This is a genomic window from Nocardia glycosmidis, assembly GCF_052545115.1.
The window spans coordinates 172,272-287,614 of record NZ_JBQWRH010000007.1 but is presented as its reverse complement, the minus strand read 5'-3'; the positions used below and the strand labels follow the sequence as shown (position 1 = coordinate 287,614).

General features: G+C 67.3%; 100 protein-coding genes and 1 pseudogene (2 of these 101 cut by a window edge). 64 read left to right on the top strand and 37 right to left on the bottom strand.

What is annotated here, in order from left to right:
* The 3 genes from ACT86A_RS11920 to ACT86A_RS11910 all read left to right on the top strand — a co-directional run.
* A protein-coding gene (locus ACT86A_RS11920; RefSeq protein ID WP_445092118.1) for an esterase/lipase family protein crosses the window boundary here: on the top strand, window positions 1-714 show its 3' portion. The gene continues 294 nt to the left of window position 1, outside the view; the window shows 714 of its 1,008 coding nt (coding positions 295-1,008); its start codon lies off the left edge, out of view; the stop codon is at window positions 712-714.
* A 292-nt stretch (window positions 715-1,006) separates the two neighbouring features.
* Window positions 1,007-2,575 carry an esterase-like activity of phytase family protein gene (locus ACT86A_RS11915; protein WP_445092117.1) on the top strand — a complete coding sequence of 523 codons (1,569 nt, stop codon included), beginning with the start codon at window positions 1,007-1,009 and terminating at the stop codon, window positions 2,573-2,575.
* 323 nt (window positions 2,576-2,898) lie between these two features.
* Entirely contained in the window at window positions 2,899-3,858 is a 960-nt protein-coding gene (locus tag ACT86A_RS11910) for a LysR family transcriptional regulator (RefSeq protein ID WP_445092116.1), read from the top strand.
* Window positions 3,859-3,913: 55 nt separating this feature from the next.
* On the opposite strand, the gene fdhD is transcribed toward ACT86A_RS11910, so the two are convergent.
* The 5 genes from fdhD to ACT86A_RS11885 are packed head-to-tail and all read right to left on the bottom strand — an operon-like array spanning window position 3,914 to window position 9,875.
* Entirely contained in the window at window positions 3,914-4,750 is an 837-nt protein-coding gene (fdhD, locus tag ACT86A_RS11905; protein WP_445092115.1) for a formate dehydrogenase accessory sulfurtransferase FdhD, read from the bottom strand.
* A gap of 58 nt (window positions 4,751-4,808) precedes the next feature.
* On the bottom strand, window positions 4,809-5,027 hold the full coding sequence (locus ACT86A_RS11900) for a formate dehydrogenase subunit delta (RefSeq protein WP_445092114.1): 219 nt from the start codon (window positions 5,025-5,027) through the stop codon (window positions 4,809-4,811).
* A 2-nt stretch (window positions 5,028-5,029) separates the two neighbouring features.
* On the bottom strand, window positions 5,030-7,858 hold the full coding sequence (gene fdhF, locus ACT86A_RS11895; protein WP_445092113.1) for a formate dehydrogenase subunit alpha: 2,829 nt from the start codon (window positions 7,856-7,858) through the stop codon (window positions 5,030-5,032).
* Window positions 7,855-9,405, bottom strand: coding sequence for a formate dehydrogenase beta subunit (locus ACT86A_RS11890; protein ID WP_445092112.1), 1,551 nt, complete (start codon window positions 9,403-9,405; stop codon window positions 7,855-7,857). Before ACT86A_RS11890 ends, fdhF begins: the two co-directional genes overlap by 4 nt.
* On the bottom strand, window positions 9,402-9,875 hold the full coding sequence (locus tag ACT86A_RS11885) for an NAD(P)H-dependent oxidoreductase subunit E (protein ID WP_445092111.1): 474 nt from the start codon (window positions 9,873-9,875) through the stop codon (window positions 9,402-9,404). Before ACT86A_RS11885 ends, ACT86A_RS11890 begins: the two co-directional genes overlap by 4 nt.
* A gap of 619 nt (window positions 9,876-10,494) precedes the next feature.
* On the opposite strand from ACT86A_RS11885, the gene ACT86A_RS11880 reads away from it, so the two are divergent.
* From ACT86A_RS11880 to ACT86A_RS11870, 3 genes are all read left to right on the top strand, one after another.
* Complete coding sequence (locus ACT86A_RS11880; RefSeq protein ID WP_445092110.1) at window positions 10,495-15,954, top strand: ATP-binding protein; 5,460 nt, start codon at window positions 10,495-10,497, stop codon at window positions 15,952-15,954.
* Window positions 15,955-16,459: 505 nt separating this feature from the next.
* Window positions 16,460-16,771 carry a type II toxin-antitoxin system Phd/YefM family antitoxin gene (locus ACT86A_RS11875; protein ID WP_445092109.1) on the top strand — a complete coding sequence of 104 codons (312 nt, stop codon included), beginning with the start codon at window positions 16,460-16,462 and terminating at the stop codon, window positions 16,769-16,771.
* Window positions 16,768-17,025 carry a Txe/YoeB family addiction module toxin gene (locus tag ACT86A_RS11870; protein ID WP_445092108.1) on the top strand — a complete coding sequence of 86 codons (258 nt, stop codon included), beginning with the start codon at window positions 16,768-16,770 and terminating at the stop codon, window positions 17,023-17,025. Before ACT86A_RS11875 ends, ACT86A_RS11870 begins: the two co-directional genes overlap by 4 nt.
* Window positions 17,026-17,157: 132 nt before the next feature.
* Here the strand turns inward: ACT86A_RS11870 and ACT86A_RS11865 are convergent, their stop codons facing one another.
* Window positions 17,158-17,565, bottom strand: coding sequence for a RidA family protein (locus tag ACT86A_RS11865; RefSeq protein WP_445092107.1), 408 nt, complete (start codon window positions 17,563-17,565; stop codon window positions 17,158-17,160).
* A gap of 143 nt (window positions 17,566-17,708) precedes the next feature.
* Between ACT86A_RS11865 and ACT86A_RS11860 the strand changes: the two genes are divergently transcribed.
* Window positions 17,709-18,089 (top strand): winged helix-turn-helix transcriptional regulator, encoded by a 381-nt coding sequence (locus tag ACT86A_RS11860; protein WP_445092106.1) that lies wholly within the window; start codon window positions 17,709-17,711, stop codon window positions 18,087-18,089.
* 115 nt (window positions 18,090-18,204) lie between these two features.
* On the opposite strand, the pseudogene ACT86A_RS11855 reads toward ACT86A_RS11860, so the two are convergent.
* A pseudogene (locus tag ACT86A_RS11855) lies at window positions 18,205-19,099 on the bottom strand (IS982 family transposase).
* A gap of 158 nt (window positions 19,100-19,257) precedes the next feature.
* Between ACT86A_RS11855 and ACT86A_RS11850 the strand changes: the two are divergent.
* Both ACT86A_RS11850 and ACT86A_RS11845 read left to right on the top strand, forming a co-directional pair.
* The gene (locus tag ACT86A_RS11850) at window positions 19,258-19,446 is read left to right on the top strand and encodes a hypothetical protein (RefSeq protein ID WP_445092105.1); all 189 of its coding nucleotides are present in this window, start codon (window positions 19,258-19,260) and stop codon (window positions 19,444-19,446) included.
* A 371-nt stretch (window positions 19,447-19,817) separates the two neighbouring features.
* Window positions 19,818-20,837, top strand: a complete 1,020-nt coding sequence (locus ACT86A_RS11845) for an AraC family transcriptional regulator (RefSeq protein WP_445092104.1) — start codon at window positions 19,818-19,820, stop codon at window positions 20,835-20,837.
* 62 nt (window positions 20,838-20,899) lie between these two features.
* Here the strand turns inward: ACT86A_RS11845 and ACT86A_RS11840 are convergent, their stop codons facing one another.
* Both ACT86A_RS11840 and ACT86A_RS11835 read right to left on the bottom strand, forming a co-directional pair.
* On the bottom strand, window positions 20,900-21,223 hold the full coding sequence (locus ACT86A_RS11840; protein WP_445092103.1) for a hypothetical protein: 324 nt from the start codon (window positions 21,221-21,223) through the stop codon (window positions 20,900-20,902).
* On the bottom strand, window positions 21,220-22,095 hold the full coding sequence (locus tag ACT86A_RS11835; RefSeq protein WP_445092102.1) for a bifunctional 5,10-methylenetetrahydrofolate dehydrogenase/5,10-methenyltetrahydrofolate cyclohydrolase: 876 nt from the start codon (window positions 22,093-22,095) through the stop codon (window positions 21,220-21,222). The genes ACT86A_RS11840 and ACT86A_RS11835 overlap by 4 nt, the downstream gene beginning before the upstream one ends.
* A 595-nt stretch (window positions 22,096-22,690) precedes the next feature.
* Here ACT86A_RS11835 and ACT86A_RS11830 point away from each other — a divergent pair.
* From ACT86A_RS11830 to ACT86A_RS11815, 4 genes are all read left to right on the top strand, one after another.
* Window positions 22,691-23,635, top strand: coding sequence for a PDR/VanB family oxidoreductase (locus ACT86A_RS11830; protein ID WP_445092151.1), 945 nt, complete (start codon window positions 22,691-22,693; stop codon window positions 23,633-23,635).
* Window positions 23,636-23,669: 34 nt separating this feature from the next.
* Complete coding sequence (locus tag ACT86A_RS11825; RefSeq protein ID WP_445092101.1) at window positions 23,670-24,881, top strand: cytochrome P450; 1,212 nt, start codon at window positions 23,670-23,672, stop codon at window positions 24,879-24,881.
* A gap of 316 nt (window positions 24,882-25,197) precedes the next feature.
* Window positions 25,198-26,421 carry a styrene monooxygenase/indole monooxygenase family protein gene (locus ACT86A_RS11820; protein WP_445092100.1) on the top strand — a complete coding sequence of 408 codons (1,224 nt, stop codon included), beginning with the start codon at window positions 25,198-25,200 and terminating at the stop codon, window positions 26,419-26,421.
* A gap of 37 nt (window positions 26,422-26,458) precedes the next feature.
* Window positions 26,459-27,712, top strand: a complete 1,254-nt coding sequence (locus ACT86A_RS11815; RefSeq protein ID WP_445092099.1) for a styrene monooxygenase/indole monooxygenase family protein — start codon at window positions 26,459-26,461, stop codon at window positions 27,710-27,712.
* Between the two features lie 132 nt (window positions 27,713-27,844).
* On the opposite strand, the gene ACT86A_RS11810 is transcribed toward ACT86A_RS11815, so the two are convergent.
* Entirely contained in the window at window positions 27,845-28,468 is a 624-nt protein-coding gene (locus ACT86A_RS11810) for a TetR/AcrR family transcriptional regulator (RefSeq protein ID WP_445092098.1), read from the bottom strand.
* A gap of 414 nt (window positions 28,469-28,882) precedes the next feature.
* On the opposite strand from ACT86A_RS11810, the gene ACT86A_RS11805 reads away from it, so the two are divergent.
* Together ACT86A_RS11805 and ACT86A_RS11800 are read left to right on the top strand one after the other, a co-directional pair.
* Window positions 28,883-30,265 (top strand): hypothetical protein, encoded by a 1,383-nt coding sequence (locus ACT86A_RS11805; protein ID WP_445092097.1) that lies wholly within the window; start codon window positions 28,883-28,885, stop codon window positions 30,263-30,265.
* 187 nt (window positions 30,266-30,452) lie between these two features.
* A complete protein-coding gene (locus tag ACT86A_RS11800; protein WP_445092150.1) occupies window positions 30,453-31,232 on the top strand; it encodes an IclR family transcriptional regulator in 780 nt (259 codons plus the stop codon).
* Window positions 31,233-31,370: 138 nt separating this feature from the next.
* Here the strand turns inward: ACT86A_RS11800 and ligM are convergent, their stop codons facing one another.
* Complete coding sequence (gene ligM, locus ACT86A_RS11795) at window positions 31,371-32,777, bottom strand: vanillate/3-O-methylgallate O-demethylase (protein WP_445092096.1); 1,407 nt, start codon at window positions 32,775-32,777, stop codon at window positions 31,371-31,373.
* Between the two features lie 700 nt (window positions 32,778-33,477).
* Here ligM and ACT86A_RS11790 point away from each other — a divergent pair.
* The 5 genes from ACT86A_RS11790 (at window position 33,478) to ACT86A_RS11770 (ending at window position 38,212) form a co-directional block, all read left to right on the top strand.
* Window positions 33,478-33,957: a RidA family protein gene (locus ACT86A_RS11790; RefSeq protein WP_445092095.1), complete on the top strand. Its 480-nt coding sequence runs from the start codon at window positions 33,478-33,480 to the stop codon at window positions 33,955-33,957.
* Window positions 33,954-34,580, top strand: a complete 627-nt coding sequence (gene nbaC, locus ACT86A_RS11785; protein ID WP_445092094.1) for a 3-hydroxyanthranilate 3,4-dioxygenase — start codon at window positions 33,954-33,956, stop codon at window positions 34,578-34,580. The genes ACT86A_RS11790 and nbaC overlap by 4 nt, the downstream gene beginning before the upstream one ends.
* 394 nt (window positions 34,581-34,974) lie before the next feature.
* Window positions 34,975-35,541 carry a peptide deformylase gene (def, locus tag ACT86A_RS11780; protein WP_445092093.1) on the top strand — a complete coding sequence of 189 codons (567 nt, stop codon included), beginning with the start codon at window positions 34,975-34,977 and terminating at the stop codon, window positions 35,539-35,541.
* On the top strand, window positions 35,541-36,464 hold the full coding sequence (gene fmt, locus ACT86A_RS11775) for a methionyl-tRNA formyltransferase (RefSeq protein WP_445092092.1): 924 nt from the start codon (window positions 35,541-35,543) through the stop codon (window positions 36,462-36,464). Before def ends, fmt begins: the two co-directional genes overlap by 1 nt.
* A gap of 437 nt (window positions 36,465-36,901) precedes the next feature.
* Window positions 36,902-38,212, top strand: coding sequence for an RsmB/NOP family class I SAM-dependent RNA methyltransferase (locus ACT86A_RS11770; protein WP_445092149.1), 1,311 nt, complete (start codon window positions 36,902-36,904; stop codon window positions 38,210-38,212).
* Between the two features lie 234 nt (window positions 38,213-38,446).
* Here the strand turns inward: ACT86A_RS11770 and ACT86A_RS11765 are convergent, their stop codons facing one another.
* Window positions 38,447-39,256 carry an RNA polymerase sigma factor SigF gene (locus tag ACT86A_RS11765; RefSeq protein WP_445092148.1) on the bottom strand — a complete coding sequence of 270 codons (810 nt, stop codon included), beginning with the start codon at window positions 39,254-39,256 and terminating at the stop codon, window positions 38,447-38,449.
* A gap of 53 nt (window positions 39,257-39,309) precedes the next feature.
* Window positions 39,310-39,732, bottom strand: a complete 423-nt coding sequence (locus ACT86A_RS11760; protein WP_445092091.1) for an ATP-binding protein — start codon at window positions 39,730-39,732, stop codon at window positions 39,310-39,312.
* 96 nt (window positions 39,733-39,828) lie between these two features.
* Between ACT86A_RS11760 and rpe the strand changes: the two genes are divergently transcribed.
* The gene (gene rpe, locus ACT86A_RS11755) at window positions 39,829-40,485 is read left to right on the top strand and encodes a ribulose-phosphate 3-epimerase (RefSeq protein WP_445092147.1); all 657 of its coding nucleotides are present in this window, start codon (window positions 39,829-39,831) and stop codon (window positions 40,483-40,485) included.
* 6 nt (window positions 40,486-40,491) lie between these two features.
* On the opposite strand, the gene ACT86A_RS11750 is transcribed toward rpe, so the two are convergent.
* Window positions 40,492-40,962 (bottom strand): hypothetical protein, encoded by a 471-nt coding sequence (locus ACT86A_RS11750; RefSeq protein ID WP_445092090.1) that lies wholly within the window; start codon window positions 40,960-40,962, stop codon window positions 40,492-40,494.
* Window positions 40,963-41,525: 563 nt separating this feature from the next.
* On the opposite strand from ACT86A_RS11750, the gene ACT86A_RS11745 reads away from it, so the two are divergent.
* From ACT86A_RS11745 to ACT86A_RS11730, 4 genes are all read left to right on the top strand, one after another.
* Window positions 41,526-42,149 (top strand): riboflavin synthase, encoded by a 624-nt coding sequence (locus tag ACT86A_RS11745; protein ID WP_445092089.1) that lies wholly within the window; start codon window positions 41,526-41,528, stop codon window positions 42,147-42,149.
* 390 nt (window positions 42,150-42,539) lie between these two features.
* A complete protein-coding gene (locus tag ACT86A_RS11740; RefSeq protein WP_445092088.1) occupies window positions 42,540-43,784 on the top strand; it encodes a bifunctional 3,4-dihydroxy-2-butanone-4-phosphate synthase/GTP cyclohydrolase II in 1,245 nt (414 codons plus the stop codon).
* 30 nt (window positions 43,785-43,814) lie between these two features.
* Window positions 43,815-44,294 carry a 6,7-dimethyl-8-ribityllumazine synthase gene (gene ribH / locus ACT86A_RS11735; protein WP_445092087.1) on the top strand — a complete coding sequence of 160 codons (480 nt, stop codon included), beginning with the start codon at window positions 43,815-43,817 and terminating at the stop codon, window positions 44,292-44,294.
* A gap of 2 nt (window positions 44,295-44,296) precedes the next feature.
* Complete coding sequence (locus ACT86A_RS11730) at window positions 44,297-44,797, top strand: PH domain-containing protein (protein WP_445092086.1); 501 nt, start codon at window positions 44,297-44,299, stop codon at window positions 44,795-44,797.
* 420 nt (window positions 44,798-45,217) lie between these two features.
* Here the strand turns inward: ACT86A_RS11730 and ACT86A_RS11725 are convergent, their stop codons facing one another.
* Complete coding sequence (locus ACT86A_RS11725) at window positions 45,218-47,107, bottom strand: gamma-glutamyltransferase family protein (protein ID WP_445092146.1); 1,890 nt, start codon at window positions 47,105-47,107, stop codon at window positions 45,218-45,220.
* A 334-nt stretch (window positions 47,108-47,441) separates the two neighbouring features.
* Here ACT86A_RS11725 and uvrC point away from each other — a divergent pair, with 334 nt between their 5' ends.
* The 9 genes from uvrC to secG all read left to right on the top strand — a co-directional run bounded on the left by uvrC (window position 47,442) and on the right by secG (window position 57,940).
* Complete coding sequence (uvrC, locus tag ACT86A_RS11720) at window positions 47,442-49,451, top strand: excinuclease ABC subunit UvrC (RefSeq protein WP_445092085.1); 2,010 nt, start codon at window positions 47,442-47,444, stop codon at window positions 49,449-49,451.
* A 114-nt stretch (window positions 49,452-49,565) separates the two neighbouring features.
* Window positions 49,566-50,546 (top strand): RNase adapter RapZ, encoded by a 981-nt coding sequence (gene rapZ / locus ACT86A_RS11715; protein WP_445092084.1) that lies wholly within the window; start codon window positions 49,566-49,568, stop codon window positions 50,544-50,546.
* Window positions 50,543-51,589 (top strand): gluconeogenesis factor YvcK family protein, encoded by a 1,047-nt coding sequence (locus ACT86A_RS11710; protein WP_445092083.1) that lies wholly within the window; start codon window positions 50,543-50,545, stop codon window positions 51,587-51,589. The genes rapZ and ACT86A_RS11710 overlap by 4 nt, the downstream gene beginning before the upstream one ends.
* Window positions 51,580-52,563 carry a DNA-binding protein WhiA gene (gene whiA, locus ACT86A_RS11705; RefSeq protein ID WP_445092082.1) on the top strand — a complete coding sequence of 328 codons (984 nt, stop codon included), beginning with the start codon at window positions 51,580-51,582 and terminating at the stop codon, window positions 52,561-52,563. Before ACT86A_RS11710 ends, whiA begins: the two co-directional genes overlap by 10 nt.
* Before the next feature lie 260 nt (window positions 52,564-52,823).
* Window positions 52,824-53,843, top strand: a complete 1,020-nt coding sequence (gene gap / locus ACT86A_RS11700; protein WP_445092081.1) for a type I glyceraldehyde-3-phosphate dehydrogenase — start codon at window positions 52,824-52,826, stop codon at window positions 53,841-53,843.
* A gap of 5 nt (window positions 53,844-53,848) precedes the next feature.
* Window positions 53,849-55,063: a phosphoglycerate kinase gene (locus tag ACT86A_RS11695; RefSeq protein WP_445092080.1), complete on the top strand. Its 1,215-nt coding sequence runs from the start codon at window positions 53,849-53,851 to the stop codon at window positions 55,061-55,063.
* Between the two features lie 2 nt (window positions 55,064-55,065).
* On the top strand, window positions 55,066-55,851 hold the full coding sequence (gene tpiA / locus ACT86A_RS11690) for a triose-phosphate isomerase (RefSeq protein WP_445092079.1): 786 nt from the start codon (window positions 55,066-55,068) through the stop codon (window positions 55,849-55,851).
* Between the two features lie 189 nt (window positions 55,852-56,040).
* Window positions 56,041-57,639 (top strand): MFS transporter, encoded by a 1,599-nt coding sequence (locus ACT86A_RS11685; RefSeq protein WP_445092078.1) that lies wholly within the window; start codon window positions 56,041-56,043, stop codon window positions 57,637-57,639.
* Window positions 57,640-57,706: 67 nt separating this feature from the next.
* On the top strand, window positions 57,707-57,940 hold the full coding sequence (gene secG / locus ACT86A_RS11680; RefSeq protein WP_357067777.1) for a preprotein translocase subunit SecG: 234 nt from the start codon (window positions 57,707-57,709) through the stop codon (window positions 57,938-57,940).
* 246 nt (window positions 57,941-58,186) lie between these two features.
* On the opposite strand, the gene ACT86A_RS11675 is transcribed toward secG, so the two are convergent.
* The 7 genes from ACT86A_RS11675 to tkt form a co-directional block, all read right to left on the bottom strand.
* Window positions 58,187-58,666 (bottom strand): SRPBCC family protein, encoded by a 480-nt coding sequence (locus ACT86A_RS11675; RefSeq protein WP_445092077.1) that lies wholly within the window; start codon window positions 58,664-58,666, stop codon window positions 58,187-58,189.
* A gap of 271 nt (window positions 58,667-58,937) precedes the next feature.
* Complete coding sequence (locus ACT86A_RS11670) at window positions 58,938-61,256, bottom strand: thiamine pyrophosphate-dependent enzyme (RefSeq protein ID WP_445092076.1); 2,319 nt, start codon at window positions 61,254-61,256, stop codon at window positions 58,938-58,940.
* Between the two features lie 234 nt (window positions 61,257-61,490).
* Window positions 61,491-62,246: a 6-phosphogluconolactonase gene (gene pgl, locus ACT86A_RS11665; RefSeq protein ID WP_445092075.1), complete on the bottom strand. Its 756-nt coding sequence runs from the start codon at window positions 62,244-62,246 to the stop codon at window positions 61,491-61,493.
* Complete coding sequence (opcA, locus tag ACT86A_RS11660) at window positions 62,239-63,147, bottom strand: glucose-6-phosphate dehydrogenase assembly protein OpcA (RefSeq protein WP_445092145.1); 909 nt, start codon at window positions 63,145-63,147, stop codon at window positions 62,239-62,241. The genes pgl and opcA overlap by 8 nt, the downstream gene beginning before the upstream one ends.
* The gene (gene zwf / locus ACT86A_RS11655) at window positions 63,144-64,721 is read right to left on the bottom strand and encodes a glucose-6-phosphate dehydrogenase (protein WP_445092074.1); all 1,578 of its coding nucleotides are present in this window, start codon (window positions 64,719-64,721) and stop codon (window positions 63,144-63,146) included. Before zwf ends, opcA begins: the two co-directional genes overlap by 4 nt.
* A 3-nt stretch (window positions 64,722-64,724) precedes the next feature.
* Window positions 64,725-65,864 carry a transaldolase gene (tal, locus tag ACT86A_RS11650; protein WP_445092073.1) on the bottom strand — a complete coding sequence of 380 codons (1,140 nt, stop codon included), beginning with the start codon at window positions 65,862-65,864 and terminating at the stop codon, window positions 64,725-64,727.
* Between the two features lie 5 nt (window positions 65,865-65,869).
* Entirely contained in the window at window positions 65,870-68,011 is a 2,142-nt protein-coding gene (gene tkt, locus ACT86A_RS11645) for a transketolase (RefSeq protein WP_445092072.1), read from the bottom strand.
* Window positions 68,012-68,598: 587 nt separating this feature from the next.
* Between tkt and ACT86A_RS11640 the strand changes: the two genes are divergently transcribed.
* Window positions 68,599-69,531, top strand: a complete 933-nt coding sequence (locus tag ACT86A_RS11640) for a heme o synthase (RefSeq protein WP_445092144.1) — start codon at window positions 68,599-68,601, stop codon at window positions 69,529-69,531.
* A gap of 110 nt (window positions 69,532-69,641) precedes the next feature.
* Here ACT86A_RS11640 and ACT86A_RS11635 read toward each other — a convergent pair whose 3' ends face one another.
* Complete coding sequence (locus tag ACT86A_RS11635) at window positions 69,642-70,607, bottom strand: quinone oxidoreductase family protein (protein ID WP_445092071.1); 966 nt, start codon at window positions 70,605-70,607, stop codon at window positions 69,642-69,644.
* A gap of 61 nt (window positions 70,608-70,668) precedes the next feature.
* On the opposite strand from ACT86A_RS11635, the gene ACT86A_RS11630 reads away from it, so the two are divergent.
* Window positions 70,669-71,019 carry a hypothetical protein gene (locus ACT86A_RS11630; RefSeq protein WP_445092070.1) on the top strand — a complete coding sequence of 117 codons (351 nt, stop codon included), beginning with the start codon at window positions 70,669-70,671 and terminating at the stop codon, window positions 71,017-71,019.
* 49 nt (window positions 71,020-71,068) lie between these two features.
* Here ACT86A_RS11630 and ACT86A_RS11625 read toward each other — a convergent pair whose 3' ends face one another.
* The 7 genes from ACT86A_RS11625 to mptB form a co-directional block, all read right to left on the bottom strand.
* Window positions 71,069-71,308 carry a hypothetical protein gene (locus ACT86A_RS11625; protein ID WP_445092069.1) on the bottom strand — a complete coding sequence of 80 codons (240 nt, stop codon included), beginning with the start codon at window positions 71,306-71,308 and terminating at the stop codon, window positions 71,069-71,071.
* Between the two features lie 23 nt (window positions 71,309-71,331).
* Window positions 71,332-72,210 carry a universal stress protein gene (locus tag ACT86A_RS11620; protein ID WP_445092068.1) on the bottom strand — a complete coding sequence of 293 codons (879 nt, stop codon included), beginning with the start codon at window positions 72,208-72,210 and terminating at the stop codon, window positions 71,332-71,334.
* A 204-nt stretch (window positions 72,211-72,414) separates the two neighbouring features.
* A complete protein-coding gene (gene pip, locus ACT86A_RS11615; RefSeq protein ID WP_445092067.1) occupies window positions 72,415-73,398 on the bottom strand; it encodes a prolyl aminopeptidase in 984 nt (327 codons plus the stop codon).
* Window positions 73,385-74,389 carry a COX15/CtaA family protein gene (locus ACT86A_RS11610; protein ID WP_445092066.1) on the bottom strand — a complete coding sequence of 335 codons (1,005 nt, stop codon included), beginning with the start codon at window positions 74,387-74,389 and terminating at the stop codon, window positions 73,385-73,387. Before ACT86A_RS11610 ends, pip begins: the two co-directional genes overlap by 14 nt.
* Before the next feature lie 68 nt (window positions 74,390-74,457).
* A complete protein-coding gene (locus ACT86A_RS11605) occupies window positions 74,458-75,249 on the bottom strand; it encodes an ABC transporter permease (protein WP_445092065.1) in 792 nt (263 codons plus the stop codon).
* Window positions 75,246-76,178 carry an ABC transporter ATP-binding protein gene (locus tag ACT86A_RS11600; protein WP_445092064.1) on the bottom strand — a complete coding sequence of 311 codons (933 nt, stop codon included), beginning with the start codon at window positions 76,176-76,178 and terminating at the stop codon, window positions 75,246-75,248. The genes ACT86A_RS11605 and ACT86A_RS11600 overlap by 4 nt, the downstream gene beginning before the upstream one ends.
* 88 nt (window positions 76,179-76,266) lie before the next feature.
* Window positions 76,267-77,949 (bottom strand): polyprenol phosphomannose-dependent alpha 1,6 mannosyltransferase MptB, encoded by a 1,683-nt coding sequence (gene mptB, locus ACT86A_RS11595; protein ID WP_445092063.1) that lies wholly within the window; start codon window positions 77,947-77,949, stop codon window positions 76,267-76,269.
* A 379-nt stretch (window positions 77,950-78,328) separates the two neighbouring features.
* Here mptB and ACT86A_RS11590 point away from each other — a divergent pair, with 379 nt between their 5' ends.
* The 11 genes from ACT86A_RS11590 to ACT86A_RS11540 all read left to right on the top strand — a co-directional run bounded on the left by ACT86A_RS11590 (window position 78,329) and on the right by ACT86A_RS11540 (window position 87,201).
* Complete coding sequence (locus ACT86A_RS11590) at window positions 78,329-79,138, top strand: helix-turn-helix transcriptional regulator (RefSeq protein ID WP_445092062.1); 810 nt, start codon at window positions 78,329-78,331, stop codon at window positions 79,136-79,138.
* A complete protein-coding gene (gene sufB / locus ACT86A_RS11585; RefSeq protein WP_445092061.1) occupies window positions 79,135-80,571 on the top strand; it encodes a Fe-S cluster assembly protein SufB in 1,437 nt (478 codons plus the stop codon). The genes ACT86A_RS11590 and sufB overlap by 4 nt, the downstream gene beginning before the upstream one ends.
* Window positions 80,571-81,782, top strand: a complete 1,212-nt coding sequence (sufD, locus tag ACT86A_RS11580; protein ID WP_445092060.1) for a Fe-S cluster assembly protein SufD — start codon at window positions 80,571-80,573, stop codon at window positions 81,780-81,782. The genes sufB and sufD overlap by 1 nt, the downstream gene beginning before the upstream one ends.
* 38 nt (window positions 81,783-81,820) lie before the next feature.
* Window positions 81,821-82,627 (top strand): Fe-S cluster assembly ATPase SufC, encoded by an 807-nt coding sequence (gene sufC / locus ACT86A_RS11575; protein WP_445092059.1) that lies wholly within the window; start codon window positions 81,821-81,823, stop codon window positions 82,625-82,627.
* A 1-nt stretch (window position 82,628) separates the two neighbouring features.
* Window positions 82,629-83,882: a cysteine desulfurase gene (locus ACT86A_RS11570; protein ID WP_445092058.1), complete on the top strand. Its 1,254-nt coding sequence runs from the start codon at window positions 82,629-82,631 to the stop codon at window positions 83,880-83,882.
* Window positions 83,883-83,885: 3 nt separating this feature from the next.
* Window positions 83,886-84,383 (top strand): Fe-S cluster assembly sulfur transfer protein SufU, encoded by a 498-nt coding sequence (gene sufU, locus ACT86A_RS11565; RefSeq protein WP_445092057.1) that lies wholly within the window; start codon window positions 83,886-83,888, stop codon window positions 84,381-84,383.
* Window positions 84,380-84,751, top strand: a complete 372-nt coding sequence (locus tag ACT86A_RS11560) for a metal-sulfur cluster assembly factor (protein ID WP_445092056.1) — start codon at window positions 84,380-84,382, stop codon at window positions 84,749-84,751. The genes sufU and ACT86A_RS11560 overlap by 4 nt, the downstream gene beginning before the upstream one ends.
* A gap of 615 nt (window positions 84,752-85,366) precedes the next feature.
* A complete protein-coding gene (locus ACT86A_RS11555; RefSeq protein ID WP_445092055.1) occupies window positions 85,367-85,891 on the top strand; it encodes a hypothetical protein in 525 nt (174 codons plus the stop codon).
* 96 nt (window positions 85,892-85,987) lie between these two features.
* Entirely contained in the window at window positions 85,988-86,314 is a 327-nt protein-coding gene (locus tag ACT86A_RS11550; RefSeq protein WP_445092054.1) for a DUF3467 domain-containing protein, read from the top strand.
* A 35-nt stretch (window positions 86,315-86,349) separates the two neighbouring features.
* Window positions 86,350-86,508, top strand: a complete 159-nt coding sequence (locus ACT86A_RS11545; protein ID WP_445092053.1) for a hypothetical protein — start codon at window positions 86,350-86,352, stop codon at window positions 86,506-86,508.
* Between the two features lie 81 nt (window positions 86,509-86,589).
* A complete protein-coding gene (locus ACT86A_RS11540) occupies window positions 86,590-87,201 on the top strand; it encodes a hypothetical protein (RefSeq protein ID WP_445092143.1) in 612 nt (203 codons plus the stop codon).
* Between the two features lie 59 nt (window positions 87,202-87,260).
* On the opposite strand, the gene ku is transcribed toward ACT86A_RS11540, so the two are convergent.
* Both ku and ACT86A_RS11530 read right to left on the bottom strand, forming a co-directional pair.
* A complete protein-coding gene (gene ku / locus ACT86A_RS11535; protein WP_445092052.1) occupies window positions 87,261-88,193 on the bottom strand; it encodes a non-homologous end joining protein Ku in 933 nt (310 codons plus the stop codon).
* On the bottom strand, window positions 88,190-89,332 hold the full coding sequence (locus ACT86A_RS11530) for a lycopene cyclase family protein (RefSeq protein WP_445092051.1): 1,143 nt from the start codon (window positions 89,330-89,332) through the stop codon (window positions 88,190-88,192). The genes ku and ACT86A_RS11530 overlap by 4 nt, the downstream gene beginning before the upstream one ends.
* A 443-nt stretch (window positions 89,333-89,775) precedes the next feature.
* On the opposite strand from ACT86A_RS11530, the gene ACT86A_RS11525 reads away from it, so the two are divergent.
* A complete protein-coding gene (locus ACT86A_RS11525) occupies window positions 89,776-91,986 on the top strand; it encodes an MMPL family transporter (RefSeq protein ID WP_445092050.1) in 2,211 nt (736 codons plus the stop codon).
* Between the two features lie 257 nt (window positions 91,987-92,243).
* On the opposite strand, the gene ACT86A_RS11520 is transcribed toward ACT86A_RS11525, so the two are convergent.
* Entirely contained in the window at window positions 92,244-93,008 is a 765-nt protein-coding gene (locus ACT86A_RS11520) for an SDR family oxidoreductase (protein ID WP_445092049.1), read from the bottom strand.
* Window positions 93,009-93,178: 170 nt separating this feature from the next.
* On the opposite strand from ACT86A_RS11520, the gene ACT86A_RS11515 reads away from it, so the two are divergent.
* Both ACT86A_RS11515 and ACT86A_RS11510 read left to right on the top strand, forming a co-directional pair.
* Window positions 93,179-94,810, top strand: coding sequence for an ABC-F family ATP-binding cassette domain-containing protein (locus ACT86A_RS11515; RefSeq protein ID WP_445092048.1), 1,632 nt, complete (start codon window positions 93,179-93,181; stop codon window positions 94,808-94,810).
* An 81-nt stretch (window positions 94,811-94,891) separates the two neighbouring features.
* Window positions 94,892-95,125 carry a helix-turn-helix domain-containing protein gene (locus ACT86A_RS11510; RefSeq protein ID WP_445092047.1) on the top strand — a complete coding sequence of 78 codons (234 nt, stop codon included), beginning with the start codon at window positions 94,892-94,894 and terminating at the stop codon, window positions 95,123-95,125.
* A 124-nt stretch (window positions 95,126-95,249) separates the two neighbouring features.
* Here the strand turns inward: ACT86A_RS11510 and ACT86A_RS11505 are convergent, their stop codons facing one another.
* Together ACT86A_RS11505 and ACT86A_RS11500 are read right to left on the bottom strand one after the other, a co-directional pair.
* Window positions 95,250-96,179, bottom strand: coding sequence for an MvdC/MvdD family ATP grasp protein (locus ACT86A_RS11505; RefSeq protein WP_445092142.1), 930 nt, complete (start codon window positions 96,177-96,179; stop codon window positions 95,250-95,252).
* A gap of 44 nt (window positions 96,180-96,223) precedes the next feature.
* Window positions 96,224-96,679: a hypothetical protein gene (locus ACT86A_RS11500; protein WP_445092046.1), complete on the bottom strand. Its 456-nt coding sequence runs from the start codon at window positions 96,677-96,679 to the stop codon at window positions 96,224-96,226.
* A gap of 377 nt (window positions 96,680-97,056) precedes the next feature.
* Between ACT86A_RS11500 and ACT86A_RS11495 the strand changes: the two genes are divergently transcribed.
* From ACT86A_RS11495 to ACT86A_RS11465, 7 genes are all read left to right on the top strand, one after another.
* Window positions 97,057-97,563 (top strand): MarR family winged helix-turn-helix transcriptional regulator, encoded by a 507-nt coding sequence (locus tag ACT86A_RS11495; RefSeq protein WP_445092045.1) that lies wholly within the window; start codon window positions 97,057-97,059, stop codon window positions 97,561-97,563.
* A gap of 158 nt (window positions 97,564-97,721) precedes the next feature.
* Entirely contained in the window at window positions 97,722-98,531 is an 810-nt protein-coding gene (locus ACT86A_RS11490; RefSeq protein WP_445092044.1) for a hypothetical protein, read from the top strand.
* A gap of 576 nt (window positions 98,532-99,107) precedes the next feature.
* Window positions 99,108-99,881, top strand: coding sequence for an IclR family transcriptional regulator (locus tag ACT86A_RS11485; RefSeq protein ID WP_445092043.1), 774 nt, complete (start codon window positions 99,108-99,110; stop codon window positions 99,879-99,881).
* Between the two features lie 482 nt (window positions 99,882-100,363).
* Window positions 100,364-101,143: an amino acid ABC transporter ATP-binding protein gene (locus ACT86A_RS11480; protein ID WP_445092042.1), complete on the top strand. Its 780-nt coding sequence runs from the start codon at window positions 100,364-100,366 to the stop codon at window positions 101,141-101,143.
* 92 nt (window positions 101,144-101,235) lie between these two features.
* Window positions 101,236-102,096, top strand: a complete 861-nt coding sequence (locus tag ACT86A_RS11475; RefSeq protein ID WP_445092041.1) for a transporter substrate-binding domain-containing protein — start codon at window positions 101,236-101,238, stop codon at window positions 102,094-102,096.
* The gene (locus ACT86A_RS11470; protein WP_445092040.1) at window positions 102,093-102,767 is read left to right on the top strand and encodes an amino acid ABC transporter permease; all 675 of its coding nucleotides are present in this window, start codon (window positions 102,093-102,095) and stop codon (window positions 102,765-102,767) included. Before ACT86A_RS11475 ends, ACT86A_RS11470 begins: the two co-directional genes overlap by 4 nt.
* Window positions 102,767-103,498, top strand: coding sequence for an amino acid ABC transporter permease (locus tag ACT86A_RS11465; protein ID WP_445092039.1), 732 nt, complete (start codon window positions 102,767-102,769; stop codon window positions 103,496-103,498). Before ACT86A_RS11470 ends, ACT86A_RS11465 begins: the two co-directional genes overlap by 1 nt.
* Window positions 103,499-103,681: 183 nt before the next feature.
* On the opposite strand, the gene ACT86A_RS11460 is transcribed toward ACT86A_RS11465, so the two are convergent.
* Together ACT86A_RS11460 and ACT86A_RS11455 are read right to left on the bottom strand one after the other, a co-directional pair.
* Window positions 103,682-104,296 (bottom strand): TetR/AcrR family transcriptional regulator, encoded by a 615-nt coding sequence (locus tag ACT86A_RS11460; RefSeq protein ID WP_445092038.1) that lies wholly within the window; start codon window positions 104,294-104,296, stop codon window positions 103,682-103,684.
* Between the two features lie 312 nt (window positions 104,297-104,608).
* Window positions 104,609-107,425, bottom strand: coding sequence for an aconitate hydratase (locus ACT86A_RS11455; RefSeq protein ID WP_445092037.1), 2,817 nt, complete (start codon window positions 107,423-107,425; stop codon window positions 104,609-104,611).
* A gap of 287 nt (window positions 107,426-107,712) precedes the next feature.
* On the opposite strand from ACT86A_RS11455, the gene ACT86A_RS11450 reads away from it, so the two are divergent.
* The 7 genes from ACT86A_RS11450 to inhA form a co-directional block, all read left to right on the top strand.
* The gene (locus tag ACT86A_RS11450; RefSeq protein WP_445092036.1) at window positions 107,713-108,279 is read left to right on the top strand and encodes an Rv1476 family membrane protein; all 567 of its coding nucleotides are present in this window, start codon (window positions 107,713-107,715) and stop codon (window positions 108,277-108,279) included.
* A gap of 427 nt (window positions 108,280-108,706) precedes the next feature.
* Window positions 108,707-110,125, top strand: coding sequence for an NlpC/P60 family protein (locus ACT86A_RS11445; RefSeq protein ID WP_445092035.1), 1,419 nt, complete (start codon window positions 108,707-108,709; stop codon window positions 110,123-110,125).
* Between the two features lie 158 nt (window positions 110,126-110,283).
* Window positions 110,284-111,477, top strand: a complete 1,194-nt coding sequence (locus ACT86A_RS11440; protein ID WP_445092034.1) for an AAA family ATPase — start codon at window positions 110,284-110,286, stop codon at window positions 111,475-111,477.
* Between the two features lie 32 nt (window positions 111,478-111,509).
* Window positions 111,510-112,460 (top strand): DUF58 domain-containing protein, encoded by a 951-nt coding sequence (locus ACT86A_RS11435; protein ID WP_445092033.1) that lies wholly within the window; start codon window positions 111,510-111,512, stop codon window positions 112,458-112,460.
* Entirely contained in the window at window positions 112,457-113,458 is a 1,002-nt protein-coding gene (locus ACT86A_RS11430; protein WP_445092032.1) for a VWA domain-containing protein, read from the top strand. Before ACT86A_RS11435 ends, ACT86A_RS11430 begins: the two co-directional genes overlap by 4 nt.
* Window positions 113,459-113,711: 253 nt before the next feature.
* Window positions 113,712-114,428 (top strand): 3-oxoacyl-ACP reductase FabG1, encoded by a 717-nt coding sequence (gene fabG1, locus ACT86A_RS11425; RefSeq protein WP_445092031.1) that lies wholly within the window; start codon window positions 113,712-113,714, stop codon window positions 114,426-114,428.
* An 81-nt stretch (window positions 114,429-114,509) separates the two neighbouring features.
* Window positions 114,510-115,343 carry the 5' portion of an NADH-dependent enoyl-ACP reductase InhA gene (gene inhA, locus ACT86A_RS11420; RefSeq protein ID WP_445092030.1) on the top strand. The gene runs 3 nt beyond the window's last position, so only the first 834 of its 837 coding nucleotides appear in the window; its start codon is at window positions 114,510-114,512; its stop codon lies beyond the right edge, outside the window.

Below are 115,343 nucleotides of genomic sequence, written 5' to 3'. Positions count from 1 at the left end.
TCCAGCGCCTACTCCGACTGGTCGGCCATCGCGCCCCGCTTGGCCGGGGCCGGATTCTGCGTGTTCGCGCTGAACTACGGCGGCGCACCCGGTGCGCAGAGCTATGGCACCGAGGATCTGGTGCTGAGTGCCTACCAGGTCGGCGCGTTCGTCGACCGAGTGCTCTCGGCGACCGGCGCGAACAAGGTCGATCTGGTCGGGTTCTCCCAGGGCGCCAGTGTGACCCGTTACTACGTCAACAAGCTCGGCGGTGCGCCCAAGGTCGGGCAGTGGGTGGGCCTGGCCTCGCCGACCTATGGCGGCGTGATGTACGGGCTGGTGCCGATCGTCCAGTCGATCCCCGGTGCCCTGGATGCCTTCGCCAGAGTGACCTCGCTCGCCGCGGTACAGCAAGCCGAGGGCTCACCGACCATGCTCGATCTGAACGCGGGCGGCGACACGGTGCCGGGAGTGCGGTACGTGACGGTCGGTAGCCGGGTGGACGAGATGATCCAGCCGTTCGGCAACATCGCCCTGCGCGGTCCCGGCGCGCAGAACATCGCCCTGCAGGATCTCTGCCCGGCCGATCTCACCGGGCACTTCCATATGGTGTACGACCCCTTCGTACAGGAGTTGTTGCTCAGCCTGCTCGATCCGAGTAGTCCGGCGCCGGTGTGCAGGCCGGTTCCGCTCGGCACCGGCATCCCCGAAGTGATCATCGCCGGGAATTCGTGACCGGGCCGCCGGGCGGAGGGATGGAAACTCCGCCCGGTTTTACGAAAAGTGCAGGTAGTCCGCCTTTTTGGGAACGTCGAGACGACCGGTGCCGATTCGCTTCTCGGGGCGCGACATGTCGACGATGCGCCCCGAACGGATTCGCACGACCGCGCGTTGCGGATCACGTGCTGGAACACTGGGGGTTCGGCTGAGCATGATGGTTGGCACGGAGCGGCCGGCTGTGGGTATCGCTGGTTGCTGTTCAGCTCGGCGTCAACTGGTGGTCGAGCTCGAACGGTATGCATCTTTGGTGAGAATTCGCCGTAGCACCAGAAGCGTGCTCGTCATGGTCGCCGTGTGTGCGACCGCTGTCCTGTCCGCCTGCTCGTCGTCGGGTTCGGGTGGCGGCTTCACCGCCACCAAGGATCAGCCACTGGTGATCTCGCTGGATGAGCTGCTGGCCGAGACCGGCGGCAGCGCCGCGGTCGGGATCGGCGATCCACAGCACGGCACGATCACCCGGCGCGCCGACGGTGCGGTGGTGTACACGCCGGCAGCGGGGTACACCGGGACCGACAGCATCACCGTCACCACCACCGACGCGGTGAAGCTGTTCACCACTGATATTCCGGCGCTCGGCGAGTTCGGCGGGGTGAGCCTGCCGGGCAGCGGTTACGGGTCGGCGTTCACGCCGGTGCCCGGATCGACCGACGAGTTCTACGGTCTCACCGACCGCGGTCCGAACGTGGACGGCAAGGCCAAGAACGAGAAGCTCACGCCCGTACCGGCGTTCACGCCTGCTATCGCCAAGTTCAAGCTGGTCGGCACCAAGGCCGTGCTGGAAACCACCATTCCCCTGAAGAATCCGGCCGGCCTGCCGTTCAACGGTTTGGTCGACATCTCCGCCACCACCGGCGAGACCATCCGCGACCTCGACGGGAAGATCCTGCCACCCACCGATCACGGGATCGACAGCGAGGGCTTGGTCGCGATGCCCGACGGCAGCTTCTGGGTGTCCGACGAGTACGGCCCGTTCATCGTGCACTTCGACGCAAAAGGCACCGAGCTGGAGCGGCTCGGGCCGGGACGCGGACTGCCCAAGGAACTTTCGCTGCGCACCCCCAACCAGGGGATGGAGGGGCTCACCCTGACCCCGGACGGCAACACGTTGGTCGGCATCGTGCAGAGCGCGTTGAATGAGCCGGGCGTCGCATCGGCACGTGAGGTGCCGATGACCCGGATCGTCACCGTGGATCTGCAGACCCGGGACGTCAAGGAGTTCGTGTACCCGCTGCAGGAACCGAAGCAGAAGCTCGCGGTCTCCGAGATCACGGCGCTGAGCGATACCACCTTCCTGGTCGACGAGCGCGATGGCAACAAGGCGCCCAAGGCCAACAAGAGGCTGTGGACCATCGACATCACCGGTGCCACCGATATCGGCCCGCAGGCGAAGGTCCAGGGTGCGCAATACGATCCGGAGAAGGGTCTGCTGGTCGACGGTAAGCCGCTGGAACTGCTGGTCGGCGCCGTGTCGACCACCGACGGCGTCGCCACGCTGCAGAAGGCGGGCATCACGCCGGTCACCAAAAAGTCCGATCTGGACCTGGGCGGCCTGCTGGACGGCCTGAACGCCGACGGCAAGTTCTTCGGCCACGACAAGATCGAAGGTGTCGCCACCCGCGACGGTGGCAAGACCCTCTACATCGCCAATGACAGCGACTTCGGCATCGAGGCCGCCACCGGCGATCAGCCGCCGTTCGGGCTGAAGGCGAAGATCCTGGCCAACGGGGTGCAGGACACGGGTGAGGTGCTGCTGGTCGACACCACCAAGTTGCCCGCCGAGACGCGGACGAAGACGATCACGCTCACGGTGAAATAGCCCACCAGTGGGTTGTGGGTGTCCCGTCCGCGGCTGGGCGGTGCACCCACAACCCGAACCCTGTCGGCGAAACCACTTCCGACGGAGTCCGAGACCGAGTGCGGGACGGGCCGCGGGGCGACGATCACCGTGCACGAGCTTCCGCCAGGAGTCCCGCGCTGCGGCTCGGGCGATCGAAATGTCGTGGCGGGCACCAGGAAAATGATCAGCGAAAGTCCGGGCGGAGCCCGAATTCGACAGGTCCGTCGACCGACGTGCGGACCCGCGGACGGTCCGATGATCGGAACCGATTCGCGGGAGAGCAGCGCAGTTAGTATCAGTGGATGTCCGGCGATGTGCTGATCCGACAACTGGAGTATTTGATCGCCCTCGCGCGCGACCAGCATTTCGGCCGCGCGGCCTCGGCGTGTCATGTCAGCCAGCCGGCATTATCGGCGGGACTGCGCAAGCTGGAGCGAGAGCTCGAAGTGACCATAGTCCGGCGGGGGCGTCGATTCGAAGGGTTCACGCCCGAAGGTCTACGGGTACTCGATTGGGCGCGCCGGATTGTCAACGAACGTGACGAGTTGCGCTCGGATCTCGACCGGATGCGTCGCGGGCTCGCCGCGACGATACGGATCGGGGCGATCCCTACGGCGGTGCCGGTGCTACCGCTGGTCACCGAAGCAGTTGCGGACCGGCACCCCTCTGCCCGCGTGCACATCGAAATACTCTCCTCGGCTGATATCGTGCGCAGAATCGCCGAATATGATCTCGACGCCGGACTTACCTATGTGGACGACGAGGTATCGCAGTCGTTGCTGATACTTCCGCTCTACTGGGAGAGATATATCCTGCTCACCCCGGCCGACGGGCCGTTGGCGGAATACGACCGTGTCGACTGGCCCGATATTGCGGGGCTGCCCCTGTGCGCCCTGACGACAACCATGCGCAATCGACAAATGCTCGATTCCGCCATGGCGGAAGCAGGTGTCCGGAGTACCGCAGTCGTGGAAACCGACACGGTGGAGGCATTGTATTCACATGTCGCGACCGGACGTTGGTCGAGCGTTATAGCGCATACCTGGATGCATGCGCGTGGCGTGCCCGCTGGTATCCGGGCCATTGACATCGCGCACCAGCCGGAGACGCCCCCGGTGGGACTGGTCACAGGTCCGTCCATCGTCTCGTCGGCCCTGCGAACCGCGGTACAGGAGTCCGATATCGCCAGCGAACTCGGGTACCCGGGGGCCGGCGGCGCGACCGACCCGAATTTGTTCTCCTCCAGGAGATTTGGTCGCTGACCTTGCCGCAGGCAGGTCTGCGCAGAGGCCGCCGCCGTCTTGCCGAGGGTGTTGGTCAGCCGGTCGTCTTCGGTTGCAGGCGTTCGACGGCGGTGTATATGTTCATCGAGTTGCCGCGGAGAAAGCCGACGAGCGTCAGTCCGTTCTCCGCGGCGAGGTCGACCGCCAGCGACGACGGAGCCGAGACCGCCGCGAGCATCGGGATCCCTGCCATCAGAGCTTTTTGCACGAGCTCGAAGGAGGCCCGGCTGCTCACCATGAGGATTGTCTCCCGTAACGGCAGCAGCCCCGACCGTAGGGCGTATCCGATAACTTTGTCCACCGCGTTGTGCCGGCCGACATCCTCCCGCAGGCACAACAACGTGCCGTCGGCGGTGAACAGCCCGGCTGCGTGCAGCCCGCCAGTGCTGTCGAACACCCGCTGGGCAGCACGGAGCCGGTCGGGAAAGGTGGTCAGCGCTGCCGGAGTGATGGCGAGCGGATCATCGGCCACGGACCACTTCGCCGAGGTCCGCACCGCCTCCAGGCTGGCCTTACCGCACAGCCCGCAGGAGGAAGTGGTGTAGAAGTTGCGCTCCAACGAGGTGTCCGGGGCAGCTGTGCCCGGCGCGAGATCGACGTCGACGATGTTGTAGGTGTTTCCGCCCTCGGCGGCGGCGTCCGAGCAGTAGCGAAGGCCGGTCAGCTGATCTGCCGCCCACACCGCCCCTTCGCTCACCAGAAATCCGGCCGCGAGGTCGAAATCATCGCCGGGCGTGCGCATGGTCACGGTGATCGGACGCCCGTCGATCCGGATCTCCAGCGGTTCCTCGGCCACCAAAGTATCCGGTCGTTGGGAGTGCTGACCGTCCCGTATGCGCACAACCGGTCGCCGTGTGGTCACTCGTCCCATGATTGCTTCCGCTTCTCGCAGCGTTGCTCCGACCGGACGCCGACCCTGAGCCGCCGGGTCACAACGCAGTATTTTCCAGCAGATCGGCGGCGGCGGCAACGTGGGCGTCGCACGCCTGGCCTTCGTGCGACACCTGATCCAGCAGTTGTGCGCGCATCCGCGGCTCCCAGTACCTGCGTATGTGCTCCGCGATGGTCGCAGCAGCCTCCTGAGGTGGCACGTGCCGGAACTGGGCTGCGATCTCAGTGGCCAGCCTCATCGCCGGTGAGATTTTCATCGTCACATCGCTCCGGAGGAGTGGACCAGGTCGTCGGACTGATCCCGTTGCGACGCGTTGCCCACCGCTGAGGTCCGCACGGCGACCTGCACCGCGGTGACCTTGTATTCGGGGCAGTTGGTGGCCCAGTCGGAGTTGTCGGTGGTCACCACGTTCGCACCCGTCACGGGGTAGTGGAACGTCGTGTAGACGACCCCGGGCGGCATCCGATCCGAGATCATGGCACGCAGTGTGGTTTCGCCCACCCGGCTGGTCAGCGCCACGTCGGCGCCGTCGGTGATACCGCGCACCTCCGCGTCGTGCGGATGGATCTCCAGAATGTCCTCTTGGTGCCAGACGACGTTGGCGGTCCGGCGAGTTTGCGCACCCACGTTGTACTGGCTGAGGATTCGGCCGGTGGTGAGGATCAGCGGGAACTTGCGCGTGGCGCGCTCGGTCGTCGGGACGAACGTCGTGGTGACGAATCTGCCCTTGCCCCTGACGAATTCGTCGACGTGCATAACCGGTGTCCCCTCGGGCGCCGCGTCGTTGCACGGCCACTGCACGCTCCCGAGTTTGTCCAGCTTCTGGAACGAAACCCCGGCGAAGGTCGGTGTGAGCAGGGCGATCTCGTCCATGATCTGGCTCGGATGGTCGTATGCCATCGGGTACCCCATGGCCTGCGCGATCTCGCAGGGGATCTGCCATTCGTGCTTGCCGTTCCGGGGGGCCATCACCGGGCGCACCCGGTTGATCCGGCGCTCGGCGTTGGTGAACGTGCCGTCCTTCTCGAGGAACGACGTCCCAGGCAGGAACACATGCGCGAATTTGGCAGTCTCGTTCAAGAACAGGTCCTGCACGACGAGCAGTTCGAGTGCGCCCAGCGCCGCGAAGACATGGCTCGTGTTCGGGTCGGACTGGGCGATGTCCTCGCCCTGAACGTAGAGTCCACGGAAGGAGCCGTCGATGGCCGAGTCGAACATGTTGGGGATGCGCAGGCCCGGCTCGGCCAGCAGCGGCCGCTGCCAGAGTGTCTCGAACACATCACGCACGGCGTCGTCGGAGACGTGCCGGTATCCGGGCAGTTCGTGCGGGAACGAGCCCATGTCACAAGAACCCTGGACGTTGTTCTGGCCGCGCAGTGGGTTGACGCCGACGCCTTCGCGCCCGATGTTTCCGGTGGCCATGGCGAGGTTCGCCATCCCCATCACCATCGTCGAACCCTGGCTGTGCTCGGTGACGCCCAGTCCGTAGTAGATCGCCGCGTTGCCGCCGGTGGCGTAGAGCCGGGCGACTGCCCGCAGTTCGTCCGCGGGCACGCCGGTGATGGCCTCGGTCGCCTCGGGGCTGTGCTCCGGCCGGGCGATGAATTCCGCCCATGGACCGAAGTCCTCACACCGGGACTCCACGAACTCCCGGTCGACCAGACCCTCGGTCACCACCACATGGGCCAGCGCATTGACGACCGCGACGTTGGTGCCCGGGTTGAGCTGCAGATGATGCTCGGCCTCGATATGGGGCGAACGGACCAGATCGATGCGGCGTGGATCGATGACGATCAGCCGGGCGCCGTCGCGCAGCCGCCGCTTCATTCGCGAGGCGAAGACCGGATGCCCGTCGGTGGGATTCGCGCCGATCAGCAGGATGACGTCCGCCTTGGCGACCGACCGGAAATCCTGGGTTCCAGCCGATTCGCCGAACGTCTGCTTGAGGCCGTACCCGGTGGGGGAGTGGCACACGCGCGCACACGTGTCGACGTTGTTGTTGCCGAACGCCGCGCGCACCATCTTCTGCACTACATAGACTTCTTCGTTGGTGCAGCGCGACGAGGTGATCCCGCCGATCGCACCTGCCCCATACCGCTCTTGGATGTCGCGCATCTTCTCGGCGACGTAGTTGATCGCGGTGTCCCAGTCGACCACACGCCACTCGTCGGTGATCTTCTCGCGGATCATCGGTTCGTGCACGCGGTCGGGGTGGGTGGCGTAGCCGAAGGCGAACCGGCCCTTCACGCAGGCGTGACCCTCGTTGGCGCCGCCGTTCTTGTCCGGCACCATGCGGACCAGCTCGTCGCCGCGCAACTCGGCCTTGAACGAGCACCCCACGCCGCAATACGCGCAGGTCGTCAGCACGGTGCGGGTCGGGATGCCCAGCTCGACGACGGACTTCTCCTGCAGCGTCGAGGTCGGGCACGCTTGCACACAGGCACCGCACGAAACACATTCGGAGTCGATGAAGTTCTCGCCTGCGCCCGCGGACACCTTGGATTCGAAACCGCGGCCCTCGATGGTGAGCGCGAACGTTCCCTGGATGTCGGCGCAGGCGCGGACGCATCGCGAACAACTGATGCACTTCGACGGATCGAAGTCGAAATAGGGGTTGCTGCGATCCTTTTCGAGGTTCAGATGGTTCTCACCCTCGTAGCCGTAGCGGACCTGCCGCAAGCCGACCACACCCGCCATGTCCTGTAGCTCGCAGTCGCCGTTGGCCGGGCAGGTCAGGCAGTCCAGCGGGTGGTCGGAGATGTAGAGCTCCATGACGCCCTGCCGCAGCTTCTCGAGCCGCGGCGTCTGGGTGCGCACCCGCATCCCTTCGGCTACCGGAGTGGTGCAGGAGGCGGGGGTCCCGCGCCGGCCGTCGATCTCCACCAGGCACAACCGGCAGGAGCCGAAGGCGTCGAGGCTGTCGGTGGCACACAGTTTCGGGATGTCGACTCCCGCCAGTGCGGCCGCGCGCAGCACCGAGGTGCCTTCGCCCACGGTCACCGGCAGGCCGTCGACTTCTACCGTCACCGCCGCGGCGTCCGCCGGGGGAGCCGGCGTGCCGAGATCACAATTCTTGGACAGTGTCATCGTGTCCCCTCCGGGTGTCGAGCGGTGAAGTCCTCGGGGAAGTGCAGGAGGGCACTCCGCACGGGATTGGGCGTCAGACCTCCCATGGCACACAGCGAGCCCTCGGTCATCAGCTCGCAGAGGTCGTTCAGCAGAGCAAGGTTCGAATCCGGGTCCTCGCCACCGACGATGCGGTCGATCACTTCCACGCCGCGGACCGAGCCCACGCGACAAGGAGTGCACTTTCCGCAGGATTCCTCGGCACAGAACTCCATGGCGAACCGCGCCATCGAGGCCATGTCCACGGTCTCGTCGAACACGACGATGCCGCCGTGCCCGAGCATCGCGCCGGCTTCGCCGAAGCCCTCGTAGTCCGTCGGCAGATCGAGTTGCGAGCCGGGGATGTAGGCGCCGAGGGGCCCGCCGACCTGTACCGCGCGCACCGGCCGGCCCGAGCGCGTGCCGCCGCCGTATTCGTTGACCAGATCGGCCAGAGAGATGCCGAAGGCGGTTTCGAACACGCCGCCTCGGGCGATGTTGCCGGCCAATTGGAACACCTGGGTCCCGCGCGAACGCTCCACTCCCAGCGCGGCGTACGCCTGCCCGCCGTCGGCGAGGATGGTGGGCACGCTCACCAGGGTGAGCACGTTGTTGACCACTGTCGGCTTGCCGAACAGCCCGGTGATGGCGGGGATCGGCGGCTTGGCTCGGACCACGCCCCGCTTGCCTTCCAAGCTCTCGAGCATCGAGGTCTCTTCACCGCAGATGTAGGCGCCGCCACCGATGCGCAGGTGGATATCGAAGCCGAATCCGGAGCCGAGGATGTTCTCGCCGAGCCAGCCCTGGGTGCGGGCGATCTCGATCGCCTCGCGGAGCACGGCAGCCGCGTCGGCGTACTCGGAACGCAGATAGATATAGCCCTCGCCGGCGCCGACCGCGTAACCGGCGATGGTCATGCCTTCGAGCAGGCTGAACGGGTCGCCTTCCAGCACTACCCGGTCGGCGAAGGTGCCGCTGTCGCCTTCGTCGGCGTTACAGCAGATGAACTTCAGGTCGCCCTCGGTGTCGGCGACGGTCTTCCATTTGATGCCCGTCGGGAACCCCGCGCCGCCGCGGCCGCGCAGGCCGGACTCGGTCACCTCGGCCACCACGCCGGCCGGATCGAGCTCGAAGGCTCGGCGAAGTCCGGCCAGGCCGCCGTGGCTCACGTAGTCGTCCGGCGACAGTGGGTCGGTGATGCCGACGCGGGCCAGGCACAGCCGTTGCTGATCGCGCATCCACGGGAGTTCCTCCACCAGACCGAGGCAGCGATCGTTCGGGGTCCCGTCGAGCATTCCGGCCTCGACCAGATCGGCGACGTCGCCGACTCGAACCGGACCGTACCCGACGCGACCACGCTCGGTTTCGACCTCGACCAACGGCTCGAGCCAGAGCATTCCGCGGGTTCCCGTGCGTACGAGCCGCACCGCACGACCGGCGGCCGCGGCCGCGCGTTCCACAGCGACGGCAACCTCGTCGGCGCCCACCGATGTCGCGGCGGAATCCCGCGGGACGTAGACCGTGATCATGACTGCTCCGCTCGCACGATGTCGATTACCTGTTCCTGATCGAGTCGCCCGTACACCTTGCCGTTGATTCGGGCGGCCGGACCCAGGGCGCAGTTGCCCAGACAGAAGACTTGATCCAGCGTCGTCGAGCCGTCGGAGGTGGTGTCTCCGACCTTGATGCCGAGGGTCTGCTCGAGCGAGGTCACCAACTGATCCGCACCCACGGCTTGGCACGCCTCGGCGCGGCATACTTGCAGCGTCGCCCGGCCTGGTGGTCGGGACCGGAAATCGCGATAGAAAGTCACGACCCCATGCACCTCGGCTCGCGACAGGTTCAGCTCGGTGGCCACCAACGGCACCACCTCGGGGTCGATGTAGCCCAGCCGATCCTGAATTTCTTGCAGTACCACCAGGAGCGGGCCACGACTGTGCCGATGCGTCTCGGCAACCGACCGGACGAGCTCCGGCAGATTCAGCGGTGCTTGATTCATGAAACGCTCCACACTTCGTTCGTTGCTGTCATCTCCGCGCTGTGATCTCCGCCGCTGCATGGCCGACCGTGAGGTAACCGGGCGTCCTCCCGAGCGCGTCGGCTCCACCGGTGAGGTGCGTCGCCTCTACGGGGTGGTGGAGAGACGAATTGCGGGTGGGTGAGACCCGGAGGGGCTGCACGAATGAACGGATGGCGCCCACGTCAGATGTCGGAAACCTGTTCATGGTCCACCTGCCCGACATCGCAAAGGGTCGCGTGGCGCGCTGCGTCACATTAAAAGAAATGTAGGTCCGGTTGGAATCCGCGTCAAAGTTCAAATTTGGATCATTTGATAAAGAGTGTCTATCACGATGCCGAGTCCGCCTCGGGGAGCGTCCAGCCGACCCTGCCCGGGAGGAACCCACGTACTGCACCTCTGCCCGGCGCTGCGGGCGCTCGACCGGGCTGATGGCTCGGGGCGCTGGGATGGGTTCAGGTGAGGCGTTGCCCACGATACGTGCGAGTAACACCCGTACGCCGTGCGCGGATGTGGGATGAGGGTGCACACTACGCGGTGACCGGAGTCATAAACCCTCGTCCCGACCGGGCCAGTGCTGTGGAGTGGAAGGAGCTGGCGAGTGTTCAGCCGCATCGCCATCGTGAACCGCGGAGAGGCCGCCATGCGCCTCATTCACGCCGTCCGAGACTTGTCCGCGGAGACCGCGCGACCGATCGAAACCGTCGCACTGCACACCGATGTCGACCGGAACGCGACGTTCGTGCGCGAGGCCGATATCGCGTATGACCTGGGTCCGGCCTCCGCCCGGCCGTACTTGGATCTGAAAGCGCTCGAGCGTGCGCTGGTGACGACCGGCGCCGACGCCGCCTGGGTCGGATGGGGTTTCGTCGCCGAAGACCCGGCGTTCGCGGAGTTGTGCGAACAGATCGGAGTGGCCTTCATCGGCCCCAGCCCGGAGGCCATGCGCAAGCTCGGCGACAAGATCGGCGCGAAGCTGATCGCCGAGGAAGTCGGTGTGCCGGTCGCGCCATGGAGCCGCGGTGCGGTCGAGTCCGTGGAGGCCGCCCTGACCGCCGCGGAAGAGATCGGCTACCCGCTGATGCTGAAGGCGACCGCGGGCGGTGGCGGGCGCGGTATCCGGGTGATCACGAACGAGTCCGAGCTCGTCGACGCCTACGAACGCACCCGCCAGGAGGCGGCGCGGGCGTTCGGCAGCGGCGTGGTGTTCCTCGAGCGGCTGGTCACCGGAGCCCGGCACGTCGAGGTCCAGGTGATCGCGGACGGCCAGGGCACCGCGTGGGCGTTGGGCGTCCGCGACTGCTCGGTGCAGCGGCGCAACCAGAAGGTCATCGAGGAATCGGCGTCACCGGTGCTGCGCCCCGAGCAGACCGCCGAACTGAAGGCTTCGGCCGAACGACTGGCGATCGCGGTCGATTATCGCGGCGCGGCGACCGTCGAATTCCTCTATCACCCCGGTGACGAGCTGTTCGCGTTCCTCGAAGTCAATACCCGTCTGCAGGTCGAACACCCGATCACCGAATACACCACCGGGTTCGATCTCGTCCGGGCGCAGCTGTCGGTGGCATCCGGCGGCCGCCTGGAGGGCGACCCGCCGGCCGAGCGCGGCCACGCCATCGAGGCCCGGCTCAACGCCGAAGACCCCGACCGCGACTTCGCGCCCGCCCCGGGCCGCATCGCGCGGCTGGACCTGCCGGCCGGGCCGGGCATCCGCGTCGACACCGGCGTCAGCGAGGGCGACACCATTCCCGCCGATTTCGACTCGATGATCGCCAAGATCATCGCCTACGGCCGTGACCGCGCGGAAGCGCTGGGCCGGCTGCGCCGGGCAGTGGCGCAGACCAGGGTGATCATCGAGGGCGGCGCGACGAACAAGAGCTTTGTGCTCGACCTGCTGAACCAGCCCGAGGTGATCGACGCCAGCGCGGATACCGGCTGGATCGACCGCGTCCGCAGTGCGGGCCGGCTCGTCTCGCACCGGCACTCCGCTGTCGCGGTGGCCGCCGCCGCCATCGATGCCTATGAGGAGGAGGAGCGGGTCGAGCGGCACCGGCTGCTGTCCACGGCGTCCGGCGGACGTCCGCAGGTGCAGCACGAGAGTGGTCGACCGCTCGACCTCAAGCTGCGCGGCATCGGCTACCGCGTGCGCGTCGCACGGATCGGTGCGCATCGGTTCCGCATCGGTATCGAGGCGGGCGGCGATATCCGCACCGCCGACGTCGATCTCGAACGCTTCGATCGGCACACCGGGCAGATCGTGGTCAACGGCACCCGGTACCGCCTGATCACCGGAACGCACGGGCCGGTCCACCTGATCGATGTCGATGGTGTGACGCACCGGGTCAGCCGCGACGAGGGCGGCGTGGTCCGCTCGCCCGCGCCTGCCTTGGTCGTGGCAACGCCGCTGGAGGTCGGCGCCGAGGTCGAGGCGGGCGCGCCGATTCTGGTGCTGGAGAGTATGAAGATGGAAACGGTGCTGCGCGCGCCGTTCAAGGCGCGACTGAAGGAATGCGCCGTATCCGTCGGTACCCAGGTGGAGGCCGGTGCGCCGCTGATGCGGCTGGAGCCGCTGTCCGACGAGGAAGAGGCCGAGGACACCGCGACGGTCGAGTCGGTCGAGCTGGACCTGCCCGCCGGGCCCGCGCAGGTCCAACCGCACGAGCGCACTACCCGCGGCCAGGAGGACCTGCGCAGCCTGCTGCTGGGCTTCGACGTCGACCCGCACGACGACCGTCGCGTGCTCGACGACTACCTCACCGCGCGCCGGGCCGCGATCCAGGACAGCCGGCGGCCGCTCGCCGAGGAGCTCGAACTCGTCGGTGTGTTCGCCGACCTCGCCGAGCTGAGCCACAACCGGTTGTCGGGCGAGGACGGCAGCCACGTGCACAGCGCTCGCGAGTACTTCCATACCTACCTGCAGAGCCTCGACGTCGAGCGGGCCGGGCTGCCGGAGTCGTTCCAGGCCAAGCTGGCCAAGGCACTCGGTCACTACGGTGTCGGCGAGCTGGAGCGTTCCCCCGAACTCGAAGCCGCGGTCTTCCGGATCTTCCTCGCCCAGCAACGACCGTCCGACACCGTCACGGTGATCACGACACTGCTGCGCGAATGGCTGCAGGAGCCGGTGCCGGATCGGGCGCTGCGCGAGCCCGTCGGCCTGGCGCTGGAGCGGCTGGTGGCCGCGACGCAGGTGCGCTTCCCGGTGATCGCCGACCTCGCGCGCGGCGTGGTGTACGCCTGGTACGGCCAACCGCTGCTGCGGCGCAATCGCGCCCGGGTGTACACCAACGTCCGCAAGCACCTGACCTACCTGGACGCCCACCCGGATGCGCCGGATCGCGCCGAGCGCATCTCCGACATGGTACGCAGCACCGAACCGCTGGTGCGGCTGCTCGGACAGCGTCTGGAGCGCGGCCACGCGGACAACACGGTCATGCTCGAGGTGCTGACCCGGCGGTACTACGGCAACAAGGGTCTCACCGGTGTCCGCACCCACGAGGTGGGCGGCTGCACATTCGTGATCGCGGAGCGCGGCGGTTCGAGCCTGGTGTCTGCCGCAGTGAGCTTCGACGCGCTCGACACCGTGGTACGCGGGCTCGTCGGGCTGGCCGACAGCGCCGCGTCCATCGACGCCGACATCTACCTCAGCTGGGAGCAGCAGCCCGGGGACTTCGACGCGATGGCAGCGCAGTTGTACGAGATCCTCAGCGCGCATCCGTTGCCGAATCAGGTGCACCGGATCACCGCGACCGTCGCGGGTAGCGGCGGCGCGGTGATGCACCACCACTTCACCTTCCGTCCGTCCACCACCGGCGTGGCCGAGGAGCGGCTGATCCGCGGCCTGCACCCATACATCGCGCAGCGGATGCAAATGGAGCGGTTGCGCAAGTTCGACCTCACCCGGCTGCCGTCCTCGGACGACGAGGAGGTCTACCTGTTCCGGTGCGTCGCGAAGGAGAACCCGTCCGACGATCGCCTCATCGCGTTCGCGCAGGTGCGTGACCTGGCCGCACTGCGCGAGCACGATGGCCGGCTGCTTGCGCTGCCCACGGCCGAGAGCACCATCGCCACCTGCCTGGACTCGATCCGTCGGGCGCAGTCGCGGCGGCCGTCGGCCAAACGCTTCAACACCAACCGCATCGTGATGTACATCTGGCCGCCGATCGACGTCAACCACGCCGAGTTGGCGACGATCGGCAGGCACGTGCAGCCGACGACCGCGGGCGCCGGGCTCGAGGAGATCCTGCTCATCGCGCGCCAGCGCGACCGCGAGACGGGCGAGTTGACCAAAGTCGCGGTGCGCATCGCGTTCGACGCCACCGGCGGCACCGAGGTGAGCGTCGGCGAGCCATCCGACGAGCCGGTCGAACCGCTCGACGCGTACCGGCAGAAGGTGCTGCGAGCCAGCAGCCGCAACACCGTGTACCCCTACGAGCTGACCGGTCTGCTCGGTGAGTTCGCCGAATACGACCTCGACGCCGACCACGCGCTGGTGCCGGTCGACCGGCCGAAGGGCCGTAACACCGCGGCGATCGTCGCGGGTGTGGTCACCACCCCGACCGAGCGGCATCCGCAGGGCGTCACCAGGGTGGTGCTGCTCGGTGATCCGACGAAGTCGCTGGGCGCGCTGTCGGAACCGGAGTGCCGCCGTGTGATCGCCGCCTTGGACTTGGCCGAACGGATGCAGGTGCCGCTGGAGTGGTACGCGCTGTCGGCCGGCGCCCGGATCTCCATGGAGTCGGGCACGGAGAACATGGACTGGGTGGCGGCGGCGCTCAAGCGGATCGTCGAGTTCACCCAGGACGGCGGTGAGATCAACATCGTGGTCGCGGGGATCAACGTCGGTGCGCAGCCGTACTGGAACGCCGAGGCGACGATGCTCATGCACACCAAGGGCATCCTGGTGATGACGCCGGACTCGGCGATGGTGCTCACCGGCAAGCAATCGCTGGACTTCTCCGGTGGCGTGTCGGCCGAGGACAACTTCGGCATCGGCGGCTACGACCGGGTGATGGGTCCGAACGGGCAGGCGCAGTACTGGGCACCGGACCTCACCGCCGCGCGGCAGGTGCTGATGTCGCACTACGACCACACCTATGTCGCACCCGGTGAGCAGGCGCCGCGGCGGTCGCGGACCAGCGACCCCGTCGATCGCGACGTCTCCGATTTCCCGCATGTCGTGGCGAGCAGCGACTTCACCACCGTCGGCGAGATCTTCTCCGCCACCGCCAACCCGGATCGCAAGAAGCCCTTCGACATCCGGACCGTGATGCGCGCGCTCTCCGACCAGGACCATCCCGTGCTGGAACGCTGGGCGGGGATGGCCGACGCCGATACGGCGGTGGTGCAGGACGCGCATCTCGGTGGTATCCCGGTGTGCCTGCTCGGCATCGAATCGCAGGGTGTGCCGCGCCGCGGCTTCCCCTCCACCGACGGCCCGGACACGTACACGGCGGGCACCCTGTTCCCGCGGTCGTCGAAAAAGGCCGCGCGGGCCATCAACTCGGCCAGTGGCAACCGGCCACTGGTGGTGCTGGCCAACCTGTCGGGCTTCGACGGCTCGCCCGAGTCGATGCGCAAGCTGCAGCTCGAGTACGGCGCCGAGATCGGCCGCGCGATCGTGAACTTCCAGGGACCCATCGTGTTCTGCGTGATCTCGCGGTATCACGGCGGCGCGTTCGTGGTGTTCTCGAAGGCGCTGAACCCGAATATGACCGTGCTCGCGTTGGAAGGCTCGTTCGCCTCGGTGCTCGGAGGCGCTCCGGCCGCCGCGGTGGTGTTCTCCGGTGAGGTCGGTACGCGCACCGCGTCCGATCCGCGGGTGCGGGAGTTGGAGGCGCGCGCCGCCAACGCATCCGGCACCGACCGCGCAGCCCTGACCGCGGAGCTCGACGAGGTCCGGTCGTCGGTCCGCGCGGCGAAACTCGGCGAGGTGGCCGCAGAATTCGACCGCGTGCACAGCATTCAGCGCGCTGTCGAGGTCGGCTCGGTTGATGCCATCATCCGCGCTGCTGAACTGCGCCCGCGCATCATCGAGGCCATCGAGGCCGGGCTGCCTGGCTGACACTTCCGAACCCTGGGGGCTGAGTGACCACCTTCTGCCACGGACACGGCGGGCGTTACCGAGTCCGCCCCGTCCTGGCGGGAGACACGACGCGGGTCGCCGGCCAAGGCGTTCCCAGGCGGCTGGGCGGGGGATCGACACCCCGCCCGGCTCCCGGAAAGCCGAGGTCTACGGCCTTTCGGTACCCTTGTTCGGGTGCCGGGTCACCACCGCGGGCTCCAATCGCTTCTCGAGGCCACAACGCGCCTGAGTTGGCTCATTCGGTTAGTGCCTGAGGTTGTCCGTGTGTGAGGGTGTCGAGAAGGGCCCGTTGGTCGGGGTCGATGGCTGGTGGGAAGGTTTGCTCGGCCCCGTTGATCGCGATCGCTGAGCATAGGGCTCCGATGGCGAGGGCCGTGCGCCGCGTCCAGATCCGGCCCGGCCGGGACCGAGGACGGGTGGTGGCAGGTAGCCCATTGGCAGTCCAGGAATGTACAGGATTCTGTACAGTAAAGGTATGAAGCCGATGAACTACACCGAGGCGCGGGCCAACCTCGCCTCAGTTCTCGACAGCGCCACCGAAGATCTGGAAGAGGTGGTGATCACCCGCGCCGGACACGAACCCGCCGTGGTTATCGCCCTCAGCGAGTACCAAGCATTGAAGGAGACCGCGTACCTGCTGGGCAATCCGGCTAATGCGCGACACCTCGAACGTTCTATCGCGGAACATCATGGTGGCAGTGTCACACCTCGGGATCTGGTGGAGCCGGATGAGCTCGAAGACGACGAAGAGATGATGCCCGAAGGCAAGGTGGTGCGTCGCAAGGTGGCCGAGTGAAGCTGACGTTCACCGATGCGGCTTGGGACGACTACCAGTGGTGGCTGGCCAAGGACAAGCGCGTCTTGCGCCGCATCAACTCGCTGATCGAGGACATCAAACGTAACGGCTACGAAGGTAAGGGAAAGCCAGAAGCGTTGAGACACAATCTGGCTGGTTACTGGTCGCGACGCATCACCCAGGAACACCGGATTGTGTATGTGATCGAAGATGACGCGGTCGTGATCATCTCGTGCCGCTACCACTACGAGTGATCGAACCAGGATCGGCGACCAGCGGCCGACATTGTGGCCTAGACGAGTCATTCCGATGTGTGGCTGAGCACGCTGGTCGGCCACTGAGCGCCGTAGTTGGCCACTTCGGCGCCCGTTGCCAAGAGCATCTGTTCAGTCGAGGATCGCGGTGGCTTCGATCTCGACCAGGTGGTCGGGGACGTCCAGGGCCGCAACGCCGATCAGCGTGGTCGGCGGGGCCGGGGTGACCCCCAGCTTCGCGGCTGCGCGGGAGATCCCCTCCAGGAGCGGCGGCATCTTGTCGGGGGTCCAGTCGACGACGTAGAAGGTCAGCTTCGTCACGTCGTCGAAGGAGCCGCCGATCTCGGCCAGGGCGGTGCCGACGTTGAGATAGCTCTGCTCGACCTGGGCGGCGAGGTCGCCTTCCCCGATCGTGACTCCCTCGGCGTCCCATGCGACTTGCCCGGCGATGAAGACCAGCCTCGATCCGGATGCGATCGACACCTGCCGGTAGACATCGATCTCGGGCAATCCGCTGGGGTTTACAAAGGTGATGGCCATGCTGCCTGTCTCCTCGTCCTGAGCGCCTGCGGGCTCGCTTCCGCGACACCCCAGACGCTCGTGGTCTCTTGTGGTTACTGGGAAACTGTAGGAGAGTGTCCGCTGACGTGGAAGAACGCACTTTTCAGTGACTGGAGAACCTTATGGTGACCAAGCAGTTCACGGGCTCGCGCGAGGACGCAGACCTAGCGCGTGCGGGCTCCTTGGCGCGGGAGATCTTCTCCGACGTCGCCAACAAGTGGGCGTTCCTGATCGTCGAGGGTCTCGGTGATCGCACCCTGCGCTTCAGCGAGCTGCGGAACGAGATCGAGGGCATCAGCCACAAGATGCTCACCCAGAACCTGCGCATGCTGGAGCGCAACGGCCTGGTCGAGCGCACCGTGCATCCCACTGTCCCGCCGCGGGTCGAATACACCCTCACCGAGCCGGGCCAGGCTCTGCGAGCGACAGTCGACGGGATGTGCGGCTGGACCCGCCGGTACCTCGGTCACATCGAGGCCGCCCGCCGCCGCTCCGACGCCTGACCCCTGGAGCACGCGCACACGCCCCCATGGGCCGGACCTCGCTCGGGCGGTTCGTTGGGTCGGCTGGCTGCGATGCTCAGAGTGGCCAACCAGCGTGCTCGGTCACACGATGTGATCAGTGGTCGTAGGCGATCAGAGATCGCATGACCGGCTGTCCGGTCCTGTGGTTGTGCCAGATCGCCGCGCACAGCGCGAGGACGCGCTGTGCGACGTGGACCGCGACACCCTCGAAGGTCAGCCCGCCGTGCCGTTCCAGGTCGAGCTGACCCTCTGAGGGTGTCGTTCACCGACTCGATCAGCTGCCGCACCGACTTCAGCAGGGCCTCGCCCCTGCGGCGCTCCTCCCGCTTGAACGACGGACGCAGCAGCTCCGCCCCACGCCGGGCCAGATCGGCCTCGAACTCCTTGGAAGCGAAGCCCTTGTCGTGATCAGTAGCAGGCCGGGCCGGTCGGTGACCGCGCCCGGCTCGCGGTCCAGCATCGCCGTCAGCACCTCGCAGCTCGTCCAGCTTCGGGTTTGCCAGGGCCCACAGGATAGGCATGCCCGTCGGGGTGCACACCAGGTACAGCCGCAGCCCCCAGAAGAACCGTGAATGGCTGGTGCAGTACCCGTATCCCGCCCAGCCGGCCAGGTCCGATCGCTTCACCGTGGGCCGCGAACGGCCGCACTCCACCGGGGTGGAACCGATAATCCAGTGGTTGTCGAACCAGAAGTCGGTGTCCGCCGCCAGCAGCCGTATGGCCCGCTTGACCAGCGGCAGCGCCGCCCGCAGCCGCTTGTTCTAGCCTGGCTGCTTCGGGATGTACGGGAACATCCCTCCCAGGCGGGAGCGGACGAACCGCAGCCACCTGGACTCCGAGGCGAAGCCCAGCATCGCCTGAGCGACAGCGAGGCAGACGAGTTCGGAGTCCGTCAACCGCGGAGGCCGGCCCAGCCGTCGGGCATCTCCGATCTTGTCATCGATCTTCACGTACAGTGCGGTGAGCAGGGTGTCCAGGTCACTTGTCACAGAACGATCTTGGGGCACCCTGCCCACGTTTCCGGACGCACCGTCAGCATTCGGAATGACTCGTCTAGCTTGTCAACGGCATGCCAGTATTCGCGTGCCGTTGACACCTGACTGGTCAGGAGTCTTTCGTCTGCGTGCCCTCGGCAGGAAACGCAAGCATGGGCAACTGGAAAATGCCTGGTCATCGTGGGTACGTATCCCATATGAGGGATCGCGATGCCCTGCGGGCGCTGGTCAATCGGCCCAACTTTATGGCGCCCGGGCCGGTGCATGTTGAACATGAGAACGGGGACGACCTGCGGTTTTCGGGTGGGTGGCTGGTGATCGAAGTGGATTACCAGCTGTAGTGAAGGGGATGCCCCTTGTGCCAGTTGGACGTGGTTCCCGAGCTGTCGACGTCCGCCAGTCCGAATAGCGCCCGCGTCGACCGCGCAGGCCGACGGCCGCGCCGGGCGAACTGTCGTAGTCGAACTCGTGACGGTTCGTTTACACGGAAATAACGCAAAGAGGGAGCGCTCACTCACCAAGCGTTGTATGCTAGGTCACACCGAGCCCAGCGCACGCGAACGGACTCGAGCGTTGACGCTGAGGGGTGAAATGACCGAACGGCGGTGTCGCGGGCGCGACGAATCCGGTGACGCCGACCGGCAGATATATCCGATGTACCACACAACCCGCGAGCTCGGCTCCGCGTGGAGAAGTGACCGGGTGTTCTCCCATGCATGACCTTTCCAGTGAGCCCGTACTTCCCCTGGCGCGTTACCGACTCGCGGTCACCGGTTCCCCGGAGGAGATCCGGTCGATGGTGGGCCGCGAGATCAACGACTACGGGTTGTCGCTGGTCGGGCGAGACGAGCAGCTACGCGCACGCTTCCATGGGGTTTCGCTGCGCAATGCCGGTCTCTACTATCTGGCTTACGGTGCCACTGTGCGGCTGGACATTCTCGACGCGGGCGGATTCGTGGTTCAGATGCCTCTCGCCGGTTCGGCGGCGATCTCGATGACCGGAGCCGAACGCTTCGTCTCCCATTCTCTTCGCCCAGCTGTCCTGCAGCCCCGTACCAGGGCGGGCATCAGTCTGGACGCCGCCTGCGAGCACCTGCTCATCCGGCTCGATGAGGATCTGGTCCGGTCCGTGCTGCGGAAGAAGCTGTGCCGCGATGTGAACGGACCTCTGGCTTTCGCGCCGCAGATGGACCTGACGATCGGCGCGAACCGCGCTTTCCGGGAATTGCTGACTCTGCTGACGAGCATGCTGGACAACGACGTCAGCCATTCCTCCCTGGCGATCTCGGAGTTCGAGACGCTCCTGGCGGGACAGCTGCTGATCGGTCAACCGAACAGATACAGCGAGGAGCTGCACCGGCCGGCGCGACCCGCGGTGGCACGGACGATCTCCCGGGCCGCCGATCTCATCGAGGCCCACGCCGACCAGCACCTGACCGGCGACGACATCGCCGCCGCGGTCGGCATCAGCACGCGCTCATTGCAGGACGGATTCCGCCGCTATTTCGGCGTGACGCCGAGAACCTACATCCGCAACGTCCGGCTCCAGCGCGCGCGCCACGAGCTGCTCTGCGCTGACCCCGCCAGGGTCACCGTCACCTCGGTGGCTGTGCGCTGGGGTTTCTCGCATCTTGGACGTTTCTCCGCGTTGTACCGCACCGCGTTCGGCGAAAGTCCCTCGGATACCTTGCGGCTGAAGGACGACGCTCCGACGCACATCGAATGCGGTTGACACGCGGTCGGATCCCGCCGATGAGTTGGCGGCGGGGCGGGCCTGTCGGTCCCGCCGCCTGATCATCGGCGTCGTTCGGCGCCCGCGGTCCGGAGCCGGAGATCCGGCGCTGGAGGTTCAGCTTGCCGGGAGCATGCCACGCGTTCGATGACGTCCGCGGTCTCAGGGTCCAGGAAGTCGGGGTAGCGCCGGAGCAGCTGCCGGACCCGCGCGAAGAAGATGTCGTCCGCGAGCCCGAAGGTGACCAGGATGTCCTCGGCGTGACCGCCGCCGAAGCGTGCCCACCGCTCGGCGAAGACGAGCATCAGGTGGTGCTCGTCAGGGATTCCCGTCTCGCACTGCGGCCGCCGCCTCGCGCTCGTCCAACGGGCCATGCGAACGGTCACGCGGTCACGCCCACGAACGTACGCGTCAGCGCCGATTCGGCCGCCGTGACTGTGTTCTCCAGCAGCATCGCGATCGTCATCGGCCCCACTCCCCCCGGGACCGGAGATATCCAGCCGGCCCGGCGCGCCACCTCGTCGAAACGCACATCGCCGACGAGGCCCGCGACGGTGTTGTGAATGCCGACGTCGATGACGGCGGCGCCCGGCTTGATGTGTTCGGCACCTACCAGGCCGCGCCGGCCGGTGGCGACTACGACGATGTCGGCGCGTGCGGTGACGGCGGCCAGATTCCGGGTCAGGATGTGGGCGACGGTCACCGTCGCGCCGCGGTGCAGGAGCAATTCCGCGGTGGGATGGCCGACCAGCTCGGACTTGCCGATCACGACGGCCTCCGCGCCCTCGATGGTCACTCCGGCATGGTCGAGCAGGCGGATCACTCCCGTCGGGGTGCACGGCCGGAGTCCGTTGACACCGCGGGCCAGCTTGCCCTGATTCAGCGTGGTAAGACCGTCGACGTCCTTCTCCGGCGGGATCCGCTCGATCAACGCCGCTCGATCGAGGTGCGCGGGCAGCGGAAGCTGCAACAGGATTCCCGAGACCCGCTCGTCGTCGGCCAGCTCCTCGATGCATCGAGCGACCTCGTCGCCGGAACTCGTCGCGGGGAGGTGAACATGGAAATCCGCCATTCCCGCCTGGACCGCGGCGTAACGCTTGTTTCGTACGTAGACCTCGCTGGCCGGGTCGTCGCCGACCAGGATAGTGGCCAGTCCCGGAGCGAATCCCCTGGCGCGGACGACCCGATCCGCCCGCTCGGCCGTGTGCGCACGGCTCATGGCGGCAACGGTCTTTCCGTCGATGACGATGGCATTCATATGAACTCGACTCCCCGAGTGGTAGGAACGGGTGGCGGCGATCGGCCCAATCGCGAACGATCCACCGCACGCCGGCGACTGCCGTCAGGCAGTGCTGCCAATCCCCGTTGTTGTGGAAAAGTGGTCGCTTCCCAGCCGTTGCTTCGCGAGCTGGGAGGTGCGCGGTGCCGGCCGGGTGAGCTGCACGTTGTGCACGCGGAGGAAGGCGGTCCCGTTCGCCGCGCGCGGCTCGGAAGGCCGACGGAAACCGACTCTGTAACGGGCACAACCTATTACCGGTCGGGGTGTCTCCGCATTCCGCGCCGCGTCAACCGTGAATGGTCGGGAGATCTCCGCTTCGGGCCTTCGCCCTTCGGATGTCGACGGTACGAAAGCCATTCGGCAGGAGCTATCCAGCTGCCGCACGATCTATCCACGTCCCCGCCGCCGGTGAGCGGCGCGATCGGAATTTCTCGCGCAGTGAGAAGGCGATGGCTTCCGCATGTCGGCGCGCGCCATGCTGTGGCCCACGGATCGGTCCGAGAGGAATGCGCCAGTGGATCTGTACGAGAACGAGGAAGCCCGGTCGAATGAGCCGGATACGGGCGCCGTTGCCATGCCGGGAGCGAGCGAACTGGTGGTTCGCGAGCGCCGGTCCATCGCCGAGGGCGTGGTCTGCCTCGATCTGGCGAGGCCCGACGGGAATAGACTGCCCGATTGGACGGCCGGATCGCACATAGACCTGGTCCTACCGAACGGGGTGGTGCGTCAGTATTCCCTGTGTGGCGACCGCTGGGACGCCCACAGCTACCGAATCGCGGTCCTGCGCGAGCCGGACGGCAGGGGCGGCTCCGCCTACGTGCACGATCGGCTCCGAGTGGGTGACCACGTCGGAGTGGGCGGCCCGCGGAACAACTTCCATGTCGTTCCGGCGACGAAGTACTACTTCATCGCCGGCGGCATCGGCATCACCCCGCTGTTCGCGATGATTCGCGAAGCCGAGCGCGCCGGAGCCGAATGGAGCCTGCTCTACGGCGGCCGGACGAGGTCGTCCATGGCGTTCGTGGACGAACTGTCCTCCTACGGGGATCGGGTCACTATCGCGCCCCAGGACGAATGCGGGCTGCTGGACCTCGCCGGATACCTGTCGAAGCTGGCGGACGGCGACAAGGTGTACTGCTGCGGACCGGCTCCGCTGCTCGACGCCGTAGCGGGCCTCACCGAGGTCATCCCGCCGAACGCGCTGCGCATCGAACGCTTCGCGGCGGGGGAGATCGCGCCCGCCGTACGTGACGAACCCTTCGACGTCGAGCTGGCCCGCAGCGGCTTCGCGGTCACGGTCGATCCCCGGACCTCGGTGCTGGAGGCGATCGCGGCCGCCGGGGTCTCCGTGCTGACCTCCTGCCGGATGGGGGTGTGCGGTACCTGCGAGACGACCGTGCTGTCCGGCGAGCCGGACCACCGGGACTCGATTCTCGACGACGTCGAGCGGCGCGCAGGCGACAGCATGTACGTCTGCGTCTCCCGGTCGATCGGCGATCGGCTCGTTCTCGACCTCTGATCGCAGCACACCAGTTCGAGCACAGGAGATAGTCATGCCAACGATCACCGACGAACCGAAGATCCCGGTGAGCAGCCGTGATCCGTTCGACCTGAACATCTTGCGGAATCCGCACGAGTTCCACCGTGAGCTCCGCGACGCCGCGCCCATTGTTCACCTTCCGGCGTACGACGTCTACGCGATGGGCCGCTACGAGGACGTCCATCAGGCGCTCACGGACTGGCAGAGCTTCCAGTCCGCTGCCGGGGTCGGGCTGAGCAACTGGCGCTACGAGAAGCCCTTCCGTCCGCCGAGCCTGCTGCTGGAAGCTGATCCGCCGAAGCACGATTCACCGCGACGGGTGGTCGAGGGCATCCTCGGGCCGCGTGCGCTGCGCCGGCTGCGGACGGCATGGTTCGCCGACGCCGAGACGCTCGTCGACGAGGTGCTGAGCGAAGGCCACGAGTTCGACGCGGTCACCCACCTGTCGGAGGCGTTCCCGCTGCGGGTCTTCCCCGATGCTGTCGGGCTGCCCGCCGAAGGACGCCGGGAGAACCTGCTGCCGTACGGCGACCACATCTTCAACGTGGTGGGGCCGAACAACTCCCTGGTCCAGTCCGGAGCGAACGACTTCCCGGGGTACGCGGCGTGGGCCGAGGAGCGTTGCCGCCGGGAAGTATTGTCGCCGAACGGTTTCGGCGCCCAGATCTGGGCGGCGGCGGATCGCGGTGACATCCTGCACTCGCAGGCGCCGCTGCTGGTGCGGTCGCTGCTGTCCGCCGGGGTCGACACCACCATCACCGGTATCTCGGCGATGCTGTACGCCCTCGTCTCCCATCCGGACCAGTGGCAGAAGTTGCGAGACGATCCGCGCCTCGTGCGAACGGCCTTCGACGAGGCGGTTCGCTGGCATTCCCCCGTCCAGGTCTTCTTCCGCACGGCTACCCGCGACATCCGCCGCGGCGACGTTACGATCCCGGACGGGCGCAAGATACTGATGTTCCTCGGGTCGGCCAATCGCGACCCGCGGCGCTGGTCCGATCCCGACCGGTTCGACCTCGAGCGCGACCCGTCCGGGCATGTCGGGTTCGGTATGGGCATTCATCAGTGCGTTGGTCAGCACATCGCCCGGCTGGAGGCGGAAGCCCTGTTCACTGCCCTGCTGAAGCGCGTGCGCGCGATCGAGCTCACCGGCGAACCGGTCATCCACGTCAACAACACCCTGCGCGGGATCGATTCGCTGCCGGTCCGGCTGCAGATCGCCTGATCGATGCTTCGCCTGCACGATCGGAGACGATTGTGTATCGCGACGACCTGGCGACGATCGGCACCGGCGGCGGAATAACGATTCTCTCGGATCCGGGTGCGGAACTCGCCGAAATGAAATTGAAGGCCGGGCCCTGCTGGATGCGATGACGACGGGCGCCGCTGTGCGCGAATTGCGGCGGACGGGAAAGTGGGACAAGGTCTGCGCTGCGCGGATAGTCGCCCGAATAGCGAGCTGAAAGACTCGGAGAGCGAAAATAATTCGGGCTCGGGCCGCATCGATTCGGTGACAAGGCATAAATCTGAGGAGTCGCACAATGCGCACAATTACCATTATCGGAGCCGGACAAGCCGGCTTGCATCTCGGCATCGGCCTGGTCGACGCGGGCTATGAAGTGCGAATCGTCTCGAATCGCTCGGCCGAGGAGATCGCAAACGGGCGGGTCACCTCCAGTCAGGTGATCATGGGCGTCGGCCGGGCTCGGGAGCAGGCCCTCGGTCTCGATTTCTGGAAGTCCGAGGCCCCGGTGATCACCGGTACCGTCACCGATATCACCGACGGGAACGGCGCGCGCGTCATGTCGTACGGCGCGCGATTCGATCTTCCCGCCCAGTCGATCGACCAGCGGGTCAAGATGCCTCGCTGGATGGACGAGTTCACCCGGCGCGGCGGACAGCTCGAGGTGCGGGACGCGAACGTCGACGACTTGGAGGGGTACGCGAAGTCCTCGGATCTCGTGATCGTCGCTGCCGGCAAGGGTGAGATCGCGCGGATCTTCGAGAGGGACGCGGTGCGTTCCACTTTCGATGTCCCGCAGCGGACCTTGGCGGTCGCCTACTTGAAGGGCATGCAGCCTCGTTCGTCCAGTCCGCAGGTGGTCTTCGGAATCCACCCCGGCGTCGGGGAGTACCTCGCCGTGCCTGCGCTCACCACGTCAGGCCCCTGCGACATCATCATTCTCGAGGCGCTCCCGGGCGGACCCACCGACGTTTTCGCGGGGATGACCGACCCGCAGCAGATTCTCGAGCAGATCCGGTCCATCGTGAACGAATACATGCCCTGGGAAGGCGAGCGCATCCGCGATGCCGAGCTGACCGACGCCGGTGGTGTTCTCACCGGCGCGTTCGCCTCGGTGGTCCGCAAGCCGGTGGGAGTTCTCCCCTCCGGCGCGACGGTACTCGGCATCGCCGATGTTGTCGTGCTGAACGATCCGATCACCGGCCAGGGGTCGAACAACGCCGCCAAGGCCGCGGCCTCCTATCTGGCGAGCATTCTCGAGCACGGTGACCGTCCCTACGACGACAAGTTCAAGATCGATACCTTCGAGCGCGCATGGGATCACGTGCAGTACTCCGCCCGGGCAACCGACACATTCCTGCTGCCGCCGTCGCAGGAAATGCTGAATGTGCTCGGCGCCGCCGCTGAGAGCCCGCGGGTGGCCGCCCGATTCGTGAACAGCCTCGACGAGCCGCGTGATTTCGGCCTGTGGCTGCTAGACCCCGGACGCTCGGCCGAATACCTCCAGGAACTGTCTCGCTGACCGCACAACCCCGCTTGTACCACGGAAGGTAATCACCATGCGCACCATCACCATCGTCGGGGCCGGGCAAGCCGGTCTACAGCTCGGGATCGGACTGGTCGACGAGGGCTACGACGTCAGGATCATCTCGAATCGCACCGCCGAGGAAATCGAGAACGGACGAGTGATGTCCAGTCAGGTCATCTTCGGCAACGGTCGCGCCCGCGAGGCCGCGCTGGGTCTGGATTTCTGGAACGACGCTCCGGAGATGGACACGATCTCGGTGACCATTCCAGACGGTCAGGGCGGCAAGGCGCTGTACTGGTCCGCCCGGATGGACCTGCCCGCCCACTCGATCGACCAGCGCGTGAAATACGCCCGCTGGATCCGCGAATTCATTGCCCGCGGAGGCACTTTCGAGGTGCACACGGCGACGATCGACGACCTCGAGGAATACGCGCGGTCGTCGGATCTCGTGCTGGTCGCCGCCGGTAAGGGAGAGATTTCCGGGTTGTTCGAGCGCAACCCCGAGCTGTCGCCCTACGATTCGCCGCAGCGCGCGGTGGCCGTAGCGTATCTCAACGGTGTCGACACCCGCGCGGGGGAGACGCCGTCCACCTTCAGCTACAACGTGATTCCCGGAGTCGGGGAATTCATGTTGCCGCCCGCGCTCACGACGACGGGGCCCTGCCGGATCGCCGTGGTGTCCGCGGTGCCGGGCGGCCCGTTCGACGTCTTCCGGGGTCTGACCGACCCGCAGGAGCATCTGAGCCGGCTCCGGACGATACTCGGCACCTTCCTTCCGTGGGAAGCGGAGCGGGTACGCGACGCCGAGCTGACCGACGACCTCGCCGTACTCGCCGGCGCGTTCGCGCCGACCGTGCGCAACCCGCTCGGCGTGCTTCCCTCCGGCGCGACCGTGCTCGGTATGGGCGATGTGCTCGTGCTGAACGATCCCATCACCGGGCAGGGCTCGAACACGGCGAGCAAGTGCGCCGCGACCTACCTGGCGAGCATTCTCGCGCGCGGCGATCAGCCGTTCGACGACGACTTCAAGAGCCGTACCTTCGAGCGCTTCTGGGATTACGCGAAGTACGTCACCGAGTGGACCAACGCTTTCCTGGCGCCGCCGCCGCCGCACGTCATGCAGATTCTCGGAGCTGCCGCGGGCAGCCCCCGGATCGCCCGGCGATTCGTGAACGGCTTCGACGAACCACGCGACTTCTTCCTGTGGTTCACCGATCCGGCCCTCGCCGGCGCGTATCTGCAGGAGGCGGCCGGCGCACCGGCACTGGAACACGTGCCCGCCTGACCCCACGCGGGTCTGCCGCGTCGCGGTGCCCGCTGCCCCGCCCATCGAATCAGCAAGCGGAGCTGCCGATCCGGACCAGCAGCGGAGCTGTCGCCGGCACCCTCGGTGCCGGCGTCGCGTCGTCCCGGCTGCTCAGGGAGTCAGCAGTGCGTGGACCATGCGCCGCCACAGCTCGAAGTGCCGTTCCCGGTCGTATCCGGGAGAGCTCTTGCCGATCAGATCGCGCACCGTCGGCATGTACGACAGTGCGGAGACGAGCAAGGTCGCGGTGGCATCGGCGTCGATGTCTCGAAAGACACCGGCGGTGATGCCGCCGTGGATGATCCGCGCGAAGCGACCGAAGACGTTCTGCTCGATCACCTCCCACAACCGATCCAGCCCGGGGCCTTCCTCGAGCTCTCGGAAGACGATCCGCAGCAGGTTCCGGTTCTCGCTCAGCCCGTCGAGAACGACTCGGGCGGCCGTCTCGAGATCCTCGAAGGGGTCAGCGGAGCTGGATCGCGCCGCGTCCATCACGCGGGAGATGTACCCGATGTGATGATCGATGACCGCGGTCAGCAGGTCGTTCTTCGAGGAGTAGTGCTTGTAGAGCGCGCCGGAGCCCGCGGTCAAGCCCGCCGCGGCCTGGATGCTTCCGACGGAGGTGCGAGCGTAGCCGTGCGTGGCGAACAGTTCGATGGCGGCATCGAGGAGACGGTCGCGAGTCCGCGGCGCGTTCTCCTCGGCAACCTGTGCCGCGCCGTTTTCCCTGGGCACGGGGTCTTCCTCGGTTCGGCTCATGCCTGCAGAACCATCCCCCGCGTGTCGTTGAGTCGAGCCTTGGCCACCGTCGGTGACCCTACTCCCCTCGGGGACCGATCCGGGCTCCGGCCCGCCGAGGGGCCGGAAATGCGATTCGCCGACGGGCCGTGTGGATAACGGGATAAAGGTCGCGCTGGCGGGATAGAGGCGAACCGATAATCGCGGTAACTTTTTCCGCACGATCCGAACAATGGCCGCGAACACAATTCGAGGTGCGGTATTTGCCGTCGCGAATTGAAATTTATTTCTCGGCCGCAGGCGCCATTTCGGATTCATACGTGGTTCGACGCTGCTGCCGACTCGGTCCCGCAGAGTGTCGGCGAACGATATACCGTGCCAATGCGGTGCAACCACAAAGGAAGGTCGACGATGCAGAACTCCGAATCGAATTCCCCCGAGCAGGCGGCTCCACGGTCGCTCGAGGATTTGATTGTGGCCGCGGGTGATCCCGTGACCCTGCTCCGTACGAACAAGCTCGGCCCGTACGTCTTCCCCGGGGTGCCGCCCGAGTTCACGAACTGGCGCAGCGAGCAGCGAGCCTGGATGGAGGGCGTCGCGCTGCTCGAGCTCTCTTACCACATGGACGAGCTGCACCTGCGGGGCACCGAGGTGATTCCCTTCCTGTCCGAATTGGTCGTGAACAAGCTCGACCCGTTCCCGGTGAATCGCGCCAAGCAGATCGTCATGCCGAACCCGCGGGGGCAGCACATCTGGGACGGCATTCTGTTCCGCGAGGAACAGGAGTTCTTCCGAATGGTCAACAGCGTCCCCTGGCTTCAGTTCCACCTGGAGCAGACCTCCTACGACGTCGAGGGGACCTTCGAACCGAGCTGGAATATCGCCGAGCGTCCGCGGGACGTGTACCGGATCCAGCTGCAGGGACCCTCCGCGCTACCGCTGCTCGAAGAGATGACCGGCGGGGCGCTGCCGGAGATCAAGTTCTTCGCGATCGGCGAATTCCAGATCGCGGGCAAGCCCGTGCGGGCGTTGCGGCACGGCATGGCCGGCACTCCGGGCTTCGAGATCTACGGCCCGTGGGACGATCAGCACGCGGTGCGTGAGGCCCTGATGCTCGCCGGAGAGAAGTACGGTATCCGCAGGGTCGGTGAGAACGCATACGGGCCGACGGCCCAGGAGTCGGGGTGGATGCCCCTTCCGGTGTCGGCGATCTACACCGGCGACGATCTGAAGGCCTACCGGCAGTATCTCACCGAGTACCACCTTCCCTCGATCGCCTCTCTGGGCGGAAGCTTCGTCTCCGACGAGATCGAAGATCACTACGTGGATCCGATCGAGCTCGGATACGCCGGCCATATCGACTTCGACCACGACTTCATCGGTCGTGACGCACTGCTGCATCGGATGAAGAATCAGCAGCGCAAGAAGGTCACGCTCGTCTGGAACCCGGACGATGTGCTGGACGTGCAGCGCGCGGCGCTGTTCGGCGACCGCCCGGCGCGCTACATCAACACCCCGCACACCACCTACGCCACACACCTCAACGACAGCGTGGTTCGCGACGGCCGAAACGTCGGCATCTCGATGCAGGGTTCGTACTCCGCGAACGCGCGAGCCTACATCTCCAATGCCCTGGTCGATATTCGCGACGCCGAGCCCGGCACCGAACTCACGCTGCTGTGGGGCGAACCGAACTCCAAGCGCCCGATCGTCGAGGAGCACGAGGTCAGCGAGATCCGAGTGACGGTCGCTCCGGCGCCGTACTTCGAGAAGAAGATCAAGACGCGGGACTGACAGCGGCCGCTGCACCGATGCCCCGCCGAGCCAGGTTTCCGGCCGCTCGGCGGGGCATTGTGTTCGGAGCCGGAATTCGACGTTCACCGTACGGATGGTTAACGGGTTTGTCACCGAAAAGCTCCACACGGCAATGCCGGGAGAATATTCTGGACCGGTATTACAATCAGATGAAGTGGTGGAGACGATGAAGGGTGAGCCGAAAGGCGACTGTTATCTCGACCGGGTGGTGCGAATCCTGGAGGCATTCGGGCCGGGCGACCGGTCACTGGGCGTATCGGATATCGCGCGCCGGAGCGGGCTGCACATCGCCACCGCGTCCCGCATCGCCGCGAGCCTCGTCGACTCCGGCCTGCTCGAACGCGATCCGGATCGGCGCCTGCGCGTCGGGCTCCGCCTCTGGGAACTCGGGGTGCGCGCCTCGCCCGCGCTCGAGCTGCGGTCGGCGGCGCTACCGGTGATGGAGGATCTGCAAGCGGTGGTCCGCCAGCACGTGCAGCTCAGCGTGCGTGAGGGCGACGAGGTGCTGTTCCTCGATCGGCTGTCGGCGCCCGGCGCCGTGTCCCCATTCAGCCGGATTGCGGGCCGGCTTCCGCTGCACGCCTCGTCGTCGGGCCAGGTTCTGCTGGCCTACGGTCCGCAGGAATTGCAGTCCAAGTTCCTGACTACGCCGCTGCGCGGCTACACCGCGCACACCATCACCGATTCCCGGCGGCTCAGGGTCACACTCAGTGACATCCGTCAGCGCGGGCACTCCCGCTGTATGCGGCACCTGGACGAGTCCGCGCAGAGCATCGCTGTGCCCATCAACGTTCCGCGCACCGGTGTCGTCGCGTCGCTGTCGGTCGTTCTCCCGGCAGACATCCCGGACGCAAGCGGCAATCTGCTGCCCGCACTGTATTCGGCGGCCCGAGCGATCTCACGTTCGCTGACGCCCGCCGCACGCGAGATCGGGCAGGTCGGCTGATTCCCATCCGGCGTTCCATCGTCGCAGGTCTCCCGGCCGGCTTCAACAGATCTGATCGCCGGGCGCCGAAAAGCAGGTGAAGACCCACTCGGCCGGGCTTCCTGCCGAGTGGGTCACGATTCTGCTCCCCCGGGACCGCTACACGACCGCCGCCGTGCGCCAGCCGGCCTGGTACTGCTCGCGAGCGGTATCCGCGTACGGAACCGGGCTCACCGTTGCCCGGACCGTGATCTGCTTGTGCGGGCTCACCGTGAGTTTGCGGCTGCCGCCGTCGGGTTCGCCCCACACGAGAGTCACCTCGGTGCCGATCGGAACATCGGGGTCGATCGTGGCGAGGGAGAGCGCGCGACGCTCATTGGACGTGTAGCCGCTGAACAGCGCGTATCCGATATTGCGCCCCTCGGCGTCGTAGACGGCGTCGTAGTTCGACGATCCGTAGTTGGCGACGGGGAGCTCGAAGAACTGCCCACTCGGGCCCTCGGGATCGGCAGGCGCGGCCAGCACCTTCGCGAAATCCTCGGGATGCCATGCGAGGGTGACCTTCCGGCGCTGCGTGGCCGGGTCGATCGCCTCGAGCGCCGCGCGACCGATGAAGTCGTGATCGAACTTGATGAACGATCCGTAGCCGATCTCCCACGGCGTCAGGTAGTAGTCCTCGATGTTGTCCGACACGAAGCTGCCGGCGAGCGCGTTCACCGCCTCGTAGGTGCCGGTGCCGAGCCACTCACGGTAGCCGCGCAGCTCCTCGCCGGTGTAGATCCCGGGCAGGGGGGACGGGATCCAGCCCGATTCCAAAGTATTGGAGGCGTAGGTCCGGGAGCCGCACGGCTCCAGGCCGAATTCCTTGCCGCCCTCGATGATCGCCTCGCGGATCTTGCCGTGCGATTCGTAGGGACCCCACAGCTCGAGCCCGGGGGCGCCCGCCATGCCGTGGCGCAGGGTCGACACCTGCTCGCCGGCGATCGTCATGGTGCCCATGCGGAAGAACCCGAGCTGCTCGACGGGACCACCGTTGAGCTTCTCGATCACCTTCCACGCGTTGGGGCCCTGGATCTGGAAGCGGTACAGCGTCCGGGTGACGGCCTTGCCGTAGGGCCTGGACGGCGACCGGCTCTCCACTCGCACGTCCGCGTCGTACCCGCCGGCTTGGGCATGGTAGGCGATCCAGTTCGCGAGCGGCTCGCGCCCCACCGAGACGTACTCGTTCTCGGCCTCCCGGAACAGAATGCTGTCGCCCACCACGTGGCCCGCGGGAGTGACCGCGACGAGCTGCTTCGCCATTCCGACCGGGAAATTCGCGACACTGTTGATCCCGATGTCCGAGATCAGCTTCAGCGCGTCCTTGCCGGAGATGAAGACATCGAACATGTGGTGTGTCTGATCGAAGAGAACGGCCGCTTCGCGCCAGGCCCGCTGCTCCCGCCGCCAGTTCGAGAACTCCGGCGGCACCACCGGGTAGATGTAGGCACCCAGCTGCGAATTGCGCAGCAACTGCACCGGATTGGCTGCCTGATCCAGCAGCTCCTGCACGTTCCGTGCGTTCATGATTTCCTCTTTTCCTGATTGCGAACTGTGTCTCGATGCCTCGGGTGGACGGGGTCGGCGGGGAGCGACACCGGCGCCCCCGGGAGTACGAGTCCGTCGGACGGCTCGCCGTCATCGGGTCGTTACTCGGTGCGATCGGGAGTTCCGATCCGGCGGTGGCTTTCGCCGGCCTCTTCGGATGTCGTGGCAGCTGCTACATCCGGGATGCTCTCGCGCCGAGCCCGACCTGTCGATGATGCGCCGCCGAAGGGTTCTGCGCCCAGGGCGTTCTCACGGCGCGAGAGCTGAAGGTCGCTGTGCTCGTGGGTCGGGCGGAGCCGGCTCGTCGCCGCGACCGCGGTGATCGGCTCGTCGAGCGTCTGCGCGAGCGCGTCCGCATCCTCGTCGAATTCGATCCAGCGCGGGTCGTGTTCATTTCACCACTCTCCGAGATGTATTCGAGCCGATGGATTCCCGCTTACCCTCGGCGCGCATCGCGCCGTGCTGCGCAATCGGTCTGCGCGCGGCCGGGTAATGGCCTGAGGTCGAAGCGGAAGGGGTTCGAAGGTGCCTGCTGCGGCGCGTAGCGGCGTAACTCACGCTAACTGCGGGTGCGATTCACCGAACCAGTTGTCTCGCGTGGTGAGAATCATCTGTCGAGCACCGAGGGGCTGTCTCGATAATTCTTGCCAAGCTGGCGATCAAATGCGGAGGTGCCGAAATGACAGCAACCCGGCTCGATGGAGTGCAGCCGGAGACGAGCGGTCGGCGTTTCGCCGTGGTGCCGAACGCGCCACGTGCGTCAGGGCGATACGCCCACGTCCTGGAGGCCAACGGCCTGATCTTCTGCGCCGGGCAGGGCAGCAAGGATCCCGTGACGAACATCGAGGCCGGCCTGGAACTCGACAGCGCCGGAAACGTGCTGAGCTATGACATCTACGCGCAGGCTCGCGGTTGTTTCCGCAATCTCGCATCGGTGCTCGCGGCCGTGGATGCCACTCTCGCGGATGTCGTCGAGGTCAACGTATATCTCAAGGACATGAATGACTTCGAGGCGATGAACGAAGTCTTCGCCGAAACGTTCCCCGGCTTGCAACCGGTCCGGACGACCATCGGCGTCGCGGACCTTCCCGGCAGAAATTTCATCGAAGTACGTGCGACGGCCGTGGCGCCGTCGAAGGCAGAAGGTGAAGGAAAATGACAGTAGAACCCCGTGAGGTCATGGCGCCGCTGGAGTCGTTCTCCCTGGACGCCTGGTTGGAATTGAATCGGCCGAATATGTTGCCGCCGATCACCAACCAGACGATCTACAAAGGCAACGACACCTTCATCGTGATGGCTGTCGGCGGCCCGAACAATCGCAAGGACTTCCACTACAACGAGAGCGAAGAGCTCTTCATCCAGCTGAAGGGCGACATCGAAGTCGGGCTCTACATCGATGGCAAGATCACCTCGCAGGCGATCAAGGAAGGCGAGATCTTCCTGATGCCGCCCCGGGTGCCTCATCAGCCGCGCCGTTCGGCGAACACCATGGGCATCGTGATCGAGAAGCACCGGCTCCCCACCGAGCGCGACGGCTTCCTCTACTTCTGCGAGAACTGCGATCACAAGCTGTTCGAGCAGTACTTCTTGCTCGAGGACATCATCAAGCAGCTGCCGCTGGTGCAGCGGGCCTTCTACGATTCGGTGGAGAACCGCACCTGCGACAAGTGCGGCCACGTCACCGAGCAGCCCGAAGGGTGGTCCGAGGAGGTTGCCGTGCTCGCGAAGGACAACGAGTACGCCGACGATCCGCTGGCGAAGCTGCACGGCCGCTCCTGGTGAACGGCTGAGTTGCCACCGGTGTCCGGCTGGCGGCACGACGGGCGCGGTGGGCCGATCTCGGCCGCCGCGCTCGTCGTGCAGATTCACCACGCGGCGGCCGCGGTGTAGTTCGAGCAGGCGCGGGGGGCCTGGTCATCGGGTGCCCCGCCGCACCCGCACTTCGTGGCGATTCAGTGTGCTGCCTCGCTCCGGCCATGCGGCCCCGGCAGGTGCGAAGCAGGTCAGAGGTCACGGTCAGGTTGCTGACCAGGGCGTTTCCGGGCGGCCGGGCGGGGGGATCGACACCCCGCCCGGACCGCATAGGAGTTGTACCAGCTTCTGGCCGGCGAATCGGGGATTTGCGGACGCTTCACTAGAATGAATCGACCTGTTCGTCCGCTCCCGGGAGCCAGCCGTGACCATTCAGCCCGTTCGCCTGTTCGGTGACCCCATTCTGCGTGCCCGCGCAGCGGAGGTCACCGCCTTCGGCCGCGATCTGCGGCAGCTGGTGATCGACCTGACCGAGACCATGCACGACGACGGCGGAGTCGGTATGGCCGCGCCCCAGATCGGGGTCGGGCTGCGCGTTTTCGTCTACGACACCGGCGACGCTGCCGGTCACCTGGTGAACCCTCAGTGGGAAGTCGTCGGCGACGAAGAACAGGTCGGCCCGGAAGGGTGCTTGTCGATTCCCGGCCTGCGCTACGACACCCGGCGGGCATCGCGCGTGCGCGCGTCCGGGGTGGACTTCGACGGCGCTCCGGTCGCGTTCGAGGCCGAGGGTCTCTTGGCGCGATGTGTGCAGCACGAAACCGATCATCTCGACGGAGTGTTGTTCATTGATCGTCTCGACCCGGCCCAGCGTAAGGAGGCGATGCGGGTGATCCGCGAATCCGACTGGTTCGCTGATGGGGTGACGGCGCGTCCCGCCCGGTCGATGAGCGGCGCGGGCCGGCCCAATCCATTCGGGCTGGGTGGCTGATGCGCATCGTGTTCGCGGGGACCCCGGAACCGGCGGTGCCGTCGTTGCGGCGTTTGCTGCAATCGCCACGCCATGAGGTGGTCGCGGTGCTGACTCGGCCGGATGCGGTGGCGGGACGTGGACGGAAGGTGACCCGATCGCCGGTCGGCAGGCTGGCCGATGAGCACGGCGTACCGGTGCTCACTCCTGGGCGGCCGTCGGAGCCGGAGTTCATCGCACAACTCACCGACCTGGCGCCCGACTGCTGCCCAGTCGTGGCGTACGGCGCGCTGCTGCCCCAACCGGTGCTCGACATTCCGCGCTTCGGCTGGATCAACCTGCATTTCTCACTGTTGCCCGCGTGGCGTGGCGCGGCGCCGGTGCAGGCGGCGATCGACGCGGGTGACGAGATCACCGGCGCGTCGACCTTCCAGATCGAGACCGGACTGGACACCGGGCCGGTGTTCGGCATGGTCACCGAGAAAATCTGCGTCACCGATACCGCGGGCACGCTGCTGGAGCGTCTCGCCGACAGCGGCTCCAGGCTGCTGGAAGCCACGCTGGACGGCGTGGAGGACCGCACGTTGCAGGCTGTCGCGCAGTCGAACGAGAGCGTGTCGTACGCGCCCAAGGTCGGTGTCGAGGCGGGGCATGTCCGGTGGGACCAGCCCGCACTGGCCATCAGTAGACGTATTCGCGCGGTGACCCCCGCACCGGGGGCATGGACCGAGATCGACGGCACCCGAGTGAAGCTCGGCCCGGTCGAACTGGTCGAAGAGGTGTTGCCGGAGCGGGTGATCGAGGTCCGTAAGTCCGGCGTTTTCGTCGGCACCGCTACGACTGCCGTGCGGCTCGATATGATTCAACCGCAAGGTAAGCGGATGATGGCCGCGCTCGACTGGGCGCGGGGCGCGCGTCTGCGGCCCGGCGCGGTGGTCGAGTGAACTCGCGTGGCGGTCGCGACGACGACGTGCGCGGCGAGCGGCGGGACGAATCGGATGCCGCGTCCGGTCGCGTGAAACGTCCCCGCGGCGCGACGCGGTCCGGCGAGACGGACCGGTCACCAGGCCAGGATGCGCCACCGAAAGCCGCACGGCAGCGCAGCGCCGCCGGGGATGCTCGGCGGGAAGACGAGAACCAGGACCGCAACGGTACCGGCCGACCGCGCGCTGCCGCTCGGCGCGCCGGTGGCGGCGCAGCGGCCGGCGGGCGCAACCGCGACGAGCGGCGCACTTCCGCTGGGCAGCGTTCGGCGGGCGGACGGGCCGACCGCCCCGCTGAGCGGCGTCCGGCGCGTGCCGATGCGAAAAACGGTGCGCGACAAGATTCCCGGGGTCGTGATCGATCAGCCCGACGGGAACGGATCGATTCGCCGCGGGCGATCGCCAAGGATGTGCTGCGAGCGGTCCGCGAACGCGACGCCTACGCCAATCTGGTGCTGCCGACGCTGCTGCGCGACGGCGGGTTGTCCGGCCGGGATGCGGCGTTGGCGACCGAACTCGCCTACGGTGCGTGCCGGACCCAGGGTCTGCTCGACGCGGTGATCGCGGCTGGGGCGGGCAGACCGGTCGAGGAGATCGACGGACCGCTGCTGGACGTGCTCCGGCTCGGCGTCTACCAGCTGCTGCGAACCAGGATCGGCGCGCACGCCGCGGTCGACACCTCGGTGGCGCTGGCGCGCGCGGAGTTCGGCGCGGGCAAGGCCGGTTTCGTCAACGCCGTACTGCGCCGGGCCGGGGAGAAGACCACCGAGCAGTGGGTGGCGGAGCTCGCACCCACCGATCCCGTGGGGCGGTTGGCTTTCGAATACGCCCATCCGGCCTGGATCGCGCAAGCGTTCGCCGATGCGCTCGGCTCGCGAGCGGGCGAATTGCGTGACGTGCTCGCTGCCGACGACGCGCGCCCGCTGGTGCACCTGGTGGCCAGGCCGGGCGATATCACCGCGGAGGAACTCGCGCTGGTGACCGGCGGCGAGGAGGGTCGATGGTCGCCCTACGCGGTCTACCTGGACGGTGGCGATCCCGCCAAGCTCGAACCGGTACGCGAAGGCATGGCAGCCGTGCAGGACGAAGGCAGCCAACTGGTGGCTCTCGCGCTGACCAGGGCCGCGCTCGAAGGCCCGGACCACGGACGCTGGCTCGACCTGTGCGCGGGACCGGGCGGTAAGGCCGCGTTGCTGGGCGCGATCGCCGCGATCGACGGTTTCCGGGTGGACGCGGTCGAGCCGGCGGCGCACCGCGCCGAACTGGTACGCAAGGCCGTGCGCGACCTTCCGGTGGACGTGCATGTCGCCGACGGTCGCGCCAGCGGACTGTCCCCGGGCTACGACCGCATCCTGGTGGACGCCCCCTGCACCGGCCTCGGTGCGCTGCGGCGCAGACCCGAGGTGCGCTGGCGGCGCACTCCGGCCGACGTTCGCGATCTGGTCGTGTTGCAGCGCGAATTGCTCACCGCGGCATGGGATCTGCTCCGGCCCGGTGGTGTCGTGCTGTACTCGACCTGCTCACCGCATCTGCCGGAGACCGTGTCGATCGTCGCGGACGCCGTGCGCCGTCTCGGCGCGGAACAACTGGACACTCGTGAGCTGCTGCCCGGCGTCACCGACGTCGGCGACGGACCGGGGGCGCAGCTGTGGCCGCACCGGCACGGCACCGACGCCATGTTCCTGGCCGCGCTGCGCAAACGGCACTGACATTCGATCCGTTCGAGCTGGAAGCGGTGGCCTGCCGCACCCTCGGATCATGACAATGACCTGGCCGGAGGTGGTGCGGCCGGGAGCCGACTCCCGGACGTCGAAGAATCGACCTGGTGGCGGAGTCCGGGGTCGACGTTCCACGGGCTGCCTGAATTGCTCGACGACGCTTGGTGGCTCACCGCACCAGTGAAGGTGCGCAGCGTGCGCGACCGCGACGCCTGGTGCAGACCGTCATTCCCGACCGGACTGTTCACGCAGGCGGGCAAGGGTTTTCGCGAGGATACGCGAGACGTGCATCTGGGAGATGCCCATCTGCTGGGCGATCTGGGTCTGGGTCATCGATTCGAAGAACCGCATGGTGAGAATGCGCCGCTCCCGCTCGGGCAGCCCGGCCAGCAGCGGCCGGATCGCGACGTACTCCTCGACCCGGTCGAACTGGGACTCTTCCTCGCCGAGAGTGTCCAGCAGCGAGGCGTCGGTGTCGCGGCCGAGCGTGGCCGCGTCGATCGAAGTCGGCTGGTAGGCGTTGCCCGCGATGACTGCCTGGGTCACCTCGTCCGGGTCCACGTCCAGCTCGGCCGCGATCTCCTTCGCGGTCGGTGAGCGGCCGAGCTTCTGGGATAGGGAGTCGATCGCCGCGCCGATGCGTAGGTGAGTCTCCTTGACCCGCCGGGGGACTCGCATCGCCCAGGTGTTGTCGCGAAAGTATCGGCGGACCTCGCCCATGATGGTCGGCACCGCGAAAGACAGGAAGTTCGAACCGCGCTCGACGTCGAAGCGGTCCACCGCGTGCACCAGGCCGACGCGCGCCACTTGGGTCAGGTCGTCGAACGGCTCGCCCCGGCCGCTGAACTTGCGCGCGATATGGTCGGCGAGTGGAATGCAGTGGCTGATCAGTTCCGCGCGCAACGCCGCGTGCCGCGCCGTTCCGGCCGCACTGGCCGAAAGTTGTTCGAAGAGCCGTCCGACATCGTCGTATCCCGGGACCGCGTCCGCGGCTTCGAGCGTTTCTTCTTCGTCGACGGCGTCCTCTGTGGTCAGCGTGTCGGCGTCGTCGTCGTGCTGAGCGTCGAGCACGGTGTCTTCGTCCGCCACTACGCCTTCCCCCGGACCCGACGGAACTCTACCGTTGTCGGATATCCGGAAACTGTCGCGTCGAATGAATCCTGCGTCGCGTCCACCGCGTCGGTGAGTGTGCGCAGGACGTGCCAGCCGAAGCTGCGCTGGTCCGGTAGCCCCGGCTTCTCCGCGATGCCGTCGACCCGGACCAGCAGTTCGGTGTCACCGACGGTGAATCGGCAGTTGAGGCTCGTTTCCGGGGCGGCGACCGCGATCAGCGTCGAGCAGACCTCGTCAACGGCCAGGCGGACGTCGGCCACCTCGTCGAGCGTGAAATCGCTGAGTAGGACGAGGGTTTCGGCGAGCCCACGCACGATGGGCAGTTGTGTCACCGAAGCGGCCACCCGAATCTCCACGGGGGTGCTGTACAGCCCCTGTTCCGCCGAAAAATTGATCACCCTATGCAGGCTACCCACTCCCGCGCTGGGCAACCCTCGCGGCCACTAGACTGCGGCGTTGTGTCCAACCCGAGTTACCCGCGTCCGGCCGCGCCGATGATCGCCCCTTCCATCCTGTCCGCCGACTTCGCGCATCTCGCCGACGAGGCGGATGCCGTCACCGGCGCCGACTGGCTGCATGTCGACGTGATGGACGCGCACTTCGTGCCCAACCTCACCATCGGCCTGCCCGTGGTCGAGAGTCTGCTGAAGGCCACCGACATACCACTGGACTGCCACCTGATGATCAACGATCCGGGCCGTTGGGCGCCGCCGTACGCGGAGGCCGGGGCGTACAATGTGACCTTCCATGCCGAGGCGACGGATGACCCGATCGCGGTCGCGCGCGACATCCGCGCCGCGGGCGCCAAGGCGGGGCTCTCGGTGAAACCCGATACACCGATCGAGCCGTATCTGGAGATCCTGCGCGAGTTCGACACGCTGCTGGTGATGAGCGTGGAGCCAGGGTTCGGCGGGCAGTCCTTCATACCGGAGGTGCTGCAGAAGGCGCGCATCGTGCGCAACCTTGTCGATTCCGGTGAGCTTCGGCTGCTGGTCGAGATCGACGGCGGCATCAACGCCGACACCATCGAGGCGGCGGCCGAGGCAGGCGTCGACTGCTTCGTCGCGGGGTCCGCGGTCTACAACACGGCCGATCCCGGGGCCACCGTAGCGGCTTTGCGCAGACAGGCCGCCGCGGCGCAGTTACGCTGAAAAGCTCTACCTGGCACGGATTTTCCCTGCGGCGACGCCGCGAATCGCCGCGATCACCGCGGCCAGTGGCGGTCGATGCGCCGCGGCCTCGGGCGGCTGGATCCAGATGCGGTAGCCGGTTCGCTCGTCGTCCGGCGAGGGCAGCACGACCTGGCTGCCCGCACCGGCCACGGTCGTGTACAGCCGGAACAGCTCGGCCGAGACCGCGGTGCTGATCGCGTCGGGTCCGGCCGGGCCGGTGAGGAAAGTCCAGCGCCGGGCACGCGGATGGTCGACGACCGGCCCGGCGATGCCGTCCTGGCCGAGTCGTCGCAGCACCTGTGCACCGAGTTCCGCCGGCATGCCGACGGCTCCGTAATCGAGGCCGATCTGCAGGAGAATGCGGCCTGATCCGGGGTCCACCGATGCGGGCAGTTGGAATTCACTGCGGTATCGTACGCAGCGCACTTCCGGCGTCGAATCGAGAAATGTGGTCACTGCGCACCCCCAACCGTGTCGAACTCGATTTGTCCCACTGGGCTCCGGCTTCCTCGAGGAGTGAACATCATGCTGGCGAGCTTATCGGCAGGACGTGTGCCCTGGTCGATCTGTTACATCGAACTGCTCATGCGCGAAGTTGAACGGGAGAAGTCAGCCCGATAACGATATCGCTCGATGGTCGCGTGCGCCCAAATTCGCATTGATGACCGTGTCGCGATGGGGTACCGGTCATGGAAATGGTTCACAACGCCGTAGCAATGGCTGTGAATGGTGTCGAAAATTATGTCGAATACTTATGCCAGGCGGGTGCGATGGAAAATTTCCGCAGCTCTGGACATATTTTGTTCCACTTTCCATGACACCGGCTTGTCACCGGCGTCGGTCGGCTCGGTCGCGGTCCGATTCGGGGTCCGTGAGCAGCGGTCGGTTTCTTCCCGTGCCGCAGTGCCGGTGTCGGCTACGACCCGGCGTCGTTAGGCTGAGCAGGCGCGGGAATAGCGGCCGGTGCCCGCGCTGTTGGCGTAACCGGACGACAACGACGCGACAGGGAGTCGAAGCACATGTTCACAGGCATCGTCGAGGAACTCGGCGAGATCGTCGCCAGCGAGCAGCTGGCCGACGCCGCGCGGCTGACGATCAAGGGCAAGCTGGTGACCTCCGATGCCGGACACGGGGATTCGATCGCGGTGAACGGGGTGTGCCTGACCGTCGTGGACGTGGTCGGTGGCGACTCGTTCACCGTGGACGTCATGGCCGAGACGCTCAACCGTTCCAGCATCGGAAAGCTCGACATCGGCGCGAAGGTGAACCTGGAGCGGGCTGCCGCGCTCAACAGCAGGCTCGGCGGCCATCTGGTGCAAGGCCACGTCGACGGCACCGGCACGGTGCTCACGCGGACCCCGTCGGAGAACTGGGAGGTGGTGCGGATCGCGCTGCCGGAGAACCTCGCCCGCTACGTCGTGGAGAAGGGGTCGATCACCATCGACGGTATCTCGCTCACGGTGTCCGGACTCGGGCGCTCCGACGAGCCCACCGACACCGGGACCCGGGATTGGTTCGAGGTCTCCCTGATCCCCACCACGCTTTCGCTCACCAACCTCGGCACCGCCGCTGTCGGAACCACGGTGAACCTGGAAGTCGACGTGATCGCCAAGTACGTCGAACGCCTCCAGCAGCGCGGTTAGCCATGGCCCACCCGCCGTCCCGGCCTGCAGGAGAGGGCGCAGGGCCGTGAGTGCCGTCCGTGCCGTCCACGGGCGGCGCATGCCGCTGGTCGCGGGAGGGGTGGACGCGCCGTTCGGCCTGATGCACAAGTTGCGCCCGGGTCTTCGCGCGATGGGCGCCGTACCAGCGACAAGCTCGCCTGGGTTGGCAGCCACGCGCCCGCCGTTCACCGGCCCACGGCGAACGACGAGGTCCTGCGTTACCGTCGGTCGCGGCCAGTTCGGGCCCGGCTCCCGTTTTCGAGGGCGGCGGGACCGAACCTGTGCTGCGAACACGCCCGCGCCGCAGGCACGCCGAAACACACACAGTACTGTGGTGAGGCAGCTATTTCGAGATGGAGCACAGCAGAAGTGACCAGGTTCGACAGTATCGAGCGCGCAGTCGCCGACATCGCCGCAGGGAAGGCGGTCGTCGTCGTCGACGACGAGGACCGTGAGAACGAGGGCGATCTCATCTTCGCGGCGGAGAAGGCCACCCCGGAGCTGGTCGCCTTCATGATCCGCTACACCTCCGGCTACATCTGCGTGCCGCTCACCGGTGCCGACTGCGACCGGCTCGGCCTGCCGCCGATGTACGCGATGAACCAGGACAAGCACGGCACCGCCTACACCGTCTCGGTGGACGCGCGCGAGGGCGTCACCACCGGAATCTCCGGTGCCGACCGCGCCACCACCATGCGGCTGCTGGCGGATGCCGAAGCAAAGGCCGACGACTTCACCCGTCCCGGTCACGTGGTGCCGCTGCGGGCCAAGGATGGCGGGGTGCTGCGCCGTCCCGGTCACACCGAGGCAGCCGTCGATCTGGCGCGCATGGCCGGTCTGCGGCCCGTGGGCGTGATCTGCGAGATCGTCAGCCAGAAGGACGAGGGCCACATGGCTCGCACGGAGGAGCTGCGGGTCTTCGCCGACGAACACGAGCTCGCGCTGATCTCCATCGCGGACATGATCGCCTGGCGGCGTAAGCACGAGAAGCATGTGGTGCGCGTCGCCGAGGCGCGTATCCCCACCGCGCACGGCGATTACAAGGCCGTCGGCTATCAGAGTATCTACGACGAAGTGGAGCATGTCGCGCTGGTGCGCGGCGATATCAGCGACGGCGAGGACGTCCTGGTCCGCGTGCACTCGGAGTGCCTGACCGGTGACGTGTTCGGGTCGCTGCGCTGCGACTGCGGTCCACAGCTGGACGCCGCGCTGGAGATCGTCGCGGCCGAGGGCCGCGGGGTAGTGCTGTACATGCGCGGTCACGAAGGGCGTGGCATCGGCCTGATGCACAAGTTGCAGGCCTATCAGCTGCAGGATTCCGGACACGACACGGTGGACGCGAATCTGGAGCTGGGACTGCCCGCGGATGCCCGCGATTACGGCACCGGCGCGCAGATCCTGGTGGATCTCGGCATCCGTTCGATGCGGTTGCTCACCAATAACCCGGCCAAGCGGGTCGGCTTGGACGGCTATGGCCTGCGCATCACCGAGCGGGTGTCGATGCCGTTGCGCGTCAATGCGGAGAACCTGCATTACCTGCGCACCAAGCGGGATCGGATGGGGCACGACCTGATCGGGCTGGATGAGCTCGATCTCGGCGAGACGGCGCACTGAGCTGCGAGCGGACCGGAAAGGCGGACATCGATGAGCGGTACCGGAGTACCGGCTTTCGCGTTGGCGGATGCCAAGAACCTCACCTTGGCGATCGTCGCGTCGCGCTGGCACACGCAGATCTGCGACACGCTGCTCGCGAATGCCGAGCGGGTGGCCAAGGACGCCGGCGTCCAGCACATCACGGTGGTGCGCTGCGCGGGCGCCATGGAGCTGCCGGTGGTCGCCCAGGAACTGGCGCGGGCGCATGACGCCGTGGTCGCGCTCGGCGTGGTGATCCGCGGTGACACACCGCATTTCGACTACGTCTGCGACGCGGTGACCGCTGGGCTCACTCGGGTTTCGCTGGACGAGGGCACGCCGGTCGCGAATGGTGTGCTCACCACCGACAACGAGCGGCAGGCGCTGGACCGGGCCGGCCTGCCCGATTCGCTCGAGAACAAGGGCGAGCAGGCGGCGGCCGCGGCGTTGGACGCCGCGCTGACCCTGCGTGCCCTGCGGCAGTCCGCGTAGCGATGCCGGTTGTCCGTATCTTCCGCAGGAGCGCGGGCGCGCCCGCGACGTCCGGCGATACGCCCGAGTGGGAGCTCGAGATTCGCCCGCGGCGGGCGGTGCGGACGGCCGGGGTCGTCGCGGTGCTCGTCGCGGCCGTGTTCACGGCGGGCGGTGTGTGGCTGCGCAGCGGGGCCACCGGCGTCAACTTTCGGGTAGTCGACCAGATCGCGATGATCGGGATCGGTCTGCTCGGCGCCGCTGCTGTGCTCTTGTTGACCCGCCCACGGGTGCGGGTGGGTCAGCGTGGTGTGTCCGTGCGGAACATCCTGGGCGACAACAATTTTCCGTGGGCCTACATTCATGGTGTGTCGTTCCCGGACAGAAAGTCTTGGGCGCGTCTGGAATTGGTCGACGACGATTACGTCCCGATGCTGGCGATCCGCTCGAACGACAAAGAGTACGCGGCGCGGGCGATGGATCGGCTGCGCGAGCTCGGCGCGAAGTACGCCGGAAGCAAATGATCGCTGGGAGACCACGGCGGGCCGATCGGGTTCGGTTCCGCTCGCGCGTCTCGGCGGTGATCTGGCGTCGTCGGGCTGGAGCCGGTGTGTTCGTCACCCGGCAGCGGACCGAGGCCCTGTCCGCTGTTCGGTGATTCGCGCATCGCGTTGTGCAGGAAGAAATAGGCTGGTCGACACCCTCGACTGCGGCGGAAGGAATCTCGTCTGCGTGGCTGTCGGGTGTCGAAAGCGCTGACTTTGCTGTGTGCCGCACGTGGAGCACAGTGGCGGCGGGGAGGTGGCTGCTCGTTTCCAACGACGGCAACGCCAGGCCACTCGCGACGCCGGGCTTCGGCACGGTGGCCATCGACCCGGGGCGCGCGGCGAGTTATGCCGGGCGCTGCGACCCGTAACCCTCGGTGAGGCGAGAGCGCGGCCGGTTCAGCGGGTGTCGCCGAGGACCACGCCCTCGCGGCGCGGGTCGGCGCCGCCGATCCACCCGTCCGCGCTATTGCGTTGCAGGGCGCTGAGGCCGCTGCTTTGCGGCGCGACCGACACCTGGTGACCGAGTTGACGGAGGCGCAGTACGAGCGGGTCGTGGTCGCCGTTGTCGGCGGCGTTGATCGCCGGGTGCTCGCCGCCGACACCGGTGGACGGGCTGTTCCCGGCGCCGAAAGCGACCGCGGAGACGGCTTGTTGCGGGTCGAGGCCCCAATCGAACATGTTGATCAAGGATTTCACCACGAACTGGATGATCAGCGAACCGCCGGGCGAACCGGCGACATCGGTGAGCTCGCCGCGCGCGCCGTCGGGGCCCCTGTCGAATACCAGCGTGGGACTCATCGAGCTGCGCGGGCGCTTGCCCGGCTGAACGCGGTTGGCCACCGGTATGCCGTCGAGGCCCACCGGGTCGGCGTTGAAATCGGTGAGCTGGTTGTTCAACAGGAAGCCATCGACCAGGTGGAACGAACCGAACGCGGACTCGATGGTGGTGGTCATGGCCGCCGCGTTGCCGTATTCGTCGACCACCGAGACGTGGCTGGTGCCGTGCTCCGGCAGTTGCGGGCCGACGCCGAGGGGAACCGGGCCGAAGTCGCCGGGCTGCGCCGTACCCATGCTGTGGTCGGGATCGATCAGCCCGGCGCGTTGCCGCAGGTAGTCCTTGTTCAGCAAGGTCTGTGCCGAATTGCCGGGCAGCGGAACGAAATCCGTGTCGGCGACGTACTTGTTCCGGTCGGCGTAGGCCAGACGCTCGGCCTCCGCGATGAGGTGCACGGCTCGAGCGTTCGGCCGTCCACCGTTGCGATCGATATTGTCCGGCCGCAGGGTGGCCAGGTCGAAGTTCTCCAGGATGCCCAGGGTGGCAGCGACGGCGATGCCGCCGGAGGAGGGGCTGGGCATCCCGCAGATCTCGTGCTCGCGGTATGCGCTGCACAGCGCGGTGCGCTTCTTCGCCTGGTAGCCGGCCAGGTCCTCGGTCGTGATCAATCCCGGCGTGCGCCCGCCCGACGACCGGCTGGTGGCCTCGGCGATGTCGCGGGCGATGGCGCCGGTGTAGAAGGCCTGCGCGCCGTCGGTGGCAATCGCTGCGAGCGTCTTGGCCATGGCCGGATTGGTGAGCAAGGTCGCAGCAGCTTTCGGGCTGCCATCCGGATCGAGAAAGTACGCCTTGGCGTCTTCGTCGAGCGCGAGGTCCTTCGCGGACTCCGCGATCTGACCGGCGAGGCGGGGACTGATCGGGAACCCCCGATCGGCCAGGCCGATGGCGGGGTCGAACAGCTCACGCCACGCGGTCTTGCCATGGTCGCGGTGCGCCAGCTCGAGCATGCGCAACACGCCGGGCACTCCGATGGAGCGGCCGCTGGAGCGCGTGTTCGGCGTGGGCTCGGTGGGCTCGGTGTCACTGATCCAGCGCAGGTAATTCTCGGTCGCGCCCGCCGGAGCCACTTCACGGCCGTCGTAGGCGTCCACGGTCTTCGTGTTCGCGTCGTAGTAGAGCAGGAACGCGCCGCCGCCGATACCGGACGCCTGCGGTTCCACCAGCCCCAGCACCGCCTGCGCCGCGATCAGGGCGTCCGCCGCTGTCCCGCCGTCGCGCAGCACCTCGCAGGCGGCCTTGGTCGACACCGGGTTCGCGGTCGAGACCGCGAAAGTGTGGGTGCGCACCGGAGTCATGTTCGTGCGATAGCCGCTCGCTATTTCCGGGTTGGTGCTCAGATTTTTGGCGCCACTGCTCGGGCCGGCCCCGGCTGCGGTGATCGGCGTGCCGCTCGGGACCGTCTCGCAGACGCCGCCGGCCTGATCCTCGCCGGATGAACAGGCCGTCACCATCCCGATGGTGAGCACGCATGCCGCCGTGGCGGCGACCCAGGATCCTCGCTTGCGCCCCATGCGGGGACTCTATCGTTTCGACACGACCACTTACGTGGCATTCCTTTTCACGGACGAAATAGCCCTGGCCGCAGCGAGTGTCGACAACGGCATTGCTGCGGCCGGCTACACCTGCTGCGCCGGCCCGAAGAGGCATGGTGCGGCGTGCCGGGGGCACTGACATCGTCGCGCGGTGCCGGACTGTCCACACCGGGCGATCCGGCGCGCCGCCTCCGCTCGGCCCGGGGCGGTCTGCGAGCGGACTTCGTCCGGTAGCGCCCATTAGGCTGAATGCGTGGCAGATCCAGCGACGTACCGGCCCGCGCCGGGCACGATTCCCGTCGAACCCGGTGTCTACAAATTCCGGGATGCCCATCGACAGGTCATCTACGTCGGCAAGGCCAAGAGCCTGCGCAGCAGGCTGAACTCGTACTTCGCCGACGTGGCGAATCTGCACCCGCGCACCAGGCAGATGGTCACCACGGCGGCGAGCGTCGAGTGGACGGTCGTGTCCACCGAGGTCGAGGCACTGCAGCTGGAATACAACTGGATCAAGGAATTCGATCCACGCTTCAACGTCCGCTACCGGGACGACAAGTCCTACCCGGTGCTCGCGGTCACGTTGAACGAAGAGTACCCACGGTTGTTCGTCTATCGCGGTGCGCGGCGCAAAGGCGTCCGGTACTTCGGCCCGTACGCGCATGCCTGGGCGATCCGCGAGACCCTCGACTTGCTGCTGCGGGTGTTTCCCGCTCGCACCTGCTCCAACGGAGTCTTCCAGCGGCACAGCCAGATCGGGCGTCCCTGTCTGCTCGGCTATATCGATAAGTGCTCCGCGCCGTGCATCGGACGGGTGAGCGCCGACGAGCACCGCGAGATAGTCGACAACTTCTGCGACTTCCTCGCCGGTCGCACCGATCGCTTGGTCCGCGAGCTGGAGCGGCGTATGCACGACGCCGCCGCGGCGCTCGATTTCGAAGTTGCCGCTCGGTTGCGCGATGACGTGCAAGCGCTGCGTCGCGCGCTGGAGAAGCAGGCAGTGGTGCTCGGTACCGGGACCGATGCCGACGTGATCGCCTTCGCCACCGACGAGCTGGAGGTCGCCGTGCAGGTCTTCCACGTGCGCGACGGCCGGGTGCGCGGCCAGCGCGGCTGGGTGGTCGACAAGTCGGGCGACGCGGTCGACGTCCCGCAGGCGGGCGGCGAGCTCGCCGCCCTGGTCGAACAGTTCCTCACCCAGTTCTACGGCGAGCAGGTCACCGTGGCCGAACAGGGTGCCGACGACCGGCCCGCCACCGTGGTACCGCGCGAAGTGCTCGTGCCGGAGCTGCCCGGCGACGCGGAGCAGCTGCAGCAGTGGCTGTCGCAGCTGCGTGGCTCGGCGGTGCAGCTGCGGGTTCCGCAGCGTGGGGACAAGAAGGCGCTCGCCGAGACGGTGCAGCGTAACGCGACCGAGGCGCTGGCTCAGCACAAGCTCAAGCGAGCCGGCGACCTCACATCGAGATCGCAAGCGCTGCAGGATATTCAGGATGCACTGGAACTCGACACCGCGCCGTTGCGCATCGAATGCGTGGACGTCAGTCACGTGCAGGGCACCGACGTGGTCGCGTCGCTGGTGGTCTTCGAAGACGGACTGGCCCGCAAATCCGAGTACCGCCACTACACGATCAAGGAGGCCGCGGGCGAAGGCCGCTCCGACGATGTCGGCAGCATCGCGGAGGTGACCCGCCGCCGATTCCTCAAGCTACGCCGCGAACGTGACATGGTGGAGCACGAAGATCTCGCCGCGAGCGACGGCGACGGCGACGCGCTGGATCTCACATCGCGGCCCGGGATAGACCCGCACACCGGACGGCCGCGCAAGTTCGCCTACCCGCCCAACCTGTATGTGGTCGACGGCGGCGCGCCTCAGGTCACGGCGGCCGCCGAAGTGCTCGACGAACTCGGCATCACCGACGTCGCGGTGATCGGCCTCGCCAAACGGCTGGAGGAGGTGTGGGTGCCGGGGGACCGTGATCCGGTGATCCTGCCGCGCAACAGCGAGGCGCTGTATCTGCTCCAGCGGGTCCGTGACGAGGCGCATCGCTTCGCCATCACCTTCCACCGCAGCAAACGTTCGCGCCGGATGACCGCCTCGGAGCTGGACTCGGTGCCGGGTCTCGGCTCGGCGCGCCGGACCGCGTTGGTCACCCATTTCGGCTCGGTGGCCAAGCTGAAGCAGGCCACGGTCGAGCAGATCGTCGAGGTTCCCGGCATCGGGGTGGCAACCGCGAAAGCGGTCCTTGCGGCGCTCCGGTCCGAATAGTCACTCGGACAGTGCACCGGAAGTTTCGGTTTCGCGTACGTTGTGTGTCTGCGCCCGATACCGAGACCGGTGCGCGATGATCGGAAGGCACCCGAGAGACGGATCCGGTAGGACATGACACGCGTCGAATCGAACAGCAGTGCGGGCTCCGCGCCGACGAGCGCGGGGCGAGTGGACTCCTCCGGCGGGCTCGCCGGGGTGAACCCGCAGGTCGAAGTGGTGATCGTGACCGGGCTCTCGGGCGCGGGCCGCGGTACCGCCGCCCGCGTGCTCGAGGACCTCGGCTGGTATGTCGCGGACAACCTGCCGCCCGAGCTGTTCGGCCGGATGGTCGAGCTGGGCGCGTCCGCGAAGCCGCCGATTCGGCGTCTGGCCCTGGTGATGGATGTGCGCAGCCGGTTCTTCACCGGCGATCTGTCGGTGGTCATCGAACAGCTGCGGACGCTCGGCGTGCGCACCAGGGTGCTGTTCCTGGAGGCTTCCGACGATGTGCTGATCCGCCGCTTCGGCTTCGCTCGGCGCAGGCATCCGCTGCAGAGCGAGAGCAAGGATGGCACACTGTCGGCCGGCATCGCCGCCGAACGGGTACGTTTGTCGGCCGTGAAAACCGCTGCGGACCTGGTGATCGACACCACCGAGCTGTCCATTCACCAACTGCACCGGAAGCTGGAGGAAGCCTACGGCGGCGGCGCGCCCACCGCGCTGCAGCTCACGGTGCAGTCCTTCGGCTTCAAGTACGGGGTTCCGCTCGACGCCGACATGGTGCTGGATGTTCGTTTTCTGCCCAACCCGCATTGGATCCCGCAGCTGCGGGAACATACCGGTCAAGAGGCCGTGGTCAGCGAATACGTGCTGTCGCGCCCGGGAGCGGACGATTATCTGCGCACCTGCCATCACCTGGTCGAGCTGACCATAAACGGCTACCGCCAAGAGGGGAAGCGATACATGACGGTCGCAGTGGGCTGCACCGGAGGCAAACATCGAAGCGTCGCGATAGCCGAGGCACTGGGCGAATTGATGAGTGAGGTCGCCGGCGGGTCGGAGGAATCCGGCGACGTGGTCCGGGTCGTGCATCGAGATCTGGGGCGCGAATGACCGGCTGGGAATCCAATCCCAGCGTCGTCGCGCTGGGTGGCGGGCACGGCCTGTACGCGACATTGACCGCGGTGCGCCGGCTGACCGAGAAGATCTACGCGGTGGTCACCGTCGCGGACGACGGCGGCTCCTCGGGTCGGCTACGTGCCGAATTGGGGGTGTTGCCGCCGGGGGATCTGCGCATGGCCCTGGCCGCCCTGGCCGCCGACGCCGACGGTCTCTGGACACGAACCGTCCAGCATCGCTTCGGTGGCACCGGCGCCCTGGCCGGGCACTCGGTCGGCAACCTGATCCTGGCCGGACTCGCCGAAGTCCTCGGTGACCCGGTCGCTGCGCTCGATGAGGTCGCCAAAATGTTGCGTGTCACCGGACGGGTGCTGCCCATGTCGCCGATCGCGCTCGACATCGAGGCGGATGTTTCTGGGCTGGAAGCGGATCCGCGGGTGAGCCGCTGTATTCGCGGCCAAGTTGCCATCGCCACGACGCCGGGTAAGGTGCGGCGGGTGCGGCTGATTCCGTCCGACCCACCGGCGAGTGCCGAGGCCACCTCGGCGATCGAACACGCCGACGTCGTCGTTCTGGGCCCGGGATCGTGGTTCACCAGTGTTATTCCGCATGTGCTCGTGCCCGAATTGCGCGAGGCGCTGGTGTATACCCGGGCACGTAAAGTGCTGGTGCTCAACCTCGCCGCCGAGCCGGGGGAGACCGCCGGGTTCTCCGCGGAGCGGCATCTGCATGTATTGTCCCAGCACGCACCGGAATTCGTGGTCGACGAGGTGCTGGTGGACTCCGGCTCGGTGCCGGAGGGCCGCGAGCGAGAACATGTGGCCAGGGCTGCCGAACAGTTGCGGGCGCGCGTAACCTTCTCCGATGTCGCCGAAGCGGGAACGGCCCGGCATCATCCCGGAAAGCTCGCCGCCGCACTGGATCAAGTGATCCGGCAACCTCGGCCGCAAATGACAGGGCTTCGAGTCGAGGGACGGCACATGGGTCAGGATGTGCGTTCCGGGTTGGGTGGAAAGGAGCGCGTCTCGTGGCGATGACAGCCGATGTGAAGGACGAGCTGAGCAGGCTCACGGTCGCCCAGGTCAGTTCCCGCAAGGCGGAACTGTCCGCCCTGTTGCGTTTCGCGGGCGGCCTGCACATCGTCGGCGGCCGAGTGATCGTCGAGGCGGAGGTGGACATGGGTTCCATCGCGCGCCGACTGCGCCGGGAGATCTTCGAACTCTACGGCTACGGGTCCGATGTGCACGTGCTCGGCGCGGGTGGGCTGCGCAAGACCTCCCGGTACGTGGTGCGCGTGTCCAAGGAGGGCGAGGCGCTGGCCCGCCAGACCGGTCTGCTCGACGTCCGCGGACGGCCGGTGCGCGGCTTGCCCGCGCAGGTGGTCGGCGGCAGTATCGCCGACGCCGAAGCAGCCTGGCGTGGGGCGTTTCTCGCGCACGGCTCGCTCACCGAGCCGGGGCGTTCCTCCGCGCTCGAGGTCAGTTGCCCCGGCCCGGAGGCGGCGCTGGCGCTGGTCGGCGCGGCCCGGCGGCTCGGGATCACCGCCAAGGCGCGCGAGGTGCGCGGCACCGACCGGGTCGTGGTGCGCGACGGCGAGGCGATCGGCGCGCTGCTGACCAGGATGGGTGCGCACGGCACCCGGATGGTGTGGGAGGAGCGCCGGCTGCGTCGTGAGGTCCGCGCGACCGCCAATCGGCTGGCCAACTTCGACGACGCGAACCTGCGCCGCTCGGCGCGGGCCGCGGTCGCCGCGGCGGCCAGGGTGGAGCGCGCGCTGGAGATTCTCAGCGACGACGTCCCCGACCATCTCGCGGCCGCGGGCAGGCTGCGCGTGCAGCACCGTCAGGCGTCGCTGGAAGAACTCGGCCAGCTCGCCGATCCGCCGATGACGAAGGACGCGGTGGCCGGCCGGATTCGGCGGCTGCTGTCGATGGCCGACCGGCGCGCCAAGGAAATCGGCGTGCCCGACACCGAATCCGCCGTCACCGCCGAACTGCTCGACGAAGCCTGAGCCCCCCACCGCCGCAGTTCGAGAAGTTCCTCATCGACCGGGACGGGAAGGTGGCGGGCCGCTTCCACCCGACCGTGACGCCCGAGGCGCGGGAACTGCTCGCGGCGGGCGGGGGGTTCGAGGTCGAAACGCGCTCGGCTGGGCTTCTGACCAGGCACGCCGTTATCGCGAATGCGAGGTGCGTGTCGGCGGGGTCGCGGCAGGGCATTAGGGTGAGTAGCGCATCGGAATGACCCGCTGGAAAGTTGAGGAGCGAAAACGTGACTGTCCGGGTAGGCATCAACGGCTTCGGTCGTATCGGACGTAACTTCTTCCGGGCGGTGGAGGCGCAGAAGGCGCTCGGCACCACCGACATCGAGATCGTCGCGGTCAACGACCTCACCGACAACGCGACCCTCGCTACCCTGCTCAAGTACGACTCGATCCTCGGCCGGTTGCCGCAGGATGTCTCGCTCGACGGCGACGACACCATCGTGGTCGGCGACCAGCGGATCAAGGCGCTGGCCATCAAGGAGGGGCCGGCGGCGCTGCCGTGGGGCGAGCTGGGCGTGGACGTGGTCGTGGAGTCCACCGGCATCTTCACCGACGCCACCAAGGCCAAGGGCCACCTGGCCGCCGGCGCGAAGAAGGTCATCATCTCCGCCCCCGCCAAGGGCGAGGACATCACCATCGTGATGGGCGTCAACGACGACAAGTACGACGGCAGCCAGAACATCATCTCGAACGCCTCGTGCACCACCAACTGCCTGGGCCCGCTGGCCAAGGTGCTCAACGACGAGTTCGGCATCGAACGCGGCCTGATGACCACCATCCACGCCTACACCCAGGACCAGAACCTGCAGGACGGCCCGCACAGCGACCTGCGCCGCGCCCGCGCCGCCGCGCTGAACATCGTGCCGACCGGTACCGGCGCCGCGAAGGCCATCGGCCTGGTGCTGCCCGAGCTGCAGGGCAAGCTGGACGGCTACGCGCTGCGCGTGCCGGTGCCGACGGGTTCGGTCACCGACCTGACTGCCACGCTGCGCAAGTCGGCCACGCTCGAGGAGATCAACGCCGCGTACCGGGCCGCCGCCGAGGGCCCGCTGAAGGGCATCCTCAAGTACAACACCGACCCGATCGTCTCCAGCGACATCGTCACCGACCCGGCCTCGTCGATCTACGACGCACCGCTGACCAAGGTGATCGATGATCAGGTCAAGGTCGTTTCCTGGTACGACAACGAGTGGGGCTACTCGAACCGTCTCGCCGATCTCATCGGCCTCGTCGGGAAGTCGCTCTGACGCGAATGGCTGTCAAGACACTCGCGAACCTGCTCGACGAGGGCGTCGAGGGTCGGGGCGTGCTCGTGCGCTCCGACCTGAACGTCCCTCTCGACGACCATGGACAGATCACCGACCCCGGCCGGATCATCGCCTCGGCGCCGACCATCAAGGCGCTGGCCGAGGCGGGCGCCAAGGTCATCGTGACCGCGCATCTCGGTCGGCCGACCGGCGAGCCGGATCCGAAGCTCTCGTTGGCGCCCGTGGCCGCCAGGCTCACCGCGGAACTGGGCCGCAACGTCCAGCTCGCCGGTGACGTGGTGGGTCAGGACGCGCTCGCGCGGTCGGAGGGCCTCACCGACGGCGACGTGCTGCTGCTGGAGAACATCCGGTTCGACGCGCGCGAGACCAGCAAGGACGACGCCGAACGCGGCAGGCTCGCCGCGGCGCTGGTCGAGCTGGTCGGCGATGACGGTGCGTTCGTCTCCGACGGTTTCGGTGTGGTGCACCGCAAGCAGGCGTCGGTGTACGACGTGGCAAAGCTGCTGCCGCACTACGCGGGTGCGCTCGTCGCGGCCGAGGCCGAGGTACTGGCGAAGCTGACCGAGAACGCGGACCGGCCCTACGCGGTCGTGCTCGGCGGTTCCAAGGTCTCCGACAAACTCGCCGTCATCGAGGCGCTCGCGCCAAAGGTGGACACGCTGGTGATCGGCGGCGGCATGTGCTTCACCTTCCTTGCCGCGCAGGGCCTCTCGGTGGGCGGCTCGCTGCTGCAGGAGGAGATGGTGGACACCTGCAAGCGCCTGCTCGAGCAGTATGCCGATGTCATCCACCTGCCGCGCGACATCGTGGTGGCCGACAAGTTCGCCGCCGACGCCGAGTCGAGGGTGGTCCCCGCGCACGAGATCCCGGACGGTTGGCTGGGTCTGGACGTGGGGCCGGATTCGGTGGACCGTTTCGCGGCGCTGCTGACCGAGGCCCGGACCGTCTTCTGGAACGGGCCGATGGGCGTCTTCGAGTTCGACAAGTTCGCCGCGGGCACCCGCGGGGTCGCCGAGGCCATCGTGACCGCCACCGGCAAGGGTGCGTTCACCGTCGTCGGCGGGGGCGACTCGGCCGCGGCCGTGCGCGCGCTGAATCTGCCGGAGGACGGTTTCTCGCACATCTCCACCGGCGGCGGCGCCTCGCTGGAGTACCTCGAGGGCAAGGAACTGCCCGGCATCGCGGTGTTGGAGGACTGAGCATGGCACGCAAACCACTTATCGCGGGCAACTGGAAGATGAACCTCAACCACCTCGAGGCCATCGCTCTGGTGCAGAAGATCGCATTCGCCCTGCCGGAGAAGTACTTCGACAAGGTCGACGTGGCGGTGCTCCCGCCGTTCATCGACCTGCGCAGCGTGCAGACGCTCATCGAGGGAGACAAACTCCTGCTCAGCTATGGCGGGCAAGATGTCTCGGTGCACGAGTCGGGCGCCTACACCGGCGAGATCAGCGCGAGCATGCTCGCCAAACTGGGTTGCACCTTCGTCGTGGTGGGTCACTCCGAGCGGCGCCAGTACCACAACGAGGACGACGCGACTGTGCTGGCCAAGGCCAAGCAGGCGCTGAAGCACGGCATCACCCCGATCGTGTGCATCGGCGAGGGCCTGAACATTCGCGAGGCGGGCACGCATGTCGGGTATAATCTCGAACAGCTGCGCGGATCGCTGAAAGGCTTGACGGCGCAAGAGATCTCGAAGATCGTCATCGCCTACGAGCCGGTGTGGGCGATCGGCACCGGCAGGGTCGCCACACCCGCCGACGCGCAGCAGGTCTGCGGCGCGATTCGTGGCGAGTTGGCATCGCTGGCCTCGCCCGAGGTCGCCGCACAGGTCCGCGTGCTCTACGGCGGTTCGGTGAACGCCAAGAACGTCGGCGAGTTGGTCGCCCAGACCGATATCGACGGCGCACTGGTCGGTGGCGCTTCGCTCAAGGGCGACGAGTTCGCCACCCTCTCGGCGATCGCGGCGGGCGGCCCCTTGCCCTGACCCGCTCGAGGGGACTGTGCACTGCAGCCCGGCATCGCTCGCCGCGATGCCGGGCTGCAGTGATTTCGGCATGCGAAGCGCGAATCACGGACGACGGTGCGCGCGTTTCGGTGGCGCCCGGACGCCGAAGGGCCGTAGGGCCGGACACCCCGACCGGCAGCCGCGGTTAGCGGGACTAAGCTTCGGCCCGTGACAACTGCGACGACGCCCTCTGGTTCAACCTGGGCGCCGTTGCGTTCCCCGATATACCGGGCGCTCTGGGTGGCCCAGCTGGTGTCGAATCTGGGCACCTGGATGCAGACGGTGGGGGCGCAGTGGCTTGTGGTCGACCTGCCCAACGCCGCCGCTCTGGTGTCGTTCGTGCAGACCGCGATCGCACTGCCGGTGATGCTGCTGGCCATTCCGTCCGGCGTGATCGCCGATCTGACGGATCGACGCAGGCTGTTGCTCGGCGCGCAGTCGACGATGGCGGTCCTCGCGGCGATTCTCGCCGTGTCGACCGCGACCGGGCACACCACGCCCGCGGTGCTGTTGACGCTGCTGTTCCTGCTCGGCTGTGGGCAGGCGCTGACCGCACCCGCCTGGCAGGCGATTCAGCCGGAACTGGTCTCGCGCGAGCAGATCCCGGCGGCCGCGGCGCTGGGCAGCATGAACATCAATATCGGCCGGGCGGTGGGGCCCGCGTTGGCCGGTGCGCTGGTCGCGCTGTCCGGACCGACGTTGGTGTTCGCGCTGAACGCGGCGTCCTTCGGCGGAATCGTCGCGGTGCTGACGGTCTGGCGTCGGCCGGCGCCGGATCGGCGGCTACCCACCGAGCGTCCGCTGGCGGCGTTGCAGGCCGGCACACGTTTCATCCGGGCGGCGCCGGCGATCCGGCGGGTGCTGTTGCGCTCGATCGTGTTCATCGCGCCCGCCAGCGCACTCTGGGCGCTGCTACCGGTGATCGCCCGCGATCGGCTCGGATTGTCGTCCACGGGATACGGCCTGATGCTCGGCGCGCTCGGTGTGGGCGCGGTGGTCGGCGCCGCCTCGTTGTCGCGCCTGCGGCGATTGCTGAACCCGACCCAGCGGCTGAGCACGGCCGCGATCCTGTTCGGACTCGCGACCGTGGGCACCGCGTCGCTGCGCGTCGTGCCCGTGATTTTGCCGCTGCTGGTCTGCGCGGGCCTGGCCTGGCTGCTGGCGATGTCGACGATGAACTCGACCATGCAGCTGTTGCTACCGGCCTGGGTGCGTGCGCGGGGACTGTCGGTATACCTGCTGGTCTTCATGGGCGGCCAGGCGATCGGCTCACTCGTGTGGGGCCTGGTCGCCGGTGCCATCGGGTCGGTCTCGGCACTGTTGTGGGCCGCGGTGCTGCTGGCATTCTGTGCGGTGAGCACCCTGTGGCTGCCGATCCGGCACGATGCCGAGCAAATCGATCTGACGCCGTCGGCGTTCTGGCCGGAGCCTCAGCTGGTGGTCGAACCCGATCCCGACGACGGCCCGGTCCTGATCCTGCGCGACTATGACGTGCCATCGCAGGACGTCGAGGAATTTCTCGCCGCCATGGTCTTCGTCGGCCGGTCCCGGCAGCGCACCGGAGCGATGGAATGGCGGCTCTACCGCGACGTCGGGGTGATCGACCGCTACGTGGAGGCATTCGTCGTGCGGTCCTGGGCCGAGCACATGCACCAGCACCAGGTTCGGCTCACCGCCCAGGACCAGCAACGGGAGCAGGCCGTCGCGAAGTTCACCACCCCGGAGGGCGACCGGCTCACCCACCTGGTGGCGGTCGAGCGCCGCTAGGCGCCGATCGCGACGCCGCCGAGTGCCTGATTCGGTGGGATCGCGGCGACCACATAGACTGTCCGGCATGCGGATGTTCCTGGATATCCTCCTGATCATCACCAGCGTGCTGCTGGTGCTGCTGGTGCTGCTGCACCGCGCCAAGGGTGGAGGTCTGTCCAGCCTGTTCGGCGGCGGCGTGCAATCCAGTCTGTCCGGCTCCACCGTCGTGGAGAAGAACCTCGACCGCATCACCATCTTCACCGGCGTCATCTGGCTGATCGCCATCCTCGGCATCGGCCTGGAGATCAAGTTCGCCTGATCCGGGTCAGCACGCCCGCCGTTGGTGCGTCGGCACCGAGCAAGAACGCCGCGACGATGGCCGTAGCGGGATAGCCAGTTCCGCGAATTCATTTTGCGCGTTGTCGCCCGCGGTGCTGCTGGCTTTCTGTGCGGTGAGCACCCTGTGGCTGCCGATCCGGAACGGCCGAGCACCCGGGGTGTCGGTTGGTTCACATGTCGATGCGGCCGACCGTACCTGTCGGCTGCGCGGAGGCGGGGTAGCCGCCTACCGGTATTCCGCGGTCAGCTTCGGGTAATCCGACCACCGCGGTAGCGGCTGGTAGTCGAGGTAGGCGGTGAGCCGGTCGAGCACGTACTGCCAGCGCGGGCCGATGGCACCCGCGTCGGCGAAGCAGACGTGACGGCGGGTCAGTTCGACAGTGGTGACCACGCCGACCTGGGTCATGCGGACTTCGAGTAGGCAGCCATCGATATGGACCACCAGTTCGTGCGGAGCCTGACAGTCGGCGACGCGTACCGCGACCGGACCGGGAACGGGACCGTCGAGCAACTCGATGGTCAGGTTGCCGTTGCCGCCGGAGACCGCGCCGAGCCAGCGGGCCAGCTGGCCGCGCTCGGTGGCCGCCGACCAGACCTCCAGCACGGGCTTGTGGAAGGAACGCAGGTAGTGCAGGAGCACCGAATCGCCGCCGGCTGTGTGCTCGTGCTCCGGCCGCACCTCTCCGAGCATGGACATCGTGGTCATTGCCGTGTCCTTCCGCTGCAGGTCACCGTCAACTCACTGTATTTCCACTATTCCCCGCCCGAATCGGATTCCCAGGATTGCTGCGCTTCGGCGTGCCGCCGGCACCGGGCGGCTTCTTCGCCTTCGCTCGGTCCGGCGCGGGTCTGTCAGCGGATCTCGGGCGGCGGTGCCGTTCGTGCGGGGATCTCTGTGCGGGGATCTCGGTGCGGGGATCTCAGCCTTCGTTCGGTTCGCCGCGCGGCCGTCGTCGGATTGCGTCCGGCAGCCCTCGTCATGCCGGGTCGCCCATGAGCGCGCGGGCTGCGGCCTCGATCCGGTCCTCGTCCAGCAGCACCGTCGCGGCGGCGGGGCCGAGGGGTACGAAGCTGTCCTCGCTGGTGACGCGCGCGAGGCGACCCGGGTAATCGGCATCGATCAGCGCCGCGCAGATCGCTTCGGACACGCCGCCGCTGCGGCGGGTCTCGTCGGCGACGAGGACGCGGCCGGTCGCGCGGGCGTGCGCCAGCAGATCGTCCAGCGGTAGCGGAGCGAGCCAGCGCAGGTCGAGCACCCGGGCGTGGATACCGCTGCGGGCCAGCCGCCGCGCCACGCGCAGGCCCATCGGTACGCCATTGGCGAAGCTGACCAGGGTCAGGTCCATTCCGCCGCCGTAGACGCGGGCTCGGCCGATCTCCACGTGCTCGGTGGCGGATTTGCGCGCCAGCCAGCCGTCGTCGCCGGGTGCGTACAGGTCGCGGGTGTGATACAGCGCGATGGGCTCCAAGAACAGGCATACCCGGCCGTCCACGCGGGCGGCGGATACACAGGTGCGTAGCATTGCCGCGGCGTCGTCGGCGCGGGACGGGGAGGCCAGGACCACGCCGGGGATGTCGCGCAGTGCGGCGACCGAGTTGTCGTTGTGGAAGTGGCCGCCGAAGCCCTTTTGGTAGGCGTATCCGGCAACCCGCACCACCATCGGATTGCGGTAGCGGCCGTCGGAGAAAAACGAGAGCGTGGCCGCTTCGCCACGAATCTGGTCCGCGGCATTGTGCAGGTAGGCGAGGTATTGGATCTCCGGGATCGGCACGAAGCCGGCCAGTGCCGCGCCGAGCGCGGTGCCGAGGACACTCTGCTCGTCCAGCAGGGTGTCGAACACGCGGCGCGCGCCGAACATGTTCTGTAATCCCTTGGTCACGCCGTAGACGCCGCCTTTACGGCCGACGTCCTCCCCGAAGACGAGCACATCGCGGTCGCGAGCCAGCAGGTCCGTGAGCGTGTGGTTGATCGCCTGCGCCAGTGTCATCGGATCACCCTGCGCGGCAGCGTCATTCGCGGAATATGACGCATCGGTCCGGCGGGGCGCTCGATCGCCGGCCACCCGGTTGCGCGAGACCCCGTGATGGTCGTCCACGGGTTCTCTGCGTGCCTCCGCGCGCACCAAGGCGGGACGGGACCGGCCGATCGGGGCGATCACCGCCGCAGCGGAGGCGAGTTTCGGCTCCAGGCACACGATTTCGGCTGTCTCGGCGACCCGGCGGCCCAGATCGGCGTAGCATTCGAGCACCTCGGTGGGCGTGACCACGCCGGAGTCGACCAACAGTCGCGCGGTCGTCAGCACGGGATCGCGCGACAGGTCGGCGGCGATATCCATTGGACGACGGTAGGCCGTCTCCACGTCCGAACCCGCATGACCGAGCAGCCGGACGGTCCGTAGCCGCAGGAGCGCGGGCGCCCGGTTGTCCCGGACCCACTGTACGGCGGCGGTAGCGGTGGTCAGCGCGTCGACGGCGGCGCAGCCGTCCGCGCTGAAGTACCGCAGTCCGGGCCGATGACCGTAGGCCTTTTCGATCCAGTCCGGCGGTGTGGGAACGCTGATCCCGATGCCGTTGTCTTCGCAGACGAACAGGATCGGTAGCGGAATCCCTTGGCGGGCGGTATGGATCGCCGCATTGATCGCTCCAGCCGCGGTGGAGTGGTTCGCCGACGCATCGCCGAAACTGCACAGCACCACCGAGTCCGGTGGCCACGGATTGGAAAGTCCGAGTCGCGCGGCGCGATCGATCGCGAAGGCCAACCCCACCGCGCGGGGAAGGTGTGACGCGATGGTCGAGGTCTGCGGGATGACGTTCGCCGCCGCGCTGCCGAACACCTTGTGCCGCCCACCCGAAATCGGGTCGGCCGCCGCGGCGACGACCCCGAGCAGCACGTCCCGGATCGGGTCGAGACCGGGTACGCTCCGAGCGCGGTGCACGAAGAATGCCCCCGACCGGTAGTGCAGCAAAGCGGGGTCGCGGTTCCGCAGGGCCGCCGCCAGCGCGGCGTTGCCTTCGTGGCCGGACGATCCGATGCTGTAGTAACCGCGCCGGGCGCTGCCGAGGCGCCGTGCCGCGAGGTCGAGATGCCGGCTGGTCGCTTGCGATTCGAAGAGTTCGAGGCAGGCCGCGCCGGTAACCGCGCTGCCGGGCACGATCGGCTGACTTGCCGGACGGCTCGGCTGCGGCGTGAGTGCGGCGATCGCGGTGCGAAACCGTTCGTCCAGATCCACTGCCTGATCGGTCACTGCCCGATCATGCCGCAAAGGTACGTCAATCGGAGGAATATCGGTCAGCATTATTCCTGCTTTTATCCCTGATTCTGCACAATAATTCAGGAATCGCGGATACGGCCTACGGGTGCTGCACCGCTCGCGCCGGAGCGTCGATCGGCCGCGGCCCCGCACGGTATCGGGCAGCCAGCTGGTGCCGCCCGACTGCCGGCGCCGCGCGCCGACGAGCCGGCCGCACGGCACGGCAGGCGGGCCCAGCCGCCTGCGCGCTGGTTGCGGCAGGCGCCGCGGGGACCGCACTCAGCGCAGCGCTGCTGCGGCCTGCTGATCGAGTAGCCAGGTGGTGGAGTCGATGCCGGTCGCGCCGGCCGCAGGGATGTCGAGTGGTTCCGCGCCGCCGATGGCCGCGGCCACCGCCTCGGCCTTGGCCGCGCCGCCGACTACCAGCACGACGTGGCGAGATCGGCGGATGGCGGGCAGGGTGAGAGTCACCCGCACGGGGGGCGGCTTCGGCGAATCGGTCACGGCGACAACGAACTCGTGCTCTTCGCGCACGGCGTCGGTGTGCGGGAACAGCGAGTTCACGTGACCCTCGCCGCCCATGCCGAGCAGATGCAGATCGAACGCGCCGTGCTCGGCGAGGTAGGCGTGCACGCCGGCCGAGTACTCGGCGGCCGCCTCCACCGGGTCGGGGTACTCGCCATCGGAAGCGGCCACCGGATGCACTCGCGCCGGGTTCACCGGCACGCCGTCGAGCAGGGCTCGGCGGGCTTGCAGGTCGTTGCGCTCTGGATCGCCCGCGGGCACGAAGCGCTCGTCGCCCCAGAACACGTCGAGCTGGGACCAGTCGATGTCGCCGGGCGCCTTGCGCACCTGTTCCAGCAGGGCGATGCCGGTGCCGCCACCGGTCAGCACCACCGACGCCGCACCGCGCTCGGCTTGGGCCGCGACGACGATCGACACGAAGCGGGCCGCGGCGGCGGCGACCAGTGATTCGGTGTCGAGATGGACCTCGACGGTGTCACTGGGAAACGGCGAATCGGTGTGGTCACTCATAGATCACCTTCTCGATTCCGGCCAGCGCCTCCGCGTAGATCTCGTCGGCGTCCAGCCTGCGTAGTTCCTCGGCAAGACAGTCGCGTGTCTCCCGGCGCGCCAGCGCGATCCGCTGCACCGGGTCGCCGGTGCGGGTCAGCGTGGCGGTGCGGCCGGCTTGCGGTCGCTCGATCGCGATGGAGACCATGCCGCGATGCAGTTCCACGTGCAAGGGACCGGTACAGCGGCGAACCGGGCAACCCAGCCGGGCGGCGAGCCAGCCAGCCAGCATGTCGAGGGCGGGTTCGTCGCGCAGCCCGGACACCGTCGCCGACTCCACCGGCTCGAACGGAGGCTCATCCATGGCGGCGGCCAGCAGTGCCCGCCAGTAGGTGATCCGGCTCCAGGCCAGATCGGAGTCGCCCCTGGCATAGGAGCCGAGCCGCTTCTTGATCGCCGCCTGCGGATCGGGCGCGAACGTGGCGTCGGTGATCCGCCGGGTCGCGAGTCGTCCTACCGAGTCCTTGGACGGGAACTCCGGGGCCCCGCGCGGCCACCACGCGACCACCGGTGTGTCCGGCAGGAGGAACGGGATGACGACGCTGCTCTCGTGGTTGATCAGCTCGCCCTGCAGGCGCAGCACGATCACCTCGGCTGCTCCCGCGTCGCCGCCCACCCGGATCTGCGCGTCCAGCCGCGTGGCGGCCCCCCGGTCGCCGCGGGCGAGCACCACCACGCGACAGGGGTGCTCTCGGCTGGCGTCGTTCGCGGCGTCGATCGCGTCCTCGGCCTCCGAGCTGTCGAGAGTGCAGACGACCAGGGTGAGCACTCGGCCCATGGTGATCACGCCGTTGCTCTCGCGCAGCTGCACGATGCGTTTGGTGACCTCGCCGGTCCTGGTATCCGGCATGTCGACGATCACGGTCGCCGCCATTCCCGCCCGGTGCGGGCGAGCATCTCCTCGGCCGACGCCGGACCCCAGGTGCCCGCCTGGTACGGCTCCGGTTTGCCTTCGGTGGCCCAGTGCTCCAGCACCGGGTCGAGGATGCGCCAGGACAATTCGACCTCCGCGTTGACCGGGAACAGCGACGGGACCCCGAGCAGCACGTCGAGGATCAGGCGCTCGTAGGCCTCGGGAGACGATTCGGTGAACGCCTCGCCATAACTGAAGTCCATGTTGACATCGCGCACTTCCATACCGGAACCCGGCACCTTCGAACCGAACCGCGTGGTGATGCCCTCGTCCGGCTGCACCCGGATGACCAGTGCGTTCTGCCCGAGCTCCTCGGTCATGGTCTGGTCGAACGGCAGGTGCGGCGCCCGTTTGAAGATCACCGCGATCTCCGACACCCTGCGCCCCAGCCGTTTTCCGGTGCGCAGAAAGAACGGGACGCCCGCCCAGCGGCGGGTTTCGACCTGCAGGCTGATCGCGGCATAGGTCTCGGTTCGCGAATTCGGATCGAAACCTTCCTCGTCCAGGAGGCCGACCACGTGCTCGCTGCCCTGCCAGCCCTCCGTGTACTGCCCGCGCGCGGTGGTCTCGTCCAGCGGTTCGATGAGCTTGGTCGCCGAGAGCACCTTGATCTTCTCGGTCTGCAGTTGCTTGGGTTCGAAGCTGATCGGCTCCTCCATGGCGGTGAGCGCCAGCAGTTGCAGCAGGTGGTTCTGGATCACGTCACGCGCGGCGCCGATGCCGTCGTAATAGCCGGCGCGACCGCCCAATCCGATGTCCTCGGCCATGGTGATCTGCACGTGGTCGACGAAATTGGCGTTCCAGATCGGCTCGTACAACTGGTTGGCGAAGCGCAGCGCCAAAATGTTCTGCACCGTCTCTTTACCGAGATAGTGGTCGATGCGGAACACGGTCTCCTCCGGGAACACCCGGTTGACCAGCGCGTTGAGCTCGTGGGCGCTGTCCAGGTCGCGTCCGAACGGCTTCTCGATCACCACCCGGCGCCACGGCCTTCGGCCGCCTTCGTGGGGTCCCTTCGTCTGCGCCAAGCCGCGCCCGGAGAGCTGATCGAGCACCAACGGGAACGTCCTCGGCGGGATCGACAGGTAGAACGCGTGATTGCCACCGGTGCCGCGTTCCTTGTCCAGGGTGGCCAGGGTGTCGGCGAGCCGGTCGAATGCCGCGTCGTCGTCGAAGCTGCCCTGGACGAACCGGATGCCTTCCGCGAGTTGGTCCCAGACCTCCTGGCGGAACGGAGTGCGCGAATGTGTTCGCACCGCATCGAGGACTACCGCGGCGAAGTCCTCGTCGGCGTAGTCGCGCCGGGCGAATCCGACCAAGCCGAAAGCCGGGGGCAGCAGCCCCCGGTTCGCCAGGTCGTAGATGGCCGGCATCAGCTTCTTCCGGGACAGGTCACCGGTGACACCGAAGATCACCATGCTGCACGGTCCCGCTATGCGCGGAAGTCGTTTGTCCCGTCTGTCGCGCAGCGGGTTCTGCCAATCGTTCTCGGCCGGCCGACCCGTGGACGCTGTACCGGCCATCGGTCAGCTGTTCCCGGACTCGGCAGCCGCCTTCAGCTCCGCCGCCGTGGCGGAAAGCAGCTCCTCCCAGGACTTCTCGAACTTGTCCACGCCTTCGCGCTCGAGCACCGCGAAGACGTCGTCCAGGTCGACGCCTACCGCGGCGAGCTGGTCGAAGATCCGCTGGGCCGCCGCGGCCGTGCCGGTGACGGTGTCGCCACGGGTCGTGCCGTGATCGGCGGCCGCCTCGAGGGTCTTCTCGGGCAGCGTGTTCACCGTGTTCGGCGCGACCAGCTCGGTGATGTACATGGTGTCGGGGTAGTCCGGGTTCTTCACGCCGGTCGACGCCCACAGCGGCCGTTGCCGATTCGCGCCGGAGGCGGCCAGAGTCGTGTAGGTGGAGGTGTGCTTGCCGCCGTCGAACACGTCCTGATACTCGGCGTAGGCCAAGCGGGCGTTGGCGATACCGGCCTTCCCGCGCAGTGCGAGTGCCTCCTGCGTGCCGATCGCCTCCAATCGCTTGTCGATCTCGGTGTCCACCCGGGACACGAAGAACGACGCGACGGAGTGGATCTTGGCCGGATCGTGCCCCGCGACTTTCGCCTTCTGCACGCCGTCCAGGTAGGCGCCCATCACGGCGCGGTAGCGCTGGACCGAGAAGATCAGCGTGACATTGACGCTGATGCCCTCGGCGAGCACCGCGGCGATCGCGGGCAGACCCGCCTCGGTGGCCGGGATCTTGATGAACAGGTTGGGCCGATCGACGATCTTCCACAACTCGACCGCCTGCGCGATGGACTTGTCCGCGTCGAACGCCAGGCGGGGATCCACCTCGATGGACACCCGGCCGTCGACACCACCGGTCGCTTCGTAAACCGGAGCGAACACGTCGCAGGCCGCCCGGACATCGTCGGTGGTGATGGTGCGGATCGCGGCCTCGGCGTCGGCGCCTTGGGCGGCAAGCTCTTTCAGCTGGCTGTCGTAGGTGTGGCCCTGGCTGAGCGCACCCTGGAAGATCGTCGGGTTGGTGGTGACCCCGACGACGGAACGGGTTTCGATCAGCTCGGCCAGGTTGCCGGACCGGATCCGGTCCCTGGACAGATCGTCGAGCCATACGGACACTCCCGCCGCCGAGAGGGCGACGAGGTTTTCGTTCTGAGCCATGGGCGCTATCCCTTCACGTTCTCGAGCGTGCGCTGCGCGGCGGCAACGACGGCTTCCGGAGTGAGGCCGAATTCGCGGAACAGGGTCTTGTAGTCGGCCGAGGCGCCGAAGTGCTCGATCGACACGATCTCGCCCGCGGCACCGGCGAACCGGTGCCACGGCATCGCGATACCGGCCTCGACGACGACACGAGCGGTGACCGCGGGCGGGAGTACCCGGTCCCGATAAGCCTTGTCCTGCGCGTCGAACCACTCCACGCACGGCATCGACACCACCCGGGTGGCGACGCCCTGCGCCTCCAGCGTAATGCGGGCGGCCACGGCGAGCTGGAGCTCGGAACCGGTGGCGATCAGGATCACCTGCGGGGTGCCGGTGGACGCCTCGGCGAGGACGTAACCGCCCTTCGACACGCCCTCGTAGCTGGTCCCTTCCAGGATCGGCAGGTCCTGGCGGGTCAGCGCCAGCCCGGACGGTCCGTCCTGGTGCGGCGGCTGCGACACCGAGAAATGCGAGGTGTGCTCGCTGCTGTCGCGCTCGAGGATGGTGCGCCAGGCGTAGGTGGTCTCGTTGGCGTCGCCGGGACGGACCACATTCAGACCCGGGATGGCGCGCAGCGCCGCCAAGTGCTCGATCGGCTGATGCGTCGGGCCGTCCTCGCCCAAGCCGATCGAGTCGTGGGTCCACACGTAGATCGCCGGCACCCGCATCAGCGCGGCCAGGCGGACGGCGGGGCGCATGTAATCACTGAACACCAGGAAGGTGCCGCCGTAGGGGCGGGTGGGGCCGTGCAGTGCGATGCCGTTGAGGATCGCGGCCATCGCGTGCTCGCGGACGCCGAAGTGCAGCGTGCGGCCGTACGGGTTGGCCTTCCACATGCCGGTCGAGATCGACTCCGGCCCGAAGCTGGGCTGGTCGGGCATGGTGGTGTTGTTGGACTCGGCCAGGTCGGCCGAACCGCCCCACAGTTCCGGCAGCACGGGCGCCAGCGCGGCGAGCACCTTGCCGGACGCCTTGCGGGTGGCCATGCCCTTCGGATCCGGCTCGTAGGTGGGCAGACTCGCCACCCAGTTCGCCGGCAGCCGCCGCGCGCTGAGGCGGTCGAACAACGCCTTGTTCTCCGGGTTGGCTACCGCCCACGCGTCGAACGACTGCTGCCACTGCGCATGCGACTGCCCGCCGCGCTCGACGACCTTGCGGGTGTGCGCGATGACCTCCGGGTCCACCTCGAAGCTGCGATCCGGATCGAAGCCGAGGACCTTCTTGGTCGCGGCGACCTCGTCGGCGCCCAGTGCGGCGCCGTGCGCGGAGCCGGTGTTCATCTTGCCGGGTGCCGGGTAGCCGATGATGGTGCGCAGCACGATGATCGAAGGTTTGTCGAGCTCGGCCTTGGCGGCGGCCAGCGCGGCCTCGATGGCGACGACGTCTTCACCGCCCTCGACCACCTGCACGTGCCAGCCGTAGGCCGCGTAGCGCTCGGCGACGTCCTCGGTGAACGCGATGGTGGTGTCGTCCTCGATGGAGATCTTGTTGTCGTCGTAGACCACCACCAGATTGCCCAGCTGCTGGGTGCCCGCGAGCGAAGACGCCTCGGAGGTGACGCCTTCCTCCAGGTCACCGTCGGAGGCGATCACGTAGATGAAATGGTCGAACGGGCTCGTGCCGGGCGCCGCGTCCGGGTCGAACAGTCCGCGCTCGCGCCGCGCCGCCATCGCCATGCCGACCGCCGATGCCAGGCCCTGGCCGAGCGGGCCGGTGGTGATCTCGACACCATCGGTGTGGCGGAACTCCGGGTGGCCCGGGGTGAGCGAGCCCCACTTGCGCAGGTTCCGCAGGTCGTCCAGTTCCAGCCCGAAACCGGCCAGATACAGCTGGATGTACTGGGTGAGACTGGAGTGGCCGCACGACAGCACGAACCGGTCCCGGCCGACCCAGCTGGGATCGGCGGGGTCGATGCGCATGGTGCGGTGGTAGAGGGTATAAGCCAACGGCGCCAGGCTCATAGCAGTACCGGGGTGACCGTTTCCGGCGTTCTGCACCGCATCGGCGGCGAGGACCCGGATGGTGTCGACAGCTTTGGTGTCCAGTTCCGTCCAGTCGTCCGGGTGGTTCGGCTGAGTGAGGGCGCGGATGTCGTCTGTGATCGACACGACCGAGATTCTCCTGACATTGGTTCGTCGACGGCGGGTGGGTTCGCGGGTGGGCTTCTGACGGCGATGATCGCGCGGCAGCTGCGGCGGGCATACCGGGGTTTTATCCACCTACCCTAGATGTGCCCGGTGACCGGCACAGCAGTAACCCTGGGTAGTTTCGCCGTGCTGTTGTGCGCGGCGCCCGTTCTGCTGGGTGCTCGCGCAGGCTTGGCGGTCCGTATCGGAGCAGCCGATTTGCCCAAGCGGGTCATACGCGCTCGGGCGGTGCGGGGCGGCAGGCGTCCCGAGTGCGGCCGGTTCGACGGCGCGGAATGGCTGGTCCTGTTCGCCACATTCCTCTGCCGTTGCGCGGGGGCGAGCGAAAGGTCCGGGACGGCAGGGGACTACCATCCTTTGTAGTAGTAGTCGCGTCGCACCGGTCGCAGGGGCGCCGGGGCGGACAACGGTCCGGCACGGGCACGTCCGTACCAGTCGGAAAGCGCTGCTGGTCCATGCCGGATGCGATGCACAGCGTGCGAGGAGAGACAGTGCGGATTGGGCAACAGCCGGGTGGCAATGGTGCGCACGGCTCCTCCGCGGCGACGCTGGCCGACCGGTTCCCGGGGCCCGGCCTCCCGTCCCGGTTGCTGCGGCGAGTGCTGGCCTACATCGCGCTGACCAAGCCGAGGGTGATCGAGCTGCTGCTCGTCGCCACCATCCCGACCATGCTGCTGGCCGATCGCGGCACCATCGACATCCGCCTGATCCTCGTCACGCTGTTCGGCGGCTGGATGGGCGCGGCGAGCGCGAACACACTCAACTGTGTCGCCGACGCCGACATCGACAAGGTGATGAAGCGCACCGCGAAGCGGCCGCTGGCCCGGGCGGCGGTGCCGACCAGGAATGCCTTCGTCTTCGGCGTGGCGCTCGGCGTCGGCTCGTTCGCCTGGCTGTGGTGGCAAGCGAATCTGCTCAGCGGCCTCCTTGTCGTCGCGACGATCCTGTTCTACGTCTTCGTATACACGCTGGGCCTGAAGCGCCGTACCGCACAGAACGTGGTGTGGGGCGGCGCGGCGGGCTGTATGCCCGCGCTGGTCGGCTGGTCGGCGGTGACCGGAGGAATCGGCTGGCCGGCTGTCGCGCTGTTCGGCGTCATCTTCTTCTGGACGCCGCCGCATACCTGGGCACTGGCCATGCGTTACAAGGAGGACTACCGCGCGGCGGGCGTGCCGATGCTGCCGGTGGTGGCCACCGAGCGGACCGTCACCCGGCAGATCGTCATCTACACCTGGTTGACCGTGCTCACCACGCTCGCCCTCGTGCCGGCGACCGGTGTCGTGTACGCGGCCGTCGCACTGGTGGCCGGAGCGTGGTTCCTGCTCATGGCCCATCAGCTGTACGCGGGCGTGCGGCGCGGCGAATCGGTGAAGCCGCTGCGGCTGTTCCTGCAGTCGAACAACTACCTGGCCGTGGTGTTCTGCGGCCTCGCGGTGGACTCGGTGCTCGGCTGGGACACGATCGGCAGCTTCTTCAGCTGATCGACGGCGCCGGGATATCCGCCTTCGCGCGGAAGCGCGCACCGGTCTGGTCAGCGTGGAATGTTTACCTGGCCTTGGGGGCCGCCCGCTCGAGTGGCCCCGCTCGGGCTTCACGGAAGCAGAACGATGGACCCGGTTGTCTTGCGGCCCTCCAAGTCGCGATGGGCCTGCTCGGCCTCAGCGAGCGGATAGGTCGCGCCGATCCGGATATTCAACGTGCCATCGGCGATGGCGTCGAGAACATCGCTCGCGCGCCAGACGAGTTCGGCGCGGTCGCGGGTGTAATGCGCGAGGGTGGGGCGGGTGACGAACAGCGACCCGGAGGGGCTGAGCCGCTGCAGGTCGAACGGCGGCACCGGCCCGCTCGCCGCGCCGAACAGCGCGAGCATGCCGCGCACCCGCAACGACGCCAGGCTGGATTCGAAGGTCGCCGCGCCCACGCCGTCGTAGACGGCGGCCACGCCGATCCCGTCGGTGAGTTCGCGCACCTGGCCGGCGAGCTCGTCGCCGTAGCGCAGCACCTCGGCAGCGCCCGCAGCACGGGACAGCGTCTGCTTGTCGTCGGAGGACACGGTCGTGATCACCCGCACGCCGCGGGCCGCGAGGAGCTGGGTCAAGATCAGGCCGACACCACCCGCGCCCGCGTGCACCAGCACGGTCTCCCCGGGCTCCGGCCGGTAGATGGATTCGACGAGGTAGTGCGCGGTCATGCCCTGCAACAGCGCCGACGCGGCCACCGGCGGATCGACCCCATCCGGCACCGCGATGGCGACCGCCGCGTGCACCGCGACTTCAGCTGCGTAGCTGCTCGGCGCGGCCGCCCACGCGACCCGGTCGCCAACCGAGAACTCGGTGACGTTCGTGCCGACCTCGGTGACGACGCCGGAGCCCTCCGCTCCCGGGATGTAGGGGACATCCTGTGGGTAGCGTCCGGTGCGGATATAGGTGTCCAGGAAGTTGACGCCGATCGCTTGCGTATCGACCAGCACCTGGTCGGGCCCGATCTGCGGATCCGGGACCTCCACGTACCGCAGGACCTCGGGACCACCGTGTCGGGAAACCTGAATGGCACGCATGGGGTCCAGTTGTACACCCGAGCGGCCGGATCGCGTCCCACCGGTCGGTAAACTGCGTGCCATGAGTGATCGAACCGCCACGGCCCCGGCGAAGCTGTCGGGCGCTGTCGTGCAATCCATCCAAGGATTCGTCGCTGATCACGGCGGTCGCGCCACGGCCGTGCTGCAGCCGATCGGGCGCAGCGGCGTCCGGATCACCCTGGTCGGCGCCGATGGTGTCCTCGGTGACCGGGTGGTCCCCGACCTGAACACCGCGAAGGAGCTGATCGCCATTGTCGACGGCCTCACCGAAGCCGATGAATGGGATCGCGAGCTCACTTCGATTGTCACCCCGCGCGAGGGTCACTGGGCCAAGATGGCGGGATGGGTCGCGGAGCAGACTCGTTTCCCGAAGGCGCGCAACGAACAATGAGCGCTGCGTAGCGAGATGATGCGGCCGTGGAGCCGCCTCGATCGCCGGATCAGGTGTCGCTGGAACGATTTCGCCGCTGTCCGACACCCCAGTACACCAGCCATGCGGACAGGGCGACGTAGAGACCATCCGCGGCGATCACCATGATGCCGTAGTCCACTGCCCACCTGGGAATCCTGACCACCGCCACGAGTCCGGTAGCGATCATCGCAAGGCCGAGTACCACTGCGATCGGCGCGAGAGGAGCGAGGTTGGTGTCGCGGTCGTCGGAAGGTTGCTGGTGGGGCATACAGTCGAGGTCCTCTCGAGGTTCTAGTGTTCTCGGCAGATGACAACCGGGTTCGGCGCGTGGTGTAGCAGATTCTGGCTGGTCGATCCGACCAGGAGCCCGGTGAAGCGGTTGTGGCCGCGGCTGCCGGTCAGCACCAGCTGGGTGCTCTCGGCGAATTCGAGCAGCGCCGGTGCAGGCGCGTTCTTCCGGATCACTTTGGTGACGGTCACGTCGGGATACTTCTCGCTCCATCCCGCCAAGCGCTCGGACAGCAGTTCCTCCTCCCGCTGGGCCAGCGTCTCCCAGGCGTCGGGCACCGGAGTCCACTGCAGCAGGTCGGGATCGTTCCACGCGTGCAGTGCGATGACCTCGACGTTCAGCGCCGCCGCCAGCTCGAACGCCTCGCCGACCGCCGCGGTGCCGGCGGGGCTGCCGTCCACGCCGACCAGTACGGGACGTCCGTCCGGCAGCGGCCGGCCGGTCTCGCCGCGCCACACCGTCACCGGGCAGGCCGCCTTGTTCGCGACCGTGAGCGCGGTGGATCCCAGGAGCAAGGTGGCGAGCCGGTCACCGAAGTTCGCCGCGACGACGACCATGCGCGCGACAGCGCTGTGCTCGATCAGCTTGCGTGCGGGCATGCCGTCTTCGAGCTGCTGGTGGATCTCCAATCGCGGCTGATCGGCGCGCACCGCCTCGAACGCCTCGTCCAGCTTGTTCTTCGCCGCGGCTCGGAGTTCGGGGAGCAGATTGATCCCGGTCGACGAGGTGAGCTGATAGTCGAGGGCAGGCGCGACACCGAGCAGCACGAGCGGGCCGTGCAGGCGGTTCGCGACGGCCCCGGCCCAGCGGGCAGCCGCGAGCGCGGTGGGGGTGCCGTCGATTCCGACGACTATCGACTGGCGGTCGACGAGCCTGCTCATCTGGTCTCCGGTTGATTGCTTGTTCTCCGGTTGATTACTGCGGCGTGTCGACTTTCACGTTCGCAGTCGTCGCGTGCGCGCAACGGGGTCGGCGGGCCTTGATGGCGGGGACCTTAGACCCTCATTTCGCGGGATAGCGTCATGACACCGGCGCTGAGCCGGGGTGACGGGCTGGTCTCTGCCCGTTACCCGCGCTGTCGAAAGCTAGCGGGCGAACCGGTCGACGGCTCGCAGCACGGCGGAGCGCATAGCCGGGCTGCCAGTGTGCCCGGAATCCTCGATGACCTGGAGTTCGGCCTCGGGCCAGGCCTGCGCGAGCTGCCAGGCGGTGTACAGCGGGCCGCTCAGGTCGAGCCGGCCATGGATCAAAACGCCGGGAATGCCCGCGAGCCGGTGGGCATCGCGAAGTAGTTGTCCGTCCTCCAGCCAGGCGGCATTGGCGAAGTAATGCGTGCAGATCCGCACGAAGGCCAGTTGCGCGGCGTCGGGCTTGGCGCTGTACTGCCCTGGGTTGCCGAGAGTCTCGTGGGCGATAATGGCGTCTTCCCAGGCACACCAGCGCCGCGCTGCCAGTTCTCGGGTAGCCGCGTCAGGGTTTTCCATCAGCCGGCGATAGGCCTCGACGAGATCGCCGTCGCGGTCGTCGCGGGGAACACCGGCGCGGAAGGTCTCCCACTGCTGCGGCAGCAGTCGTGCGACGCCGCGATAGAGCCAGTCGATCTCTTCGGGCCGGGTCATGGTCACTCCGACGAGTACGATCTCGCTGACCCGGTGCGGGTGCCGCTGGGCGTACGCGAGGATCAGCGTCGAGCCCCAGGAACCACCGAACAGCAGCCACCGATCGATACCGAGGTGCTCGCGCAACCGTTCCATGTCGGCGATCAGGTGGTCGGTGGTGTTGTGTGCCATGTCGACCGTGGGGTCCGAGGCGTGCGGGAGGCTCGCCCCGCACCCGCGCTGATCGAACCGGACGACTCGGTAGACCTCAGGGTCGAACGACTTGCGCGCGCCGGACCGTCCTCCGCTGCCGGGGCCGCCGTGCACGACCAGCGCCGGTTTGCCGGTCGGGTTGCCGCTGATCTCCCAGTAGATCTGCTGGCCGTCTCCGACGTCGAGCAGCCCGTGAGCGTATGGCTCGTGGTCGGGAAACGGCTGGCGTGCTTCGGATTCCGGGTCAGGCGTGGCCACGAGCGACCACGGTACCTGCGGTCTCGCTCCGGTCGGCCGCGCCGGGGGTGGGCGCGATCTGCTCCCTGGTGCGCAGCGCCGCCCAGAGCGCCGCGGTCGCGGCGGTGCAAGCCGCCGCTGCGCCCACGTGCACGACGACCAGCGCCGCCGGGACATCGGTGAAGTACTGCACGACGCCCACCAGCGCCTGGGAGCAGACCAGCGCGAGCAGCACGAACAGCCGGGTGCGCACCGCGGGCGTGATTCCGGCGGCGAACAGGCCGAACGCCAGGCCGATGAGGAGTGCGAGATACCCGACCAGTAGCTGCGAGTGCAGGTGTACCAGGGTGACGATCTCGACTTGGAGGCGCTCGACGGGACGCTCGATGCTCTTGTCACCCGCGTGCGGACCCGCCGCGGTCACCAGCGTGCCCGCGACCAGCACGGCGCCGAGCGCGACACCGGCGAGTCCGGTGAGCCAGCGCAGCGGCGCGGGCGCCTGCGCGGTGTCGATGCCGTCGTCGGGTTGGCCGATCTTCGCGTACAGCACCACCGCCAGCCAGACCATCACCATGGACGCGAGCAGGTGCGTCGCGACGGTCCACCACAGCAGTCCGGTGCGCACCGTGATGCCGCCGATGATCGCCTGCGCGACGGTGCCGCCGGGCATCAGCCACGCGTACACCAGCACCTCGCGGCGTCGCCGCGCCCGGGTCACCGCGAGCACGATCAGCGCGGCGCACAGTGAGACGACGAAGGTGAGCAGCCGATTGGAGAACTCGACCGCCTGGTGGATGGCCGGGACCTCCGACACCGCGACCGGTGTGAAGCTGCCGGGGAAGCACTGCGGCCAGGTCGGGCAGCCGAGCCCGGACGCGGTGACCCGCACGACAGCGCCGGTCACCGAGATGCCTGCCTGCGAGAGGATCACCGCGACCGCGATCAGGCGCTGCACCCGCAGTGCGGGCAGCGGCAGCTTGTCGACGAGTCGCAGGAACGCGCGATACAGCACGTCGAAGATGGTAGCCCGGCCGGTTCCGGCGGCTGCACCCGGTCTACTACATCTCGTCGTGGGATGCTTCAGTGGAAGCGGAACAGTCGGGTCGCCAGGCCACCGGACACTGCGCCCCACACCGCGAGCACAGCCAAGCCGAACCAGTCGACGCTGTCGCGCATCGCGTCCTCCAAGGTGACCGCCAGCGCGCCGGAGGGCACCAGCCGAGCTACCACGCTCACCGCAGGCGGCAGGTCTTCGGCGGCGAACACGACGCTGGCGACACCGAGCATGACGAACCAGAGGATGTTCGCCAGGGCGAGCACCACCTCGGCCTTGAGGGTGCCGCCGAGCAGCAGGCCCATCGCCGCGAACGTGGCGGTGCCCAGCGCGATCACCGCGGCGCCCAGCAGCAGCCCGAGGGGTTCGGGCCGCCAGCCCAGCGCTACGCCGATCAGGCCGAGCAGGATCGCTTGCAGCACGACGACGATGAGCACCGCGGCGCTCTTGCCCGCGATGGCACCCCAGCGCGGCAACGCCGTCGCGCCGAGCCGCTTGAGCGCGCCGTAGCGGCGGTCGAAGCCGACCGCGATGGCCTGACCGGTGAACGCGGTGGACATCACGGCCACCATCATCACCGCGGGCACGATTTCGTCCACCCGGTGCGCGCCGAGATCGCCGAACGGCAGCACACTCATCCCGACCAGCAGGGTGATCGGGATGAACATGGTCAGCAGCAACTGTTCGCCGTTGCGCAGCAACAGGATCAGCTCGAGCCGGGTCTGCGCGAGCATCATCGCGGCACGGGAACTAGGACGCGGAGCGGGGGTGAAGGTGCCCGGCTCGAAGCGGTTGGTGGCCGAATCGTGCGTGCTCATCCGCGCAAATCCCGTCCGGTCAGTTCCAGGAAAACGTCTTCGAGGCGGCGCTGATCGATCCGGATGTCGGTAGCCAGCACGTTCATTCGCGCGCACCACGCGGTGACGGTGGCGAGCACCTGCGGAGTGATCTCGCCCTCCACCAGATACGTGCCCGGCGCGGTCTCCCTGGGGGCGAAGCCTTCCGGCAACGCCGTCTTCAGCAGGTCCACGTTCAGGTTGGGTGGCGCGCAGAATCGCAGCTGCCCGGCGGCCCCGTGGGCGGTGACCTCGGCCGGGGTTCCGGAGGCGACAATGCGGCCGTGGTCGATGATCACCAGCTGGTCGGCGAGCTGCTCGGCTTCGTCCATCATGTGCGTGGTGAGCACGACGGTCACGCCGTCGCGGCGCAGGGCGTCGATCAGTTCCCAGACCATCAGCCTGGCCTGCGCGTCCAGACCCGCGGTCGGTTCGTCCAGGAAGATCAGTTCCGGCTTACCCACCAGGGCGCAGGCCAGCGCCAGCCGCTGCTGCTGGCCGCCGGACAGACGCCGGTAGGGCGTGCGACGGTTGTCCTGCAGACCGAGCGTGCGCAGCAGCCAGTCGGGATCGAGCGGATCGGCGGAGTAGGCGGCCACCAAGTCGAGCATTTCGCCGGCCCGCGAACCCGGGTACGCGCCACCACCTTGCAGCATGACACCGATCCGGGGACGAAGCCGCTCGGAATCGGCGACGGGGTCCAGCCCGAGCACCCGCACCACACCCGCGTCCGGTGCGGCGAATCCCTCGCACATCTCCACCGTCGTGGTCTTGCCCGCCCCGTTCGGTCCGAGCAACGCGAGCACCTGCGCCGGTTCGACCTCGAAGGTCAGACCATCCACCGCCGTCGTCTCGCCGTAACGCTTGACCACCCCGTCGACGCTGACAGCGGGCCCGGAAGCGGGCGTCACGACGCCGCCTCGCCGGCGCTCGGCTGCCGCGCGCCCATCGCCGCTGTATTGATGGCACCCTCGTTGATGGCACCCTCGCCGAGCTCGGTCACGATCTCACACCGTAGGAGGTGGCCGCCTGTGACGGAGCCGACACCCCCTGTTGCCCCCGCCAGGGCAGCGCATTGCGGGTGACCACGATGAACAGAACCCCGACGATCACCGTGGCGATGGCGGCGCCAACGATCTGGAAAACTTCGAGATCGGCGCCGCGCGGCATCAGGATCACGCTCACCACCGCCGAGAACGTCACCGCCGGAAGGCGGAACACCGGCTGGGTCGCCCACGCGGCCATCGGCACGATGGCCCACAGCAGATACCACGGCTGCACGACCGGAAACAGCAGCACGATGGCGCCCAGCGCCACGCCGAGCGCGCCCACCGCATGCAGCCGCCCGGTGCCGGTGGCCACCAGCATGCGGACCGTGAAGAAGCCCGCCACCACCGCCGCGATCGGCCGGGTGATGCTCAGCAGCGCCGTCGTATGGTCGCCGAGGCCGAGCAGCACGCCGCCGAATCCGGTGATGATGCCCAGCACCGTCGGCAGCGACATCCAGCTGCGCACCACGCTGGCTGTGTTGAGGGTGTAGATCCAGCCGAAGCCGAGGCCGCTCACCGAACTGATGAAAAGCGTCGTGCTGATGGCGATCGCACCGAGCATCGCGGCCGCGGTGGCGACGGTGCGCAGCGTGGCGCCCCAGCGCCGTGCCAGCGCCATCCCGACGAACCCGAGCGCGATGATCGAGGTGAATTTGATCGACGAGGACAGCGTGATGATGACCGCGCCGCTGATCAGCCAGGCGTAGGCGCGCCCGTCGAACGGATGGGTGTCCTCGATGGCGCGCAGGCAGAACTCGAGGCCGGCCAGCATCAGCCCGAGCATCAGCGCGTCGTTGTGCACGCCGCCGACCAGGTGGAACAGCACCAGCGGGTTGGCCGCGCCGAGCCACAGCGCGCTCACCGGGGCGACGCCGCAGCGCACCGACAGCCGCGGCAGCGCCCATACGATCAGCGCGACCCCGCCCAACGCGAGCAGCCGGTGCACCCAGACGCCCGCGATGATGTTGTCGCCGGTGAGTTCGGCGATGCCGCGACCGAGCCAAAGGAACAGCGGACCGTAGGGCGCGGGGGTGTCCCGCCAGATGGTGGGAACGTTGTTGGTGAGAACGTTGTCGATCCCCAGCCCCGCGACCGGACCCTGCTCGTACGGATTGATGCCCCGCGCGGCGATCTCGCTCTGTGCCAGATAGGAGTACACGTCGTTGCTGAACAGCGGCGGCGTCATGATGAGCGGGATGATCCACAGCAACAGCGTGCGGTCCAGCTGCGAGCGGGTCAGCCGATGGATGGGGGAGCCGCCGATACTGCCCACCGCGAACCGGCCGAGCAGCAGCCAGGCCAGCACCACCACGACGGTGCCGATCATGCACATGGCCAGCGAACCGGTGTGCGCACGGGCGAAGATGCCGAGCACCCGTACGCCGGAGGTCGGGTTCTGGTGCACCGGCTGCGCGCCGATGCCGAGCGCGCTGATCGCCATCAGCACCGTGCCCGTCGCGCCCATCAGGCGGATCCGGTCCAGCTGCGTGAGCTCGGTGCGATCGAGACCGGGCACTTCTGATTCGTCGCTGTGCAGCACCGCGATCGTGTGGTCGGGCGTGGGCACGTCGAGTCCGAGTGCCCGGCGCCCGAATGCCAGTGTCCTGCGCCGCGCGCCCTCCAGTACCGCCACGAGACGAAGCCTAGTTCGGGTGGCGGTCGCCGACCCGAACGGGCATCGTCCGTTCCGGTCGGACCCCGTCCCGTTCTCAACTGTGACGGATCGCACTCCGGGTGCGGCGCGCGCCGTCGACGATCGGGTCGGTGGTGCGCACCGAGAGCGATGACGGTCGGCGAACGGCGGGTGCCGGCCGACCGAATTCGTTCCCTGCGCGGCATTCCGCAGGTCAGCCGGGAGGGCTCGCCGAGTTGCGCGTTCTGGTCGGTTGGCGCCGGTGTCACCCCATCTTGCGCGGACGCCTGACACCGCGCAATCCGCGCAGGTCGGTCCAGGTGACGAAGTCAGGGGACCCTTATTAGATTTCGGGAAGGAATTCCGCCACACTGATGTTGTGAAAACCGTGGGTTTGCGGAGAGCTGACACAGGAGCCGGTCGCGGGACCGGTTCCGAGTCGGTCGCCGCGCTCGCGACGGCCGGTGGCGAGGGCCATACCCGAGCGGCCATCGTCCAGTTGTTGCTGGAGGAAGGGCCGATCACGGCGACCGCCATCGGAAGCAGGCTCGGTCTTGCCCCGGCCGGCGTGCGCAGGCACCTGGACGCCTTGATCGACTCCGGTCAAGCCCGTGCCGCCCGATCGGCGCCGTGGCAGCAGAAGGGCCGCGGCCGCCCGGCCAAGCAATACCAGCTCACCGCGGTGGGCCGGGGCAAACTCGGCCACGCCTACGACGATCTGGCCGGGGCCGCGATGCGGCAGCTCGGCAAGATCGGCGGCGAACAGGCCATCACCGAGTTCGCCCGGCAACGGGCACGCACTATCGTGGCCGGGATCGAACCGGTCGCGGAGCACACCCCGGAGCGCACCGAGGCCAAGTCCGAGGAGATCGCCGAGGCGTTCACCGATGCCGGTTTCGCCGCGTCCACCCGCAAAGTGGGCACGGGCGTACAGATCTGCCAGCACCACTGCCCGGTCGCGCACGTCGCCGAGGAGTTCCCGCAGTTGTGCGCGGCCGAACTCGAGGCGTTCCGTGAGCTGCTCGGTACGCACGTGCAGCGATTGGCGACGATCGCCAACGGCGACTGTGCGTGCACCACACACGTGCCATTGCTGGTTCCACCGCTGGCCCAGACCGAAACTTCAGCACAAACCGCTGCACAGCCCGCAGCGGTAGGAACGAACGACTCCGGAAGGAGTGCCGAATGACGACGACCACCGACCAGGTGCAACCGCTCACCCAGGAAGAAACCATCGCCTCGCTGGGGAACTACGGTTACGGCTGGGCCGATTCGGATGCGGCCGGTGCCAGCGCGCAACGAGGTCTCTCCGAGGCGGTAGTCCGCGACATCTCGGCGAAGAAGAACGAGCCGGAATGGATGCTCGACCAGCGGCTCAAGGCGCTGCGGATCTTCGATCGCAAACCGATGCCGATCTGGGGTTCCAATCTCGAGGGCATCGACTTCGACAACATCAAGTACTTCGTGCGCTCGACCGAAAAGCAGGCGGCGTCCTGGGAGGAACTCCCCGAGGACATCAAGAACACCTACGACAGGCTGGGCATTCCGGAGGCGGAAAAGCAGCGGTTGGTCGCCGGTGTGGCGGCGCAGTACGAGTCCGAGGTCGTCTACCACCAGATCCGCGAGGACCTCGAGGCCCAGGGTGTGATCTTCCTGGACACCGACACCGGTCTCAAGGAGCACCCGGAGATCTTCCAGCAGTACTTCGGTTCGGTCATCCCGGCCGGTGACAACAAGTTCTCGGCCTTGAACACCTCGGTGTGGTCGGGCGGCTCGTTCATCTACGTGCCGCCGGGCGTGCACGTCGACATTCCGCTGCAGGCCTACTTCCGGATCAACACCGAGAACATGGGTCAGTTCGAGCGGACGCTGATCATCGTCGACGAGGGCGCCTACGTGCACTACGTCGAGGGCTGCACCGCGCCGATCTACAAGTCGGACTCGCTGCACTCGGCGGTGGTGGAGATCATCGTGAAGAAGGGCGGCCGCTGCCGCTACACCACCATCCAGAACTGGTCGAACAACGTCTACAACCTGGTCACCAAGCGGGCCAAGGCCGAGGCGGGCGCGACCATGGAGTGGATCGACGGCAATATCGGCTCCAAGGTCACCATGAAGTACCCCGCGGTCTGGATGACCGGCGAGTACGCCAAGGGTGAGGTGCTTTCGGTGGCCTTCGCCGGCGAAGGCCAGCACCAGGACACCGGCGCGAAGATGCTGCATCTCGCGCCGCACACCTCCTCGACCATCGTGTCGAAGTCGGTGGCGCGCGGCGGTGGCCGGGCCTCCTACCGCGGCCTGGTCCAGGTGAACAAGGGCGCGCACGGCTCGAAGTCCACGGTGAAGTGCGACGCGCTGCTGGTCGACACGATCAGCCGCTCGGACACCTACCCCTACGTCGACATCCGCGAGGACGACGTGACCATGGGCCATGAGGCGACCGTCTCCAAGGTCTCCGAGGATCAGCTGTTCTACCTGATGAGCCGCGGCCTCACCGAGGATGAGGCCATGGCGATGGTGGTGCGCGGCTTCGTCGAGCCGATCGCCAAGGAACTGCCCATGGAATACGCGCTCGAACTGAACCGCCTGATCGAACTGCAGATGGAAGGAGCCGTCGGCTGATGGCAATCGAGAACGTTGCCGAAGCGGCCGAGGCCCGCACCCCCGCGGTCAACAAGGGCGAAGTGTTCGCCTCGTTCGATGTGGACGCCTTCGAGGTGCCCTCCGCCAGGGATGAAGCCTGGCGGTTCACGCCGCTGCGGCGCTTGCGCGGACTGCAGGATGGCACCGCGGTCCGGGACGGTCGTGCGACCGTCGCGGTCGCCGCGGTCGACGGCGTGACGGTGGAGACGGTCGACCGCGCCGACAGCCGGCTCGGCACGGCCGGCGTGCCGTCGGATCGCGTTGCCGCGCAAGCCTATTCGGGCTTCGAACAGGCCACTGTCGTCTCGGTCGCCAAGGAGATCGAGGTCGCCGAGCCGGTGACCGTCACGATCGTCGGCCCCGGCGCGGGCAAGACTGCCTACGGTCACCTGCAGATCCGCCTGGACCGCTTCGCCAAGGCCACCGTGGTCATCGACCAGCGTGGCAGTGGGACATATGCGGAGAACGTGGAATTCGTGCTCGGCGACTCCGCCAAGCTGACCGTCGTCGCCGTGCAGGACTGGGCCGACGACGCGGTGCACGCCACCGCACACCACGCCCAGCTCGGCCACGACGCCACCCTGCGGCACACCTCGGTCACCCTCGGCGGCGACTTGGTGCGCCTGACCGCCAACGTTCGCTACGCCGGCCCCGGCGGCGACGCCGAACTACTCGGCCTCTACTTCGCCGACGCGGGCCAGCACTTCGAACAGCGTCTGCTCGTCGACCACGCGGTCCCGAACTGCAAGTCGAGGGTGCTGTACAAGGGTGCGCTGCAAGGCGATCCGGCGCTGTCCGATGGACACTCGGCAAGCTCGGCGTCCGGGCCGAAGGGCGACGCCCGCACCGTATGGGTCGGCGACGTACTCATCCGCGCCGCGGCCGAAGGCACCGATACCTTCGAGGTGAACCGCAATCTGGTGCTCACCGACGGCGCCAGGGCCGACTCGGTGCCGAACCTGGAGATCGAGACCGGTGAGATCGCCGGTGCGGGACACGCGTCCGCGACCGGCCGGTTCGATGACGAGCAGCTGTTCTATCTGCGCGCCCGCGGTATCCCGGAGGACGCGGCCCGCCGTCTGTTGGTGCGCGGGTTCTTCCACGAGATCATTCAGAAGATCGCGGTCCCCGAGGTTCGGGAGCGGCTGGAGGCGGCCATCGAGGCCGAGCTCGCCGCCGTCGGCGCCTGATCAACGACCCCATACCCCCGCAAAGGAATTCGAATTCGATGACCACCCTGGAAATCAAGGACCTGCACGTCGAGGTCGCCAACCCCGATGAGACCGGCGAGCCCATCAAGATCCTCAACGGCGTGAACCTGACCGTGAAGTCCGGTGAGACGCACGCGATCATGGGCCCGAACGGCTCTGGCAAGTCGACGCTGTCCTACGCGATCGCCGGTCACCCGAAGTACACCGTGACCTCCGGCTCGATCACTCTCGACGGCGAGGATGTGCTGGCGATGTCGGTCGACGAGCGCGCGCGTGCCGGTCTGTTCCTCGCCATGCAGTACCCGGTCGAGGTTCCCGGTGTCTCGATGTCCAACTTCCTGCGTACCGCTGCCACCGCCGTCCGCGGTGAGGCCCCCAAGCTGCGGCACTGGGTCAAGGAGGTGAAGGAGTCGATGGGCGAACTGGAGATCGACGCCGCCTTCGCCGACCGCAGTGTGAACGAGGGCTTCTCCGGCGGTGAGAAGAAGCGCCATGAGATCCTGCAGCTGAGCCTGCTCAAGCCGAGGATCGCAATCCTGGACGAGACCGACTCCGGTCTGGACGTCGACGCACTGCGCATCGTTTCCGAGGGCGTGAACCGCTACAAGGAGCGCGAGAACGGCGGCGTGCTGCTGATCACGCACTACACCCGCATTCTGCGCTACATCCAACCGGAATTCGTGCACGTCTTCGTCGGCGGCCGCATCGTCGCCGAGGGCGGCGCCGAACTCGCCGAGGAACTCGACGCCAACGGCTACGTCCGCTTCACACACAGCTCAGCGACCCCCTCTGACATTTCCCAGTCCGCTACCGCTGGAGCCTGAGATGACCGCAACGGTCCGCACCCTCGACGTCGCCCGCATCCGGGCCGACTTCCCGATCCTGAGCCGCACGGTTCGGGATGGGAAACCGTTGGTGTACTTGGACTCCGGGGCGACCGCGCAGCGGCCGATCGGAGTGCTGGAGGCCGAACGCGATTTCCTGATCACCAGCAACTCGGCGGTGCACCGCGGTGCGCATCAGCTGGCTGAGGAGGCGACCGACGCCTATGAGGGCGCGCGGGCCGATATCGCGCGTTTCATCGGCGTCGACGCGGGCGAGATCGTGTTCACCAAGAACGCCACCGAGTCGCTGAACCTGGTGACCTACGCGTTCGCCGACAACCGGTTCCCGTACCACGTCGGGCCCGGGGACGAGATCGTCATCACCGAGCTGGAGCACCACGCGAACCTGGTGCCCTGGCAGGAGCTGGCCCGCCGCACCGGCGCAACGCTGAAGTGGTTCGGTGTCACCGAGGACGGCCGCATCGACCTCGACTCGCTGGAACTGTCGCCCGCCACGAAGGTGGTCGCGTTCACTCACCAGTCCAACGTCACCGGCGCCGTCGCGCCGGTCGCCGAGTTGGTGCGCCGGGCCCGGGCCGTCGGTGCGCTGGTGGTGCTGGATGCATGCCAGTCGGTGCCGCATATGCCGGTGAACTTCCGCGAGCTCGGCGTCGATTTCGCCGCGTTCTCCGGCCACAAAATGCTCGGCCCCTCCGGGGTCGGCGTGCTCTATGGGCGCCGTGCGCTGCTCGAGCAGACGCCGCCGTTCATCACCGGCGGGTCCATGATCGAGACGGTGTTCATGGAACACAGCACCTACGCGCCGCCGCCGCAGCGGTTCGAGGCGGGCGTGCCGATGACCTCACAGGTGGTCGGCTTGGGCGCGGCCGTGCGGTATCTGGAAGAAATCGGCATGGAAGCCATTGCGGCACATGAGCACACGCTGGTCGATGCGGCGCTGGAAGGGCTTGCCGGGATCGATGGCGTGCGGGTGATCGGTCCGACCGAGAACATCGACCGCGGCGGCGCGGTGTCGTTCGTGGTCGACGGCATCCACGCCCACGACGTCGGACAGATCCTGGACGACGAGGGCGTCGCCATCCGGGTGGGCCACCACTGCGCGTGGCCGTTGCACCGGCGCTTCGGCATCGCCGCGACCGCCCGCGCGTCGTTCGCGGTCTATAACACCCTGGCCGAGGTGGACGCACTGGTCGCCGCGGTGCGGAAGGCCCAGAGCTTCTTCGGGGTTGGGTAAGACATGCGTATGGAGCAGATGTACCAGGAAGTCATCCTGGACCACTACAAGCACCCGCACGGCCGCGGGCTGCGGGAGCCGTACGGGGCCGAGGTGCACCACGTGAACCCGACCTGCGGCGACGAGGTGACCCTGCGCGTACACCTGGACGGCAACGGTGACGTGGCCGACGTCTCCTACGACGGGCAGGGCTGCTCGATCAGTCAGGCCGCGACCTCGATTCTCACCGATCAGGTCATCGGGCTCCCGGTGCAACAGGCGCTGAAGGTGGTCGACTCCTACAGCGAGATGATCTCCAGCCGGGGCACCATCGAGGGCGACGAAGACGTGATCGGCGACGGTATCGCCCTCGCCGGGGTGTCGAAGTATCCGGCGCGGGTGAAATGCGCGCTGCTCGGGTGGATGGCGTTCAAGGACGCCGTCCTGCGGATCGGCCCCGAGCAGCTCGCAGCCACCGCAGAAGGAGTGCAACGTCCGATGGGAAACGGGGAAGCGTCATGAGTGACACACCGGCCACCGATACGGCCGAGCCGGCCGAGATGTCCGCCGAGGATGTCAAGGTGCTCGAAGACATCGAAGAGGCGATGCGTGACGTCGTCGACCCGGAACTCGGCATCAACGTCGTCGACTTGGGCCTGGTCTACGGCCTGCGGGTCGAGGAGGACAACGTCGCCATCCTCGACATGACGCTGACGTCCCCGGCCTGCCCGCTGACGGACGTCATCGAGGACCAGGCGCGCAATGCGCTGGTGCGCAGCGGACTGGTCGAAGAGCTGAAGATCAACTGGGTCTGGATTCCGCCGTGGGGTCCGGACAAGATCACCGAGGACGGGCGCGAGCAGTTGCGTGCCCTCGGGTTCACGGTGTAACCCAGCCGCCACCGGCAGTAGCCGTCGGCGCCGGCGCTCCGAATCGAGTGTCGCCGTCGGCGGCTTTGTCATATCCGTTCCCGCCAGAGTGCGTCCACAACGTGGACGTTGCCGCCCCGCGTGGGAAGTCCTGGTTCGCGCAGCTGGCGTGCGTCTCAGCGCCTGCCCGATGACCGCCGGATGTGACGCGGCGGCGCAGTACCTTCCGGACCTGTGGCGAGAACTGGATGTCCTGTGCGCCTGCGACGATCACCGCGATGGCTGCGGTCTCGATGACGATGCTGGTTGTGCCCACGCGTCGAGCGGCACCGGATCGAATGCGGCGAGCGGGGTCGTGAAGGATCGGCCGCGCCAACGTCGACGATCGTGTTCAGCGGCAGGTTACTCGGGGCTCGCTCTCCCGGGTGGCGCTGAGCTCGGCACCGGTTGGTTTACCTGGGGATTGCTATGTTTTGCTGTACGCACCCCGGTTCGGCCTCTAGGCCGTGTTACATCAGCGTTTCCTGATGGTTGCTACAAAGTAGCTGTAGACGGTTTGTGTTGCTGTAAGAATAGGACCGGTCAACGAGTTCGTCCCACTCGGAATCCACTACTTTCCTCGAAGGGAGCTCGGTTATGGCAGCACAGGACACGGCCACCGAAAGCAGGACGATGTCGGAGGGCCGACGGGAAGATATGGCGGATGTCCGCGGGGAGGTGGAGATGCTGCGGGTGCGCTTGGACGAAGCCCGCCAGGAAGCGCAGAGCGCACGCCAGTACGCGATGCAGGCCACCGGGCTGGCCCGGCAGGCCCAGGCGCAGGCTCGTCAGGTGCAGCATCAGGCGCAGATCGCTCAGCAGGACGCCAACCAGGCCAACCAGCAAGCCCAGCAGGCTCGCCAGCAGGCGATCCTGGCGGCGAACCAGGCCCAGCAGGCCCAAAGCGAGGCCGACCGCGCCCAAAATCAGGCCCAGCAGGCCCAAGGGGAGGCCAGCCAGAGCCAGCAACGCGCGTCCTCGGCACAGGATCAAGCCGATCAGGCCACCCAGCTCGCGCAGCAGGCCGAGGACCAGGCCAGCCGTGCCCAAGACCGGTCCGGCCAGTGGGAGATGCAGCTGCATCAGATCCGTCAGCAGGCTCGTCATCTGCAGGGTCGCTGACCCGGCAGCAGGAGTCGGAGTGAACGCGACACCGACGAACCGGCGCGCCGGAAACCCGGCGCGTCCGGTTCGCCGGTCCGGGAGAGGAAGGCGAGGATGAGCGAGGAGACCCCGCCACCCCCTGCCGAGGAGCCGGGAGTCGATGTCGAGGTGGTGGTACCCGAAGCCCTGAGCGTCGGGGTCTACGCGAACGGATTCACCTGCTGGTACAACCGCACCGATTTCACCGTCGACTTCCTGGTCTATCTGCCTGCCGAACCCGGTTCCGTCAACAGCGACGGGCCGGTGATGCGGCAACCGGTGCAGGTCGTCTCACGGGTGAAATTCCCGCCCGCGTTGATCTTCCGGTTGATGCAGACGCTGAACGACGCCATGAGCAACTACGAGCGCCAGTTCGGGCACATCACCCACCTCGGCGAATGACCGCCGAGACGAATACGCGTCAGGAGAAACCTGCGATGGCCACCATCTCCGGCTCGATCATCCTGGTCGCCTCTCATCTCGACTGCTCGATCATGCCCGACCCGATGGTGCGGTATCAGCCCGAGCCGATCGCCGGCCGCCGCTACCAACTCATCCCCGTGACGCCGCGACCGGCGCCCGAACCCACCGGATAGATCATTCGGCGGTAGCCGGCTCTCGAGGCGAAACCCGTGCGGTCCGGCGGCGGAAGTAGCCATGATTCGGGGGTGGACGAGATGACATATGCGCGGTCGAGACAGGCGCTGCACGCGGCAGCGGAGTTGCTGATCGCGGGGCCGCAGTATCGGGAGTTCGGCACTATTCGGCTGCGGATCGTGCACGGCGGATTCGGGGGCGTGCGGTGGCCGGTGTCCATCGTCGGCGGCGAGTTGCTGTGGCCCGACGGGCGGACCCGACTGGAGGGGACCTACCGGGCGGTGGCGCGCGTGGCGGGTTTCGAACCGGGACCGCCGGAGGGGGTCTATCCGGACACGACCGGTGTCGATCTCGACGCGGCTATCGGGCTGGACTGCTCGGCGGCGGGCCTGATCGAGGAGTGGTTCGCGGTGGGCGATCGGGCATTACGCTGCCTGGCACCCGATATGATGCCCGTGCTGTGGCCGGAGCACTTCGATTTGGCGACCACGCTCGACGAGGTGACCTACGGAGTGTCGCCGGGCGATGGTGCGCATCCCGGCCCGTACGCCTATGTCGGACCGTGGACGCGGCGCACCGGCGACTTCTGGAACGCTCCGTTCGGTGCGCTGCGTCCGCGAGACAAGGTGAACACCGTCGCCGCGCTGTTGCAATTCTTCGAGGAAGGCCGGGAACGGGCAGCTGGGGGCTGACCGGCTCGACTGTCCGGCGATCGGCAACCCACCGAAACAGCGTGCCGGGGCGCGGAAGATCAGGCGCCTTTGCGTGCAGTGGTCTTCTTGGCGGCCTTTTTCGCGGGTGCCTTCTTCGCGGCGGTGCTCTTGGCTGCGGAACTCTTGGCGGCAGTCTTCTTCGCTGCCTTCTTCGGCGTGGTTTCGGCCGCCCCGCCGCCCGCCGTCCGGGGCCCGCTCGCCTCCAGGCTGCGCTGCAGCGCAGCGACCAGATCGACCACCTCGGCGTCCATACCGCTCGGCGCCATCTCGGGCTGCTCGGCCACCTTGCCGGTGCCGCTGGCGATCGCCTCGTCGAGCACGCGTTTGAGCTCGATCTGGTATTCGTCGGTGAACTGATCCGGATCGAAGTCGTCGGACATGGTCTCGACCAGGGTCTCGGCCATCTTGATCTCCTGCGGCTTGGGTCGCGCGACACCGTCGAGAGATTCGAAGTCGACCGAGCGGACCTCGTCCGGCCACAGCAGGGTTTGCAGCACCAGGACGCCCTCGCGTACGCGCAGCGCGGCGAGCCTGGTCTTCTGGCGCAGGGTGAAATACACCAGCGCGGTTCGCTCTATCTCCTCGAGCGTCGTGGCCAGCAGCACGTATGCCTTCGGCGTGCTGGAATCCGGTTCCAGGTAGTAGCTCTTGTCGAACAGGATCGGGTCGATCTGATCGGACGGCACGAACTGGAGCACCGGGATTTCATGCTTCTCCGCGGCGGGCAGTTTCGCGAAATCTTCGTCGCTCAGGACGACCTTGTCGCCGTCCGGAGACTCGTAGGCCTTGTCGATATCGATATATGGGACGGACTGACCGCACACCGTGCACACGCGGTCGTACTTGATCCGGCCGCCATCCTTCGCATGGACCTGATGGAACCGGATGTCATGGTCCTCGGTGGCGGTGTAGACCTTCACCGGGACGTTCACCAGCCCGAATGCGATCGAGCCCTTCCAGATCGATCTCATTGCTCCATCATGGCCGAACCCCGACGCCCGCGCGAGGGAACCGGAATCCCGAGTGTCGCAGGTCCGACACGCCGGCGCAGCCGCCACGGCAACACCGAGAACAGCGTCCGCATCGCGTCGACGGTGCCGGTCAGGTCGGTGCGGCCGGACAGATACGCATGTTGCGCCGCTGCGGGCAGTTCGAAGAACATGTCGAAGAACAATGGGAGGTCAGCGGGGGGCAGGGCCAGTAACGCCCGAAGTCCGGCGCTGCGCAGATAGTGGACGATCCGCGCGGCCGGAGTCCACACGTCCTGGCCCGCCACCACCGCATCGGCCGCGGCCAGCGCCGCGGCGACGCTGTACCCGGTCGCCGGGTGCAGGAACCCGCCCGCCGCGCCGAACCTGTGCGGACCCGGATGCCCGCCCTGCAGGGGAAACCGGACCTGCTCGACGGGTTCCGCGCCGGTGAGCCGCACGCCCCTGGCGCGCAGCCGATGGTGCAGGCGCATGCGCAGCCGGGAACCCGTGACCGCGGGCCGACCGGCCAGGCAGGTCTCCTCCAGCAGCATTCTTTCGTCATCCAACGGCACGGCGTAGAGGAACGAGGGGGTCTCGTCGGGTTGCGCTCCATTGTCGGCGCGCCAGTCCATGAACAGCGGGTCGAGGCCTGCGCCGCGTTCGGCGTTCACGATCACGCCATAGGCGGTCTGCTCGGCACGCGTGGGCGAACGGGTGAGGCCGCGGGCGTCGATGACTCGGGCTGCCAGCGACCCGCCCGAGGCGACAGTCACCCGCCGAGGGGAGACCTCGACCGCGTGGTCCGCGATGATCTGCGCGCCGGACAGGGACAACGACGTCTGCAAACGCGCGGTGTTCAGCACTACGTAGCGGCGGTCGAGTTGGTGGGCCCGAGTTCCCCACGCCATCGGCCGCGGCACCGTAGCCGCGATGGCCTCCGGCGGCAGCCAGTCCGGTAGTTCATCGGCCCACGCGGCATAGGTGGCCGTCCACCTGCGCTGTGGCGCGGGATCGATGACGGTGACCGCCAGCCCGTGCGCCAGGCCGCGATGCGCGAGCGCACGGCCGGCGGGGCCGAGACCACAGACGACCAGATCGGCTGTCACGCCACGTCCGTGCGGGCGCGCCGGGATGCGCATGCGTGCATCGTCTGCACCTTTCATTCGCTCGCCTGGCTGGAGCCTACTGGCAGCCCGGCTCGACGGGGTATGCGGTGCGTGCCGTATGCCCTCGCTGGTATGCCGGAGCCAGGCACAACTCAGATGAATTCGTCGCGAATACCGCGGCGCAGGATCGGCGGCGAGATCGCGGCGACGCTGCCGTCGAGCCGCCCGGAACTGCGGCGTAGCGAACTCTGCTGTCCGGGCTGCGCGGAATGTGTTCTCGCCCACCGAAGTTTCGCCCACGTTGTTAGGATTCCGGGGCGCCGGCGCACCTGCCCGGCCCCGTTTCGAGGGTCGAATGCGAATGATCGGCGTGCCGGTGCGCCGCGATGGCGCGCTGGGCAGATGGCCGAACCGGCGACACCGTGGCAGTCCTACGACGAAAGCGGTTCGGCCGGAACAAGTTAGGGGTAGACGCGGTGTTCGAACTGACCAGGCGGCGCAGCCGGTGGATCCTGGGGGTGTTCGTCGTGCTCGCGCTGGCGATGGGTACGCTGAGCGCGACGCTGTTCGACAAAGTGCAGGGTGGCGGTTACATCGATCCCGCCAGTGAATCCAGCCGGGCGGCCGCGGTGCTGCGGGATACCTTCGGTGAGGCTACGCCGAATCTCGTACTGCTGGTGCAGACTCCGGGATCGGTGGACGACGACGCCACGGCCACCGCGGCGACCGAGCTGGTCGCTGAGCTGAAGTCGGTGTCCGGCGTCGCGGGTGTCGCTTCGTACTGGACCGAGAAGTCACCCGCGCTGCGCAGTGCCGACGGCGCCAAGGGCTTGATCGTGGCCAGCATCCTCGGCACGGAATCCGAGGTCGATAAACGGGTCGGCGATCTCGCCGAGCGGTTCGGCGGCGGGCACGGCCCGCTGCAGGTGCGTGTCGGCGGCTCCGCGATGCTGCTGCACGAGACGGTGCAGCAGAGCGAGAAAGACGTCGTGCTCGGCGAATCCATCGCCTTCCCGATCACGCTGATCGCGCTGCTGCTGGTCTTCGGTGGCCTGGTCGCGGCCAGCCTGCCACTGGTCGTCGCCATGATCACGGTGATGATCACGATGGGCGCGTTGTGGCTGATCGCGAGCGTCACCGATCTCGCCGCGACCGCGACCAATGTCGCCACGCTGCTCGGACTCGGCCTCGCGATCGACTACAGCCTGCTGATCATCAGTCGTTTTCGCGATGAACTGGTCGCCGGAAAGCAGCCTGCCGCGGCGGTGGTGGCAACCATGCGCTCGGCGGGGCGCACCGTCGCCTTCTCGGCCGGCACCGTCGCGGTCGCGCTGTCGGGCTTGTTGTTCTTCCCACTGCTGGCCGTGCGGTCGATGGGTTACGCCGGCCTGGCCGTCGCGGTGATCGCCGCGACGGTCTCGCTGACCGTACTGCCCGCGATCCTGTTCCTGCTCGGCGCCAAGATCGACAACGGCCGGCTGTGGTGGTTCCTGCGTGCCCCCCGGCCCGCGGCCGGTGAGGGCGCCTGGCATCGCCTGGCCCGATTCGTGATGATGCGGCCGGTGCCCATCGGGCTCGCGGTGACTGCCCTGCTGCTCGTCCTCGGCACGCCGTTCCTGGGCGTGAAACTCGGCTTCCCCGACGAACGTTCGTTGCCGGAGTCGATGAACAACCGCCAGGTCACCGAGATCATCCAGCGCGAGTTCGCGGCCACCGAGCAGCACGGGCTGTTCGCGGTGCTGCCCGAAAGCGCCTACAACGCAGCGGAATTGGACGCCTTCGCGAGAGAACTGTCGGAGCTCGAGAACGTCCGCCGGGTCGACACCGCCACCGGCAGCTACAGCCACGGTGGCCTGCTCGCCCTGCCCACCGCTGCCAACGACCGCTTCCGTGCGCCGAACGCCGCCTACCTCACGGTGACTCCCGACACCGCCGATCCCGGCGTACTGGACCGGATCGCCGCCGCGGTGCGGGCGACGCCCGCTACCTCCCCGGTGCTGGTCGGCGGAGTGGCCGCGGCGAACGCGGATGCGATCGACGCGGTGGTCTCGGCACTGCCGTACGCGCTGGTGTTCGTCGTGCTGATCATGATGGCCGTGCTGTTCCTGCTCACCGGAAGCGTTGTCTTGCCGCTGCTGGCGGTGGTGCTCAGCGTGCTGAGCCTGACCGCGACCTTCGGTGCGCTGGTGTGGATATTCCAGGACGGGCATCTGTCCGGCGTGCTCGGGTTCACCGTCACCGGCGACTTGCCACCGCCGGTTCCGGTCATGCTGTTCGGCGTCGCGTTCGGCCTGGCGATGGACTACCAGGTGTTCCTGCTGGCCCGCATCCGGGAGGAGTACCAGCGCACCAGATCGAACGCGCTGGCGGTCACCTCCGGGCTGGAGCGGATCGGACGGATCGTGACGGCCGCGGCGGTGTTGATCTCGCTGGTGTTCCTCGGCTTCCTCGCCTCCGACATCACATTCATGAAGGCGTTCGGTATCGGCCTGCCGTTGGCCGTGCTGATCGACGCGACCCTGGTGCGCGGATTCCTGCTGCCCGCGGCGATGGAGTTGCTGGGCCACTGGAACTGGTACGCACCGGAAGCACTGCGCAAGCTGCACCGGCGTTTCGGCATCGAGGAGGGAACGGCCGCCGCCGCGGTCGCCGATCGTGCGGATTGGCGCCAGCCCGTCCGGCTCTGATCGGAGTATCGGGTAGGGCCCGGTCGGGCAGCTCGGGGGAGCCCGACCGGGATGGGGCAGCCGCGCAGCGAGGTGGGCTCCCCCGTGCTGACGTGGCCTCCCGGCCCGGGTTCGGCGGTGGGTCAGGCGATCACACCGATGCGGTCGACCACGCGACGGTGGAGAGCTACCTGAGCTACCGGAACGCTGACCCGCTCGGCGTACCGGCGTTTCGGTAGCCGAACGGCGCGATGGGACCGGCGATCTCCGGGTGCAGGTCAGAGCCCGCCGGTCGACAGGAGCCCACCGTCCACCCGAACCGTCTCGCCGGTGATCCACGCGGCCTCATCGGAGACCAGGAAACCGATCAGACCGGCCACGTCCTGCGGGCTGCCCAGCCGCTTCATCGGGTACATACCTGCGGCGCGTTCCTCGTCGGCCGAGTACAGCGCGTCCGCGAACTTCGTCTTGATCACGCCCGGCGCGACCGCGTTGACCCGGATCTTCGGTCCCAGCTGCCAGGCGAGTTCGTCGGTGAGGCGAATCAGCGCGGCCTTGGAAGCCCCGTACGCGGCGATCACGCCGGTCGAGCGGATACCCGCGACACTGGCCACGTTCACCACCGCGCCCCCATGGTCGCGCATCCATGCCCGGTATGCCTGCTGGATGTAGCCGAGCGCCGCCACGACGTTCACGTCGAAGATCTTGCGCACCGCGTCCAGGTCGGCGTCCATCAGCGAGCCGAACACCGGATTGATGCCGGTGTTGTTGATCAGGATGTCCAGCGAACCGAACTCCGTCACCGCGCGCGCGACGGCGGCAGCCCGATCCTGCGCGACGCCGGAGTTACCCGCCAGCGCGACGACCTGCCCCGGATGACCTAGCTCGCGCAGTTCGGCTGCCGCATCCTCCAGCGGATCCTGCTTCCGCGCCGTGATCAGCACGTTCGCGCCGCGGCCGAGCAGTTCCGCCGCCACCGCCTTGCCGATGCCCCGGCTACCCCCGGTGACCAGGGCGCTCTTGCCCAATAGATCGGTACTCATGCAATCGCACGCTAGCGCAGTAGTCCGCGTGCGACGTTACCGCCGTCACATGTGGGCGCCGGGCTGTCGGCGGTCTGCTCGTTCCGGGTTAAAATCGGTGGTTCTTGTGCGCGTCGGGTCGCACAATCGAGCAGCACCCGTCCGGAACCACGATCCGCGAGGAGAATTTTGTGATCACCGCGACCGACCTGGAAGTCCGGGCCGGAGTCCGCACCCTGTTGTCGGCCCCGGGGCCGGCGCTGCGCGTGCAGGCGGGCGACCGGATCGGACTGGTCGGACGTAATGGCGCAGGCAAGACCACCACGCTGCGGATCCTGGCGGGCGAGGGCGAGCCGTACGCGGGAACGATCCTGCGTTCCAGCGAGATCGGTTATCTGCCCCAGGATCCACGCGAAGGCAACCTGGACGTGCTGGCCCGTGACCGAGTGCTGTCCGCGCGCGGTCTGGACACGCTGATCCGCGAGATGGAAAAACAGCAGGCATTGATGGCTGAGCTGGCCGACGATCGGGAGCGCGAGAAGGCGGTCCGCAAGTACGGCAGGCTCGAGGAACGGTTCGCCGCTCTGGGCGGTTACGTCGCCGAGAGCGAGGCGGCGCGGATCTGCCACAGCCTCGGGTTACCCGACCGCGTGCTCGGCCAGGCGCTGCGCACCCTCTCCGGCGGCCAGCGTCGCCGAATCGAATTGGCGCGCATCCTGTTCGCCGCCTCCGATGGCAGCGGCGGGCGATCGGACACCATTCTGCTGCTCGACGAGCCGACCAACCATCTCGACGCCGACTCGATCACCTGGCTGCGCGGTTTCCTGCAGCACCACGACGGTGGCCTGATCGTGATCAGCCATGATGTGGAACTGCTCGCCGACGTGGTGAACAAGGTGTGGTTTCTGGACGCGGTGCGTGGCGAAGCCGACGTCTACAACATGGGGTGGAAGAAGTATCTGGACGCACGTGCCACCGACGAACAGCGCAGGCGCCGCGAACGCGCGAACGCCGAGAAGAAGGCGAGTGCGCTGCGCGCCCAGGCGGCCAAGCTCGGCGCGAAGGCCACCAAAGCGACTGCGGCACAGAACATGGCCAAACGAGCAGATCGCCTCCTGGCGGAACTCGACGATGTCCGCGTCGCCGACAAAGTGGCCCGGATCAAGTTCCCCGAGCCCGCGCCCTGTGGCAAGACACCGTTGATGGCCGAGAACCTGACCAAGGTCTACGGTTCGCTGGAGATCTTCACCGGCGTCGATCTCGCGATCGATCGCGGCAGCCGGGTCGTCGTGCTCGGGCTCAACGGCGCTGGTAAGACCACGTTGTTGCGGCTGCTCGGCGGAGTCGAGCAGCCGACCGCGGGCGGCCTGGTACCCGGCCACGGCCTGAAGATCGGGTACTTCGCGCAGGAGCACGACACCCTGGACGACAACGCCACCGTCTGGGAGAACATCCGCCATGCCGCACCGGACGCGGGTGAACAGGACCTGCGTGGCCTGCTCGGTGCGTTCATGTTCTCCGGTCCGCAACTCGACCAGCCCGCCGGCACGCTGTCGGGCGGTGAGAAGACCCGTCTGGCGCTCGCTGGTCTGGTGTCCTCGGCGGCGAACGTGCTGCTGCTGGACGAGCCCACGAACAACCTCGACCCGGTGTCGCGTGAGCAGGTGCTGGACGCGCTGCGCACGTACGCGGGCGCCGTGGTGCTGGTCACGCACGACCCCGGTGCGGCGGAGGCCCTGGCTCCGGAGCGGGTGATCCTCCTTCCGGACGGAACAGAAGACCACTGGTCGGCCGAATACCTGGAACTTATTCAGCTTGCGTGAGTTTCATCACAGGAACCCGTTGATCGCGGGCGGCTGAGTGCTTAGCCTGGAAAGACGCTGCTCGGCGACTCGGAGGAAGCCATGAGCGACAGGCCCACACAGAGTAAGGCCACCTTGGGTAAGGGCACACGCGTCACCGGGAAGTCACGCGACCGCCTGCAAACCCAGCTGAAAAAGCAATACGAAGCGGGTGCGAGCATCCGGTCACTGGCGCGGTCTACGGGCCGTTCCTATGGCTTCATCCACAACGTGCTGGTGGAGTCGCATGTGCAACTTCGCGGGCGCGGTGGAGCCAACCGCCGGAAGGCCCAGTAGCGTCCCGGTGCCGCGATGAATGCGCACCGTGGGGATCGTCCGCACCGCACAGGACGGTGTCGACGGAAACGACCTCGCGGTGCGTGAGTCGCCGCGGCTGGCGGACGTTGTCGCTTTTCCGGACTCAGTAACCAGCTACGACGCCGTCGCCGTCGACCAGAAGGTTGGCCAGGCTGCGGAAGATCGGCAATCCGGTCTTGATCTCCAGGTAGGCGAACTGCCCCTGCGGATTGACCTCGAGGAAGTAGTACTCGCCGTCGCGGCCCAGCCGGATATCGAGCACGCCGAAAGATAGCCCGAGCGCACCCATCAGAGTGGCCAGAGATTTGCTCACCGCGGCGGGAAGGTGGTCGGGCACGAAGTCGACCGAGGTGTCCAGGCGGGAGTCGACCTTGCCGACGCCGGCCTGGGAGTCGATGCGCACGGTCCATTCGATCCCGTCCACCCACGCGACGCGCAGGTCACAGGTGGCGTCGACATAGTCCTGGAAGGTGGTCGGCGCCGAACGGATGGCGGCGAGCCTGCCGAAGTCGTCGCGGGTGATGATCCTGGTCTCGGCGAACTCACCACGGCTGGTACCGGTGCGTTTGTAAACGACGGGTCCGGACCGGGATTCGACGAAACTGCGCGCTTCGTCCGGATCGTTGGTGATCAGCGTATCCGGTACCGCGAACCCGGCCCGTAGCGCAGTCTCCAGCTGCACGATCTTGCGCCCCGCGGTGCGGTCGGCGCCGGGGTCGTTGACCCAGTAGGCCGGGATGGACCACAGCAAACCCTGGATGAACCCATCGCACTCGGCTTGGCGAAAGTCGTTGTCCGAGGCCCGGACCCCCGCGGGCACCTGCGCGGGGTGCGGGCGGCGCCACCAGACCGACCGGACGTCATCGAGGCCGATCAGGTGCGACAGCGACCGAGCCGTTCCGAGCCGGTCCAGGCGGAAGCTGCCCGATTCGCGGGGAAAGTCGCGTAAATCGAGGTGGATCGGGCTGAGTCCATGGTGCTCTCGTAACGTCGCCGCCATCGCGGTGCCGTGGAGGTCATCGGATTCGGACACGATCAAGACCGAAGCCTTCCGGCGGGCCGCCATGCGCGTGCCGTTCAGTCGAGACTGTCGCAGTTGATGCCGTCGTCGCTGCCGTTGCGCGATTTGGTCTGGCAGTAGGTGAACGTCGCGGCGTTCGCGCCCGCGCACTCGACGAGTTGCAGTCGGTCGGCCCAGATTTCGGTGAGGCGGCGCAGCTGGTCGTCGCCGAGCGCCTCCGACGGAGTCTCCGCGATGGTCATCGGCCGGTCGACCACGTCGATCCGAAGTCGCCGGGTGAAGTCGGCGGTGGCGCCCGCACGGATGTCCACGGACACCGCGCGCCCGTCTTGATCATGCTGCGGCACTGCGGAATCGGCAACGCGGAGAACGTCGGACCGACGGAACGTCCACGTTCCCTCGGCGACGCGCACGCTGATCTCACGGTCCGATTCCGCGACCAACAAGCCCTGCAGCGGAGGAACACGGTCACCCTTCGGCGTCGTCCCGGGAAGGCGGATTGCGTCGCTCATAACCGTGTCTCCGATCTGCTCACCATTTGCCACGACGCCCCAAGCGTGTGAGTGATCATATCGCGGTAGGTGCTCCGAGCGGTTCGGATCGCGATATTTGGGGCCGGTGGCGAACTGAATTCCGAGCTGTAAGCGGGGAGCGCTGAAAGATTTCCAGGAGGCCGAAAATGGTCGGAGCGCAATCGTCGAGCTAACCCTCTCGCCCCGGTTGTCCGCGGGCGGTTCGATGGCCCGGCATCGAGCGGAGCGGTCGAGGCGGCGTCCGCTGAGACTCGCGGCGGGGTGTGCGGTCCGGTAGCGCTCGCCGGGTTCTCCAGTTAATTCGTTGCTTTATAATTCGATGGCAAACTATATGGCGCCGAATAAGATCTCATGCTATGACCGAGCGGAAAACCGACCCTATCGACGCGATCGTGGCGCAGTGGCGGCGCGAACGTCCGGATCTGGACCTCGAGGCCGTGGCCGTGCTCGGCAGGCTGGGCAGGCTGATGGTGCTGGCACAGCGCGAGATCGAGGCGGTATTCGGCGGACACGGCTTGCGGCGCGGTGAGTTCGATGTACTCGCCGCGCTGCGTCGTTCGGGACGGCCCTTCGAGTTGAACCCGTCGGTTCTCGCCGACACGCTCATGCTCTCGCGGGCGGGGATGACCGGGCGGCTGGATCGGCTGGAGGCGGCGGGATTGGTGCGGCGGGTCACGGACGCACAGGACCGTCGAGCGATCCGGGTCGCCCTCACCGAGGCGGGGCGGGAACTCGTCGACACCGTCGTCACCGAACACACCGAGAACGAGACCAGGATGCTGTCCGTGCTGACCGCCGGTGAGCGGCGGGAGTTCGAGCGGATCGCGCGAATTCTGCTGACCAGTATGGAACCAGGGGAGTAGTCGCGGTAGCTCACTCGGACTTCGATCCGCTGAATCTCGCTCTACATGCGGAAACTCGTGGCCGGATGAGGTAACTCGATACTCGCGCCTGCGGTGTCGCGCGGGTTTACCGTGGAATTGTGCCGAAGGTTTCGGCGCGATTGTGCAAGGAGGACACGATGATCGATGTCATCACTCTCCGCGGCACCGGGGAACCGCGGAATTCCGACGGAACGCCCGCCGGCATGCTGCACGACGTCGCCAAGCTACTCGACACCGATAGATTCAGCTGCTTCGAGCCCGATTGGCCCGCTTCGGTGGGGCCGGTACCGGTGGGTCCCGCGCCGAATGTCTGGGGTCCTTCACTGGATACGTCGGTGCGGCTCGGCACGGCGGCGGGCGTGAAAGCCATCCAGGACTCGCCGAATGTTTGCGGATTGCTGAGCTATTCGCTCGGCGGCATCTGCGCGAGCCGGATCTTGGCGGGCGTCCGGTCGGGGAAGTACAAGAACGTCGACGGTACGCCGCTGGAAATCGCGTTCGCGGTGAACATCGCCAACCCGTTACGCCGGGCCGGTGAGTCGGTTGGAAACCTTTGCCCGGCATCGACCTTCGGGCTCCATGGGCAGCGCGGAGCATGGCCTGCCTCGGTCGCGGTCCGCGAGTACGCCAACCCCGGTGACATCATCACCGCCGCCCCCGCGGATTCGCCTTTGCGCATCATCGATGTCGGAATCTCACCGTTCTCCTTCGTCGAGGGTGCTCGCATCGGCAACGTCGCGCCGCTGATCTTCGCGGAGCTACTCGAGATCCTGCGCCGCGACCCCATCGGCAATCTCGACCGCTACAGTGCGGCAGTCCGCGGCGTCATCGGCTATCTCACCCCACCGCCGCACGGTCAGCACGTGCTGTACGCGACGCACAATATGCCGGGCACGAATGTCCCCTGGACCACGCACGCCGCGCAGTACCTCAACACCGCGTACTGAAGACCTCGCCGCCTCTCGGTACCTTTCGGCCGGATCTGCGACGTGCCGACTGATTTCGCACGCATCTGGGTCCCGCCGTGTACGCGCATCGAACTAGCGGGCTGTGGTTGTCAAGAGTTAGCGGCGTTGGATGTTGTTGGTTCAGAGAGCCTCTGACGTTGCGGATACTCGCCAACGAGCTTTCCGACGCCGCCCTCGAGACCGCATCAGTCTCGTCCAGGACCCCCAGCGTCTGGTTCGCCGCCGCCGCTGCTGCCGCACGCTGCACCTGCGCGTAGCTGCGGACAAAGCGCGGGATTGCTGATGCGGCGCCCGCGCGGCCGGAAGTCTGCAACGATGACTGGGTCCGAGCGTCGTAGAGCACGGTCGGAATCTGATCGAGGGCGGGGTCTTGCTGCATCGTGAAGGGCCCTTCGGCATTGGAGTGAGTGCCCCCAGGCTCGGCACCACTCGAGATAACCCGTCCTACTGTTGCTCTCAGCACAACACTGGTGTATTGCTTTATGTCCAAGAGTTGGACTATGACGAAGTAATGTTGTTGTGAAGACAAATATTGACGATGATCCGACACGACGCGTGACAACCTCGACGACGGAGAAGGTGGCACAGTTGCTGCTCGCGTTCGAAGTCGACAGTTCGGGCGGAAGCGTCGATCGCTCGGTGAGCGAACTCGCGCGAATTGTCGGACGCGAGCGAAGCCAGGTCTCGCGTATGCTCCAGTCGCTCAGCCGCGCCCAGGTCGTCGAACAGGATCCTGAAACGCGCCGGTACAGGCTGAGCTGGCGGGTACGGGTGATGGCAGGTGCGGCCGGCGACCAACTGCTTGTTCGCGCTGCAAGGCCGATGTTGCAAGTCCTCGTGGCGCGCACCGATGAGGTGGCTCTGCTGTCGGTCCAAGATGCCAATCGATCGCTGACCGTCCTACGTGAGGAGTCCCAGAACTCCCTGCGCGGCGGGGGCTGGGTGGGCCGGCGATCCCCCATGCACTACAGCGCTTCAGGGCGAGCGCTGATGTTCGACTACGACGGCGAACTGATCGAGGCCCTGACGGCAGACGATATGCGTGCCGGCGGGCGAATCGGACCCAACTCCCCCCGACGCCTCGATGATCTGCTGAAACGGCTGCACGCTGAACGCCGCCAAGGATTCGCGGTCGCCTCGGAGGAGATCGAGGTCGGGCTGACCTCGATCGGCGCACCCGTGCGCAACGCGCAAGGCCACATCGTCGCCGTGGTCAACGTGTCCGGGCCGACTTCCCGGGTACTGCCACACGTCTCCAACATCGCCCGCCTCTTGCTCGCGGCGAGCACCTCCATCACCCGATCGCTCGACAAACGGCATGTGAGCTAGCCGTGATAGTTGCGCAGACCGTTGCCGTCGTCACAGGTCCACCAGGGCCTGGCAGGTGCGCAAGTGCCACACCGGTCGACTCTCGGCCGTCGAATCATCGGTAAGCGGTCCGGCCGGCTCGATCCGATTCGACATTCCCGTCACCACCGAACGCCGGCTCGCAATTTCGACGTGTGACCGACCGTGCGCCCGAACCGACCGTACCGCCACCTCCAAGTTGTTGCTGATGCAACAACCTCGATGATCCGTGGGCGATTCGCGACCCGCTGTCGACCTTGCGGGAACTCGTAACGGATCGATTTCTGAAGGTTTCACAGCCTTAACAGCGTCGAAACCGCCGTGGCTTGCCCTTTGTAGCGACCGGTAACGTCCCTGAATCCGTGTTGCTTTCACTGCAACATTGATGTTTCAGCCGGTCCCGGCCGTCGTAGGTTGACGCTATCGAGAGTGGCGTACGCCACGTTCTGTTAGTAAGGATTCAGATGACTGGCGACCCCTTCAGCACCAGGCAGGCCGCAGCCTCGGCCGAGCAGCCGATGATCGAACTCCGCAACGTTCGCAAACTGTTCGGTGACAACGTGGTCCTGCGCGAGGTCAACCTGGCTGTGAACCGCGGAGACGTGGTTGCGGTCATCGGACCCTCTGGCGGCGGAAAGAGCACCCTGCTGCGCTGCATCAACCTGATGGAGCACCCGACCTCCGGTCAGGTCTTCATCGAAGGCGTCGATATCACCGCGAAGAGCACCGACCTCAACGCTGTGCGACGCAAGGTCGGCATGGTCTTCCAGCAGTACAATCTCTTCCCACACCTGAGCGTCATCGACAATTTGACGCTCGCCTCTCGCAAGTTGCTGAAGAAGCCGCGTTCGGAGGCCGAAGACCACGCCGAAGCTCTGCTGGCTCGCGTCGGCCTGTCCGGCAAGGAACGCAGCATGCCGCACGAGCTCTCCGGTGGTCAGCAGCAGCGCGTTGCGATTGCCCGCTCCTTGATGATGGAGCCCCACGTCATGCTTTTCGACGAGGTGACCTCAGCCCTCGACCCCGAGTTGGTCGGCGAGGTCCTCGACGTCATGCGAGAGCTTGCGGCTACCGGAATGACCATGCTCGCCGTCACCCACGAGATGGGCTTCGCCCGTGAAGTCGGCAATCGTGTGGTCTTCATCGACGGCGGCGAAATCGTCGAAGACGGCGACCCCGAAGTCGTCCTGCGCGACCCGTCCAGCGAACGCGCCCGCCGCTTCCTCCGCAAAGTCCTGGCCTGACCGAGTCGGCGCCACCTCCACAACCCGATGAGTAGGAACGAACCGTGAAATTCACCCGCGCACTCATTCCAGCTGCCGCCTTGGCGCTGCTGATGACGATCACCGCCTGCGGTGGCGCCAATCCTGCGGCAGAAACGTCGAACAAGCCGGTCGATGTCGGCGTTGCCGTTCCGAGCGCCTGGACGGCCCAGGGCCAGATTCGTGTCGGCATCGCCTGTGACTACCCGCCGTTCGGCTACACCGACCTCACCGGCGGTAACGCTGGCTACGACGCCGAGGTTGCGCGCACCCTCGCTGCATATGCCTTCGGCAATGACTCCAAAGTCAGCTTCACCTGCGTCACGCCCCAGAACCGAATCCCATACCTGTCCACCAACAAGATCGACCTCATCATCTCGACACTGGGCTACACCCAGGAACGGGCCAAGACGATCGACTACTCGACCGCCTACTTCACCAGTGGCGCCAAGCTCCTGGTTGCCAACGGCTCGAACCTCGACGGATGGCAGAGCCTGCACGGCAAGACGATCATCACGAAGACCGGCACCACGTCGAGTACCTTCCTCACCAACTGCTACGCCGACTCGCAGCAGCTGCGCCTCGACTCCACCAGCGACGCCGTCGCGGCACTGAAGGCGGGCCGCGGAGTGGCGTTCGCCGAAGACAGCACGCTGCTGCTCGGACTTGCCCTCAACGACAAGAGCCTCAAGGTCGTCGGCCAGGACGAGGCCCAGACCCCCTGGGGTCTCGGTATCCGACAGGGCGACACCGAAACCAAGAAGTGGGTCGACGCCGCGCTCGCCGACATGCAGATGAAGGACACCTTCTGGACCATCTTCAACAAGGCCGTCCAGAACAAGGAAGCGGCCGCCACCTTCGCCGGGAACATGCCGCGCCCTGGCGCGAGCATCGCCTATACCGACGAGAACACGCTCGCGGACTGCTCGAAATGACCATGCCACTCGCCATCGGTGACTTCGCTGCGATCAAGTACGCGCATGCACTCGGGTCAGGCCTGATGATGACGCTTGCGATCAGCGCAATCGGTATCGCCGGTTCGCTGGTCGTGGGCCTGGCGGGCGCCACTGCGGATCAACTCCGCGTGCCTGTGGTCCGCCAGGTAGTTCGCATCTACGTCGAGATCATCCGCAACACGCCCCTGCTGGTGCAGGTCTTCTTCCTGTTCTTTGTGGGGCCGGCGCTGGGACTCACCCTCAGCGCCTTCGCGGTCGGGTGTATCTCGCTGGTCCTGTGGGGCGGTGCCTACAACACCGAGAACTTCAGGGCCGGGCTCACCGCCGTCAGCACGCGCTACCTGGAGGGCGCGCGAGCCCTGGGGTTCTCCAAGAGCAAGGCGTTCGTCAACGTCACCATTCCGATCGGCGTGCGCCTCGCCCTGCCGGGTGTGACCAACACGTTGATCTCGGTGCTCAAGAACTCGGCGCTCATGTTGGGCATCGGACTTGCCGAGCTCACGTTCACGGTTCAGCGCCTGTCCGCCGAGACCTTCAGGACGGTGGAGCTGTTCGTTGTCATGGCGATCATCTATCTCGTGCTGGTGCTGTTGCTCAGCTCCTTGATGCACCTGATCAGCCGCCGATACGCATTGGGAGCAGGTGTGTGATGGACCACCTCGACTGGGTTGGACCGACCCTCGATCTCGTCGGAAAAGGCGCCGTTCAGACGCTCTGGGTTGCGCTGGTGTCCGTTTTGACCTCAGTTGGCCTCGGCCTTGTGCTGGGTGTGCTGCTCTGCCTGCCGGCCGGCGCAGCGTCCGCGGCGGTCCGGGCGGTTCTGACTGTCTACCTCCACCTCTTCCGCGGACTGCCACTGCTGGCGACACTGTTCATCGTCTTTTTCGTGGTGCCGTCCACCGGCGTGCAACTCGCGTCAACAGGTGCGGCAATAGTGGGACTGACCCTCTGGGGCAGCGCCAATGTCATGGAGGTTGTGCGGGGCGCGATCCGCTCGATCCCGAAGGCTCAGTTCGAAGCTTCGAAGGCCCTGGGCTTCGGATGGGTTCCAACGATGCGGATGGTGATCCTGCCGCAGGCCCGCACGCGGATGATTCCGCCCATCGTGAACCTGACAGTGGACCTCATCCAGGCAACGACCCTGGCTTCCCTGATCGGCGTGGTCGACGTACTCCAGCGCTCCCGACAGGCCGTCGAGTTCTACCAACTCTCGGCCGGCGACGGACATGCCACCCCGATCTTCGCCGGAGTTCTGCTGTTCTTCTTCGTCATCTGCTACCCGCTGACTCGGCTCGCCGGCCGACTGGAGCGCAGTGGCGCCAACCTGCAACCTCGCACCGCTCGGCGTCCACAACGTGCCGTCGAAGTTGCGGGAGCCTGATTTGCCCCTGAGTTGTCTCAGGTCATCTCCGGGCTCCGGCGCTGAAGAGCGACTCCGGGGCGAGGTGAGCGAAAAGCGTTTCGCCTACGGTCGTGAGCTGGTCGCGTGCCTCGCCTGTGAGGGGGCCGAGGACGCGGTCGCGCACGCAGCGTGCGTAGACGGGTGCCGCATGCTTCGTTCGCTTCAGCCCTCCTCGGTCAGTGGTCGTCGGCCGGGACTTCGCTGGGGGAGCTGGGCGGGGGAGCGGACCGAGGCTTCGACCAGATCCAATACCGCGGAGAGGTTTTCGTTGGTGTGGCCGGAGGCGATCCGGGCGATCAAGCCGTCCAGGACGAGGTCGAGGTAGCCGAGCAGGACATCGGTCGGGACGTCATCACGCAGTGCGCCTGCGGCCTTGCGGCGTTCCAGGCGGGCCAGGGTGGCAGCGGTCAGCTCGGCCGAACGCTGGGTCCAACCGGCGCGGAATTCGGGATCGGTGCGCAACCGCCGCGCGATCTCCAAACGCGTTCCCAGCCAATTGAACTGCTCGGGGTCGGCGAGCATGTCGCGCATTACCTGCACGATGCCCTGGTTGGCCGCGACCTCGGCCATGCGTTGGGCGTCCTCTTGAGCGAGGGCGAGAAACAGCGCGTCCTTGTCCCGGAAATGGTGGAAGATCGCGCCCCGGGAAAGCCCGATCTCGTCCTCCATGCGGCGCACGGTGGCGCCGTCGTAGCCGTACTCGGCGAAGCAACGACGTGCCCCGTCGAGAATCTGGCTGCGCCGGGCGGCGAGGTGATCATCACTGACCTTGGGCATCGGGCCCCTCCAACGGGATATACGGACCCCCGCATCGGTGGTCCACCGAGGCGGGGGTTCTCACAGTATGGGCGAGGCGAGCAGCGGTCCGAGCGGCCTCATGTGACGGCAGGCTCATGTACTACGCGCCCAGGCGCTCGCCGACACACCTGCCGCTTGCGCCTGGGCATCCCCGTCGGCAACGAGCCTGACGAGACGTTCGCGCCTGTCTCGTGTTTGCGTGCCCGAAGCGCACACGCCGAAGGCGCGAGTCCCGGGCGCGCAAACACGAGACTTCAGAGCCGCGAACCCGCGCCGCCGAAGACGGCGCAATCAGGCACCGATCATGTTGCGCAGCACGTACTGCAGGATGCCGCCGTTGCGGTAGTAGTCGGCCTCACCGGGGGTGTCGATCCGCACGACCGCGTCGAAGGTGATCTTGTCGCCGTTCGCCTTGGTGGCGGTGACCTTCAAGGTCTTCGGGGTGACACCCTCGTTCAGCTTGACGATGCCCTCGATGTCGAAGGTCTCCGTGCCGTCCAGCTTCAGCGACGCGGCCGACTCGCCCGCGGGGAACTGTAGCGGGATGACGCCCATCCCGATGAGGTTCGAACGGTGGATGCGCTCGAACGACTCGGTGATGACGGCCTGCACACCCAGCAGACGGGTGCCCTTGGCGGCCCAGTCACGCGACGAGCCCGAACCGTACTCCTTGCCGCCGAGCACGACCAGCGGGATGTCCGCGGCCTGGTAGTTCTGCGCGGCGTCGTAGATGAACGCCTGCGGGCCGCCCTCCTGGGTGAAGTCGCGGGTGTAGCCGCCGGAGACGTCGTCCAGGAGCTGGTTGCGCAGGCGGATGTTGGCGAAGGTGCCGCGGATCATCACCTCGTGGTTGCCTCGACGGGAGCCGTAGGAGTTGTAATCCTTGCGCTCGACGCCGTTGGCCTCCAGGTACTGGGCGGCCGGGGTGCCCGGCTTGATGTTGCCCGCCGGTGAGATGTGGTCGGTGGTGACCGAGTCGCCCAGCAGCGCGAGCACTCGTGCGCCCTTGATGTCGGTGACCGGCTCGGGGGTCTGCGGCATGCCCTCGAAGTAGGGAGGTTTGCGCACGTAGGTGGACTGCGGGGCCCACTCGAAGGTCTTGCCCTCCGGGGTGGGCAGGCTGCGCCACCGCTCGTCGCCGCGGAAAACGTCCTTGTAGTCCGCGAGGAACATGTCGCGGCTGATCACCCGGTCGATGGTGTCCTGGATCTCCTGCGGCGCCGGCCAGATGTCCTTCAGGAAGACGTCCTTGCCGTCCTGGTCCACGCCGAGCGGGTCGTGCTCGAAGTCGAAGTCCATGGTTCCCGCGAGCGCGTAGGCGATGACCAGGGGCGGCGAGGCCAGGTAATTCATCTTCACGTCGGGAGAGATGCGGCCCTCGAAGTTACGGTTGCCCGACAGCACCGCGGTGACCGTGAGGTCATTGTCGTTGACCGCCTTGGAGATCTCCTCCGGCAGCGGGCCGGTGTTGCCGATGCAGGTGGCGCAACCGAACGCGACCAGGTTGAAGCCCAGCTTGTCCAGGTACGGCCACAGGCCGGCCTTCTCGTAGTAGCCGTTGACGACCTGCGAACCCGGCGCCATGGAGGTCTTCACCCACGGCTTGCGGGTCAAGCCCTTCTCCACCGCGTTGCGGGCCAGCAGGGCGGCGCCGAGCATGACCGACGGGTTGGAGGTGTTGGTGCAGGAGGTGATCGAGGCGACCACGACCGCGCCGTGATCGAGCACGAAGTCGCCGTACTCTTCGCTGCGCACCGTGACCGGCTTGGACGGACGACCCGCCGCGCCGTTGGCGGCCGACGCCAGCACGGCGTCGTCGTCGGCGAAGGACAGCACGGCCGGATCGCTGGCCGGGAATGATTCCTCCAGCGCCTCGTCCAGATGCGAATGCGGTGTGGTCGCGGCCGGGCCGCTGACCTCGTCGTCGGTGTAGTTGTGGATGTCCTTGCGGAACGCGGCCTTGGACTCCGACAACAGGATTCGGTCCTGCGGACGCTTGGGGCCCGCGATGGAGGGCACCACGGTGCCCAGGTCGAGCTCGAGGTATTCGGAGTAGGCGGGCTCGGAGTCGGGGTCGTGCCAGAGGCCTTGCTCCTTGGCGTAGGCCTCGACCAGCGCGACCTGCTCGTCGGAGCGGCCGGTCAGGCGCAGGTAGTCGACGGTCACGCTGTCGATCGGGAAGATCGCTGCGGTGGAACCGAATTCCGGGCTCATGTTGCCCAGGGTGGCGCGGTTGGCCAGCGGAACCTCGGCCACGCCCTTGCCGTAGAACTCCACGAACTTGCCCACCACACCGTGCTTGCGCAGCATGTCGGTAACGGTCAGCACCACGTCGGTCGCGGTCACGCCGGGCTCGATCTCGCCGGTCAGCTTGAAGCCGACCACCCGTGGGATCAGCATCGACACGGGCTGGCCCAGCATGGCCGCCTCGGCTTCGATACCGCCGACGCCCCAGCCGAGCACGCCCAGGCCGTTGACCATCGTGGTGTGCGAGTCGGTGCCGACGCAGGTGTCGGGATAGGCCTGCCCGTTACGGACCATGACGACGCGAGCCAGGTGCTCGATATTGACCTGGTGCACGATGCCGGTGCTCGGGGGGACGACCTTGAAGTCGTCGAATGCGGTCTGGCCCCAGCGCAGGAACTGGTAACGCTCACCGTTGCGCTGGTACTCGATGTCGACGTTGCGCTCGAAGGCGTCTTCGCGGCCGAACACGTCGATGATGACGGAGTGGTCGATGACCATCTCGGCGGGAGCCAGCGGGTTCACCTTGTCCGGGTCGCCGCCGAGGGTGGCCACGGCCTCGCGCATGGTGGCCAGGTCGACGATGCACGGCACGCCGGTGAAGTCCTGCATGATCACGCGGGCGGGCGTGAATTGGATCTCGGTGTTCGGTTGCGCCGACGGATCCCAGCTCGCGATCGCTCGAATGTGATCGGCTGTGATGTTCGCGCCGTCCTCGGTGCGGAGCAGGTTCTCCGCGAGGACCTTCAGTGCGTAGGGGAGTTTCTCGGTGCCGGGCACGGCGGAGAGGCGGAAGATCTCGTAGGAGTTGCTACCGACCTCGAGGGTGCCCTTGGCGCCGAAAGTATCGATACTTGTCGTCACGTCAGCTCCACTAGTCTGTGAGGATGGCCGCCGACGGGGCTGTGCCGGCGACCGAGTCTTCGGAGGTGCTCCGGCGCCGCTGGGCGACCGGTTCCTCGCGATACGACCTTAACAGTACGCTTGTCCTGTGAAATACCAGGGGCCGGTCGGCGCGCCGTGGGCAAGTGCTGCGACACTCCGTCGCGTACTGTGCTTTCGAGCCGGCAAAGGGGGGCCTCGCTCGACCCTGCAGTGTTGGATGCCTGTCGCTTCGGTTTGCCGATGCGGCTCGACAGACCGGATGGAAGATGACCGCCCCGCACACCTCGGTTTTCCGCCCCATGGCCGCCGAATTGCCGCCGAACCTCACCACCGACACCGTGCGCTCGCTCACCGCCGATCTGACCGATGATCACGTCGCGACACTGACCGGCAAGGACGAGGAACAGTTGGCGGCCACCGTCGCGCAAGCGCGAGCCCACGGAATCCCGCTGAGCATAGTGGTCATCCCTGGTAATCCAGGACACGAATCGAGCCTACGTGACCTGGCTACCGAGGTGGGCAAGACACAGCACGGCACGGTCGTCGTCTTGAGCGACGACTGGATCGGCACCTACAGCGACACGATCAGCCGGGTGCGGCTGGAATGGGCGGAGGACGCCGCGAAGTACCGGCACGGCGAGAGCGGCGAGGCGGCGAGCGTCTTCGCGGACCGCCTGGAATCGCCGGAATCGATGTCCTGGACCGCGATCACCTGTGTGCTGCTGGCCGGGACGCTGGCGGCCATCGTAGGGCTGTACTGGGTCAAGAGCCGCCGGACACGTGAAGACGGCGGTCGCGGGCGCGCCCCCGGTACGCCGGTTGCCGGAGGGTGATACACCGGACGGCCCCGCCCTTGCGGGCCGCGTAGCTCTGCTCGGCGGTGCGTCCGAGCGCTCGCCGGCATTGGCCGCAGGGCACAGGCGCCGCGGGAATTCTGGACGCCTCCTTCCCTGGCGCGAAGCATGCGAGGATCCGAACGTGGGGTCGATCCGGACTTCAGTTTCTCTCTAGCTAACTTTCTGTCCGATGTGGTCTGTTCTGCGCAAGGGAAGGCTGCGCCGAGTTTGGCAAATCATCAGCAATTCACAATTTTGGGGTCGAGTCGTGTTACTGCTGTTGTTCATGTGACTTATGTGACATACGGTTCGAATGGTGGCGGACGGGGAATAAGTGTCTCCAGAGCCATCTGTCGACCACAGTGCGTCATGGTTCGCCTGATGCCCTCGAGGCATTGCCGGAATCCGGTCCGTGGGAGGTGTGATGCGCAACAACGGCGAGCTAGCCCAGCGGCGCCCGCTATGGATCGCTATGGGATTGCTGGTTTCAGTTACCGCGGTCCTTGCCGCCGGACCGGTCGCCGCTCTGCCGCCTCCTCCGCAAAATCCCAGCGACGGCCAGATCGCCCAAGCCGGTGCCCAAGTCGACGCCGGGGTGGCCGAGGTGAGCACGCTCATCAATGACGTGGCCGTCGCCGACCACCAATTGCGGCAGCTCGACGACCTGGTCGCGCAGCGCCGCGAAGGCGTCAACCGTGCCCTGGTCGATCTGCAGAACGCGCGCGACGCCGCCGACGCGGCGGCCGTGGTGGTCGTCGATACCCAGCGCGACCTGGCCGACGCGGGAGCGCGAGTGGGTCGAGCTCGGCAGAACTTCGACCAGTTCGCCACGCAGGTCTACACCCGGCCCGGCTCCGACTCGATGATCACCTACCTCGCGGCCGCCACCCCGGCGGCCGCGCTCGACCGCGCCCAGTTGCTCGGGCTGGTCGCCAAGAACCGGCAGCAGGTGCTCGACGGTCTGCGCCGTGCGCAGATCGATCAGGGCAACAAGAATTCCACGGCCCGCCAGGCGAAGGCGGCTGCCGACGCGGCCGCCGACATCGCCGCGGCGCGCAAGACCGACGCGGAGAACGCGGTCGCCGCGGCCAAGACCCAGCTCGACCAGCAGGCCGCGCAGCGCGACGACTTGCTGCGCAAACGTCAGGACGCGCAGGGCAGGCTGGATCAGGCGCGCCACAATGTCGCTGGTCTGCGCGACCAGCGCGACGCATTCCTGGCCTGGGACGCGCAGCGTAAGGCGGAGGAGGCCGTGGTGCGTGCCGCCGCGGCGGCGGCCGCTGCGCGCGCGGCCGACAATCTGGCCGCCCGGGACCGCGCTGCTCAGGTGGGCACCGGAAAGCGTCCACACACCCAGTTGGAGGACGCGCCGCCGCCGCGCCGGAGTGCCCCACGACCGGGCTCGCCCCCGGTCGGTGGTTCGGCGGCGATCGAGATCGTGGTCGATCGGGCGATGTCGCAGCTGGGCGTCGCCTATGCCTGGGGCGGCGGCGACGAAGACGGGCCGACGCTCGGCATCCGCGATGGCGGCGTCGCCGATAGTTACGGCGACTACAACAAATCGGGCTTCGATTGCTCGGGTCTGATGGTCTATGCGTTCGCTGGTATCGGGGTCTCGCTGCCGCACTACAGCGGCTACCAGTACAACGCGGGCACTCGGGTGCCGGTCGGCGATCGAGAACGTGGCGACATGCTGTTCTGGGGTCCGAACGGCAGCCAGCACGTGGCGCTGTATCTCGGTGACGGCAAGATGGTCGAGGCGCCCCAGTCCGGTGAGGTAGTGCGGGTGTCCCCGGTTCGGGAGAGCGGCATCATGCCCTACGCGGTGCGGGTGGTCTCATGACATATCTCCTGACACATTCCTGACATATCGGACATTCCGGTTGTCGAAGTGCTCGCCGGCGGTGTCGAATTCCCGTCATGTCGGGTCCCGTTGCGGCACAGGCCGTGATTACCTGGAATAGTTGTGGCAGCACGCACAGGACCAAAGCGAAAGCGGGGATGTTGGTGACTTCGACGGACGGTGTGAGCGGGGCGAACTCGGCGAAAGATGCGCCGGGCTCCGCGCCCAGCACCCTCGAGCGTGACGTCCAGACCCTGGAGAAGGCGATCTACGAGGTCAAGCGGGTGATCGTGGGCCAGGATCGCCTGGTCGAGCGCCTGTTGGTCGGCGTGCTCGCGCGGGGTCACGTGCTGCTCGAAGGCGTCCCCGGAATCGCGAAGACACTGGCCGTGGAGACGTTCGCCAGGGTGGTCGGTGGCTCGTTCGCGCGCGTCCAGTTCACGCCCGACCTGGTACCCACCGACCTCATCGGTACCCGCATCTACCGCCAGGGTCGCGAGGAGTTCGACACCGAACTCGGCCCGGTCGTCGCGAATTTCGTGCTCGCCGACGAGATCAACCGGGCGCCCGCCAAGGTGCAGTCGGCCCTGCTCGAGGTGATGGCCGAGCGGCACGTGTCGATCGGCGGCAAGACCTATCCGATGCCGGATCCCTTCCTGGTCATGGCCACGCAGAACCCGATCGAGAGCGAGGGTGTGTACCCGCTGCCCGAGGCGCAGCGCGATCGCTTCCTGTTCAAACTCCTCGTCGACTACCCCTCCGTGGAGGAAGAGCGCGAGATCATCTACCGGATGGGCGTGACCCCGCCGGAGGCGAGCCGGATCCTGCAGCCGGAGGACCTGATCCGCCTGCAGAAAGTCGCGGCCAACACGTTCGTGCATCACGCCTTGGTGGACTACGTGGTCCGAGTGATCACGGCGACCCGCAAGCCGGCCGACTTCGGCATGCAGGATGTGGCCAGCTGGATCTCCTACGGCGCTTCGCCACGCGCCAGCCTCGGGATCATCGCCGCGGCACGTGCGGTCGCACTGATCCGCGGCCGGGACTACGTGGTGCCGCAGGACGTCGTCGAGGTGATCCCGGACGTGCTGCGGCACCGTCTGGTGCTGTCCTATGACGCGCTCGCCGACGAGATCAGTCCGGAGGACGTGATCAAGCGCGTGCTGCAGACCGTCGGGCTGCCGCAGGTCGCGCCGCAGGCCGTCGCGCCGGTCGCCGCTGGGCAGAGTGCTCCGCCGCCGCCGATTCCGCAGCCGCAGATTCCGCAGCCGCCTGTGCCGCCGCAGCAGGCTGTGCCCCAGCCGCCGAACGGGCAGCCGTCGCAGCCCGCGGGCACCATCCCGCCGAAGTGACCTCGGCATCGGATCCGGTTGCGCCAGTGCCGATGTCGTCGCACGCACCGCCGACTTTTCACGCAGGGGAGCTGACCGACCCCCGGCTCTCGGTCGCGCTGAAGACTCTCGAGTTCACCGTGCGCCGCAGGCTCGACGGCGTACTGCACGGTGACCACCTCGGCCTCATCCCGGGACCCGGCTCCGAGCCGGGGGAGGCGCGCGCGTACCAGCCGGGTGACGATGTGCGCCAGATGGATTGGTCGGTCACCGCCCGCACCACGCACCCGCACGTACGGCAGATGATCGCGGACCGGGAGCTGGAAACCTGGATGGTGGTCGACCTGTCGGCCAGCCTCGACTTCGGCACCGCCGCCTGCCAGAAGCGCGATCTCGCGATCGCCGCCGCGGCCGCCATCACGCATCTGACCAGTGGCGGCGGCAATCGGATCGGTGCGGTCATCGCGACCGGCGAGCGGTTGGTCCGCATCCCGGCACGCGGCGGGCGCCTGCATGCCCAGTCGTTGCTGCGGGGCATCGCCACCACACCGCACGCGCGTGACGGTGTGCGCGGCGACCTGCGCGGCGGCATCGAATCGTTGCGCCGCCCGCAGCGCAAGCGCGGACTCGCGGTGATCATCAGTGATTTCCTGGGTGACATCGACTGGCAGCGCTCGCTGCGCGCCATCTCCGCCAGGCACGATCTGCTGGCGGTCGAGGTGCTCGACCCGCGCGACCTGTCGTTGCCCGATATCGGTGACGTCGTGCTGCACGACCCGGAGACCGGGCGCACCCGCGAGTTCAGCGTGACGCCTACCCTGCGCGCGGATTTCGCGGCCGCCGCGCAGCGCCACCGTCAGCAGGTCGAACAGGCCCTGCGCAGCTGTGGCGCTCCGGTGCTCACCCTGCAAACCGATCGGGACTGGATCGCCGACGTGGTCCGGTTCGTGTCCACCCGGCGCCACAGCTTCGGCGCCCCGACCGGGCGGGTGCCACGTCAGTGAGTATTTCGCATTTCACCGCACAGATCTGGCTCGGATTCCTCGCCGTCATCGCGTTGATCGCGCTCGGCTATGTCCTGGTGCAACGCAACCGGCGCAAGCACATGTTGACGTTCACCAACATGGAGCTGCTGGAGAAGGTCGCTCCGTCGCGGCCGGGCCCGTTCCGGCACGTCGCTGTCGCACTCCTGCTGATCGGCTTGATGTTTCTCACCGTCGCCGCGGCCGGGCCGACGGCGGTCAAGAAGGTGCCGCGCAACCGCGCGACCGTCATGCTGGTGATGGACGTATCGCTATCGATGGAGGCGACCGACGTCGCGCCGAGCCGGATTCAGGTCGCGAAGAAGGCCGGTAAGGAGTTCGTCGACGGCCTCCCGGAGGGCGTGAACATCGGTTTCGTCACTTTCGCGGGCACCGCCTCGGTGATGGTGTCGCCCACGACGAACCATGAAGCCGTCAAGGCGGCGATCGACAACGTCAGGCTCGCCGAGCGCACCGCGACGGGCGAAGGCATTCTCACCGCGTTGCAGGCGATCGACACGCTCGCCACGGTCCTCGGTGGAGCTCAGCAACCACCACCGGCCCGGATCGTCCTGATGTCCGACGGAAAACAGACCGTCCCGGCGTTCGAGGATGTCGACAATCCGCGGCACGAGTTCGTCGCCGCCCGGCTGGCGAAGACCAAGAACATCCCGATCTCGACGATCTCGTTCGGCACCAGTTGGGGCGTCGTCGAGATCCCGCGCGAGGACGGCAGCCGCGAACAAGTGCGGGTGCCCGTCGATGACGAGGCCATGCGCGAACTCGCCCGGCTGTCCAGCGGAGAGTTCTATTCCGCGTCGTCCTTGCAGGAGCTGACCCGGGTCTATGACACCTTGGAGCAGCAGATCGGTTATGAGCTGACCAGAGGCGACGCCAGTCGTCCGTGGCTGCTGCTGGGATTACTGGTCATCGCCACGGGAGTCGTCGTCGGGCTGCTGTATCGCCAGCGTTTGCCCTAGCGTTCGAATGCGCCGCGCTGCGGTCATCGTTATGTCAGCCGCGTGTGGCGGTGCGACTCGGCCGGCGGTCTCGAATACCGATGGGCCGCTGGCTTTCGCGGCGTGCGAGCACCCCGACGGCGGCACGTCCGTGCGGGTTGTCACGTGTCCGGGCATTACGCCGTCGCACCACCAGTTCCGGGTATGAAAGCCGGCACCACGAACGTGGCGGCCGCGTCGTTGCCGATCGATCCGACCAGGTAGGTTGAACCTCATGTCGAACATCACGTCCCGGTCGGTCCTGGTGACCGGAGGTAATCGCGGCATCGGACTCGCGGTCGCGCAGCGTCTGCTCGCCGACGGTCACAAGGTGGCCGTCACGCATCGTGGGTCCGGGGTGCCGGACGGCTTGTTCGGTGTGAAATGCGATGTGACCGACAGTGAGTCGGTGGACGGTGCGTTCGCCGAGGTCGAGGCGCACCAGGGGCCGGTCGAGGTGCTCGTGGCCAATGCGGGCATCACCGACGACACGCTGCTGATGCGGATGACCGAGGAGCAGTTCACCCGGGTGCTCGACGCCAACCTGACCGGTGCGTTCCGGTGCGCCAAGCGGGCCAACCGCGCGATGCTGCGGGCACGCTGGGGCCGGATGATCTTCCTCGGCTCGGTGGTCGGCCTGAGCGGCCAAGCCGGCCAGATCAACTACGCCTCGTCCAAGGCAGGTGTGATCGGTCTGGCGCGCTCGATCACCCGCGAACTCGGCTCGCGCTCGATCACCGCCAATGTCGTCGCCCCGGGCTTCATCGAGACCGATATGACCGCGGACCTGCCCGACGAGATGCGCGATATGGCCAAGAAGTTCATCCCGCTGCAGCGGCTCGGCCAACCGGAAGACATTGCGGCCGTAGTCAGCTTTCTGGCCTCCGAGGATTCCGGCTATGTCTCCGGCGCTGTGATCCCGGTCGACGGCGGCATGGGTATGGGCCACTGAGCACACCGAACGCGTAGCGCGGCCGATCGCGGTCGCTCGCAGCCAACCCCACATTCGAGATTTCAGGAGAACCGAGAACCCATGGGCGGACTGCTCGAAGGCAAGACCATTCTGGTCACCGGCATCATCACCGATTCGTCGATCGCGTTCCACGCGGCGGCGGTCGCGCAGGAGCAGGGCGCGAAGGTGATCATCACCGGCATCCCGGAGCGGCTGCGGCTGATCGATCGGATCGCCAAGCGCCTGCCCCAGGAAGTTCCGCCGGCCATCGGGCTCGACGTCACCAGCGAGGAGGATCTCGCCGGGCTGGCCGACAAGCTGCGTGAACTGGCGCCCGAGGGGATCGACGGGGTTTTGCATTCGATCGCGTTCGCTCCCCGGACTCTGATGGGGCCGCAGGCTCGGCCTTTCCTCGACGGGCCGGGCCCGGACGCGGCGAAGGCGTTCGAGATCTCGGCGTGGAGCTACGCCTCGCTGTCGCGCGCCGTACTGCCGGTGATGAACGAGGGCGGCTCGATCGTCGGCATGGACTTCGATCCGCGCACCGCGATGCCGTACTACAACTGGATGGGCGTGGCCAAGGCGGCGCTGGAGTCGGTGAACCGATATGTGGCGCGGGAAGTGGGCGCGGCCAAGAGGATCCGCTCCAACCTGATCGCCGCCGGTCCGATCAAGACGCTGGCCGCCAAGGCGATCGCGGGCACCGCGACCGACGACGCCGCCCAGCTCAATCAGCTCAACACGTACTGGGACGGCGCGTCGCCGATCGGCTGGGATGTCGACGACCCCACGGTGGTGGCGAAGTCGATCGTCGCGCTGCTGTCGGACTGGCTGCCGGGCACCACCGGTTCGATCATCTACGTCGACGGTGGAGCGAGCCACAACACGTGGTTCCCGGAGAACGCCACGATCAAC

Excerpts from the sequence above, each read along its gene's own strand:
- ACT86A_RS11910 (WP_445092116.1), top strand. The coding sequence starts at position 2,899 with ATGTCCGGCGATGTGCTGATCCGACAACTGGAGTATTTGATCGCCCTC.
- fdhD (WP_445092115.1), bottom strand. The coding sequence starts at position 4,750 with ATGGGACGAGTGACCACACGGCGACCGGTTGTGCGCATACGGGACGGT.
- ACT86A_RS11900 (WP_445092114.1), bottom strand. The coding sequence starts at position 5,027 with ATGAAAATCTCACCGGCGATGAGGCTGGCCACTGAGATCGCAGCCCAG.
- fdhF (WP_445092113.1), bottom strand. The coding sequence starts at position 7,858 with ATGACACTGTCCAAGAATTGTGATCTCGGCACGCCGGCTCCCCCGGCG.
- ACT86A_RS11890 (WP_445092112.1), bottom strand. The coding sequence starts at position 9,405 with ATGATCACGGTCTACGTCCCGCGGGATTCCGCCGCGACATCGGTGGGC.
- ACT86A_RS11885 (WP_445092111.1), bottom strand. The coding sequence starts at position 9,875 with ATGAATCAAGCACCGCTGAATCTGCCGGAGCTCGTCCGGTCGGTTGCC.
- ACT86A_RS11875 (WP_445092109.1), top strand. The coding sequence starts at position 16,460 with ATGAACTACACCGAGGCGCGGGCCAACCTCGCCTCAGTTCTCGACAGC.
- ACT86A_RS11865 (WP_445092107.1), bottom strand. The coding sequence starts at position 17,565 with ATGGCCATCACCTTTGTAAACCCCAGCGGATTGCCCGAGATCGATGTC.
- ACT86A_RS11860 (WP_445092106.1), top strand. The coding sequence starts at position 17,709 with ATGGTGACCAAGCAGTTCACGGGCTCGCGCGAGGACGCAGACCTAGCG.
- ACT86A_RS11850 (WP_445092105.1), top strand. The coding sequence starts at position 19,258 with ATGGGCAACTGGAAAATGCCTGGTCATCGTGGGTACGTATCCCATATG.
- ACT86A_RS11845 (WP_445092104.1), top strand. The coding sequence starts at position 19,818 with ATGCATGACCTTTCCAGTGAGCCCGTACTTCCCCTGGCGCGTTACCGA.
- ACT86A_RS11835 (WP_445092102.1), bottom strand. The coding sequence starts at position 22,095 with ATGAATGCCATCGTCATCGACGGAAAGACCGTTGCCGCCATGAGCCGT.
- ACT86A_RS11830 (WP_445092151.1), top strand. The coding sequence starts at position 22,691 with ATGCCGGGAGCGAGCGAACTGGTGGTTCGCGAGCGCCGGTCCATCGCC.
- ACT86A_RS11825 (WP_445092101.1), top strand. The coding sequence starts at position 23,670 with ATGCCAACGATCACCGACGAACCGAAGATCCCGGTGAGCAGCCGTGAT.
- ACT86A_RS11820 (WP_445092100.1), top strand. The coding sequence starts at position 25,198 with ATGCGCACAATTACCATTATCGGAGCCGGACAAGCCGGCTTGCATCTC.
- ACT86A_RS11815 (WP_445092099.1), top strand. The coding sequence starts at position 26,459 with ATGCGCACCATCACCATCGTCGGGGCCGGGCAAGCCGGTCTACAGCTC.
- ACT86A_RS11805 (WP_445092097.1), top strand. The coding sequence starts at position 28,883 with ATGCAGAACTCCGAATCGAATTCCCCCGAGCAGGCGGCTCCACGGTCG.
- ACT86A_RS11800 (WP_445092150.1), top strand. The coding sequence starts at position 30,453 with ATGAAGGGTGAGCCGAAAGGCGACTGTTATCTCGACCGGGTGGTGCGA.
- ligM (WP_445092096.1), bottom strand. The coding sequence starts at position 32,777 with ATGAACGCACGGAACGTGCAGGAGCTGCTGGATCAGGCAGCCAATCCG.
- ACT86A_RS11790 (WP_445092095.1), top strand. The coding sequence starts at position 33,478 with ATGACAGCAACCCGGCTCGATGGAGTGCAGCCGGAGACGAGCGGTCGG.
- nbaC (WP_445092094.1), top strand. The coding sequence starts at position 33,954 with ATGACAGTAGAACCCCGTGAGGTCATGGCGCCGCTGGAGTCGTTCTCC.
- fmt (WP_445092092.1), top strand. The coding sequence starts at position 35,541 with ATGCGCATCGTGTTCGCGGGGACCCCGGAACCGGCGGTGCCGTCGTTG.
- rpe (WP_445092147.1), top strand. The coding sequence starts at position 39,829 with ATGATCGCCCCTTCCATCCTGTCCGCCGACTTCGCGCATCTCGCCGAC.
- ACT86A_RS11745 (WP_445092089.1), top strand. The coding sequence starts at position 41,526 with ATGTTCACAGGCATCGTCGAGGAACTCGGCGAGATCGTCGCCAGCGAG.
- ribH (WP_445092087.1), top strand. The coding sequence starts at position 43,815 with ATGAGCGGTACCGGAGTACCGGCTTTCGCGTTGGCGGATGCCAAGAAC.
- ACT86A_RS11730 (WP_445092086.1), top strand. The coding sequence starts at position 44,297 with ATGCCGGTTGTCCGTATCTTCCGCAGGAGCGCGGGCGCGCCCGCGACG.
- ACT86A_RS11725 (WP_445092146.1), bottom strand. The coding sequence starts at position 47,107 with ATGGTGACGGCCTGTTCATCCGGCGAGGATCAGGCCGGCGGCGTCTGC.
- rapZ (WP_445092084.1), top strand. The coding sequence starts at position 49,566 with ATGACACGCGTCGAATCGAACAGCAGTGCGGGCTCCGCGCCGACGAGC.
- ACT86A_RS11710 (WP_445092083.1), top strand. The coding sequence starts at position 50,543 with ATGACCGGCTGGGAATCCAATCCCAGCGTCGTCGCGCTGGGTGGCGGG.
- ACT86A_RS11695 (WP_445092080.1), top strand. The coding sequence starts at position 53,849 with ATGGCTGTCAAGACACTCGCGAACCTGCTCGACGAGGGCGTCGAGGGT.
- tpiA (WP_445092079.1), top strand. The coding sequence starts at position 55,066 with ATGGCACGCAAACCACTTATCGCGGGCAACTGGAAGATGAACCTCAAC.
- secG (WP_357067777.1), top strand. The coding sequence starts at position 57,707 with ATGCGGATGTTCCTGGATATCCTCCTGATCATCACCAGCGTGCTGCTG.
- ACT86A_RS11675 (WP_445092077.1), bottom strand. The coding sequence starts at position 58,666 with ATGACCACGATGTCCATGCTCGGAGAGGTGCGGCCGGAGCACGAGCAC.
- ACT86A_RS11670 (WP_445092076.1), bottom strand. The coding sequence starts at position 61,256 with ATGCTGACCGATATTCCTCCGATTGACGTACCTTTGCGGCATGATCGG.
- pgl (WP_445092075.1), bottom strand. The coding sequence starts at position 62,246 with ATGAGTGACCACACCGATTCGCCGTTTCCCAGTGACACCGTCGAGGTC.
- zwf (WP_445092074.1), bottom strand. The coding sequence starts at position 64,721 with ATGGCCGGTACAGCGTCCACGGGTCGGCCGGCCGAGAACGATTGGCAG.
- tal (WP_445092073.1), bottom strand. The coding sequence starts at position 65,864 with ATGGCTCAGAACGAAAACCTCGTCGCCCTCTCGGCGGCGGGAGTGTCC.
- ACT86A_RS11635 (WP_445092071.1), bottom strand. The coding sequence starts at position 70,607 with ATGCGTGCCATTCAGGTTTCCCGACACGGTGGTCCCGAGGTCCTGCGG.
- ACT86A_RS11630 (WP_445092070.1), top strand. The coding sequence starts at position 70,669 with ATGAGTGATCGAACCGCCACGGCCCCGGCGAAGCTGTCGGGCGCTGTC.
- ACT86A_RS11625 (WP_445092069.1), bottom strand. The coding sequence starts at position 71,308 with ATGCCCCACCAGCAACCTTCCGACGACCGCGACACCAACCTCGCTCCT.
- ACT86A_RS11620 (WP_445092068.1), bottom strand. The coding sequence starts at position 72,210 with ATGAGCAGGCTCGTCGACCGCCAGTCGATAGTCGTCGGAATCGACGGC.
- ACT86A_RS11605 (WP_445092065.1), bottom strand. The coding sequence starts at position 75,249 with ATGAGCACGCACGATTCGGCCACCAACCGCTTCGAGCCGGGCACCTTC.
- sufB (WP_445092061.1), top strand. The coding sequence starts at position 79,135 with ATGACGACGACCACCGACCAGGTGCAACCGCTCACCCAGGAAGAAACC.
- sufD (WP_445092060.1), top strand. The coding sequence starts at position 80,571 with ATGGCAATCGAGAACGTTGCCGAAGCGGCCGAGGCCCGCACCCCCGCG.
- sufC (WP_445092059.1), top strand. The coding sequence starts at position 81,821 with ATGACCACCCTGGAAATCAAGGACCTGCACGTCGAGGTCGCCAACCCC.
- ACT86A_RS11570 (WP_445092058.1), top strand. The coding sequence starts at position 82,629 with ATGACCGCAACGGTCCGCACCCTCGACGTCGCCCGCATCCGGGCCGAC.
- sufU (WP_445092057.1), top strand. The coding sequence starts at position 83,886 with ATGCGTATGGAGCAGATGTACCAGGAAGTCATCCTGGACCACTACAAG.
- ACT86A_RS11560 (WP_445092056.1), top strand. The coding sequence starts at position 84,380 with ATGAGTGACACACCGGCCACCGATACGGCCGAGCCGGCCGAGATGTCC.
- ACT86A_RS11555 (WP_445092055.1), top strand. The coding sequence starts at position 85,367 with ATGGCAGCACAGGACACGGCCACCGAAAGCAGGACGATGTCGGAGGGC.
- ACT86A_RS11550 (WP_445092054.1), top strand. The coding sequence starts at position 85,988 with ATGAGCGAGGAGACCCCGCCACCCCCTGCCGAGGAGCCGGGAGTCGAT.
- ACT86A_RS11545 (WP_445092053.1), top strand. The coding sequence starts at position 86,350 with ATGGCCACCATCTCCGGCTCGATCATCCTGGTCGCCTCTCATCTCGAC.
- ACT86A_RS11540 (WP_445092143.1), top strand. The coding sequence starts at position 86,590 with ATGACATATGCGCGGTCGAGACAGGCGCTGCACGCGGCAGCGGAGTTG.
- ku (WP_445092052.1), bottom strand. The coding sequence starts at position 88,193 with ATGAGATCGATCTGGAAGGGCTCGATCGCATTCGGGCTGGTGAACGTC.
- ACT86A_RS11530 (WP_445092051.1), bottom strand. The coding sequence starts at position 89,332 with ATGCGCATCCCGGCGCGCCCGCACGGACGTGGCGTGACAGCCGATCTG.
- ACT86A_RS11520 (WP_445092049.1), bottom strand. The coding sequence starts at position 93,008 with ATGAGTACCGATCTATTGGGCAAGAGCGCCCTGGTCACCGGGGGTAGC.
- ACT86A_RS11510 (WP_445092047.1), top strand. The coding sequence starts at position 94,892 with ATGAGCGACAGGCCCACACAGAGTAAGGCCACCTTGGGTAAGGGCACA.
- ACT86A_RS11500 (WP_445092046.1), bottom strand. The coding sequence starts at position 96,679 with ATGAGCGACGCAATCCGCCTTCCCGGGACGACGCCGAAGGGTGACCGT.
- ACT86A_RS11495 (WP_445092045.1), top strand. The coding sequence starts at position 97,057 with ATGACCGAGCGGAAAACCGACCCTATCGACGCGATCGTGGCGCAGTGG.
- ACT86A_RS11490 (WP_445092044.1), top strand. The coding sequence starts at position 97,722 with ATGATCGATGTCATCACTCTCCGCGGCACCGGGGAACCGCGGAATTCC.
- ACT86A_RS11480 (WP_445092042.1), top strand. The coding sequence starts at position 100,364 with ATGACTGGCGACCCCTTCAGCACCAGGCAGGCCGCAGCCTCGGCCGAG.
- ACT86A_RS11475 (WP_445092041.1), top strand. The coding sequence starts at position 101,236 with ATGACGATCACCGCCTGCGGTGGCGCCAATCCTGCGGCAGAAACGTCG.
- ACT86A_RS11470 (WP_445092040.1), top strand. The coding sequence starts at position 102,093 with ATGACCATGCCACTCGCCATCGGTGACTTCGCTGCGATCAAGTACGCG.
- ACT86A_RS11465 (WP_445092039.1), top strand. The coding sequence starts at position 102,767 with ATGGACCACCTCGACTGGGTTGGACCGACCCTCGATCTCGTCGGAAAA.
- ACT86A_RS11460 (WP_445092038.1), bottom strand. The coding sequence starts at position 104,296 with ATGCCCAAGGTCAGTGATGATCACCTCGCCGCCCGGCGCAGCCAGATT.
- ACT86A_RS11450 (WP_445092036.1), top strand. The coding sequence starts at position 107,713 with ATGACCGCCCCGCACACCTCGGTTTTCCGCCCCATGGCCGCCGAATTG.
- ACT86A_RS11445 (WP_445092035.1), top strand. The coding sequence starts at position 108,707 with ATGCGCAACAACGGCGAGCTAGCCCAGCGGCGCCCGCTATGGATCGCT.
- ACT86A_RS11440 (WP_445092034.1), top strand. The coding sequence starts at position 110,284 with ATGTTGGTGACTTCGACGGACGGTGTGAGCGGGGCGAACTCGGCGAAA.
- ACT86A_RS11435 (WP_445092033.1), top strand. The coding sequence starts at position 111,510 with ATGTCGTCGCACGCACCGCCGACTTTTCACGCAGGGGAGCTGACCGAC.
- fabG1 (WP_445092031.1), top strand. The coding sequence starts at position 113,712 with ATGTCGAACATCACGTCCCGGTCGGTCCTGGTGACCGGAGGTAATCGC.